This is a genomic window from Serratia sp. BIGb0163 (assembly GCF_024809935.1).
GTDB lineage: Bacteria > Pseudomonadota > Gammaproteobacteria > Enterobacterales > Enterobacteriaceae > Serratia > Serratia quinivorans.
The window spans coordinates 1-115,343 of the sequence record NZ_JANUDZ010000008.1 but is presented as its reverse complement, the minus strand read 5'-3'; the positions used below and the strand labels follow the sequence as shown (position 1 = coordinate 115,343).

General features: G+C 55.6%; 105 protein-coding genes. 42 read left to right on the top strand and 63 right to left on the bottom strand.

What is annotated here, in order from left to right; genetic code table 11:
• Nucleotides 1–50 precede the first annotated feature (50 nt).
• The 8 genes from selB to fdnG form a co-directional block, all read right to left on the bottom strand.
• Nucleotides 51–1,898, bottom strand: coding sequence for a selenocysteine-specific translation elongation factor (selB, locus tag M2406_RS22195; protein WP_259191397.1), 1,848 nt, complete (start codon nucleotides 1,896–1,898; stop codon nucleotides 51–53).
• Nucleotides 1,895–3,286 carry an L-seryl-tRNA(Sec) selenium transferase gene (gene selA, locus M2406_RS22190; RefSeq protein ID WP_259191396.1) on the bottom strand — a complete coding sequence of 464 codons (1,392 nt, stop codon included), beginning with the start codon at nucleotides 3,284–3,286 and terminating at the stop codon, nucleotides 1,895–1,897. Before selA ends, selB begins: the two co-directional genes overlap by 4 nt.
• 67 nt (nucleotides 3,287–3,353) lie before the next feature.
• Nucleotides 3,354–3,959: a glutathione S-transferase gene (locus M2406_RS22185; protein WP_012004562.1), complete on the bottom strand. Its 606-nt coding sequence runs from the start codon at nucleotides 3,957–3,959 to the stop codon at nucleotides 3,354–3,356.
• 34 nt (nucleotides 3,960–3,993) lie between these two features.
• Nucleotides 3,994–4,641, bottom strand: a complete 648-nt coding sequence (locus tag M2406_RS22180; protein WP_017891179.1) for a DcrB-related protein — start codon at nucleotides 4,639–4,641, stop codon at nucleotides 3,994–3,996.
• 139 nt (nucleotides 4,642–4,780) lie between these two features.
• The gene (gene fdhE / locus M2406_RS22175) at nucleotides 4,781–5,710 is read right to left on the bottom strand and encodes a formate dehydrogenase accessory protein FdhE (protein ID WP_017891178.1); all 930 of its coding nucleotides are present in this window, start codon (nucleotides 5,708–5,710) and stop codon (nucleotides 4,781–4,783) included.
• The gene (gene fdoI / locus M2406_RS22170) at nucleotides 5,710–6,345 is read right to left on the bottom strand and encodes a formate dehydrogenase cytochrome b556 subunit (RefSeq protein WP_012004559.1); all 636 of its coding nucleotides are present in this window, start codon (nucleotides 6,343–6,345) and stop codon (nucleotides 5,710–5,712) included. Before fdoI ends, fdhE begins: the two co-directional genes overlap by 1 nt.
• Nucleotides 6,342–7,241 carry a formate dehydrogenase subunit beta gene (fdxH, locus tag M2406_RS22165; RefSeq protein WP_012004558.1) on the bottom strand — a complete coding sequence of 300 codons (900 nt, stop codon included), beginning with the start codon at nucleotides 7,239–7,241 and terminating at the stop codon, nucleotides 6,342–6,344. The genes fdoI and fdxH overlap by 4 nt, the downstream gene beginning before the upstream one ends.
• Nucleotides 7,242–7,253: 12 nt before the next feature.
• On the bottom strand, nucleotides 7,254–10,301 hold the full coding sequence (gene fdnG / locus M2406_RS22160; RefSeq protein ID WP_115183484.1) for a formate dehydrogenase-N subunit alpha: 3,048 nt from the start codon (nucleotides 10,299–10,301) through the stop codon (nucleotides 7,254–7,256).
• Nucleotides 10,302–10,472: 171 nt separating this feature from the next.
• Here fdnG and fdhD point away from each other — a divergent pair, with 171 nt between their 5' ends.
• From fdhD to M2406_RS22135, 5 genes are all read left to right on the top strand, one after another.
• Nucleotides 10,473–11,282, top strand: a complete 810-nt coding sequence (gene fdhD / locus M2406_RS22155) for a formate dehydrogenase accessory sulfurtransferase FdhD (protein ID WP_240780391.1) — start codon at nucleotides 10,473–10,475, stop codon at nucleotides 11,280–11,282.
• 127 nt (nucleotides 11,283–11,409) lie between these two features.
• Nucleotides 11,410–12,030, top strand: a complete 621-nt coding sequence (gene sodA / locus M2406_RS22150; RefSeq protein ID WP_012004554.1) for a superoxide dismutase [Mn] — start codon at nucleotides 11,410–11,412, stop codon at nucleotides 12,028–12,030.
• A gap of 127 nt (nucleotides 12,031–12,157) precedes the next feature.
• On the top strand, nucleotides 12,158–14,086 hold the full coding sequence (locus tag M2406_RS22145) for a methyl-accepting chemotaxis protein (protein WP_259191391.1): 1,929 nt from the start codon (nucleotides 12,158–12,160) through the stop codon (nucleotides 14,084–14,086).
• Nucleotides 14,087–14,179: 93 nt separating this feature from the next.
• Nucleotides 14,180–14,851 (top strand): 6-hydroxyaminopurine reductase, encoded by a 672-nt coding sequence (gene yiiM / locus M2406_RS22140; protein ID WP_012004552.1) that lies wholly within the window; start codon nucleotides 14,180–14,182, stop codon nucleotides 14,849–14,851.
• Nucleotides 14,852–14,965: 114 nt separating this feature from the next.
• Nucleotides 14,966–15,745, top strand: coding sequence for a class I SAM-dependent methyltransferase (locus tag M2406_RS22135; protein WP_012004551.1), 780 nt, complete (start codon nucleotides 14,966–14,968; stop codon nucleotides 15,743–15,745).
• A 34-nt stretch (nucleotides 15,746–15,779) separates the two neighbouring features.
• Here the strand turns inward: M2406_RS22135 and M2406_RS22130 are convergent, their stop codons facing one another.
• Nucleotides 15,780–16,142, bottom strand: coding sequence for a YibL family ribosome-associated protein (locus tag M2406_RS22130; RefSeq protein WP_017891171.1), 363 nt, complete (start codon nucleotides 16,140–16,142; stop codon nucleotides 15,780–15,782).
• A gap of 72 nt (nucleotides 16,143–16,214) precedes the next feature.
• On the bottom strand, nucleotides 16,215–17,681 hold the full coding sequence (locus M2406_RS22125; RefSeq protein ID WP_012004549.1) for a PLP-dependent aminotransferase family protein: 1,467 nt from the start codon (nucleotides 17,679–17,681) through the stop codon (nucleotides 16,215–16,217).
• A 139-nt stretch (nucleotides 17,682–17,820) separates the two neighbouring features.
• On the opposite strand from M2406_RS22125, the gene M2406_RS22120 reads away from it, so the two are divergent.
• Entirely contained in the window at nucleotides 17,821–18,429 is a 609-nt protein-coding gene (locus M2406_RS22120; RefSeq protein ID WP_012004548.1) for a LysE family translocator, read from the top strand.
• On the opposite strand, the gene M2406_RS22115 is transcribed toward M2406_RS22120, so the two are convergent.
• The 6 genes from M2406_RS22115 to glyQ all read right to left on the bottom strand — a co-directional run bounded on the left by M2406_RS22115 (nucleotide 18,426) and on the right by glyQ (nucleotide 26,808).
• Nucleotides 18,426–18,977, bottom strand: a complete 552-nt coding sequence (locus M2406_RS22115) for an MltR family transcriptional regulator (protein ID WP_012004547.1) — start codon at nucleotides 18,975–18,977, stop codon at nucleotides 18,426–18,428. The two genes, M2406_RS22120 and M2406_RS22115, sit on opposite strands and share 4 nt — an antisense overlap.
• Before the next feature lie 94 nt (nucleotides 18,978–19,071).
• Nucleotides 19,072–20,223 (bottom strand): mannitol-1-phosphate 5-dehydrogenase, encoded by a 1,152-nt coding sequence (locus M2406_RS22110; RefSeq protein ID WP_112363455.1) that lies wholly within the window; start codon nucleotides 20,221–20,223, stop codon nucleotides 19,072–19,074.
• 58 nt (nucleotides 20,224–20,281) lie between these two features.
• Nucleotides 20,282–22,201, bottom strand: coding sequence for a PTS mannitol transporter subunit IICBA (locus M2406_RS22105; RefSeq protein WP_259191388.1), 1,920 nt, complete (start codon nucleotides 22,199–22,201; stop codon nucleotides 20,282–20,284).
• Between the two features lie 548 nt (nucleotides 22,202–22,749).
• Entirely contained in the window at nucleotides 22,750–23,469 is a 720-nt protein-coding gene (locus M2406_RS22100) for a DUF3053 domain-containing protein (protein WP_012004544.1), read from the bottom strand.
• Between the two features lie 345 nt (nucleotides 23,470–23,814).
• Nucleotides 23,815–25,884 (bottom strand): glycine--tRNA ligase subunit beta, encoded by a 2,070-nt coding sequence (glyS, locus tag M2406_RS22095; protein WP_112363456.1) that lies wholly within the window; start codon nucleotides 25,882–25,884, stop codon nucleotides 23,815–23,817.
• A gap of 9 nt (nucleotides 25,885–25,893) precedes the next feature.
• Nucleotides 25,894–26,808 (bottom strand): glycine--tRNA ligase subunit alpha, encoded by a 915-nt coding sequence (gene glyQ, locus M2406_RS22090; RefSeq protein WP_012004542.1) that lies wholly within the window; start codon nucleotides 26,806–26,808, stop codon nucleotides 25,894–25,896.
• A gap of 262 nt (nucleotides 26,809–27,070) precedes the next feature.
• On the opposite strand from glyQ, the gene M2406_RS22085 reads away from it, so the two are divergent.
• Both M2406_RS22085 and M2406_RS22080 read left to right on the top strand, forming a co-directional pair.
• Nucleotides 27,071–28,411 (top strand): MFS transporter, encoded by a 1,341-nt coding sequence (locus M2406_RS22085; RefSeq protein ID WP_259191387.1) that lies wholly within the window; start codon nucleotides 27,071–27,073, stop codon nucleotides 28,409–28,411.
• 363 nt (nucleotides 28,412–28,774) lie between these two features.
• Entirely contained in the window at nucleotides 28,775–29,434 is a 660-nt protein-coding gene (locus M2406_RS22080; protein ID WP_041418424.1) for an acyl-homoserine-lactone synthase, read from the top strand.
• On the opposite strand, the gene M2406_RS22075 is transcribed toward M2406_RS22080, so the two are convergent.
• Entirely contained in the window at nucleotides 29,393–30,139 is a 747-nt protein-coding gene (locus M2406_RS22075; RefSeq protein WP_115183488.1) for a LuxR family transcriptional regulator, read from the bottom strand. The genes M2406_RS22080 and M2406_RS22075 overlap by 42 nt on opposite strands.
• A gap of 794 nt (nucleotides 30,140–30,933) precedes the next feature.
• The gene (locus M2406_RS22070) at nucleotides 30,934–32,922 is read right to left on the bottom strand and encodes an autotransporter outer membrane beta-barrel domain-containing protein (RefSeq protein ID WP_115183489.1); all 1,989 of its coding nucleotides are present in this window, start codon (nucleotides 32,920–32,922) and stop codon (nucleotides 30,934–30,936) included.
• A 198-nt stretch (nucleotides 32,923–33,120) separates the two neighbouring features.
• On the opposite strand from M2406_RS22070, the gene M2406_RS22065 reads away from it, so the two are divergent.
• The 12 genes from M2406_RS22065 to M2406_RS22010 all read left to right on the top strand — a co-directional run bounded on the left by M2406_RS22065 (nucleotide 33,121) and on the right by M2406_RS22010 (nucleotide 44,852).
• The gene (locus tag M2406_RS22065; protein WP_012004537.1) at nucleotides 33,121–33,684 is read left to right on the top strand and encodes a DNA-3-methyladenine glycosylase I; all 564 of its coding nucleotides are present in this window, start codon (nucleotides 33,121–33,123) and stop codon (nucleotides 33,682–33,684) included.
• A complete protein-coding gene (locus M2406_RS22060) occupies nucleotides 33,660–34,118 on the top strand; it encodes an N-acetyltransferase (protein WP_012004536.1) in 459 nt (152 codons plus the stop codon). Before M2406_RS22065 ends, M2406_RS22060 begins: the two co-directional genes overlap by 25 nt.
• A gap of 268 nt (nucleotides 34,119–34,386) precedes the next feature.
• Nucleotides 34,387–35,049 (top strand): OmpA family lipoprotein, encoded by a 663-nt coding sequence (locus M2406_RS22055; RefSeq protein WP_012004535.1) that lies wholly within the window; start codon nucleotides 34,387–34,389, stop codon nucleotides 35,047–35,049.
• A gap of 137 nt (nucleotides 35,050–35,186) precedes the next feature.
• On the top strand, nucleotides 35,187–36,203 hold the full coding sequence (locus M2406_RS22050; RefSeq protein ID WP_259191466.1) for a LacI family DNA-binding transcriptional regulator: 1,017 nt from the start codon (nucleotides 35,187–35,189) through the stop codon (nucleotides 36,201–36,203).
• Between the two features lie 183 nt (nucleotides 36,204–36,386).
• The gene (locus tag M2406_RS22045) at nucleotides 36,387–37,139 is read left to right on the top strand and encodes a sugar phosphate isomerase/epimerase (protein WP_012004533.1); all 753 of its coding nucleotides are present in this window, start codon (nucleotides 36,387–36,389) and stop codon (nucleotides 37,137–37,139) included.
• Between the two features lie 6 nt (nucleotides 37,140–37,145).
• A complete protein-coding gene (locus tag M2406_RS22040; protein ID WP_259191384.1) occupies nucleotides 37,146–38,105 on the top strand; it encodes a sugar kinase in 960 nt (319 codons plus the stop codon).
• Between the two features lie 97 nt (nucleotides 38,106–38,202).
• The gene (locus tag M2406_RS22035) at nucleotides 38,203–39,471 is read left to right on the top strand and encodes an MFS transporter (RefSeq protein ID WP_012004531.1); all 1,269 of its coding nucleotides are present in this window, start codon (nucleotides 38,203–38,205) and stop codon (nucleotides 39,469–39,471) included.
• A gap of 104 nt (nucleotides 39,472–39,575) precedes the next feature.
• Nucleotides 39,576–40,553 (top strand): glyoxylate/hydroxypyruvate reductase GhrB, encoded by a 978-nt coding sequence (gene ghrB, locus M2406_RS22030; RefSeq protein WP_218217369.1) that lies wholly within the window; start codon nucleotides 39,576–39,578, stop codon nucleotides 40,551–40,553.
• A 160-nt stretch (nucleotides 40,554–40,713) separates the two neighbouring features.
• Nucleotides 40,714–42,780, top strand: a complete 2,067-nt coding sequence (locus M2406_RS22025; RefSeq protein WP_259191382.1) for an alpha-amylase — start codon at nucleotides 40,714–40,716, stop codon at nucleotides 42,778–42,780.
• Between the two features lie 134 nt (nucleotides 42,781–42,914).
• Complete coding sequence (locus tag M2406_RS22020) at nucleotides 42,915–44,162, top strand: valine--pyruvate transaminase (protein ID WP_041418423.1); 1,248 nt, start codon at nucleotides 42,915–42,917, stop codon at nucleotides 44,160–44,162.
• 88 nt (nucleotides 44,163–44,250) lie between these two features.
• Nucleotides 44,251–44,472, top strand: a complete 222-nt coding sequence (locus M2406_RS22015; protein WP_259191381.1) for a ribbon-helix-helix domain-containing protein — start codon at nucleotides 44,251–44,253, stop codon at nucleotides 44,470–44,472.
• Entirely contained in the window at nucleotides 44,472–44,852 is a 381-nt protein-coding gene (locus M2406_RS22010) for a type II toxin-antitoxin system VapC family toxin (RefSeq protein WP_259191378.1), read from the top strand. The genes M2406_RS22015 and M2406_RS22010 overlap by 1 nt, the downstream gene beginning before the upstream one ends.
• Before the next feature lie 18 nt (nucleotides 44,853–44,870).
• Here M2406_RS22010 and M2406_RS22005 read toward each other — a convergent pair whose 3' ends face one another.
• The 3 genes from M2406_RS22005 to ibpA form a co-directional block, all read right to left on the bottom strand.
• Complete coding sequence (locus M2406_RS22005; RefSeq protein WP_112363463.1) at nucleotides 44,871–46,529, bottom strand: putative transporter; 1,659 nt, start codon at nucleotides 46,527–46,529, stop codon at nucleotides 44,871–44,873.
• A 167-nt stretch (nucleotides 46,530–46,696) separates the two neighbouring features.
• A complete protein-coding gene (gene ibpB, locus M2406_RS22000; protein ID WP_012004522.1) occupies nucleotides 46,697–47,125 on the bottom strand; it encodes a small heat shock chaperone IbpB in 429 nt (142 codons plus the stop codon).
• 108 nt (nucleotides 47,126–47,233) lie between these two features.
• The gene (gene ibpA / locus M2406_RS21995) at nucleotides 47,234–47,647 is read right to left on the bottom strand and encodes a small heat shock chaperone IbpA (protein ID WP_004950577.1); all 414 of its coding nucleotides are present in this window, start codon (nucleotides 47,645–47,647) and stop codon (nucleotides 47,234–47,236) included.
• A gap of 304 nt (nucleotides 47,648–47,951) precedes the next feature.
• Between ibpA and M2406_RS21990 the strand changes: the two genes are divergently transcribed.
• Complete coding sequence (locus M2406_RS21990) at nucleotides 47,952–48,296, top strand: YceK/YidQ family lipoprotein (protein WP_012004521.1); 345 nt, start codon at nucleotides 47,952–47,954, stop codon at nucleotides 48,294–48,296.
• A gap of 34 nt (nucleotides 48,297–48,330) precedes the next feature.
• Here the strand turns inward: M2406_RS21990 and M2406_RS21985 are convergent, their stop codons facing one another.
• The 8 genes from M2406_RS21985 to M2406_RS21950 all read right to left on the bottom strand — a co-directional run bounded on the left by M2406_RS21985 (nucleotide 48,331) and on the right by M2406_RS21950 (nucleotide 57,003).
• On the bottom strand, nucleotides 48,331–49,611 hold the full coding sequence (locus M2406_RS21985) for a DUF3748 domain-containing protein (RefSeq protein ID WP_259191374.1): 1,281 nt from the start codon (nucleotides 49,609–49,611) through the stop codon (nucleotides 48,331–48,333).
• A 46-nt stretch (nucleotides 49,612–49,657) separates the two neighbouring features.
• The gene (locus M2406_RS21980; RefSeq protein ID WP_259191373.1) at nucleotides 49,658–50,950 is read right to left on the bottom strand and encodes an MFS transporter; all 1,293 of its coding nucleotides are present in this window, start codon (nucleotides 50,948–50,950) and stop codon (nucleotides 49,658–49,660) included.
• A 218-nt stretch (nucleotides 50,951–51,168) separates the two neighbouring features.
• Nucleotides 51,169–52,317, bottom strand: coding sequence for a galactonate dehydratase (dgoD, locus tag M2406_RS21975; RefSeq protein WP_012004518.1), 1,149 nt, complete (start codon nucleotides 52,315–52,317; stop codon nucleotides 51,169–51,171).
• Nucleotides 52,314–52,931, bottom strand: a complete 618-nt coding sequence (locus tag M2406_RS21970; RefSeq protein ID WP_012004517.1) for a 2-dehydro-3-deoxy-6-phosphogalactonate aldolase — start codon at nucleotides 52,929–52,931, stop codon at nucleotides 52,314–52,316. The genes dgoD and M2406_RS21970 overlap by 4 nt, the downstream gene beginning before the upstream one ends.
• Entirely contained in the window at nucleotides 52,915–53,808 is an 894-nt protein-coding gene (locus M2406_RS21965) for a 2-dehydro-3-deoxygalactonokinase (RefSeq protein ID WP_259191372.1), read from the bottom strand. Before M2406_RS21965 ends, M2406_RS21970 begins: the two co-directional genes overlap by 17 nt.
• The gene (locus M2406_RS21960) at nucleotides 53,805–54,503 is read right to left on the bottom strand and encodes a FadR/GntR family transcriptional regulator (protein ID WP_259191371.1); all 699 of its coding nucleotides are present in this window, start codon (nucleotides 54,501–54,503) and stop codon (nucleotides 53,805–53,807) included. Before M2406_RS21960 ends, M2406_RS21965 begins: the two co-directional genes overlap by 4 nt.
• A gap of 243 nt (nucleotides 54,504–54,746) precedes the next feature.
• Nucleotides 54,747–55,694, bottom strand: coding sequence for a 2-hydroxyacid dehydrogenase (locus M2406_RS21955; protein ID WP_259191369.1), 948 nt, complete (start codon nucleotides 55,692–55,694; stop codon nucleotides 54,747–54,749).
• Nucleotides 55,687–57,003, bottom strand: coding sequence for an MFS transporter (locus tag M2406_RS21950; RefSeq protein WP_259191367.1), 1,317 nt, complete (start codon nucleotides 57,001–57,003; stop codon nucleotides 55,687–55,689). The genes M2406_RS21955 and M2406_RS21950 overlap by 8 nt, the downstream gene beginning before the upstream one ends.
• Before the next feature lie 274 nt (nucleotides 57,004–57,277).
• Here M2406_RS21950 and M2406_RS21945 point away from each other — a divergent pair, with 274 nt between their 5' ends.
• Together M2406_RS21945 and M2406_RS21940 are read left to right on the top strand one after the other, a co-directional pair.
• Nucleotides 57,278–57,883: a transcriptional regulator gene (locus M2406_RS21945; protein WP_259191366.1), complete on the top strand. Its 606-nt coding sequence runs from the start codon at nucleotides 57,278–57,280 to the stop codon at nucleotides 57,881–57,883.
• Nucleotides 57,880–58,848 carry a threonine/serine dehydratase gene (locus M2406_RS21940; protein WP_259191365.1) on the top strand — a complete coding sequence of 323 codons (969 nt, stop codon included), beginning with the start codon at nucleotides 57,880–57,882 and terminating at the stop codon, nucleotides 58,846–58,848. Before M2406_RS21945 ends, M2406_RS21940 begins: the two co-directional genes overlap by 4 nt.
• Before the next feature lie 116 nt (nucleotides 58,849–58,964).
• Here the strand turns inward: M2406_RS21940 and yidA are convergent, their stop codons facing one another.
• The 5 genes from yidA to dnaA form a co-directional block, all read right to left on the bottom strand.
• Entirely contained in the window at nucleotides 58,965–59,780 is an 816-nt protein-coding gene (gene yidA, locus M2406_RS21935; protein WP_259191364.1) for a sugar-phosphatase, read from the bottom strand.
• A 123-nt stretch (nucleotides 59,781–59,903) separates the two neighbouring features.
• Nucleotides 59,904–62,318 (bottom strand): DNA topoisomerase (ATP-hydrolyzing) subunit B, encoded by a 2,415-nt coding sequence (gyrB, locus tag M2406_RS21930; RefSeq protein ID WP_012004509.1) that lies wholly within the window; start codon nucleotides 62,316–62,318, stop codon nucleotides 59,904–59,906.
• Nucleotides 62,319–62,336: 18 nt separating this feature from the next.
• Entirely contained in the window at nucleotides 62,337–63,422 is a 1,086-nt protein-coding gene (recF, locus tag M2406_RS21925) for a DNA replication/repair protein RecF (RefSeq protein ID WP_012004508.1), read from the bottom strand.
• Between the two features lie 111 nt (nucleotides 63,423–63,533).
• Nucleotides 63,534–64,634, bottom strand: coding sequence for a DNA polymerase III subunit beta (dnaN, locus tag M2406_RS21920; RefSeq protein ID WP_012004507.1), 1,101 nt, complete (start codon nucleotides 64,632–64,634; stop codon nucleotides 63,534–63,536).
• A gap of 4 nt (nucleotides 64,635–64,638) precedes the next feature.
• Complete coding sequence (gene dnaA, locus M2406_RS21915; protein ID WP_012004506.1) at nucleotides 64,639–66,030, bottom strand: chromosomal replication initiator protein DnaA; 1,392 nt, start codon at nucleotides 66,028–66,030, stop codon at nucleotides 64,639–64,641.
• Nucleotides 66,031–66,712: 682 nt separating this feature from the next.
• Here dnaA and rpmH point away from each other — a divergent pair.
• From rpmH to M2406_RS21865, 10 genes are all read left to right on the top strand, one after another.
• Nucleotides 66,713–66,853, top strand: coding sequence for a 50S ribosomal protein L34 (gene rpmH / locus M2406_RS21910; RefSeq protein WP_003849659.1), 141 nt, complete (start codon nucleotides 66,713–66,715; stop codon nucleotides 66,851–66,853).
• Nucleotides 66,854–66,871: 18 nt separating this feature from the next.
• A complete protein-coding gene (gene rnpA, locus M2406_RS21905; protein ID WP_004950547.1) occupies nucleotides 66,872–67,231 on the top strand; it encodes a ribonuclease P protein component in 360 nt (119 codons plus the stop codon).
• Nucleotides 67,195–67,452 (top strand): membrane protein insertion efficiency factor YidD, encoded by a 258-nt coding sequence (gene yidD / locus M2406_RS21900; protein WP_012004505.1) that lies wholly within the window; start codon nucleotides 67,195–67,197, stop codon nucleotides 67,450–67,452. Before rnpA ends, yidD begins: the two co-directional genes overlap by 37 nt.
• Nucleotides 67,453–67,454: 2 nt before the next feature.
• Nucleotides 67,455–69,092: a membrane protein insertase YidC gene (gene yidC, locus M2406_RS21895; RefSeq protein ID WP_012004504.1), complete on the top strand. Its 1,638-nt coding sequence runs from the start codon at nucleotides 67,455–67,457 to the stop codon at nucleotides 69,090–69,092.
• A 102-nt stretch (nucleotides 69,093–69,194) separates the two neighbouring features.
• On the top strand, nucleotides 69,195–70,559 hold the full coding sequence (gene mnmE / locus M2406_RS21890; protein ID WP_012004503.1) for a tRNA uridine-5-carboxymethylaminomethyl(34) synthesis GTPase MnmE: 1,365 nt from the start codon (nucleotides 69,195–69,197) through the stop codon (nucleotides 70,557–70,559).
• Nucleotides 70,560–70,588: 29 nt separating this feature from the next.
• Nucleotides 70,589–71,389, top strand: coding sequence for an MBL fold metallo-hydrolase (locus tag M2406_RS21885; RefSeq protein WP_259191359.1), 801 nt, complete (start codon nucleotides 70,589–70,591; stop codon nucleotides 71,387–71,389).
• Between the two features lie 122 nt (nucleotides 71,390–71,511).
• Nucleotides 71,512–72,825 carry a lysine N(6)-hydroxylase/L-ornithine N(5)-oxygenase family protein gene (locus tag M2406_RS21880; protein WP_259191358.1) on the top strand — a complete coding sequence of 438 codons (1,314 nt, stop codon included), beginning with the start codon at nucleotides 71,512–71,514 and terminating at the stop codon, nucleotides 72,823–72,825.
• A gap of 96 nt (nucleotides 72,826–72,921) precedes the next feature.
• Nucleotides 72,922–73,647: a 4'-phosphopantetheinyl transferase superfamily protein gene (locus M2406_RS21875; protein ID WP_112362302.1), complete on the top strand. Its 726-nt coding sequence runs from the start codon at nucleotides 72,922–72,924 to the stop codon at nucleotides 73,645–73,647.
• Nucleotides 73,648–73,821: 174 nt separating this feature from the next.
• The gene (locus tag M2406_RS21870; protein ID WP_012004499.1) at nucleotides 73,822–74,388 is read left to right on the top strand and encodes an NADPH-dependent FMN reductase; all 567 of its coding nucleotides are present in this window, start codon (nucleotides 73,822–73,824) and stop codon (nucleotides 74,386–74,388) included.
• A 95-nt stretch (nucleotides 74,389–74,483) separates the two neighbouring features.
• Nucleotides 74,484–75,536, top strand: coding sequence for a hypothetical protein (locus tag M2406_RS21865; protein ID WP_012004498.1), 1,053 nt, complete (start codon nucleotides 74,484–74,486; stop codon nucleotides 75,534–75,536).
• A 39-nt stretch (nucleotides 75,537–75,575) separates the two neighbouring features.
• On the opposite strand, the gene M2406_RS21860 is transcribed toward M2406_RS21865, so the two are convergent.
• Nucleotides 75,576–76,913, bottom strand: a complete 1,338-nt coding sequence (locus M2406_RS21860) for an NCS2 family permease (protein ID WP_012004497.1) — start codon at nucleotides 76,911–76,913, stop codon at nucleotides 75,576–75,578.
• Nucleotides 76,914–77,138: 225 nt separating this feature from the next.
• On the opposite strand from M2406_RS21860, the gene yieH reads away from it, so the two are divergent.
• Nucleotides 77,139–77,804 (top strand): 6-phosphogluconate phosphatase, encoded by a 666-nt coding sequence (gene yieH / locus M2406_RS21855; protein WP_115183502.1) that lies wholly within the window; start codon nucleotides 77,139–77,141, stop codon nucleotides 77,802–77,804.
• On the opposite strand, the gene M2406_RS21850 is transcribed toward yieH, so the two are convergent.
• The 23 genes from M2406_RS21850 to asnC form a co-directional block, all read right to left on the bottom strand.
• The gene (locus tag M2406_RS21850) at nucleotides 77,797–78,537 is read right to left on the bottom strand and encodes an amino acid ABC transporter permease (protein ID WP_153858589.1); all 741 of its coding nucleotides are present in this window, start codon (nucleotides 78,535–78,537) and stop codon (nucleotides 77,797–77,799) included. The two genes, yieH and M2406_RS21850, sit on opposite strands and share 8 nt — an antisense overlap.
• 1 nt (nucleotide 78,538) lies before the next feature.
• Nucleotides 78,539–79,252 (bottom strand): amino acid ABC transporter permease, encoded by a 714-nt coding sequence (locus M2406_RS21845; RefSeq protein ID WP_259191356.1) that lies wholly within the window; start codon nucleotides 79,250–79,252, stop codon nucleotides 78,539–78,541.
• 77 nt (nucleotides 79,253–79,329) lie between these two features.
• Nucleotides 79,330–80,169 (bottom strand): ABC transporter substrate-binding protein, encoded by an 840-nt coding sequence (locus M2406_RS21840; protein WP_012004493.1) that lies wholly within the window; start codon nucleotides 80,167–80,169, stop codon nucleotides 79,330–79,332.
• A 168-nt stretch (nucleotides 80,170–80,337) separates the two neighbouring features.
• Nucleotides 80,338–81,072, bottom strand: a complete 735-nt coding sequence (gene phoU / locus M2406_RS21835) for a phosphate signaling complex protein PhoU (protein WP_012004492.1) — start codon at nucleotides 81,070–81,072, stop codon at nucleotides 80,338–80,340.
• Between the two features lie 11 nt (nucleotides 81,073–81,083).
• Nucleotides 81,084–81,860: a phosphate ABC transporter ATP-binding protein PstB gene (gene pstB, locus M2406_RS21830; RefSeq protein ID WP_012004491.1), complete on the bottom strand. Its 777-nt coding sequence runs from the start codon at nucleotides 81,858–81,860 to the stop codon at nucleotides 81,084–81,086.
• Between the two features lie 48 nt (nucleotides 81,861–81,908).
• Complete coding sequence (gene pstA / locus M2406_RS21825; protein ID WP_026142604.1) at nucleotides 81,909–82,799, bottom strand: phosphate ABC transporter permease PstA; 891 nt, start codon at nucleotides 82,797–82,799, stop codon at nucleotides 81,909–81,911.
• Nucleotide 82,800: 1 nt separating this feature from the next.
• Complete coding sequence (gene pstC, locus M2406_RS21820; protein ID WP_012004489.1) at nucleotides 82,801–83,757, bottom strand: phosphate ABC transporter permease PstC; 957 nt, start codon at nucleotides 83,755–83,757, stop codon at nucleotides 82,801–82,803.
• Between the two features lie 92 nt (nucleotides 83,758–83,849).
• Complete coding sequence (gene pstS / locus M2406_RS21815; protein ID WP_012004488.1) at nucleotides 83,850–84,890, bottom strand: phosphate ABC transporter substrate-binding protein PstS; 1,041 nt, start codon at nucleotides 84,888–84,890, stop codon at nucleotides 83,850–83,852.
• A 329-nt stretch (nucleotides 84,891–85,219) separates the two neighbouring features.
• The gene (gene glmS, locus M2406_RS21810; protein ID WP_012004487.1) at nucleotides 85,220–87,049 is read right to left on the bottom strand and encodes a glutamine--fructose-6-phosphate transaminase (isomerizing); all 1,830 of its coding nucleotides are present in this window, start codon (nucleotides 87,047–87,049) and stop codon (nucleotides 85,220–85,222) included.
• Between the two features lie 211 nt (nucleotides 87,050–87,260).
• Nucleotides 87,261–88,631, bottom strand: coding sequence for a bifunctional UDP-N-acetylglucosamine diphosphorylase/glucosamine-1-phosphate N-acetyltransferase GlmU (gene glmU / locus M2406_RS21805; RefSeq protein WP_012004486.1), 1,371 nt, complete (start codon nucleotides 88,629–88,631; stop codon nucleotides 87,261–87,263).
• 296 nt (nucleotides 88,632–88,927) lie between these two features.
• On the bottom strand, nucleotides 88,928–89,347 hold the full coding sequence (locus tag M2406_RS21800) for a F0F1 ATP synthase subunit epsilon (RefSeq protein ID WP_004950490.1): 420 nt from the start codon (nucleotides 89,345–89,347) through the stop codon (nucleotides 88,928–88,930).
• Nucleotides 89,348–89,367: 20 nt separating this feature from the next.
• Entirely contained in the window at nucleotides 89,368–90,750 is a 1,383-nt protein-coding gene (gene atpD / locus M2406_RS21795) for a F0F1 ATP synthase subunit beta (RefSeq protein ID WP_012004485.1), read from the bottom strand.
• Nucleotides 90,751–90,782: 32 nt separating this feature from the next.
• Nucleotides 90,783–91,646: a F0F1 ATP synthase subunit gamma gene (atpG, locus tag M2406_RS21790; protein ID WP_012004484.1), complete on the bottom strand. Its 864-nt coding sequence runs from the start codon at nucleotides 91,644–91,646 to the stop codon at nucleotides 90,783–90,785.
• A gap of 58 nt (nucleotides 91,647–91,704) precedes the next feature.
• On the bottom strand, nucleotides 91,705–93,246 hold the full coding sequence (gene atpA / locus M2406_RS21785) for a F0F1 ATP synthase subunit alpha (RefSeq protein WP_012004483.1): 1,542 nt from the start codon (nucleotides 93,244–93,246) through the stop codon (nucleotides 91,705–91,707).
• A gap of 12 nt (nucleotides 93,247–93,258) precedes the next feature.
• Nucleotides 93,259–93,792, bottom strand: coding sequence for a F0F1 ATP synthase subunit delta (gene atpH, locus M2406_RS21780; RefSeq protein WP_012004482.1), 534 nt, complete (start codon nucleotides 93,790–93,792; stop codon nucleotides 93,259–93,261).
• Between the two features lie 14 nt (nucleotides 93,793–93,806).
• Complete coding sequence (gene atpF, locus M2406_RS21775) at nucleotides 93,807–94,277, bottom strand: F0F1 ATP synthase subunit B (RefSeq protein ID WP_004950476.1); 471 nt, start codon at nucleotides 94,275–94,277, stop codon at nucleotides 93,807–93,809.
• A 57-nt stretch (nucleotides 94,278–94,334) separates the two neighbouring features.
• Entirely contained in the window at nucleotides 94,335–94,574 is a 240-nt protein-coding gene (atpE, locus tag M2406_RS21770) for a F0F1 ATP synthase subunit C (RefSeq protein ID WP_004093904.1), read from the bottom strand.
• A 49-nt stretch (nucleotides 94,575–94,623) separates the two neighbouring features.
• A complete protein-coding gene (atpB, locus tag M2406_RS21765; protein ID WP_012004481.1) occupies nucleotides 94,624–95,445 on the bottom strand; it encodes a F0F1 ATP synthase subunit A in 822 nt (273 codons plus the stop codon).
• 20 nt (nucleotides 95,446–95,465) lie between these two features.
• The gene (gene atpI, locus M2406_RS21760; protein ID WP_012004480.1) at nucleotides 95,466–95,849 is read right to left on the bottom strand and encodes a F0F1 ATP synthase subunit I; all 384 of its coding nucleotides are present in this window, start codon (nucleotides 95,847–95,849) and stop codon (nucleotides 95,466–95,468) included.
• A 640-nt stretch (nucleotides 95,850–96,489) separates the two neighbouring features.
• On the bottom strand, nucleotides 96,490–97,110 hold the full coding sequence (gene rsmG, locus M2406_RS21755; RefSeq protein ID WP_012147576.1) for a 16S rRNA (guanine(527)-N(7))-methyltransferase RsmG: 621 nt from the start codon (nucleotides 97,108–97,110) through the stop codon (nucleotides 96,490–96,492).
• Nucleotides 97,111–97,247: 137 nt separating this feature from the next.
• A complete protein-coding gene (gene mnmG / locus M2406_RS21750; protein ID WP_012147575.1) occupies nucleotides 97,248–99,137 on the bottom strand; it encodes a tRNA uridine-5-carboxymethylaminomethyl(34) synthesis enzyme MnmG in 1,890 nt (629 codons plus the stop codon).
• A gap of 381 nt (nucleotides 99,138–99,518) precedes the next feature.
• On the bottom strand, nucleotides 99,519–99,959 hold the full coding sequence (gene mioC / locus M2406_RS21745) for an FMN-binding protein MioC (RefSeq protein ID WP_012147574.1): 441 nt from the start codon (nucleotides 99,957–99,959) through the stop codon (nucleotides 99,519–99,521).
• Nucleotides 99,960–100,056: 97 nt separating this feature from the next.
• The gene (gene asnC / locus M2406_RS21740; protein ID WP_259191349.1) at nucleotides 100,057–100,518 is read right to left on the bottom strand and encodes a transcriptional regulator AsnC; all 462 of its coding nucleotides are present in this window, start codon (nucleotides 100,516–100,518) and stop codon (nucleotides 100,057–100,059) included.
• 155 nt (nucleotides 100,519–100,673) lie between these two features.
• On the opposite strand from asnC, the gene asnA reads away from it, so the two are divergent.
• A complete protein-coding gene (gene asnA, locus M2406_RS21735; RefSeq protein WP_012147573.1) occupies nucleotides 100,674–101,666 on the top strand; it encodes an aspartate--ammonia ligase in 993 nt (330 codons plus the stop codon).
• Between the two features lie 3 nt (nucleotides 101,667–101,669).
• On the opposite strand, the gene viaA is transcribed toward asnA, so the two are convergent.
• Nucleotides 101,670–103,133, bottom strand: coding sequence for an ATPase RavA stimulator ViaA (gene viaA, locus M2406_RS21730; protein WP_115183507.1), 1,464 nt, complete (start codon nucleotides 103,131–103,133; stop codon nucleotides 101,670–101,672).
• Between the two features lie 2 nt (nucleotides 103,134–103,135).
• The gene (gene ravA, locus M2406_RS21725) at nucleotides 103,136–104,644 is read right to left on the bottom strand and encodes an ATPase RavA (RefSeq protein WP_259191347.1); all 1,509 of its coding nucleotides are present in this window, start codon (nucleotides 104,642–104,644) and stop codon (nucleotides 103,136–103,138) included.
• A gap of 283 nt (nucleotides 104,645–104,927) precedes the next feature.
• Between ravA and kup the strand changes: the two genes are divergently transcribed.
• The 7 genes from kup to rbsR all read left to right on the top strand — a co-directional run bounded on the left by kup (nucleotide 104,928) and on the right by rbsR (nucleotide 112,804).
• The gene (gene kup / locus M2406_RS21720) at nucleotides 104,928–106,796 is read left to right on the top strand and encodes a low affinity potassium transporter Kup (RefSeq protein ID WP_012147570.1); all 1,869 of its coding nucleotides are present in this window, start codon (nucleotides 104,928–104,930) and stop codon (nucleotides 106,794–106,796) included.
• Between the two features lie 190 nt (nucleotides 106,797–106,986).
• The gene (gene rbsD / locus M2406_RS21715; protein ID WP_017894480.1) at nucleotides 106,987–107,406 is read left to right on the top strand and encodes a D-ribose pyranase; all 420 of its coding nucleotides are present in this window, start codon (nucleotides 106,987–106,989) and stop codon (nucleotides 107,404–107,406) included.
• A gap of 7 nt (nucleotides 107,407–107,413) precedes the next feature.
• The gene (gene rbsA / locus M2406_RS21710; RefSeq protein WP_112362308.1) at nucleotides 107,414–108,919 is read left to right on the top strand and encodes a ribose ABC transporter ATP-binding protein RbsA; all 1,506 of its coding nucleotides are present in this window, start codon (nucleotides 107,414–107,416) and stop codon (nucleotides 108,917–108,919) included.
• Nucleotides 108,920–108,925: 6 nt separating this feature from the next.
• Nucleotides 108,926–109,891 (top strand): ribose ABC transporter permease, encoded by a 966-nt coding sequence (gene rbsC, locus M2406_RS21705; RefSeq protein ID WP_259191346.1) that lies wholly within the window; start codon nucleotides 108,926–108,928, stop codon nucleotides 109,889–109,891.
• Between the two features lie 24 nt (nucleotides 109,892–109,915).
• Nucleotides 109,916–110,803 carry a ribose ABC transporter substrate-binding protein RbsB gene (gene rbsB, locus M2406_RS21700; protein WP_026142602.1) on the top strand — a complete coding sequence of 296 codons (888 nt, stop codon included), beginning with the start codon at nucleotides 109,916–109,918 and terminating at the stop codon, nucleotides 110,801–110,803.
• A 67-nt stretch (nucleotides 110,804–110,870) separates the two neighbouring features.
• Nucleotides 110,871–111,797, top strand: coding sequence for a ribokinase (gene rbsK / locus M2406_RS21695; RefSeq protein WP_112362309.1), 927 nt, complete (start codon nucleotides 110,871–110,873; stop codon nucleotides 111,795–111,797).
• Between the two features lie 5 nt (nucleotides 111,798–111,802).
• On the top strand, nucleotides 111,803–112,804 hold the full coding sequence (gene rbsR / locus M2406_RS21690; protein ID WP_012147564.1) for a ribose operon transcriptional repressor RbsR: 1,002 nt from the start codon (nucleotides 111,803–111,805) through the stop codon (nucleotides 112,802–112,804).
• On the opposite strand, the gene mdtD is transcribed toward rbsR, so the two are convergent.
• From mdtD to M2406_RS21675, 3 genes are all read right to left on the bottom strand, one after another.
• On the bottom strand, nucleotides 112,801–114,216 hold the full coding sequence (mdtD, locus tag M2406_RS21685) for a multidrug transporter subunit MdtD (RefSeq protein ID WP_012147563.1): 1,416 nt from the start codon (nucleotides 114,214–114,216) through the stop codon (nucleotides 112,801–112,803). The two genes, rbsR and mdtD, sit on opposite strands and share 4 nt — an antisense overlap.
• 64 nt (nucleotides 114,217–114,280) lie before the next feature.
• Complete coding sequence (locus M2406_RS21680; protein ID WP_259191345.1) at nucleotides 114,281–114,970, bottom strand: FadR/GntR family transcriptional regulator; 690 nt, start codon at nucleotides 114,968–114,970, stop codon at nucleotides 114,281–114,283.
• Nucleotides 114,971–115,144: 174 nt separating this feature from the next.
• A partial coding sequence (locus tag M2406_RS21675; RefSeq protein ID WP_259191344.1) for a hypothetical protein occupies nucleotides 115,145–115,343 on the bottom strand: 199 nt, incomplete at its 5' end.

Sequence of the window (115,343 nt, the reverse complement as noted above, 5' to 3'; positions counted from 1 at the left end):
ACTCAAGTAAGTGACTGGGGTGAGTGCTCGCAGCCAACACAGAGGCAGCTTCAAGTATGACGGGTATACAACCCACTGTCGCGCAGCAGGTGCTGGTTGCCCTTGCGGCGGGTGAAGCCGCTGCGGTCGAAGAACTCCAGCACCTGGATCGCCAGCTTGCGACCCACGCCGAGCCGGTCACGAAAATCGGCGGCATTGGTGCTGCCCTGCTCCACATCAAGCTCACGGATCAGTGCAGCGAACTGTTCAATGCGTTGGCTTAAGTAGTAACGATCCACCACTACCGCCGTGACATGCCCCAACTGTGCCGCTTTACGCAATGTCGCCCGTATCCGGGCCTCGTCTTCGCCCAGTTCGGTCGCCAAATCGCGAACCCACCAGGCTTCATCGCCAAACCGCGGCTCGATAATTTCCCACAGGGCCAGTTCTTCAGCACTGAACGCCAGGCCGTGTTCCGGCAGGTGCAACCAACCCCGGGTATTGTTTATCAATCCCTCGGCCAGCAGCCGATCGATCATCATAAATACCAGCGGCTCAGCAAGCTGAGGCAGTGCCATGCGCCGCAGCCGCGCCCGCCCCAGACCGAGCTGATCGCTATGCTGTTGGTGGTAGTCGGCCAATACCTGTAGCAGACGCTGTTGGCCCTGCTGCACATTATCTTGCGCCAGCGCCATATCGCCGGCAATCAGCAACTCACGGCCCACCAGCAATGCTGCCAGTTCGCCTGCCGTCAGTTGTCGGGCCCAGGCAAAGGCGGCCAGATCCAGTGCGCCATTAGGCAGATGCAACGCCAGCACCTGCCGGCCATCGTCGGCCTTTGCCAGCGCCGCCAGCCAGGCCAGATACTCAGGTTGACGCTTGCCTCGCTTCGGGGTGGTCAAACTCAGCACTCTGGCGCCCCCCAGCGTTTGGCGAGCGCCAATATCACGTAGCACCAGCCGATCGTTTTCCGCCAGCCAGAGTGGACGATCGAGGATCAGCTCTGCCAACCCCTCATTGAGCAGCGAAACTCGCCCGGTGATATGGCTGGCGGCATGATGCAGATGCAGCGGTTGCCAGTGTTTGATCGGTTGGTCAGCATCCAGTGCGACCAAAATGCGCTCGGCAGCGGCCAGCGGCTTTTGCGCCAGCAGCCAGTCACCGCGCGCCACCTGTTCTTTACTGACGTCACCACTGATATTCAGTGCGATACGCTGCCCGGCCTGCGCCTGCTCAACCGGTTGGTTCTGCGCGTGCAGGCCTCGTACCCGCACCGGGGTATCGGCACCGGTCAGCCACAGCGAGTCACCCACCGCCACCTGCCCACCCAGCGCAGTACCTGTCACCACCAGACCCGCGCCTTTAACGCTGAACGCGCGATCCACCGCCAGACGGAAGCGACGGGTTAACGCATGTTCGTCAGGCTGCAACGCCAGCAGATGCGCGCGCAGCGCGTCGATTCCCCGCGCCTGTAGCGTCGCAGTGACGAACATGGGCACCTGATGCCAACCCTGGCGCGCCAGCTCGTCACTTAGCTGACGTCGTACTTCTTCAATGCGGGCTTCATCCACCCGATCGGCCTTGGTCAGCGCCACCGTCAGCGCCGGCCGGCCGCTCAACCGCAGTATCGCCAGGTGCTCGCGGGTTTGCGCCATCACGCCGTCGTCACAGGCCACCACCACCAGCGCATGGTCGATGCCGCCGACGCCTGCCAGCATATTGGCGAGGAATTTTTCATGACCGGGCACGTCGATAAAGCCCAGCACCCGGCCATCGGGCTGCGGCCAGTAGGCATAGCCCAGATCCAGGGTCATGCCGCGGCGTTTCTCCTCCGGCAGGCGATCGGCGTTGATCCCGGTGATCGCCTGCAGCAGGGTGGTTTTGCCATGATCGACATGACCGGCGGTAGCGATAATCATGCGCTCAGCGCCTCAATCAATGCGTCTTCCTGCTCCAGACAGCGTAGATCCAGCCACAGCCTGCCGTCGTTAATCCGGCCAATCACCGGCTGCGGCAGAGCGCGCCAGCGTTCCGCCAATGCTTCCAGCGTTGCGCCACGGCCGTCCTGCGGCGTAAAGGTCAATGCATAGCTGGGCAGCCGATCCACCGGCAATGAACCGCTACCGATCTGCGACCAGCACGGCTCGGCACGCAACTGGAAATGCCCGGTAAACTGCGGCGTCAGCACCTGTAACAGTCGCTCGGCGGCATCCTGCATCGCCTGTTGTGGACGTGTCAGCAGCCGCAACGTCGGCAACTGCTGCCCCAGCAGTTCGGGTTGTTGATAGAGACGTAAGGTGGCCTCCAGCGCCGCCAGCGTCAGTTTGCCGACGCGCAGCGCGCGCTTTAAAGGATGCTGCTGCAACCTGGCAATCAGCGCCTTTTTACCGACGATGATGCCGGCCTGTGGGCCGCCCAACAGTTTGTCACCGGAGAAGGTCACCAGATCAACACCGGCAGCCAGCAGCCGCTGCGGCATAGGTTCGGCCGGCAGGCCGTACTGCGCCATATCAATCAGCGAGCCGCTGCCCAGATCGGTGGCGGTCGGCAGGCCGTGTTCGGCACCGAGCTGCGCCAGTTCGGCTTCGTCCACCGCGGCGGTAAAGCCCTGAATGCTGTAGTTGCTGGTATGCACCTTCATCAACAACCCGGTCTGATCGTTAATCGCGTTACGGTAGTCTTTCAGATGGGTGCGGTTGGTGGTGCCTACTTCGACCAACTGGCAGCCCGCCTGACGCATCACGTCGGGAATACGGAACGCGCCGCCAATTTCCACCAGCTCACCGCGCGACACCACCACTTGCTTGCCGGGGGCGATCGCCGCCAGCATCAGCAATACCGCGGCCGCATTGTTATTGACGATGCAGGCGTCTTCCGCGCCGGTCAGTTGGCACAGTAAATCCGCAACGGCGCGATCGCGATGCCCACGACCGGCACCATCGAGATCGTATTCCAGCGTCACCGCCGCGCCCATCGAACGCGTCACCGCCTCTATCGCCGGTTGCGCCAGCAGAGCCCGGCCGAGATTGGTGTGCAACACGGTACCGCTTAGATTGAATACCGGTGCCAACGACGGGCGCTGCTGTTGTGCCAGCCTGACGCCAAGCGCCTGCGGCCAGTCAGCACACCAGTCAGGCAACCGTTGATGTTGTTTAATGGTCTCACGCGCCTGTAATTGCAGTTGGCGCAGTAGCTCGCTAATCAGCGTCTGGCCATGTTGCGCCACCAGCGGTTCGATAGCGGTATCGCGCAGCAGGCGGTCAATGGCGGGTAACTGGCTGTAAAGATGCTGGGATTCAGTGCTCATGGTCGCTCGGTTTTAATGTAGTGGTCTCGGCATAAAGCAGAACCCCGCCGCAGCGGGGTGGGAGACATCAGGGAGGCGAGGTGCGGGCAAAACTTTCGCGGGCAAACAGCCGCTCGGCCAGTTTGATTAACGCCGGTCGTTCAACACACCAGTTGGGCATAATGCGACGGAAATTGAGGTAGCCCAACGCGCAGCCGGTGGCGATATCAGCCAGCGTCAGCGCTTCGGTATTCAGTAACGTTTTTTCCTGCGCCAGTTTTTCCAGCGCGTCCAGCCCGTGCGTCAGCTTGGCGCGCTGGCGCAGGATCCAGTTTTCGTCCTGTTTATCCGATGCCCGCTGGCTCTCGCGATACAGCGTGGCGGCGGCCTCGGTCACGCCATCTGCCAGGGCTTCCACCTGACGTATGCTCAATGCTGCCGCGCGATCGGCGGGTAAAAATGCCGGGGCGGCAGGCAGCAGTTCAAGGTATTCGGCGATCACCCGCGAGTCGTAAAAGACGCCGCCGTCGTCAGCCACCAGCACCGGAACCTTGGCGAGCGGATTCAGCTCCACCACCCTACTGCCCGGCTCATACGGCGGATCGTTAACGAATTCGAACGCGATGCCCTTTTCCAGCAGCATCACGGAAATCTTGCGGACAAAAGGGCTGGTGTAACTGCCAATAAGCTTCATCAGTCTTCCCCTCGGCTTGCAAACCTCAGCGTTATTAGTTCACCGTCAGCGTGTCGATAATCTGCTGAACCAGCGCCTGATGCGCCTCCGGCGTTTTGGCCGGCGACAGCATTTGCAGCGTCACCACTCGTTTGTTGAGCACCGTCAGCATGATGGTAGACACCACCTTCTGCCCGTTGATGCTCTGCTCGGTGTCCACCCGGCGGAATTTCTGCTTACCGACGGTGAAGTTCTCTTCTTTGGTGGTCTGGATATTTTGATAACGGTCTGCCAGCTCGGTAATCATGCTCTGCGTCAGATCTTTGAGCATTTTATCGCTGCTGTTGAGCTTCATGTCGTCAGGCGGGATCACTTCGGAAGAAACGGTGCTCTGGCGCGATTTGCCGTCCAGGAAGCGCTGAATGGTGGACTTGCTGTCGTTGATGATGCCGCTGTTCTCGGTCTGATCGCTAAAGCCCGATGGCAATTCAAAGGTGATCTTGCCCTTTTGCATCGAGACTTTCAGGCCCGGAGGCGGTGCGGGTTTTGTCTCCACCACCGGCGGTGGCGGTGCAGGCTGCGTGACGACCGGTTTGGTATCCGGTTTTGGCACTTCCGGTTTGGTGTCGTCCTTGTTGTCACAGGCCGCCAGTCCGATGGCCAATACGGCAACCGCCGTAAATTTCGCAATGGTCTTCAACATCGTCAGTCCCTTTCCTTTCGCTTCGCGCGTCATTGCGTAAACGTAGCAAGTCGCCCCGGCGAATGCCAGAAGCCCAGTCCGAAATTAATCATCCGATAAATGATAAGGGCCGAATATATTCAGCCCTTACGGCCAGATATTACGAACCCGGGAACAGGAACGGGTTGATGCTGCTGCGGGCAAAGCCTTCATCTTCCATTTTGGCGTCGAGCACCAGCGTGGCCAGATCGTCGGCAACCGCTTCAACCTGCGGGTCTTTTTCCTGATACAAAATCTTCAGGTAAGTGCCGCAGTCACCGCAACTTTCCGCCTTCACCGCCGCCAGTTCGCTGTCCAGCGACCAGTAGTTGAGGTCACGAGTCTGCTCGCAGTTGCTGCATTTGATTCGCACTACGTGCCATTCGCTTTCGCACAGGTTGCAGTGCAAATAACGCAGGCCGCTGACGGTGCCGATATGCACTACGCTGGAAACCGGAATACTGCCGCACACCGGGCAGAACTGGCGGTGTTCGCCATATTCAGCGCGAGCCTTGCCGGGGATAAGACCGGCCATCTGCGCCCAATAGAGCGACAGCGCGGCCCAGATAAACGGCGCTTTCTCGCTGCCAATCTTGCCGAAGTCCTGGTTAAGCAAGGCGTCGGCCAGCAATTCCAGTTCGTGCGACGAGGCCTTTTCCAGGTTATCCAGCACCGCCAGAATGTGTTCCGGCGCCTGCGGGCGCAACTCGGCAATCAGCGAAGCCAGCAGTTTGTGCCAGTGTTCACTGCGCGGAAAAACGCTCAGATCCAGCGGTGGTTTGCCGCTGGCTGCGCCCTGCTGCAACGCTTCGGTCAGATCCAACGTCAGCGGGTTGTCGTGCAGCGCGTGATGCTGCGCCTCGGCCAGTTGTGCGGCGAAGTTCAGGTAGTCGCCCAACGGGTTGTCGGTCGCCAGCTTGCGCAGGCGTTCAGCACGGCGGCTGTAAAGGCTTTTCAGATTCGCGAAAAGTAACGGCGGGATGGTTTCCGCCGTTGTGGACTTCTCACGCTGTGCCCCTAACTGCTCTTTAGGAACAATGCGGATGCTCATCAGGGTTTGTCTTCCTGTTGTTTCTCGCGGACCTCTCGGTACCAACGCGGGTGATGTTTTTTAGCCCAGGCCGCCGGCACCCAGCCTTCCACCATCGCGGTAATGGTGCCTTTTACCCACAACGCGGCGTAAATATGCACCATAATCACAATGATAAGCCCCACCGCCGCCAGCGAATGCACCAGCAACGCGATACGGATCAGCGGTATCGGGAAGGACGGCGCAAAGTACGGCCGCCAGATCACCACACCGCTGGCCAGCAACAGCACCAGACTAATGATTGCCGCCCAGAATACGCACTTCTGACCGAAATTATAACGCCCGGTGTCACCCACTTCCTCGTTCATGACGATTTTTTGGATGTTTTTGGCCCAGACGATGTCTTCGCGGTTAATCAGGTTATGCTTCCAGTAGCGCAGGAACATCAGCAGGAAGGCCGCAAACATAATCACCCCAACGAAGGGGTGCAGAATACGCGCCAACTGCGGCGTGCCGAGAATGTTCATCAACCAGTTGAAGGAGGGGAAAAAGAACCCCAGCCCGCTAATGGCGGCGAACACAAAGCAGAACGCCACAATCCAGTGGTTAATCCGCTCCGGCGCGCTGTAGCGCTGAATACGCTTTTCCTTCTTCATTTGCGCGTCTCCTCATCGTGCAGCTCGTCGTGGTCTTCCTCTTCGACGCGGTTAGGACCGACGCCGACATAGTGGAACACGCTCGCTGCAAAGGTGGCGGCAAAGCCGATGGCCGCCAGGGGTTTCCACACGCCTTTCCAGAACGTGATTGCCGGGCTGATGGTCGGGTTATCCGGCAAACCGTGATACAGCTGCGGCTTGTCGGCATGGTGCAGCACATACATCACGTGGGTGCCGCCCACGCCCGCCGGATCGTACAGACCGGCGTTCTGATAACCACGAGTGTTCAGCTCGCTGACGCGCTCGGCGGCGATTTCCTTCATGGCGTCCTTGGTGCCGAAATGGATGGCCCCGGTCGGACAGGTCTTCACACAGGCCGGTTCCTGGCCGACATCAACCCGATCGACACACAGGGTGCACTTGTACACCCGGTTGTCGTCCTTGTTCATGCGCGGCACATCGAACGGGCAACCGGCGATGCAGTAACCGCAGCCGATGCAGTGTTCGGACTGGAAATCGACGATGCCGTTGGCGTACTGGATGATGGCCCCTTCCGACGGGCAGGCCTTCAGGCAGCCCGGATCGGCGCAGTGCATGCAGCCGTCCTTGCGGATCAGCCACTCCAGCTTGCCGTTTTCCTCCACCTCGGAAAAGCGCATCACCGTCCACGACTTGGCGGTCAGATCGGCGGGGTTATCGTACACCCCGACGTTGCTGCCGATTTCATCGCGGATGTCGTTCCATTCGGAACAGGCCACCTGACAGGCCTTGCAGCCGATACAGGTGGTGACATCGATCAGTTTGGCCACTTCCTCCTGGTGGTCACGGGCGCGCGGCGCCGGCGTGAAACCATTGGTGGCGGATTTACGAATGATGTCCTGAGATTGCATTGCCATAATTCGTCTCCGTTACACCTTTTCCACGTTGACCAGGAACGCCTTGAACTCTGGCGTTTGCGTATTGGCATCACCGACAAACGGCGTCAGCGTGTTGGCAATAAAGCCTTTCTTCGCCACCCCTTCGTAACCCCAGTGGATCGGGATACCTATGGTGTCGACGTCCTGGCCGTTCACCTGCAGGGTGCGGATACGTTTGGTCACCACCGCCTTGGCCTTGATAAAGCCGCGGTTGGAGCTGACCTTCACCGTATCGCCATGCTGAATGCCTTTTTTCGCCGCCAGTTTCTCGCCAATCTCCACAAACTGTTCCGGCTGCGCGATGGCGTTGAGTATCGCGTGCTTGGTCCAGTAGTGGAAATGCTCGGTCAACCGGTAAGTCGTCCCGACATACGGGAACTTGTCGGAAGTGCCCATCGCCGCCAGATCGTCCTTGAACACCCTTGCCGCCGGGTTGGAAACCACGTTCGGGTGCAGCGGGTTGGTACCGAGCGGCGTTTCAAACGGCTCGTAGTGTTCCGGGAACGGCCCTTCGGCCATTTTATCGGTGGCAAACAGACGGCCCATGCCTTCCGGTTGCATGATGAATGGCCCCACGTCGCTGCCCGGTGCGGCGGCGCTGTAGTCCGGGATATCCACCCCGCCCCACTTGGTGCCGTCCCATTCCAGCAACTGACGTTTTGGATCCCAGGGCTTGCCCTGCGGGTCAGCGGAAGCACGGTTATACAGAATGCGGCGGTTGAGCGGCCAGGCCCAGGCCCAACCCAGCGTATTGCCGAGGCCGGACGGATCGGCGTTATCGCGCCGCGCCATCTGGTTACCGGCCTGTGTCCAGCTACCGGCGAAGATCCAACAGCCGCTGGCCGTCGTGCCGTCGTCACGCAGGTGGGCAAAGGTGCTGAGCTGCTCACCTTTTTTCGCCAGCACTTTGCCGTCGGCGTCGAGAACGTCCGCCAGCGCCTTACCGTTGCTTTCCATCGCCACTTCTTCCGAAGCAGGATCTTCCGGTGTCAGGTAATCCCAGGTCATGTTCAGTACCTGCTCCGGTACTGCACCGCCGTCACGCGCATACATCTCACGCAGACGGATGAAGATGCCCGCCAGGATTTCCCCGTCGTGCTTAGCCTCGCCTGGGGCATCAGCCCCTTTCCAGTGCCATTGCAGCCAGCGCCCAGAGTTCACGATCGAACCGTTCTCTTCGGCGAAACAGCTAGACGGCAGGCGGAATACCTCGGTCTGAATCTTCGACGGATCGACGTCGTTGAACTCGCCGTGGTTCTGCCAGAAGTTGGAGGTTTCGGTATTGAGCGGATCAATGGTCACCAGGAACTTCAGTTTTGACAGTGAGGCCACCACCTTGTTCTTGTTCGGGAACGACGCCACCGGGTTGAAGCCCTGGCAGAAGTAACCGTTGACCTTGCCTTGCGACATCAGCTCGAAGTACTGCAGCACGTCGTAGCCTTTGTCCCACTTCGGCAACCAGTCAAAGCCCCAACCGTTGTCCTTCTGCGCCTTATCGCCGTAGAAGCTCTTCATCATGCTGACGAAGAATTTCGGGTAGTTGCTCCAGTAGTTCACCTGGCCCGGCAGCAACGCCTTCGGCGTATTGGCTTTCAGGTAGGTGTCGATATCGGTCTGTTTCTCCGACGGCAGCGTCATATAGCCCGGCAGGCTCTGCGACAGCAGGCCCAGGTCGGTCAGACCCTGAATGTTGGAGTGGCCACGCAACGCGTTGACGCCGCCACCCGCCATGCCCATGTTTCCGAGCAACAGCTGGATCATCGCCATGGTGCGGATGTTCTGCGAGCCAACCGAGTGCTGAGTCCAGCCCAGGGCGTACAGGAACGACGCGGTTTTATCCGCCACGCAGGTTTCGGCGATGTATTCACAGACCTTGATGAAGTCTTCGGTCGGCGTACCGCAGATATTGTTCACCACTTCCGGCGTATAGCGGCTGACGTGCTGTTTCAGCAGGTTCCACACGCAACGCGGGTCCTGCAGCGTCAGATCGCGCTTGGCAAAGCCGTTTTCATCGAACTGATAGTTCCAGGTGGTTTTATCGTACTTGCGGTTTTCCGCGTCATAACCGCTGAACAGGCCGTCTTCAAAGGTAAAGTCTTCCCGCACCAGCAGGCTGGCGTTGGTATAGGCGTGGACGTATTCGCGGTTAATCTTGTCGTTGGTCATCAGGTACAGCAACACGCCCGACAGGAAGGCAATGTCGGTCCCGGAACGGATCGGCGTGTAGAAATCCGCCACCGATGCGGTACGGGTAAAGCGCGGATCGATGACGATCAGCTTGGCTTTATTGTGTATTTTGGCTTCCATCGCCCAGCGGAACCCCACCGGATGCGCTTCCGCCGCATTACCGCCCATGACGATAATCAGATTCGCGTTCTTGATATCAACCCAGTGGTTGGTCATCGCACCGCGACCAAATGTTGGAGCAAGACTTGCTACCGTTGGTCCGTGTCAGACACGTGCTTGGTTGTCTACGGCAAGCATGCCGAGAGCGCGACTAAATTTTTGGGTTAAATAACCGGTTTCGTTACTGGAAGCGGAGGCACACAGCATGCCGGTGCTCAGCCAGCGGTTGACGGTCACGCCCTGTTCGTTAGTTTTAACGAAGTTGGCGTCACGGTCTTCCTTCATCAGCTTGGCGATGCGGGTGAAGGCGTCGTCCCAGCTCAGGCGCTGCCACTTGTCGGAACCTGGCGCGCGGTACTCCGGATACTGGAGACGGCTGGCACTGTGGATGAAGTCGACCAAACCTGCGCCTTTCGGGCAAAGCGCGCCGCGGTTGACCGGGTGATCCGGGTCGCCTTCAATGTGGAAAATGCTTTCTTTGGCGTTTTTGGCGCCATCACCAAGGCTGTACATCAACAGCCCACAGCCGACGGAACAATACGTACAGGTATTACGGGTTTCACGGGCGCGCAGCAGTTTGTACTGCCGGGTTTCCGCTAACGCCACTTCCGGGGCAAAGCCCAGAGCAGCCACCGTCGTCCCTGCCATACCGCCAGCGCAGATCTTAAAGAACTGCCTTCTGCTGACCTGCATGGGGGTCTCCTTTCACTTGCGATTGTCACATTGTTTCAAATGGCGCTTTCCCCCTGGAAGCGGGAAGCGCTAAAATTACTGTTGTTTTTACGCGGCAATATTACCACAGCGTATATGTGGTTGTTACAAACAGGTGCCACTTAAGTGAACAATATAAACCCAGACCAACATATCAATGATATCAATGAGACCTTGCTCACAGGGGTGACCCGGTCCCAGGTGTATCAACGCGGACAACTCGCCACCGCACAGCAGGATTGGCTGGCGGAAGAAGTCCCGGTCGCACTGGTCTATAACGGCATTTCTCACGTGGTGATGATGTGCACCCCCAAAGATCTGGAGGCGTTCGCCCTGGGTTTTTCCCTGTCTGAAGGCATCATCGAGTCACCGCGCGATATTTACAGTATAGAGATTAACCAAACTTGTAACGGACTGGAGGTGCAAATTGAGCTTTCCAGCCGTCGCTTTGCCGGTTTGAAAGAGCGCCGCCGTGCCATGGCGGGCCGCACCGGCTGTGGCGTGTGCGGTATCGAGCAGTTGGCAGATATTTTTCGCCCGCTGCCTGCACTGCCGTTTACCCAGACCTTTTCCCTCACCAATCTTGACTCTGCATTGAAACAACTGCGAGAAGTGCAGGAAGTTGGGCAACTGACCGGTTGCACCCATGCCGCCGCCTGGTTGTCGCCACAAGGGGAATTACTCGGCGGGTGTGAAGATGTGGGCCGTCATGTCGCCCTGGACAAGCTGCTCGGCGTACGCGCCAAACAGGGCTGGCAGCAGGGTGCGGTATTAACTTCCAGCCGCGCCAGCTATGAAATGGTGCAAAAATCCGCCATGTGCGGCGTCGAGATCCTGTTTGTGGTATCTGCCGCCACCTCACTGGCAGTGGAAATCGCCGAGCGCAGCAACCTGACGCTGGTCGGCTTCAGCAAACCCGGCCGTGCCACGGTGTTTACTCACCCGCAACGCATTGTGGATTAACCAAAGACCACAATATAAGTAGGGCATTGATAATCATTTTCAATATCATTTAAATAACTATAATGATCCGACTGCTTACGCGGTGCTCACATAATGCGCCGCCCCTATACCATTGGAGATGATGATCATGAGTTACTCACTGCCATCCCTGCCGTACGCCTACGACGCACTGGAACCGCATTTCGACAAGCAGACGATGGAAATCCATCACACCAAACATCACCAGACTTACGTTAACAACGCCAACACCGTGCTGGAAGCTTACCCAGAACTGGCTCAATACAGCGTTGAAGACCTGATCCAGGATCTGGATAAAGTGCCTGCTGACAAGCGCACTTTCATGCGTAACAACGCCGGCGGCCACGCTAACCACAGCCTGTTCTGGAAAGGCCTGAAAATCGGCACCACTCTGGGTGGCGATCTGAAAGCGGCTATCGAACGTGATTTCGGCAGCGTTGAGAAATTCCAGGAAGAGTTCGAGAAAGCCGCAGCGACCCGCTTCGGTTCAGGTTGGGCCTGGCTGGTACTGAAAGGCGACAAACTGGCTGTAGTGTCTACTGCTAACCAGGACAGCCCGCTGATGGGCGAAGCCGTTGCCGGCGCTTCAGGCTTCCCAATCGTGGGCCTGGACGTGTGGGAACACGCTTACTACCTGAAATATCAAAACAAACGTCCAGACTACATCAAGGCATTCTGGAACGTGGTTAACTGGGATGAAGCGGCAGCACGCTTCGCTGCGAAGAAGTAATTCGCCCCCAGAAATGAAGATACCCGCTTGATGCGGGTATTTTTTTGACCAAAATTCGCTAAAGTTTGACCGTTCTTTGCCGATGGTTTGTTCAATTGACGTTCGCCCGAAGGAAAGGAAAATCATTATGGCGGCATTGAAAACCTTGGCAGGAAAGTTCGTTCATCTCACCGTGGGTAAAAAGCTCGGCCTCGGATTTGGCCTGATGCTGTTGCTGACGGCGATCATCGCCGGTACCGGCGCCCAGTATCTGAATATCATCGAATCTCGCGCCAACCGCATCGATTTCAGCAACCGGCTGAACGACGAGATCAATCAGGCCAAATACAACCGTGCGCTATTCGGCCAAACCTACAAATCGGAATACCTGAAAAATAACCGCACCAATATCGAAAACGCGGTCAAGCTGATCAACCAGGGCCAAGAACTGAACTGGGATACGCAGAGCCGGAAAGATCTGCAGCGTTTGGTCGGGCTGATTGGCCAATACCAGCAGCAGCAAAACGCCTTCGAAAAGGCGGTGGCGGCAAAAGATGCCGTACGCCAAAGCTGGAACATGTCGGAAGTGCAGGACAGCCTGAACCAGGTGGAGCGGCAAATCACCAATGCTGACCTGCAACTGGCCTTTATCCAGCTGAACCAAAAGCTGACCCTGGTGCGCTACGGTGCTCGCGGCCTGTTGCTGAGCCTGAGCGCGGAGTCCGAAGCCCCGCTGGTGGCGGCCATTGACGATGCCCGCAGCGCGGCCAATGCGCTCAGTCGGCGACTCAGCGATGCTCAACGCCCCTTGCTGCAACCCCTGCTGACCGCACTAGACGACTACAAAAACCGTATCGAAGCCTACCTGCCGGCTTATCAGCAGGAACAAGCGGTCAGTCAGTTGCTGGGCAACAGTGCGCAAGAAGTCGGCACGCTGGTTAATGCCTTTATGCAGGACGAACTGACGCAAACCCATAACGACATCAATTCGGCGCAGTTGCAGATGGGTATCACCACGCTGATCGCCATTATCGCCGGATTACTGGTTGCCTGGCGCATCACGCTGCAAATAACCCGACCGCTGCAAAGCACGCTGGCGCTGGCGGAACGCATCGCCAGTGGCGATCTGCGTCAGGCGCAGACCAGTACCCGCCGCGACGAACTGGGCCAGTTATTGAACGCCGTGGCGGCCATGAGCCAGAACCTGCGCGATATGATTGAAAAAATCCAGATGGGCGTCAGCCAGGTGTCCACCGCCGCCGCCGAGATTGCCGCCGGTAACACCGATTTGTCCTCACGCACCGAACAGCAGGCCGCTGCAGTGGAAGAAACTGCCGCCAGCATGGAACAACTGACCGCCACGGTGAAGCAAAACGCCGAAAACGCCCATCATGCCAATCAGTTGTCTACCGATGCCTCGCAGACGGCCCAGCAGGGCGGCAAACTGGTGGAAAGCGTGGTCAGTACCATGCGCGATATTTCCAGCAGTTCGCAGCGGATCGCCGAAATTACCACCTTGATCAACGGCATTGCCTTCCAGACCAACATTCTGGCGCTGAATGCGGCAGTGGAAGCTGCGCGTGCCGGCGAACAGGGCCGTGGCTTCTCGGTGGTCGCCAGCGAGGTGCGCAATCTGGCGCAGCGCAGTGCCCAGGCAGCAAAAGAGATCGAAGGGCTGATTGCCGAGTCGGTCAACCGGGTACAAACCGGCACCACACTGGTGGAAAACACCGGCAATACCATGGAGCAGATCGTCCTGTCGGTCACCCACGTGCGTGACATCATGGCGGAAATTGCCGCGGCCTCCGACGAACAGACTCGGGGTATCGCCCAGATCGGCCAGGCGATTGTCGAAATGGACCACACCACCCAGCAGAACGCCGCACTGGTGGAAGAATCCGCCGCCGCCGCCGACTCGCTGGAAGAACAGGCAGAAATGCTGCTGCAGAGCGTTTCAGTATTCCGCCTGGCGGAGCATTCTGTGCCTGCCGCCGCGAAAGCCGTCGCGGCCAAAGCCCCGATCGGCAAACAACCGGCCACCCAAACCGCCGAGCAAGACAACTGGACCACCTTCTGACCCTCTCCCGCCCGAAACCTCTCGGGCGGGTTATTGTTCCCCGCTGCCAACTCGGGCTATGCTGGGCCTTCGACGCGAGACAAGGAGGCGCATATGCATCACCCAGAGGTTTACATCGGCACTATCCAACCCTACGAAGGCGGACGGCCCAGCGGCATCGCCAAGCGCCTGGTGGATGGGATCGTCAAACTGACTCCGCTCGGCCTGGAAGGCGACGAACAAGCGGAGAAAAGTTATCACGGTGGGCCTGATCGCGCGCTGTGTCACTACCCCCGTGAACATTACGAGCACTGGCGCGAACAGTTCCCGGCGCAGGCGGAACAGTTCTGCGCGCCGGCCTTCGGTGAAAATATTTCTACCCTCGGGCTGACCGAACATAACGTGTTTATGGGCGATATCTTCCGCTGGGGCGAAGCGCTGATCCAGGTCACCCAGCCGCGCTCTCCCTGCTTCAAGCTCAATTACCATTTCGATATCGACGACATTTCGGTGCTGATGCAGCAAAGCGGCCGCTGCGGTTGGCTGTACCGCGTAGTGTCCGCCGGTAAGGTCAGCGGCGATCGTCCGCTGGAACTGGCAACGCGCAATAGCGACGTCTCGGTCGCCGAGGCCATCGGCATCGCCTGGCATATGCCGTTTGATGAAGAGCAGTATCGCCGCCTGTTGGCGGTGGCCGGGCTGTCTGCCAGCTGGAGTAAAACCATGCTGACGCGCATCAGCGAAGGCCGGATCGAAGACTTTAATCGCCGCCTGCTGGGCCGCTAAAATAGACCGGTTGAAAATAAAACCTGGCGCTAACTACAGCGCTAAACATTTTCACCGGCCTATACTGTTCAGCGTCGGTCGTTCCGGCAACCTCATTCAGGCAGGAGCAAAGTTATGAACACCCCGTCTCATTCGATTCACCATGCCGCAGCCGAAGGCTACCAGGCCAACGCCGATCGTTACGTTAAAGGGCGTCCGGACTATCCGCCGGAGATAACTACCTGGCTACGCGACACCATCGGCCTGCACGCCGGTATGACGGTGATCGATCTCGGTGCCGGAACCGGCAAGTTCACTCCGCGCCTGCTGGAAACCGGTGCGCAGGTGATCGCCGTCGAACCCGTGGCCCAAATGCTGGAAAAGCTCTCGGCGGCGCTGCCGCAGGTGAAAACATTGGCGGGCACCGCGGAGTCAATCCCATTGCCGGATGAGTCGGTCGACGCCGTGGTTTGCGCGCAGTCCTTCCACTGGTTTGCCACGCCGCGTGCTTTGGCCGAAATCCAACGTATCCTCAAGCCTGGAGGCAAACTTGGCCTGGTGTGGAACATGCGCGATGCGCGCGTGAGCTGGGTGCGTAAGCTCAATCAGATTGTCGACCGTCACGAAGGCGACGCGCCGCGTTTCTACACCGGTGAATGGCGTAAACTTTTCCCGACCAAAGGATTAGAACCGCTGCAGGAACAGGTGTTTATGCTCGGCCACCAGGGCGCAGTAGAAGATGTGATTTATAACCGGGTGCGCTCCACCAGTTTTATCGCCGCCTTGCCGCTCGAGCAGCAGGAACAGGTGATCGAACAGATTCGGCAGTTGGTGGCAGAGGAAGGGGAACTGCAGGGCAAAGACACTGTGACCGTGCCCTATCAGACCAAGGCGTATTTCACCACCAAGCTTTGAAAACCGGGCGCCACAATCAACGGCGCCCCGGCAATCAGAATGCTTTTCTGGCGTAGCCGGTGACCACTTTCAGGCCCATTTCACGGCCCAGTGCGGTCATCGGATGCACTACGATCAGGCCGCGCACGTTTTTCTTCAACGTGCCCATATCCGCCTGCTCTTTCTTGGTGATTTCACGATTGAACGGCAGTTGGCTCAGCTTTTGCGCTTCAGCGCTCAGCTTCTCAACGCGCACGCCTTTCAGGCGCTCGATCTCCGCAGCCATCTTCTCTTTTTCTTTGGTGTGCTGAGCAATCAGGTCAAGATTCCCCTGTTGGATAATCAGGGTGTCTTTGTGCTTGAGTGCGTCCAGCAGGTCGCTAAGGCGCTTAATCTCTGCCTTTTCTATTTCTTTCATGGTTTCTGGCCTGTTGTGCCGATACGGCACGCTAATCAATGATGTCCACATTGTAGCAAAATGCGCGCGTGGTTACTCGTCTTGCGCAATGCCCGGCGGCAAGCCGCTCATCTCGCAGGCTTTGGCACCGACACGCGCCAGTGCCTGGCTGTAACGGGCATTAAACGGGTAGCAACAGGAAAGCCGCAACGCGTTACGATAGCGGCCACTGGGGGAATACAGCGTGCCGGGCGTCAGGCAAATCTGTTCCTCCAGCATCTGATGGAATAGCGCTACGCTGTCGACCCCGACCGGGAACTCCACCCAGAATACAAAACCGCCCGCGGGTTGTGTCGCCCGGGTACCACGTGGGAAGTGACGCGCAATCAGCGCCCGCGCCTCATCCACCTGAGCGGCGTAGCGTTTTCGCAGGTTGCGCAGATGGTGATCATAGCCGCCGGTTTCCAGAAACATCGCCAGGGTTTCCGACAGCAGCTGCGACTCGGACATCGACGACACCGCCTTCAGTTTGCGCAATGCCTCGTTAAAGCGGCCACCGCTGATCCAACCGATGCGGAAGTCCGGTGCCAGGGTCTTGGTAAAGCTGGAGCAGAACAACACCCAACCGTCGCGATCGAAAGATTTTACCGCCGGGGACAGCGCATTGCCGAATTGCAGCTCGGCGTACAACCCATCTTCAATCAAGGGCACCTGGTGATCGTTCATCAGCCGCGCCAACCGTTTTTTCGCCGCCAGCGGCATGGTGCAGCCCAGCGGGTTTTGTACCGTCGGCATGGCAATCACCGCATTCAGCCGCTTCTCATTGAGCAACAGTTCCAGCGCATCCAGCGACAGCCCGTGCTGCGGATCGGTAGGAATTTCAAGCGCCTTCAGCCCCAGGCTGGCCAGCAGCGGCAGCAGATAAAAATAGGTCGGTGATTCCAGGCCGATACAATCACCCGGTTTGGTGGTCACCCGCAGCGCCAGTTGCAGCGCCTCCATGCAGCCATGAGTCAGCGTGATATCGCCGGGCTCCAGCAGCATGCCCAGCGCCATCGAACGCCGGGTGATTTGCTGGCGCAGCCGCAGGCTGCCGGGTGGCAGCGCGTACTGGCCAATCAGATTCGGCTGACGGCGTAACTGCGACGACAGCATCCGCCCCAACTTGCCGCCGGGATAAAAATCAGAAGTCTGCGGGCAGGCCAGCGAAAGATTGGTGAACGCCGGGTTTTGCTGGGCGGCAAACACCGTGTCGATCAACGCCAGTACGTCATCCGCCGGTGGCTCTATTCGGCTGCTGGTCGGTGAAGCGGCCTTCAGCGCCGGTAAGGTGTTACACACATAAAAACCGGACTGTGGCCGTGCCTCTATCAGCCCGCGATCTTCCAGCGTGCGGTAAGCCGCCACCACGGTATTGATACTGACGCTGTGGCTCTGCGCACAGCGGCGCACCGAAGGTAAACGGCTGCCGGGTAGCAGCGTGCCGCGGCGTATGGCTTCTGCCAGCGTATCCGCCAGCTGCTGGTAGCGCGTTTCCGGCATTTCATCGAGCAAGGTCACAGTTTGTCTCCAGGTAATGGGTACAGTTTGAATTTGCCACAACTGTATCCATGACAATAGCGGGTTTTTGGTTCTGTCACCATCTGCCCGTAGGTTTTATGCTGGTTCCCTTGCTTCTTAGCCTTAAAAGGAACCCGTTATGCTGGACTCCGCCTTTATCAGTTATGTCACAGTCATGTCGATCACCCCTGGCCCCAACAACCTGCTGCTGGCCTCGTCCGGGGTCAATTTTGGGCTGCGTCGCACCCTGCCGATGGTGTTTGGCATTAGCGTCGGCTGTGCGGTGCAACTGGCCCTGACCACCACCCTGCTGGCGCTGATCCTGAGTTCGGCCGCCATGATCCGCTTTCCGTTAGCGGTGATCGGTTGCACCTACCTGCTGTGGCTATCATGGAAATTATTCAGGGCAGCCTCGCCCGACGGCAAACAACAGGCACAGCCGATGCGCTTAATCAGCGGCGCGCTGTTTCAGGCGGTGAATCCCAAAGCCTGGCTGATGGCGATTAACGTCGCCATTCTGTTCACCCCGCGAGAAGGTGCCAGCCTTGGCCATACGCTGATGATCATTGCCGGTTTCACCGCCCTGAACATTCCTTGCGTCCTGGTGTGGGCGATATTGGGCGATCGGCTGCGCGACGCGCTGCGCGTAACCTGGAAACTGCGGTTGTTTAACGGCGTCATGGCGGGGTTGATGGCAGCCACGGCACTGTGGCTGTTATTCGACGAGTGGCGCGCGGCTTTTGCTTAATTGCGGCCGAGCGGGGAAAGCCGGGACGGTTGTTTGGCACCGATACCGGCGATCAGATCGGTGACCGACAGTACCATTGTGGAACGTAACACCTGCTGGTATCGCTGACGCTGCATGGCGATCAGCGATTCTTCCGCTTCGCCGGGCTGCAGGAAGGTCGGTACCGGCGGCAGTGCAGCCACGCAATGCAGTTCGCCGAACGGCCCGAGGATTTCATCATCGACAAAACGGTATTCCGCCCCGTCGTGGTTCAGTTCTTCGCGCATCGCCATCAGCAGTTCGGCATCTTCGTATTCGTGACGTGAAATCACCCCCAGCCCATACATCAGCTTCAGGCGTACCGACAGCTCACCCAATGGACCGGCGCCGGACAATAGCGGTTCGACGGCATACTTCACCGCATAGTCATCTTTGCGGAACACCTGCACCACCAGCACGTTCAGCGCCTCCGCCAGCAGCTCTACCGCCGCGATCAGGAAACTGCGCACCGTCTTGCCTGCGTTCAGCCGTTCCAGAACCTTATTTTCAAATGCCTGTGCTTCTTCCATCGTCGCTTTTCGAATGGCCTGGGTGGCGCCGTCAATGCCGAAGTCGGGGTGTAGGGGCGCAACTTGCTGCGCCCGAAGATTCATCATATTGAATCTACTTTTGCATGGCGTTATACACAGCAACCGCCTGTTCTACAACCTCACTTTCCGCCGGCAGGCCGGAAATTTGCGCCAGCGCCGCTTTTGGCCCCAGTTTGGCCAGCAGTTCCACCAGCTCTTTGGCCTGCGGATCCTGCTCGCTGCGGTAGCTCATGGCGGCGGCAATACCCTGGATCAGGTTGGCGTGCGGCAGACCGTACTCCAGCGTGCCGAGCAGCGGCTTGATCAGGCGATCGCCGGCACTCAGCTTGCGCAGTGGCTGACGGCCCACGCGCTCCACGTCGTCTTGCAGATAGGGGTTTTCAAAGCGGCTGAGGATTTTGTCGATGTAAGCGGCGTGCTTGGCGGCGTCAAAACCGTAGCGTTTGATCAGCACCGCACCGCTCTCTTCCATCGCACCTTTCACCACCTGGCGGATCTTCGGGTCAAGAATGGCATCGCGAATGGTCTGCAAGCCGGCCTGTTGCCCAAGATAGGCGGTAATCGCATGGCCGGTATTGAGCGTGAACAACTTGCGCTCAACAAACGCCATCAGGTTATCGGTCAGTTCCATACCGGCAATCGCCGGTGGCTGGCCCTTGAACTGGGTTTGATCGACAATCCACTCGCTGAAGGTTTCTACCGTCACTTCCAGCGGATCGCTGCTGCCCGCTTCCGCTGGCGGTACAATGCGGTCAACCGCCGAATCAACGAAACCCACATGCTGTAGGGCCCATGCCTGATCTTCCTGCGGCAGGACATCAAACACGTGCTGTTTTAACTGGCTGGTGCCCCGCACCATGTTCTCACAGGCGATGATGTTCAGCGGTTGGCTATTGCCCTGCTGGTGACGCTTGCTCAGCCCTTTGGCGATAGTCCCGGCAATTTTAGCCAGGATCTGCGGACCCACGGCGGTGGTCACGATATCCGCTTCGGCGATCAGCGCAACCGCCTCTTCACTGCCGCTGTTCACTGCGCTGACGTTGTTGACCTGTTCGACCCTGGCCTGTTCGCCGACCACGTGCACCTGATAACTTTTGCGGCTGTTCAGCAGGTCCAGCACCGTCTGGTTGACGTCGGCAAAGGTCAGTTCGGCCTGCGCGTCCGCCAGCAGCTTGCCGATAAAACCACGGCCAATATTTCCCGCACCGAAATGTAATGCTTTCATATTCCTACCTTTCTAATGTCGAAGGGTGCAGCAAGCTGCACCCCTTAAAATGATTCTGTTATCCGCGTTTTTTGCCGCCCAGCAGATCCAGCACTTCCTGCACGCTGCTGGTATTCGCCAGCCGCTCGATGACGCCGTCGTCATCCAACGCATTGGTCAGGCTGGTGATCACCTGGATATGTTCGTTATTGCGGGCGGCAATACCGATGACCAGCCGCGCCACCTCGTCCTCTTCATCACCGAAACGCACGCCCTGCGGGTATTGGCAGAACACCACGCCGGTGCGCAGTACCCGGTCTTTGGCTTCGATGGTGCCGTGCGGCACGGCGATCGACTCGCCCAGATAGGTGGAGGTCAGTTTCTCGCGCTCCAGCATCGCAGGAACGTATTCCGGCTCAACGTAGCCGCCCTTGACCAACTGTTCGCCGGCGAAGCGGATCGCCTGTTCTTTGTCGCTGGCCTGCAGGTTAAGGAACACGTTGTTTTCGCTCAGTCTGAACAAGTTTTGCTCGCTCGCTTCAAAGCTGTCGTCCAGCGTGCTGATGACTTTCTGTTGGTTGTCGGTGGTCTTATTGGCCGCCACCAAGCGCTCGGTCAGATCGCTGTACAGCTTGCTGTCGAGGAAGTTGGTCAGCGAGATATGCTGGGCCTGAGGCGCATGCCGCATCGCTCGCTCGGTCAGGTCGCGGTGAGTGATCACCAAATCCACGTCGTCCGGCAGGCTGTTGATAGCGCTATTGGTCACTGAAATATTTTTCAGGCCTGCATCTGCCACTTTCTTGCGCAGCACACCGGCACCCATCGCGCTGGAGCCCATACCTGCATCACAGGCAACGATGATTTTACGCACCGTGGTCAGATCGCCATCGACCGCTGCATGAGCCGCCGCGCCGCCTTTAGACTGCGACTTCATTTCTTGCATACGGCGAGTCGCCTCTTCCAGATCGTCCTCTTCTTTCACTTTTGAGGTTTTCAGCAGGAAGCCCGCGACCACAAACGACACCACAAAGGCCGCACCGATAGCCGCCAGGTTAGCGAAATAAGCGCCCTTCGGCGTCATCGCCAGCACCGCCAGAATCGAACCCGGTGAAGCCGGAGAAACCAGACCGCCGTGCAACATGGTCAGGGTGAATACGCCGGTCATGCCACCCAGGATCACCGCCAACAGCAGACGTGGGTTCATCAGCACGTACGGGAAGTAGATTTCGTGGATACCACCGAAGAAGTGGATGATCGCAGCACCACCGGCAGACTGCTTGGCACTGCCGCGGCCAAAGAACATGTAGGCCATCAGCACGCCCAAACCCGGGCCTGGGTTGGCTTCGATCAGGAAGAAGATGGATTTGCCGGTTTCGGTCGCCTGCTGGATACCCAGCGGTGAGAAGATACCGTGGTTAATCGCGTTGTTGAGGAACAGGATTTTCGCCGGTTCCACGAAGATTGACGCCAACGGCAACAGGTTGTTGGTCACCATGATGTTCACGCCGGTAGCCAGGATATGCGACAAGCCTTCGACCAGCGGACCAATCGCCATAAACGACAGGATAGCCAGCAGCATACCGATAATGCCGGCGGAGAAGTTGTTCACCAACATCTCAAAACCGCTTTTGATTTTGCCGTCTACCCAGCGGTCAAAATGCTTGATCGCCCAGCCGCCCAGCGGGCCGGCAATCATCGCACCGAGGAACATCGGCATGTCTGCACCGACAATCACGCCCATGGTAGTGATGGCACCGACCACGCCGCCGCGATCGCCCCCCACCAGACGGCCACCGGTGAAACCGATCAGCAGCGGCAGCAGGTAAGTGATCATCGGGCCAACCAACTTGGCTAAGGTTTCGTTCGGCAGCCAACCGGTAGGAATGAATAACGCGGTGATGATACCCCAGGCGATAAATGCGCCAATGTTGGGCATCACCATGTTGCTTAAGAAGCGGCCAAAGTTCTGAACTTTGACTTTGATGTCTGGTGAAAACATAAAACACACCCCTATTGTTACGCGCTGACAATAGAGCGCGTGATTATTGTTGTTACGATCCAGCTGTGTTGTGGCTGTATGCGAAATGGACTCTATCACGCTGTTTTTACCGTGCGAACTTCACGGATTTTTTGTGATGCAGATCACCAACAACACCCCATCCAATAGGCATTTATAGTGATATACATCACATTTAATCGGTGTAGAAAAAATACAACGCGCCAAATTCGCCCTAAAATCCCGACATAATGCGACTTTGATCACATTTTCATATTGCGTGTTTGTTTTTAAATTGTGACATCAATCACAATTTATTTGCTGATGGCTACCGGATCCTGGCCTGGGGGTGTTCTTCCCTGTGAGCATTCATCCCGTCGGGAAATAACAGTGCGATGAATGAAAGAAAACTACATGTCGGAAAAAGGTGATTAATTGAAGTGTAGTACAGAAGCGACGCGCAAGAAGTGAGCAAGTGATTGGAAAGACAGGGAGGGAACAGCTGAAGGGAAATAGCAGAAGCCGGAATACCGGCTTCTGCATTGACACTATTACTGGGTGACGCTTGAGACGGTTTTCTGTGCGTTCAGTAAATCCTGCTGCTTGGCGACCAGATTCGACATCATGGTGTTGTACTGCGTTGCCTGCTGGGAAGTACGGAATTGCACGCCGTTATTGTTAAAGCTCACCTGATTACCCTGTGTACGCAGGAAATCCCCAACCTGCACCAGATCCTGAACGAAACTGGCGGTAGCAGGAATAACCGGCATCAGCGCATTGGCCGGCCCGGTGACAATCTTGTCGTAGGCCTGGTTATACACGGCTTTCAGATCGTCAGGTTGCTTCAACGTTGCCCGGGCGGTATCCGCCTGTGACTTGGCTGACTGGATCTGCTGCCCCAGCAGGTTCAGCGCCCCAACGGACTGTTGCAACGAATCGCGCTTGCTCATGTAGTCCTGTGCGGTGCGGATCTGGTTGATTTGATCCAACGCCGGCGTCAGGCTGGCGTCCAGTGACTTGGACAACTGCTGTGAAAAGCCGACCAAAATAGCGTAATCACCGGCATAGTTGCCGAACTTCTGTTTCTGATCTTCGCTCAGCGTCGGGATTTTCGCGCCGCTGCGCATCACCGTATTCTGTATGTAATCAATAAACGCCTTGCGTTGTTCCGGCTCTTTATCGCCGCAAGCAGTCAGCTGCATGACCACCAACAATGCCAATACCGGGGCCAACCAACGCGCGAAATTCCTGCTCTGGATCCCTACCGCCATGTGACATAACTCCTGTTATAAACCTGCTTTTTCATCGGACTCCGTCCCTTTTGCTGCACTCCCTGCGCCTATAAGAATAGATCAACTGAGTGCGATCCGATACGCGATTCACCTTTCGGGGCTTATTCTTCGGTGAAAGGGAAGTAATAGCGATACCTGAAACCAGGTCGAACATGATTTGAGAGCGCTGAAATCAAGCCCTACCCCCCAAGTCAGCCCCCAAGTCCCCCCCCAAGTCGGTGAGCTATTGGCAGCGTTAAAAGAAACAGGTTTGACACAAAACCGCCCACTGCGCCGACAGCAATAAAAAAGGCGCCCTGAGGCGCCTTTTCACAGCAGAACCGCTTATTGCAGCACGGAGATATCCGCGACCTGCAGGAACAGCTCACGCAGCTTGCTCAGCAGCGTCAGACGGTTCACACGTACCGCTTCGTCTTCTGCCATCACCATCACGTTGTCGAAGAACGCATCGACCGGCTCACGCAGGTCTGCCAGCTCCACCAGCGCATCCTGATAGTTGCCTGCCGCAAAATACGGCTCCAGCTTATCGCGCAGTACCACCAGATGGGTCGCCAGTTGGATCTCAGCCGCTTCTTTCAATACCGAGGCGTGTACACGATCATTAAGCGTATCGGTAGATTTGGCCAGGATATTGGAAACGCGTTTGTTGGCCGCAGCCAGCGCAGCTGCCGCTTCCAGGGTACGGAAGTGGGTCACCGCTTTGACTCGCGCATCGAAGTCCGCCGGTTTGGTCGGACGACGTGCCAACACCGCCTGAATGGTGTCGACCGCGTGGCCTTCTTCCTGATACCAGGCGCGGAAACGGCCCAGCATAAACTCGACGACCTCGTCGACCACCTTGGCGTTGGTCAGCTTGCTGCCGTACAGGCGCACGGCCTCTTCGGTCAGGGTCTGCAGATCCAGCGTCAGGTTTTTCTCAACGATAATACGCAGCACGCCCAGCGCAGCACGGCGCAGTGCAAACGGGTCTTTATCGCCTTTCGGATGTTGCCCGATGCCGAAAATACCGGCCAGGGTGTCCATCTTGTCGGCGATCGCCAGCGAACAGGCCACCAGCGACTCCGGCAGTGCATCACCGGCAAAGCGCGGCTGGTACTGTTCGTTCAGCGCAACCGCCACGTCTTCAGCTTCGCCGTCATGACGCGCGTAGTGCATGCCCATCACGCCCTGGGTGTCGGTGAATTCGAAGACCATGTTGGTCATCAGATCGCACTTCGACAGCAGGCCCGCACGGGTAGCGTGGTTAACGTCAGCACCAATCTGACCGGCAACCCAGCCCGCCAGCGCCTGAATACGGTCGGTCTTGTCGCGCAGGGTGCCCAGTTGCTGTTGGAACAGCACGGTTTCCAGACGCGGCAGGTTATCTTCCAGACGTTTTTTGCGATCGGTGTTGAAGAAGAACTCGGCATCAGCCAGACGCGGACGCACTACCTTCTCGTTACCGGAAATAATCTGCTGCGGATCTTTGGATTCGATATTGGCCACGAAGATAAAGTTCGGCAGCAGTTTGCCCGCGGCGTCATACACCGGGAAATACTTCTGGTCGCCTTTCATGGTGTACACCAGCGCTTCCGCCGGCACCGCCAGGAATTTCTCTTCGAACTTGGCGGTCAACACCACCGGCCATTCCACCAGCGAGGCCACTTCTTCCAGCAGGCTTTCGCTCAGATCGGCCTTGCCGCCAATGGTCGAAGCAGCCAGCTCGGCGTCACGCTTGATCATTGCCTTACGGGTTTCGTAATCGGCGATCACCTTACCGCGCTCCAGCAGGATCTGCGGATATTGGTCGGCATTGTCGATAGTGAATTCCGCTTCACCCATGAAACGGTGGCCGCGAACCGTACGGGCAGAATCGATGCCCAGCACGGTGCCCGGGATCAGTTCCGCACCCAACAGCATCGTCACGGTGTGCACCGGACGCACAAACTGCACGTCGGAATCGCCCCAGCGCATCAGTTTCGGGATCGGCAGCTTGGCCAGAGAATTGCTGACCATGCCCGCCAGCAGCGCTTGCGCGGATTGGCCTTTAACATGGGCGCGATACAGCAGCCATTCACCTTTGTCGGTCGCCAGGCGTTCGGCCTGATCGACGGTAATACCGCAACCGCGTGCCCAACCTTCGGCCGCCTTGCTTGGCTTGCCTTCGGCGTCAAACGCCTGGGCAATGGCCGGACCGCGTTTTTCGACTTCGCGATCGGCCTGTGCAGCGCTCAAATTGGCCACTTTCAGCGCCAGGCGGCGCGGAGCGGCAAACCAGCTCACTTCGCCGTGTTCGAGGTTGGCGCTATCGAGCTCGGCGGTAAAATTCGCGGCAAAAGCTTCTGCCAGTGAACGAAGAGCCTTCGGCGGCAGCTCTTCCGTGCCGATTTCCACCAGGAAAGTCTGTTGAGTCATGGCTGCCTCTTAGCTCTTGTTCTTTTTGCACATTGGGAAGCCCAGCGCTTCGCGAGAAGCGTAGTAGGCCTCGGCAACGGCTTTGGTCAGCGTGCGGATACGCAGAATATAACGCTGACGCTCGGTCACCGAGATCGCCTTGCGCGCATCCAACAGGTTGAAGGTGTGGCCGGCCTTCAGAATACGTTCATAAGCCGGCAGCGGCAGTGGTTTCTCCAGCGCCAGCAGCGACTGGGCTTCTTTCTCGTACTGCTCAAAGCAGGAGAACAGGAAGTCCACGTCGGCGTATTCGAAGTTGTAAGTGGACTGCTCCACTTCGTTCTGATGGAACACGTCGCCATAGGTGGTCACACCCAGCGGGCCGTCGCTCCACACCAGATCGTAGACGCTGTCCACGCCCTGGATATACATCGCCAGACGTTCCAGACCGTAGGTGATCTCGCCGGTTACCGGTTTGCACTCCATGCCGCCGACCTGCTGGAAGTAAGTGAACTGCGTCACTTCCATGCCGTTCAGCCACACTTCCCAGCCCAGGCCCCAGGCGCCAAGCGTCGGGTTTTCCCAGTTATCTTCTACGAAGCGGATATCGTGAATGGTCGGATCCAGACCCAGCTCTTTCAACGAGCCCAGGTACAGTTCCTGAATGTTGTCCGGCGATGGCTTAATCACCACCTGGAACTGGTAATAGTGTTGCAGACGGTTTGGGTTTTCACCGTAGCGGCCGTCGGTCGGGCGGCGGGACGGCTGCACGTAGGCGGTGGCCATTGGCTCCGGCCCCAGTGCGCGCAGGCACGTCATCGGGTGTGAGGTTCCCGCGCCGACTTCCATGTCCAATGGTTGAACGATGGTGCAGCCCTGGCGCGCCCAATAGTCCTGCAGTGTCAGGATCAGGCCCTGAAAGGTCTTGGTATCAAACTTTTGCATGTTGAATTCGCACGCGATACAAGTGGATTTAAATGGGATGCGCCAGTATACCCGTTGACCGTAAGATATACAGCCCGAATCCGGTAACAAGTGCGAATCATCAAAGAAGCGCGGTGTTTTTACGCACTGAAATGGGGCAAATGCGCCTGCATGGCACGGTTTCCCCCTGCGAATACACCACGGCCCCCCGCCCTCCATGATCTCCGAGACTGGCACCAACCTTGCTAGCGTCCTGATAACCAACATTTCAGGAGGTTCGCTGATGACTACCGCCTTAACCGACAGCCGCTATCGCTACCGTATTTTCGCCATGGTGTTCTTTATTGCGCTGATCAACTACGTCGATCGCGGTGCGCTATCCTTCGCCGCCAACGATATCTCCCGAGAATTCAACTTCAACAAGGCACAACTGGGCGCCGTACTCGGCTACTTCGGCTTTGGCTATTTGTTCGGTTCGCTGTGCGGCGGTTTTCTGGCCGACCGCGTCGGCACCAAAAAGGTCTGGCTGATCGCCGGGGCGCTGTGGTCGCTGCTGGAGATCGCCACCGCCTGGGCGGGCGAACTGGGGGTAGCACTGTTTGGAGGGTCGGCGATCATGGGTTTCGCCGCGCTGCGTATCATGTTCGGTTTTGCCGAAGGTCCGGCCTATGCGCTGATGAACAAAACCATCGCCAACTGGGCACCGCGCAAGGAGCGTGGGTTTTCGCTGGGCATCGGCCTGCTGAGCACTCAGGTGGGGTCACTGCTGACCGCACCGCTGGCCGTGGGGCTGCTGCTGCTGACCGATGACTGGCGCAGCATGTTTATGCTGCTGGGTCTGTTCTCGCTGATCGCCATTCTGCTGTTTGCCCGTTTCTTCACTGACACGCCGGAGGAGCACCCTGAAGTCAACGCCGTCGAACTGGCGGCCATTAGTGCCGATCAGGACGCAGACAGCCAGCAACCACGCCTGCCGTGGTGGGCATTCTTTACCAACCGCACGCTGGTGTTTAACGCCCTGGGTTACTTCTCTTTCCTCTATGTCACCTTTGTGCTGGTGACCTGGGGCCCCAAATACCTGCAAGACACCTTTAATTACGATCTGCACTCGCTGTGGTATGTGGCGATGATCCCGTGGAGCGGAGCCTGTTTCACCGTTCTGCTCGGCGGCCGCATCGCCGACGCGCTGCTACGACGCTTTGGCAACCTGCGGCTGGCGCGCAACCTGTTCGCGGCAGTCACCTTGCTGCTGACCGCCACCTGTTTCCTGCTGATCCCCTTTATGAGCACGCCGACCGAAATCATTCTGCTGATGACGCTGGGTAACGCGCTGAATGCGCTGGTGAATAATGTGTATTGGTCGGTGGTGATCGACGTCACGCCCAAGGCTTCGGTGGGTGCCTACAGCGGCATGACGCTGGCGATCGCCAATATTGCCTCGATCACCGCCCCAATGCTGAGCGGCTGGCTGGCACAACACCACGGTTATGGCGCGATGTTCTTCGCCACCGCCGTGGTGTCCTTCTGCAGCATGCTGTGCATGACCCTGCTACAGCCGGAAAGAAAGATAGTGGCCGACAGCTCGCCGCACCACCGAGGTATTCAGCACGCAGCGCAGCGATAACAACAAAACCATGAGGCAAGGATGCCGTCAGGTTAGCGTCTTTCGAATTAAGTTAACTTCTGTACCTGCAGACAATAACATTTCTATTATTCACAGAATTGATAACATACCGACAATAATCGTGCTTAAAAAGACATCCTCATGTGAAACATTCCAAGAGATGATTCGCAAAAAAAAATGTGATTGTTAAAATAACAATCATCACATAAAAGAAACACTTTATTATAAAAACCAATCATCAATTATTTACCTCACAGGCTAAAAATTTACTTGCCGACTTGACTCTGGTAGGATTGTCTACCGCACCCCAGCATTGTCGTAAGACGAAATTAAATTTAAAATTCGATTATGGAAGATGTAGAAATGATAGAAATCTTTGATGTGGATTACAATCTACTGTCGGATAACCGTTCTAAAGAATTATTCTCTTTAAGAAAGAGGACATTTAAAGACCGTCTCAACTGGATTGTTAATTGCGAAAACAATATGGAATTTGACGAGTATGATAACAATCATACTACGTACCTTTTTGGTATGTATGAAAATATGGTAGTCTGCAGTCTGCGATTTATAGAAACAAAATACAACAATATGATTACTGGCACGTTTAAATCCTATTTTAATAAAATAGAACTTCCTGAAGGTAACTTTGTTGAGGCCAGTAGGCTTTTTATCGATAAGGGACGTGTGCAGGCGATGAAATTACAAAATGAACCGATCAGTTCACTACTTTTTTTATCTATGATCAATTATGCAAGAAATTATGATTACCAAGGGATTTATGCAATCATCAGCCATCCCATGCTGATTATCTTCCAAAGATCCGGTTGGGAAATTACAGTAGTCGAGCAAGGGCAATCAGAGAAAAACCAGCGAATTTACCTGATTTACATGCCGGTTGACGATCGCAACCAGCAGATATTGGTCGATCGCATCAACTTGGCCCACCCTGGCTTAACCCCGGACCGCGATGCCTGGCCATTAACCTTCCGTGTCAGGAAGCACGGGTCTGATCAGCTGTAGTTCAACGCCTAGCCTGATAGCATGTTTGGCGTTGGTAACGCCTAATTTTTTGACGGCATTACCAATATGATATTTTATTGTGGTGAGCTTGATCCCCAGGATGAGCGCAATCTCCTGATAGGATTTACCCATGCTTGCCCAGTAAATTATCTCATTCTCTCGCTTCGAGAATATTCCTTTATTGTTCATTTTGTCAAAGTAGGTAGGGCTATTAATTTCCTTGTAAAATGCAGTGAGCTTATCATGAGTAGTAATTAGCAGCATTTGAAGTTTGTCTTGGTTGGCTATTATTCTTTCTTCTATATTATAGTCGCAATGTTTATCAATCATAATAGAAAGCACCACCAAATTATGATTATGATCGTGCAGCACAAATGTATAGCCATTAACTACATTGTAATTCTTAGCCATATCAAAAATTCTTGGCAATTTTAACCCTGGATCAATCATTATATTTTCATCCCAGGAGAACGGAGTAATACGGCGCGAAGCAGTAATAAGAACCGGGTCGATAAATTGATAGTTATTTTCTGTATAAAATTCAAACCATTCAGTTCCGTTCGAAATAATCGCAAAGTTCGCCGGATTTCTTTTATTCATTATGGCATAAGCGTACTTCACGTTACTATACTCGCTAAGTTTACCTTCCAAATCATTTTTTATGGTGGTGTTGATGGTTTCATCATTGAAGAATGAATTTGACACTGAACCCTCTCCTTAAAAAATAAAAATCCTTAGCTAATAAAAATTATAACATAAAAATTGCTGGCGGCATAACTGATAAAAAGTCAGGTTAAATTATTAAAATCGACAACAAAAATTATCTATACAATATAAATAATCACGGATTGGGATTTATTTATATTAATAAGCGCCATTTAGCCTCATAAAGGATAGGTAAAAAAGGAAAATATCGTGGTTATCTTCAAAAAATTTCAGATACATGTCATGTTAATTTTAATTACAAAATAAACAAAAACACTACATACGGAGTGAGGAGTTACGAGCAAGTACGGAGGAAGACACACGATTCGCCATCAGAGGAAAAAACCAATAACTTCCTCACCCCATCAAATGACAGGGTGAAAGAAAGAAATTGACAATCAAAATATATAAAACAATAATATTTAAAATTGTTTCCCTGGTGTTGGCCAAATTGGCTATCTGATCCTGATTCAGGATCAGTTTTTTTTATGTGTGTCTTGTTTTTCTGAGATAACAATAAAGTTTTTTAAACTCGAATGATAGTTGTACTAAAGTACAGTCAAATACTGTATTTCATCATGCAAAGAGCGAAAATTATCGCATTATAACGTTGATTCCCCCCACTCAGTGCCATAAATAATCCATAGCAAATCGAATAATCCCCCATACATCATAGATGTGCCCACACTGTTTAATTGGCCAGCATCAACATACCGTTATATCTGCGATCCGCCACATCAACCGGTATTGATTATGGGCCAGATGTCCGGGCCCCTTACTGATATATCAACCACTCAAAACCGCGCACTGACGCCGACGTTATACATAAACTGTTCGCCGCTGCTCAGGCCGCCGGTCTGCGAAACGGTGGCGAACGCGGCCACCTGATCGGTCAGCGGCATGTTCGCTCCCAGGGTCACATCCAGCCAGTTTTTATCCTGATTGGCGCTGTCGCGGGTAAAAGAGGTCTGGGTGGACTTCAGGCCGCCGCCGGCCCGATAGACATCATCGCCAAACTGATGCTGATAACTCACCTCGGCGTACGGGTTAAACAGGCCGAAATTGCTGTCTAACCGCCAGCCCAGCGCACCAATCTGCGAATGGTAGGTCTGGTCGTTAAACCTCATGGCGGTGCTGTCGTTGCCGTCCTCGCTGTAACCGGAGACGTTACTGTAATCCCAGGCGAACTGCGCCATCGGCCCGGTGGTCAGGTAGGAGGTCACGGGGAAGTCATAACCGGCGGTGACCCTTGCGCCCCACTGTTTACCGTCGGTGCTGCCGGTTTCGGTGCGGGTTAACGACCCTAGCTGCATGCTGCGGCGAATATCATCGTAATCCATTGTCGCGTAATGCAGATCGGCGTTCACCCAACCGTGCTCAAACACGTCCAGGGCGGTAAAGGCCGAGAACAGCAGGCCACGCGCCTTATAGTCGTAGCGGCTGGAAGGCTGCTGATCGTCATTGGAACCGGAAATCAGCGCCCCAATTAACCAGCCGTCGGTCAACTGGTAATCCACCCCGACCGTCAGATTATGGGTGGTGGCGTTGCCGTCACCTGCCGCCAGATTGGCTGAATAGTCATAGTGTTGTCCGGCATAACCGCCGAACACGCCCAGCGCCCCTTGCGGATTGCCGCCATTGCGCAACTGTTGGAAACGGCTGTCGAGGGTAGCGCGGCTGTCACGCGCCATGGCCGCCGTCGCCTGATTCAGCGCCACCACCTGCGCCGGGCCGTCCAGCACCGCCTGAATGTAATCGGCGATCAGTTGATGTGCCTGCGGGCTGGGGTGGAAATGATCGGCAAACAGATAGGATTGGCTGCTGTCAAAACCCGGCATGGCGGAGCTGCACACAGCTGAAGAAACGCCCGGCGGGCAGGCCATACCGGCGGTATTGGTAAAGCCAAACTGCGCCGGATTGGCAATCGCCTCGCTAAACAGTTTGTTGACATCAACCCGAACGATATTGCCGCTGCCCAGTGCCAGCAGGCGGTCTTCGTTCTGGTTATAAAAATCGGTCAGTTGCCCGGCCTGAGCACTCAGGCTGTCAAAGGCGGCAATCAGCTGTGCGGCAATCGCCTGCTGCACCTGCGGGATGGTACTGCCCTGCGCCGCAGCGGCCGTCAGCGCCTGGTGGATGGCCTGAGTTCGCGAGTCATTGTCCGGGGTCGCCAGCGAATTCAGGGTGGCGTAGGCCGCCTGCACTGCCGCGTTTTGCACCGGCGTCAGCGCCTGTTGGATAATCAGCTCCATCAGCTGCGGCGTAGAGCCAATATTCGGCACCGTCGGGACAATCACCGTTCCGGCACCGGCATTTAACAACGAGTGAACCTGCGCTGCAGCGGCGGCCGCACTGTTGTAGGCCACACCCGGCGCAGTCGTCGGATTTAACGCCGCCGCCGCCAGGTCGTTGCCACCAATCCAGTGAATATACAGCCCATCACCATCGGCCCGGCCATTGACCCGGTTGAGGTAGCTCTGCACCTGATCCTGAGTGTTATCCGCCGGGTTAAGCGCCGGTACCGCCACGCCACCGCCCGCGGCATAGTTGTCACCGCCGTTATCCGATGCCACCAGCGCGGCACCAATACGTTGCGCCAGCACTTCGTCGTATAACAGATGTTTATTGCTGTCGTAGGTAAAGCGGCCATTGTTGCCGGTGTCGCTCAGACTGTCGCCGAAGACATAGAGTTGGTCGTAGGCCAGCGCTGAGGTCGTCATACTGCATAATATTGCCACTGCAAGCACCGCCGGGCGGGGCATACGAGTTATTTTTAGAGGCATGAACAGACTCCTGAGAGCCAAGCAAATGAAGGAAAATACATTTTTATCATTGGCCTTTTTGGCTACCGGCCATCTAGTAAATATTGCTGGCTTTTTCGCCACGTCAAGCCGGTCGTTGATAAAACAATCAGGGGCTTGCCAAGTTCGCAACTTCGGGCGATGCTTACTGTAAATAAACACAGCACAAGGACAGTCAGTATGATCAACGAACGTTGCGGTTGGGTGACGGCAGATCCGTTATATCTCGAGTATCACGACAAGGAATGGGGCGCACCGACGACCGATGCGCGTGAACTGTTCGAAATGCTGTGTCTGGAAGGGCAACAGGCCGGACTGTCCTGGATCACCGTGCTAAAGAAACGTGAAAACTACCGTCGTGCCTTCCACAACTTCGATCCACAGCGGGTGGCGGCCATCAGCGAACAAGAGGTGGAAACCTTGCTGCAGGACAGCGGCATTATCCGCCACCGGGGCAAAATCGAGGCCATCATTGCCAACGCCAGGGCCTATCTGGCGATGGAAGCAGCCGGTGAAGACTTCGTCAGCTTTATCTGGACCTTTGTCGACGGCAAGCCACTGCTCAACCGTTGGCAACAATTGAGCGAAGTACCGGCGAAAACCGAACGCTCGGACGCCATGTCCAAGGCGCTGAAAAAGCGCGGCTTCAAATTTATCGGATCCACCACCTGTTATGCCTTTATGCAGGCCAGCGGGCTGGTGAACGATCATCTGACCGGATGCCTCTGCTACCCAAAGCCGTAGCGATCCACCCTTGCGGCCCGGCCGATCTGCCGCGGCTGATGGCCCTGTGGTTGCCCAGCACCATCGCCGCCCATCCGTTCGTGAAGGAAAGCTACTGGCGGGAAAGCGCAACGCTGGTACGGGAAAACTACCTGCCGCGAGCGCACAGTTGGGCGTATTGGCATGAGGGGGAGATCGTCGGCTTCATTAGCGTGTTGGATCAGCGCTTCATTGGCGCGCTGTTTGTTGAACAGGCGTTTCACGGTCGCGGCGTCGGACAGGCGCTGATGGCGCACGTACAACAACGCTATCCCCAGCTGAGCCTGGAAGTGTATCAGGAGAATCTGCGCGCCTGCGCGTTCTACCATAAGCAGGGTTTCCAGGTAACACAGCGCCTGTTAAATGAAGAAACTCAAGCCCATACGTTGCTCATGAACTGGGCCGCCAGCGTTTGATTCTTGTCACTTCTGGCTAAAAACAGCGCACTCCGCACCGGGGTGCGTTCAATTCAGAATCCGCTGCATGGTATTCCCCTCCGTTTTACCGGATAACAAGCGCAGCCCGTGAGCCGCTTATAATTTGTCACGTTTTTTTCCGGAACTGCCGGAGGAGATACGCGTCATAGTAGCGCCGCAACCTGGCGTGCCAGGCGGCCAACGGTTTTTTTAGCGTCCCCGAGATTGGACTGACGCACACAGACTCTGATGCCACAAAGGAAAAAACATGAATAAACGCATTGCGATTATTGCCGGCGCGGTGAGCATTGCGCTCACGCTGTCAGCCTGTACCACCAACCCGTACACCGGGGAATCTGAAGCCGGAAAATCCGGCATTGGCGCAGGGATCGGCGCGGCATTGGGCGCAGGCGTCGGCATGCTGTCCTCGTCGAAAAAAGACCGCGGCAAAGGCGCACTGATTGGTGCCGCTGCCGGTGCAGCACTGGGCGGCGGTGCCGGTTATTACATGGACGTGCAGGAAGCCAAACTGCGCGACAAAATGAAAGGTACCGGCGTTAGCGTGACCCGTCAGGGTGACAATATCGTGCTGAACATGCCAAATAACGTCACCTTCGACAGCAGCAGCGCTACCCTGAAACCGGCGGGTGCCAATACCCTGACCGGCGTGGCCATGGTGTTGAAGGAATACCCGAAAACGGCGGTTAACATCATCGGCTACACCGACAGCACCGGTTCCCGAGCGCTGAACATGACCCTGTCGCAGCAACGTGCCGACGGCGTGGGTAGCGCGCTGATCACCCAGGGTGTGGCGGCCAACCGCGTCCGCACCTCAGGTGCCGGTCCGGACAACCCAATCGCCTCCAACAGCACCACGGAAGGCAAGGCGCAAAACCGCCGCGTTGAAATCACCCTCAGCCCGCTGCAGTAATCCCGTGCGGGGCGCTCTGCCCCGCCACTTCCTGTCCCCCGCCGCTCCGCCATTGGGCATTCCGGCTCTGCGCCGGGTGTGTTAGTCTCCTTGGCAATTAACCACAGGGGAGATCGGCTGTGAGCAGTGTTAAGGCAATTCGCGCCTCGGGGCGGGCCACCATCAGCGATGTGGCGAAAACCGCCAAGACGGGTAAAACCAGCGTATCGCGCTATCTCAATGGTGAGCAGCACCTGCTTTCTGACGATCTCAAACAGCGCATCGAACAGGCGATCCACCAGCTCGACTATCGGCCCAGCCAGATGGCACGCAGCCTGAAGGGCGGCCAAACGCGGCTGATTGGCCTGATCATCGCCGACATCACCAATCCCTACTCGGTGGACGTAATGCGCGGTATCGAAGCGGCCTGCCGCCAACACGGTTTTACCCTGCTGGTGTGTAATACCAATAACGAGGTCAATCAGGAACAGCACTACCTGCAATTGCTTAGCAGTTACCGGGTAGAGGGCATCGTGGTCAATGCCGTCGGTATGCGCGAAGAGGCGCTGTCGACCCTGCAACAATCGATGCTGCCGATGGTGCTTATTGACCGCAAAATCTCTGATTTCGCCTGCGATGTGGTGGGCCTCAACAATCACGAAGCGGCCACCGTCGCCACGGAACACCTGCTGCAACAGGGTTTCGAAGCCATTTTGTTTCTCAGCGAGCCAATCGGCACGGTCAATACCCGCCTGGAAAGGCTGCACGCCTTTAACCAGACCATAGCGCAACATGCCGGACTGTTGGCTGAACAGGCCGAAACTCCGCTTAACGACGTTAAGCAGCTGGAAGGCGTGATCCGCGACTTTAACGCTCGCCATCGCGGTATGCGCAAGGCGGTGATTTCCGCTAATGGTGCCCTGACGCTGCAGGTGGCACGCGCCATGCGCCGGCTGGGTATCCAGTGGGGCAGCGATATCGGCCTGCTGGGCTTTGACGAACTGGAATGGGCCGAACTGGCTGGGGTGGGTATCACTACCCTGAAACAGCCCACCTATCAAATGGGCCATGCCGCGCTGGAGCAACTGGTGCAACGCATTCAGGGCCTGAATACCCCCATCAGCGAACAGATGTTCCCCGGTGAACTGATCGTGCGCGGCTCCACCACCCGATAATCTCTCCCCTTTCCCGCAGGGGCGCGAGCTGTGCGCCCCTTACATCGCATCATTCAGACTATTTTTTGCTCAGGTTCGTGACTGCGATCATATTTTTACACTCTGTCGCTTTTGTCTGGAACCGGTACCATTTAACTTGTGGTTAACAGTATCGGTGGGACTGACACCACCTCAGGAGCAAAAATGACCAGAGAAATTATCATAGTGACCGGCGCCTATGGCACCGATACCGTCCAGCAGCTCGGTGGCCAGGCCGCTTTACTGCCGATCATCGCCGGTGCAGGTGCCGACGGCGTAGAAATTCGCCGCGAACTGTTTTCTGCTCAGGAGCTACAGGCCCTGCCGGCTCTGGCTCAGGCCATCGAACAGCAGCAACTGTTTGCCGTTTATTCCGCACCTGAAGCCCTGTTTACCCCGCAGCACACGCTGAACCCAAATCTGCCTGCACTGCTGGCGGAAGCCCAGACGTTGAATGCGCGCCAGTTAAAATTATCCCTGGGCCATTACCAGCCGGGCTTCGATTTTACCGAACTGAAAGTGGCACTGGAGCAGCATCCGGTCAACCTGGTGGTGGAAAATGACCAGACCCCGGACTGCGGCATTCTGTCACTGCTGAACGCCTTTTTCCACGCGGCGGAAGATAACCGTCTGCCGGTCAGCATGACTTTCGATATGGCCAACTGGCACTGGGTCGGGCAAGACGCCTTCGCCGCTGCCGAGCGCCTGGCCCGCCACGTCAGCTACGTTCACGTTAAAGCCGCCACTCATAGCCTGAAAGGCTGGCGTGCCGTGGCGCTGGACGACAGTGACGGTAAATGGCGTGAGTTGCTAACCCGTCTGCCGCAGGATGTTCCACGTGGCATTGAATTCCCATTACAGGGTGACAGTCTGGAAGACGTAACCCGCTACTACGTTAACCTGTTACGCGCGGAGTAAAACATCATGACAACGCTGACAGCCGCGCATAGCGCACCATTGGACGTCGTCACCCTGGGTGAAGCCATGGCCATGTTCGTGGCAAGCCAAACCGGCGATATGGCGGAAGTGGAAACCTTCACCAAACGCATTGCCGGTGCCGAACTGAACGTGGCGATCGGTCTGGCACGTCTGGGCCTGAACGTCGGCTGGGTCAGCCGCGTCGGCAATGACAGTTTCGGCCGCTTCGCCCTGCAACAATTGAAAAAAGAAGGCATTAACGCCCAGCAGGTAACGGTAGACGGCAATTATCCGACCGGTTTTCAGATCAAATCTAAAACCACGGATGGTACCGATCCCAAGGTAGAGTATTTCCGCAAAGGCTCGGCGGCCAGTCATCTTTCAGTGGACGATTTCAACCGCGAATACTTCGGTTCCGCTCGCCATCTGCACCTGAGCGGCGTAGCGGCGGCCCTGTCCGGTCAGTCGCTGGCGCTGTGTCACCATGCCGCACGTGAGATGCGTGCGATGGGCAAAACCATTTCGTTCGACCCTAATTTGCGTCCGGTGCTGTGGTCCAGCCAACAGGTGATGATCGAACAGCTCAATAAGCTGGCATTTGCCGCCGACTGGGTGCTGCCGGGGCTGAAAGAAGGGCAAACCCTCACCGGCCAATCAACGCCGGAAGGCATTGCCGATTTTTACCTGGAGCGCGGCGTACAGGCGGTGATTATCAAAACCGGCCCGGACGGCGCCTGGTTTAAAACCGCCGCCGGCGACCAGGCGGCCGTAGCCGCCATTAAAGTCGACAACGTAGTGGACACCGTGGGGGCAGGCGACGGTTTTGCGGTCGGCACCCTTAGCGCCCTGCTGGAAGGCAAAACGCTGAAACAGGCGGTTCAACGCGGTAACAAAATCGGCTCGCTGGCGATCCAGGCCATCGGCGACAGCGAAGGCTTGCCGACCCGCGCAGCACTGGCTGAATAAATATAACAAACATAATCGGTTAACCGACTTCTCCACATGACGTGTACCTCTGGCCCTACAACCAGGACGCGTTGAGAGAACACTGAGGAATCTGAACATGAACAAAGCGACTATCGCGGCTAAACGCTGGTGGTACATCATGCCCATCGTGTTTATCACCTACAGCCTGGCCTATCTCGACCGCGCCAACTTCAGCTTTGCTTCGGCCGCCGGCATTAATGACGATCTGGGCATCACCAAGGGCATGTCCTCGCTGCTGGGCGCGCTGTTTTTCCTCGGCTATTTCTTTTTCCAGATCCCCGGCGCTATCTATGCCGAACGCCGCAGCGTTAAAAAACTGATTTTCTGGTGCCTGATCCTGTGGGGGGCCTGCGCCTCGCTGACCGGCATGGTCAGTAATATCCCCATGCTGGCCGCTATCCGCTTTATCCTCGGCGTGGTGGAAGCCGCGGTCATGCCGGCGATGCTGATTTACATCAGCAACTGGTTCACCAAATCAGAACGCTCACGCGCCAATACCTTCCTGATCCTCGGCAACCCGGTCACGGTGCTGTGGATGTCGGTGGTTTCCGGCTACCTGATCCACGCCTACGGCTGGCGTGAAATGTTCATCTTTGAAGGCATTCCGGCGGTGATCTGGGCCTTCTGCTGGTGGGTGCTGGCCAAAGATAAACCCGCCCAGGCCAAATGGCTGAGCGACGGCGAAAAACTGGCGTTGCAGCAGCAGCTGGAAGAAGAACAAAAAGGCATTAAAGCGGTGCGTAACTACGGTGAAGCCTTCCGTTCACGCAACGTTATTCTGCTGTGCGCACAGTACTTTGCCTGGAGTATTGGCGTGTATGGCTTCGTGCTGTGGTTGCCTTCCATCCTGCGCAGCGGCATGCAGATGGGTATGGTGGAAGCCGGCTGGCTGTCGGCGGTGCCTTACCTGGCGGCGACTATCGCCATGATCCTGGTGTCCTGGGCCTCCGACAAAATGCAAAACCGTAAGCTGTTCGTCTGGCCGCTGTTGCTGATTGGCGCGCTGGCTTTCTTCGGCTCTTACGCCGTCGGCGCCAACCATTTCTGGGTCTCTTACACCCTGTTGGTGATTGCCGGTGCCGCCATGTATGCCCCTTATGGGCCTTTCTTCGCCATCATTCCTGAAATGCTGCCGAAAAACGTTGCCGGTGGCGCTATGGCACTGATCAACAGCATGGGTGCGCTGGGTTCCTTCTTCGGCTCGTGGTTTGTCGGTTACCTGAACGGCGCAACCGGTAGCCCGGCGGCTTCTTATATGTTTATGGCCATTGCCCTGCTGGCGGCGGTGGTGCTGACGCTGGTCGTCAAACCCGCTCGCAACGAGGCTCAGCCACAACTGGCCTGATCTACCTGAATGACCGGGGTGACGGGCGCAGCGCCCTTCACCCTTTTTGCTTTATGTTATGTTGGATCCCCAACGTCCTAATCGTTAGCTTGCTGGAGTTCGTGATGAAGCCTTCTATCGTTTTATACAAAAACATACCCGCCGACCTGCGTGAACGACTGGAACAGCACTTCACCGTGCACGCCTTCGACGGCCTGACCCCGGATAACCACGATGAGCTGCGCCAGGCGTTGCAACAGGCGGAAGGGATCATCGGTTCCGGCGGTAAAATTGATGAGGCTTTCCTGCAGCAGGCACCAAAACTGCGTGCGGCCTCAACCATTTCCGTCGGTTACGACAATTTCGACGTCGACGCGCTTAATGCCCATAACGTGCTGCTGATGCATACCCCTACCGTGCTGACCGAAACCGTCGCCGATACCATCATGAGTCTGGTGCTGGCGACAGCGCGCCGGGTGGTGGAAGTGGCCGAACGGGTAAAGGCCGGCGAGTGGCAGGGCAGCATTGGGGCCGACTGGTTTGGCGTCGATGTGCACCATAAAACCATCGGCATTCTCGGGATGGGCCGAATTGGCCTGGCGCTGGCGCAACGTGCGCACTTCGGCTTCGGCATGCCGGTGTTGTATAACGCCCGCCGCACGCACGAAGAAGCCGAGCAACGTTTTAACGCCCGCCGCTGTGACCTGGATACGCTATTGGCTGAATCCGATTTCATCTGCATTACGCTGCCGCTGACGGATGAAACCTTCCATATGATCAGCCGTGACCAACTGGCGAAAATGAAAAAGAGCGGCATCCTGATCAACGCCGGTCGTGGCCCGGTGGTGGATGAAGCGGCACTGATAGAAGCGCTGCAGAACGGGACCATCCATGCCGCCGGGCTGGACGTGTTCGAAAAAGAACCGCTGCCGGTGTCTTCTCCGCTGCTGACGCTGCCAAACGTAGTGGCACTGCCGCATATCGGTTCTGCGACCCATGAGACCCGCTATGGCATGGCCGAATGTGCCGTCGACAACCTGATTGCCGCCCTGACCGGCACGGTCAAAGAAAACTGTGTTAATCCACAACTGCTGAAGAAATAGTCATGAAGGGCGGCGCCCGCCGCCCATTTCGTTCCATCCCTCTCCCCCCGCCATCTCCTCCCGGAAAATTATCTGTTGGGATGAGGCTATTTTTTTATCGTTGGTCACACTGGGCATTACCCTACAAGAAAAACGCTTCCTGCCACGCGTAAGGAGAGCCATGAAACGCCTGACCCTTCCCCTGTTGATGCTGCTGTCACCGGCGGCAATGGCGAGCTGGACGCTGCAAAGCTTCCCGACCTTTGACGAGTCCGCCAGCGGCTTGTTCACCAGCCACGCCACGTTGGCCAAGGGCGAACTGCCGCTGAAGATTTACCAGAACCAACAGTGCTGGCAGCCGACCACGGCGGCCAAACTGAATCAAGCCCTGTCACTGCAACCTTGCGGCGATAACCCACCGGTTAACTGGCGGTTGTTCCGCGCAGGCGAATATCAGGTGCGCATCGACACCCGCAGCGGTACACCAACGTTGCAGCTCAGCCTGAAAACCGCACCGGAAATCGCCGCCTCTGCGGTAGCGCGCACCTGCCCACGCTGGGACGGCTTGCCGGTCACTCTTGACGTGGCGGCGACCTTTGCCGAAGGTGAAACGGTACGTGATTTCTATTCTGGCCAAACGACCAGGGTCAGCCAGGGCAAAGTCACCCTGCAACCGGCCGCAGGCAGCGGGGGATTACTGTTGCTGGAGTCGGCAAGCAGCGAGAAAGCCGCGCCGTTCAACTGGCACAACGCCACGGTCTACTTCGCCCTCACCGATCGCTTTGAAAACGGTAACCCGGCCAACGACCACAGCTACGGCCGCCGCAGCGACGGCATGCAGGAGATAGGCACCTTCCACGGCGGTGATTTGGCCGGCCTGACGCAAAAGCTCGATTATCTGCAACAGCTCGGCGTCAATGCGCTGTGGATCAGTTCGCCGCTGGAGCAAATCCACGGCTGGGTTGGCGGCGGCACCAAGGGCGACTTCCCGCATTATGCCTATCACGGATACTACGCGCTGGACTGGACCCGGCTCGATGCCAATATGGGCAGCGAGCAAGATCTGCGCACGCTGGTCGAGCAAGCGCACCAGCGTGGTATCCGCATTCTGTTTGACGTGGTGGTGAATCACGTCGGTTACGCCACGCTGGCGGATATGCAGACCTTCCAGTTCGGCTCGCTGTATCTGAAAGGTGCAGAGATCGAAAAAACACTGGGTAAAAACTGGGGCGACTGGCGGCCGGGCACAGGACAAAACTGGCACAGCTTCAACGATTACATCAACTTCAGCGATAAGGCCGGTTGGGACGCCTGGTGGGGTAAAAACTGGATCCGCACCGATATCGGCGACTACGATCCACCGGGCTATGACGACCTCACCATGTCGCTGGCCTTCCTCCCGGACATCAAAACTGAAGTGCCCGGCGCCAGCGGTCTGCCGCTGTTTTATCGCCATAAACCCGACAGCGCTGCGCACGAAATTCCCGGAGCGACTCCCCGCGACTACCTGACTACCTGGCTCAGCCAATGGGTACGCGATTACGGCATTGACGGCTTCCGCGTCGACACTGCCAAACACGTGGAGAAACCGACGCTGGCGCTGCTGAAACAGCGTGCCACGGCGGCGTTGGCCGAGTGGAAAGCCGCTCATCCGCAACAGGCACTGGATAACGCCCCATTCTGGATGACCGGTGAAGCCTGGGGCCATGGTGTGATGAAAAGTGACTATTACCAGAACGGCTTCGACGCGATGATCAATTTTGATTTCCAGGATCAGGCGTCGCAGGCGCTGAGCTGCTTCTCCAGCATCGACGCCACCTATCAACAGATGGCTGACAAGTTGCAGGATTTCAACGTGTTGAGCTACATCTCTTCGCACGATACCCGGCTGTTCTTTGCCAGTGATGCCAAAGGGTCGCTGGCGCTGCAGCAGCGTGCCGCCGACCTGCTGCTGCTGGCCCCCGGCGCGGTACAAATTTACTACGGTGATGAAAGTGGTCGTCAGCTTGGCCCGAGCGGTTCAGACCCGTTGCAGGGCACCCGTTCCGATATGAACTGGAGTGAGCTGCAGGGCGACAAAGCCCCACTGCTGGCGCACTGGCAGCAGCTGGGCCAATTCCGCGCTCGCCACCCGGCAATCGGTTCGGGTAAACAGCAGTCGCAACAAACGGCGCAATACTACGCCTTCAGCCGTCGGCTTGGCGACGATAAGGTGATGGTGGTGTGGGTCGGCGATCGGTCACAATAATTCAGCGCGATATGCTGGGAAATGGCCATCGGGCGAAGTTTACTCCCGGTGGCTGTTTTATGAACCGCATTGCGTCGGAAATTGACAGGCGGTATGGTGGGGAATTACCTGCTAAAAATAATACAGCTGCACCTATGACTTTTTCACTTTTCGGCGACAAATTTACCCGTTACGCGGGCATTACCCGTTTAATGGATGACCTGAACGAAGGCCTGCGCACCCCCGGTGCCATCATGCTCGGCGGCGGTAATCCGGCGCAAATTCCAGAGATGGAAAGCTACTTCAAACAGCTGTGTCAGGACATGCTCGACCAGGGCAAACTGACCGAGGCGCTGTGTAACTATGACGGCCCGCAGGGCAAAGACGCCCTGCTGAAAGCACTGGCCAAATTGCTGCGCGACGAGCTGGGCTGGCAGATCTCTCCACAGAATATTGCACTGACAAATGGCAGTCAGAGCGCGTTTTTCTACTTGTTTAACCTGTTTGCCGGCCGCTATGCCGACGGCAGCCGCCGCCGCGTACTGTTCCCGCTGGCGCCGGAATATATCGGCTATGCCGATGCCGGGTTGGACGAAGGGCTGTTTGTCTCGGCCAAACCCAACATCGAATTGCTGCCGGAAGGCCAGTTCAAGTATCACGTTGATTTCGAACACCTGAACATCGGCGATGATATCGGCATGATCTGCGTATCACGCCCGACCAACCCGACCGGCAACGTGATCACCGACGAAGAGCTGATGAAGCTCGACCGGTTGGCGCAGCAGCGCAATATTCCGCTGGTGATCGATAACGCCTATGGCGTGCCCTTCCCCGGCATTATCTTCAGCGACGCAACGCCGCTGTGGAACCCGAACATCATTCTGTGCATGAGCCTGTCGAAACTCGGCCTGCCCGGTTCGCGCTGCGGCATAGTGATCGCCGATGAAAAGACCATCAGCGCCCTGACCAACATGAACGGCATCATTAGCCTGTCACCGGGCAGCATGGGGCCGGCGATGGCAACGGAAATGATTGAACGCGGTGACCTGCTGCGCCTGTCCAACGAAGTGATCCGTCCGTTCTACAAACAGCGCGTCGAGCACACTATCGAGATCATTCGCCGCTACCTGTCACCAGAACGCTGCCTGATCCATAAACCGGAAGGGGCAATTTTCCTCTGGCTGTGGTTCAAGGATCTGCCGATTACCACTGAATTGCTGTACCAGCGCCTGAAAAAACGTGGCGTGCTGATGGTACCCGGCCACTATTTCTTCCCTGGGCTGGAGCATGAATGGCCGCATACCCATCAGTGCATGCGGATGAACTACGTGCCGGATCCGGAGAAAATTGAGCGTGGCGTGGCAATCCTGGCGGAAGAGATCGAACGCGCGCACCAGGAATAATGATCCTGCCTTGCTCGATTGATTGAAAATTAACCAGAAAAGATATATGATACGTATATCGTATATCTTTTTTCTCAGAAGGTTAATTATGGTCCGCATAGTGATTGATTTACCTGAAGAAGACCTGCGGCAACTCGACAATCTGAAGAACATTCGTCATGTCCCTCGAGCTGAGATCATCCGGCAGGCAGTCTCTCGTTATCTGGTGGTAAACCGGGTGGATGACCCAAGTAATGCTTTCGGATTATGGTCGGGTGTATTGGGTGACGGCGTCGATTATGAGAATCAGCTCCGCGAGGAGTGGGATTAATGACCGCTCAACTGGTGCTATTTGATACCAATATCCTGATCGATTATCTCAATGGCATTCCGCAGGCCAGGGAGGTACTCACCGAATACCATGCCCACCCGGCAATCAGCGCCATTACCTGGATGGAGGTCATGGTTGGAGCAAAAAAACAATCGTCAGCGCTCGAACTTAAAACCCGCCAATTTTTAGGGCAATTCTTGTTGCTGCCAATCACCGATGAGGTTGCAGAGCGAGCAGTTGAACTACGTCACTCACGAGGAATAAAACTACCCGATGCCATTATCTGGGCTACGGCGCAAATTGTTTTCAGAACGCTAATTTCACGTAATCCCAAAGACTTCGGCACCAGTAACGGTGTGCTGATGCCGTATCAACTTTGACGCACTATTGCCAGAGTCTTACATCGCCCAGAATAGTACCGCCAGCAACTGCGGCGACATGATGCGCAGGAACATCGCCAAAGGATAAACCGTGGCGTAAGACAGCGCGGCAGCGCCGCTGGTCGGGTGCAGGCCGTTAGCGAAGGCCAGCGCCGGCGGATCGGTCATTGACCCTGCCAGCATGCCAGACAGCGTCAGGTAGTTCATCTTGCCCACCATCCGCGCCAGTACGCCCACGCTAAACAGAGGGATCGCAGTAATCAGCGCGCCATAGCCAATCCATGCCAGCCCTTCGCCATTAATCAGCGTATCGACAAAGTTACCGCCCGACTTCAACCCGACCACCGCCAGAAACAGCACGATCCCCAGTTCACGCAACGCCAGATTGGCACTGGGCGGCATAAACCAGTACAGCTTGCCGATGCTGCCGATACGCCCAAGGATCAGCGCCGCCACCAGTGGGCCACCGGCCAGCCCCAGACGCAATGCCGCCGGGAAACCCGGTATAAACAGCGGGATGGATCCCAACAGCACGCCGAGGCCGATTCCGATAAACACCGGCAACATCTGCACCTGCTGCAACTTCTGTTGGGCGTTGCCGACAATCGCCGCCACCGCCTCGATAGATTCGGGCCGCCCCACCAGGTTGAGGATGTCACCAAATTGCAGCGTCACATTGCTGCCGGCCACCAGCTCGACCCCGGAACGGTTGAGTCGCGAGATCACCACGTCGTATTTCTGCTTCAGGTTCAGATCGCGGATTTTACTGCCCAGCACCTTCTCATTAGTCACCACTGCTCTCACCACCTGCAGCTCTGTACCGCGCGTTGACAGCGAGACGTCGACCTCTTCGCCAATCACCAGCCGGGCATTTTCCAGGCTTTCGCGCTTGCCCACCAGATGCAGATAATCGCCCAGTTCCAGCTTTTCAAGCGGTGCCGGCACCATCAGCAAATCGCCGCGTTTCAGGCGAGAACAGATGATGTCCTCGCCGTTCAGCAGCGGTACATTTTTGATAGCCATCCCCTGCAGATTCGGGTTACGCACCGCCACGTTCATGGTATGCAGCAGTTCGCGCTGGTTGCCCAGGCTGCTTTCAAACGCCTGCGCCTCTTGCTCGATATTAATGCGGAAAAACAGGCGTATCAGCCACATCACCAATAAAATGCCGCAGATGCCAAACGGATAAGCCATGGCGTAACCCATACCCATGCGATCGACCAGTGCCGGATCTGAACCCAAATCGGTAAGGATTTGCTGCCCAGCGCCGAGCGCCGGAGTATTGGTGACCGCCCCGGAGAACACGCCAAGAATAATCGGCAACGGCACGGCAAACAGCTTGTGAACCACCGCCGCGACCAACCCACCGACCAGCACCAGTAAAATGGCGAAGCCGTTGAGCCGTAGCCCGGACACCCGCAAGGAGGAGAAAAACCCCGGACCGACCTGAATACCAATGGTGTACACGAACAGGATCAGGCCGAATTCCTGGATGAAATGCAGCATGTCGCCATTAAGATTGAGCTGCCAGCTCTGGGCGAAATGCCCAACGATAATGCCGCCGAACAGCACTCCACCAATGCCCAGCCCCACCCCATAGATCTTCCAGTTACCCATCCACAGCCCGAGAACGGCCACCAACGCCAACATGCTGACGGTCAGGGCGATTTCGCTCATAGCTCACATCCTTGCCAAAAGTTTAACAACCGGCTTGCGGTTAAAGACTCACAATTAACAGGGATTTTGGCACAGGCAGAAAAGGGTGACTGTGGCTTGCGCCACAGAAAGCAAAGGGGGAAGCCCGTTAGGACTTCCCCCTGAAAATTTAACTGTTTCTCAGTCGGTTATTTGGCTTCCAGCCCTGGCGTAGTACCGATGGCGATCCGCTGTGGCTGCAGGGCTTCCGGTACCTGACGCACCAGATCGATATGCAGCAGGCCATTTTCAAACTGGGCCTCGGAAACCTGCAAATGCTCAGCCAGCGTGAAGGTCAGTGCGAACTCTTTGCACACCAACCCCTGATGCAGATATTCCACCTGTTTTTCCGACGGTGTCGGCTTACCGCGCACGGTCAGACGTGGGCCTTCGACTTCAATATCCAGTTCGCTTTGTTTGAAGCCGGCCAGCGCCAGAGAAATGCGGTAGTGGTTATCGTCGCTTTTCTCGATGTTGTATGGCGGGAACCCTTGCGGCTCCTGGCCACCCATTGAACTGGCCAATTTGTCAAAGCCGATCCACTGACGCAGTAGTGGGGATAAGTCGTAATTGCGCATAGTATTAACTCCTTCTATGAAGCGAGATGAGGTTTAATCGCCCCCTGACGGCAGGCAGTTAACTAACATTCATTGCACCAGCGGTTCATTTCGCCGATGAAATAAGAATTACTTAATTTCTATCCGGCGCGGTTTTAATGTTTCCGGCACGATGCGTTCCATATCGATATACAACAGGCCGTTTTCCAGTTTGGCGCCTTTAATTTGGATATGCTCGGCCAACTGGAATTTACGTTCAAAGTTACGTTCGGCAATACCTTGATATAAGTAGGTTCTTTCCGCCGGCTCATTATTATGAGCGCCACGTACAATCAACAGGTTATCCTGGGTGGTAATCTCGAGCTCTTGCTCGGCGAATCCTGCCACCGCGATCGCGATGCGGTAATGATTTTCATCCACCAGCTCAACGTTATAAGGAGGATAGCCGCCATTACCCTGGCTCTGGCCTGCCTCCAACGCATTAAACAAACGGTCAAAGCCAATCGCAGAACGGTAGAGTGGAGAAAGATCGAAATTACGCATAAAACAGCCTCCTAAGGCACTTCAGCGAGGTTTAATAATTAAGCCTTCCATCATGGACAGGCTAAATAATCAGAATTCCCTTACGGCGAATTCTTAATTTGCTTCTGATAAGAAAATGGGGGTGACTTTCACCATTTCAACCGGCGATGATCAAAAAAATGATAATCAGTGCAGCGAAAGTTTTTTTATCCCTTACAATAAACTGAGACGGCCGCCACAGAGCGGGCTCTTGCTCCTTTTAAAACATCCACAAGATGTTATAGATCAGCAGATTTTGGGGAACAGCACCCTGCAGGATGGAATAATGAAAACGATAAGAGTCATAGCAACCAGTTGCATGCTGTTAGCGACCAACGGCTGCTCCAGCGTAATGAGTCACACCGGCCCGAATCAGGGCTACTATCCGGGTACCCGTGCCAGCATGAACGTGCTGAGGGACGACAATACCAGTTGGGCAATGATGCCACTGGTGGCGCTGGATCTGCCATTCTCGGCGGTGATGGACACGGTGTTACTGCCTTACGACTATATGCGCTCCGGCAGTGACGGTACCGCAGACTCGCCGAGAGCGCGCATCTTGCGTGGCGAAGAGCAGAATCTGGCCGCCAGCGGCGATCCAGCCCATGCGGCGGCTGCCACCCCACAGTAAAAAAACCTGATGCGGGCTGTTCGCCCGCCGTTGCTCATACCTCGGCCACAAAAATCTGGCTGAACCCGTCGATCTCACGCATAAACGCCACTTTACTGCCGTCCGGAGAGAACACAATAGCGTCCCCCGAAGGCGGTAGCGCAGTACGCTGCGTCAAACGCTGCATCCGCCCGCTGGCTACCTCACATAACATCAGGCTGTTATCACACACCAGCGCGATACGACCGCCCTGCGGATGCCAACTGAACGCCGATTGAATCCCCTGTTCACCCTGCGTGACCTGACGCGGGTCACCGCCGTTGGGTGAGACCACCCACAGCTGTACCACGCCCGCGTCATCCTTCATCAGGCAGGCAATCATACTGCCGTCGGGTGAACTGCGCAGCCAGTGGCGGGGAGTGGTCGCCACACCAGGGAAACGTCGCTGGCCAGTAAAGGTCAGCCGACGTTGGCGTACCCCCAGCGGGGGGGCAGGTATTTGGGTCGGGGTACCCTGCAACGGCCGGGCACCGGCTTTGGCGTAATCGGCATCATCCTGCGGCAGATCAACGATAAACACCTCAGGCAGCTTTTCACCGCTGCTGGAAATCGTATCGCCGATAAACGCCAGCGCCCAGCGCTGTTGCCGCCCATCAGGCCGGGTATAACCGCCTTGGCCAACCCAGCCCTCTTCATAAGCGCGATTAATTTGGTCACTGCCCGGCTGCGGTTGTGGCGTGGTCTCGCTGACCAATACGCAGTAATGGCTGCCGTCATATTCACGCGGATGCTGCTTGGGAGGGTTCACGCCCTGTAATGGCACGGCTACGCCCACGTTGCGCAGATCCAGCGCCGGGTCCAGCTCATGCATCACATGGTCATTATAGGTAAAGCTCAGGCGACTGCCGTCCGGACTAAAAACGTGCACGTGAGTGCCGCCGCGTAGTGCGCCGGGAGTATAGGGCGCGGTGATGTCCATCGCATCGAGGGTAATGGCCAGTTCGCGATCCGGTTCGCTGACAATCACCCCACGACGATGGTGAAAATCGTAATGCCAAACGCTATCTGGGTGCTCCGGGCCGTGGATAAAAGCATACCGGGCCGGTGCGTCCGGGCTGACGGTCACCACGCCCACATGAGCACCGTGCTGGGCACGGTACACCACTTCCACCACGCCGCTGTCGACGTTCACCCGTTCAATACTCAGGCCGGTGAAAGAGGCGCCGCTCGGGCGTACGTCGTAAGCCAGCCACTGGCTGTCCGGCGTCCAGACGTTAATATTGGTTAACTGATGCCCACGTGGATCAAAAGTCAGCTGTTTTTCCCGATGGCTCATGGCGGCTCCCCTGCGCATGCTGGCACTGAGCCGCCATCTTACCGGATCAGCCAACGCGTTTCACATCACCCACCAACAACAGATACGACAACGCGCCGAGTAGTGCCACCACGGCGATATAAATCAGTGAGGGAGCAAAACCATAATCCTGCGCCAGATAACCCACCACCAAGGGTACTGTGATCCCCCCCAGCCCGCCGACAAAGTTAAACACCCCACCGGTCAAGCCAATCAACCGGGTCGGTGCCAGCGATGACACCAGCGACCAGGTAATGGAGGCGAAACCGTTGCCAAAGAACGCCAGCGCCATCAACACCATAATCCACAGCGGATCGTTGGTGTAATTGGCCCCCATGATGCAGGTAGAGAGCAGCAATCCGCAGATGATAGGCGTTTTACGCGCAAAACCGATGGAACGGCCGCTGCGAAGCAAGCGATCGGCAACAAAACCGGATAACAACACGCCGCAGAACGCCGCCAGGAAGGGCACCGTGGTCATAAAACCGGCGGTCAGTGCGGCAATGTGCTTTTCCTGCGTCAGATAATTCGGGAACCAGGTGAGGAAGAACCACAGCGTTGAGGTAATAGCGAACTGGCCGAGATACACCCCCACCAGCTTGCGGTGAAACACCAGTTTCCAGTCGGCAGCGGTGAGCGCTACGCGGCTTTTCTTTTCCGACGCGACGTCGCCATCCACCATGCCGCCACCGTCCTGAATATATTTCAGCTCGGCGTCGTTCACCCCTTTGCTGTTGCGCGGCGACTGATAAACACGCTGCCACACCAACGCCCAGACGATGCCGACACCGCCGGTGATGATGAACACCCAGTGCCAACTGAGGATCTCTTGTACCCAGATCAATAGCGGCGTCAAAAACGCCAGCCCGACAAACTGACCGGAAGTATAGAACCCCACCGCCGAAGCCCGCTCCTGCTCGGGGAACCAACTGGTGACGATGCGATTATTGGTGGGAAATGCCGGCGCTTCAAACAACCCGGTCACCGCACGCAGGCCAATCAGTGATACCAGACCACTGGCGAACCCCTGCAGCAACGTCGCAATTGACCAGCCCATAATGGCAATAAAATAGGTCAGTTTTGAGCCGACGCGATCCAGAAACCAACCGCCAGGGATCTGGCACAGGGTATAGGTCCAGGCAAAAGCAGAGAAAATATAGCCCATCTGCGCCTTGCTGATGCCAAACTCCTGTTGAATATGCGCTGAAGCCACCGCCAGATTGGCACGGTCGACATAGCAGATCACCACGGTGACAAATATCATGAATAACGTTAAATAGCGGCGTTTACTTTTTGGTGCTGAGGTTAAGGTTATTTCCATTATTTTTATTCCGTTATTTTTCGGATTTTAAGACGGAAGAGAAGTAGGGGATCCCCTTCCGGGTTAACAGAATTATTTAATTCAATTGATGGTGTTTTTAATTTAGGACTACTTTATTTAGCCTTAACGCTATCGGCTATTACCCTGTACATCGTCAATCCATGACTGGGGTCAGTGCGTGCAGGTAATAACGCTGCGGTTTGAAAGATGACGGCTAATTACCACTCGGCGACTGCGCCGTCCGGATAGCGCCACACGGGATTACGCCAGTCCGTCGCTTGTTTACTGCGCTCGATCACCAGCTCTTCGTTAATTTCCACCCCGAGGCCCGGTTTAGTCAGTGGGTAGAAGTGGCCGTCGGTCATTTTGAAATCGTCTTTATTCACTACGTAGTCCAGCAGTTCGGCCCCCTGATTGTAGTGAATGCCCATGCTCTGCTCCTGGAACACCGCGTTACGCGCCACAAAGTCCACATGCAGACAGGCAGCCAGCGCAATCGGCCCCAGTGGGCAATGCGGAGCCAGCGCCACATCATAGGTCTCCGCCATGGCGGCAATCTTGAAGCATTCGGTGATGCCACCGGCATGAGACAGATCAGGCTGAATAATCGCCAGGCCGCCATCTGCCAGCACCCGTTTGAAATCAAAACGTGAATACATACGTTCACCGGCGGCAATCGGGATATGCGTCTGCGCCGCCAGGCGCGGATAGTACTCTGCCTGTTCCGCCAGCACCGGCTCTTCAATAAACAGCGGACGGTACGGCTCCAGCTCTTTGATCAGGATTTTTGCCATCGGCGCATCGACACGACCATGGAAATCCAGACCGAACTCGATACGGTTACCAAAGGCTTCGCGGATCTGCGCCACCACCGCCACCGCAGCATCCACCTTGCGCGCACTGTCGATAATGCCCATCTCTTCGCAACCGTTCAGTTTAAAGGTATCGAAGCCGATTTCCGTCAGCTTGTTGATGCCGGCAATCACGTCAGAAGGACGATCGCCGCCCACCCAGCTATACGCCTTGATTTTGTCACGCACCAAACCGCCCAATAGCTGATAAACCGGTACGCCCAGCGCCTTGCCTTTGATATCCCACAGCGCCTGATCAATACCGGCGATCGCACTCATCAGGATCGGGCCGCCGCGATAGAAACCGCCGCGGTAGAGGGTTTGCCAGATATCGTTAATCCGCGCCGGATCCTGGCCGACCACATATTCCGACAGCTCGTGCACCGCCGCCTCCACGCTGCGTGCGCGCCCTTCAATCACCGGTTCACCCCAACCGACGATGCCTTCATCGGTTTCAATCTTCAGGAACATCCAGCGCGGCGGTAGCCGATAGGTGGTCATTTTGGTTATTTTCATTGAGTGGCTTCCTTATAGGCCCGAACGAAAGCGGCAGCCTGCTGAGCGGTGCGTTCCACCGATTGGCCGGCGCGATAGAGATCGCCCCCCAACCCGGCACCCACGCAGCCTGCGGCCAGATACAGATGCAAGTTTTCCGGCGTGATGCCGCCGACGGCAAAAACAGGGATCTGAGGCGGCAGCACCGCTTTCAGCGCCTTGATATAGTCCGGGCCAAAGGAGACCGAGGGGAAAATCTTCAATGCCTGAGCCCCGGCCTCCAGTGCGTTGAATGCTTCTGACGCGGTGGCGCAACCGGCGCAAACCGTCATGCCCAGCGCCACGGCCCTGCGGATCACCGCCGGTTGGGTATTGGGAGTCACCACCAGTTGCCCCCCCAGCGCGGCCAACTCTTCCACCTGCGCAGGTTGCAGCACGGTGCCGGCACCAATCAGGGCGCGATCGCCGAATTTCTTCACCGTATCACCGATGCTTTGCTGCCAGTCCGGCGAGTTCATCGGTATTTCAATCGCATCGAACCCCGCCTCAAGCAAGGTTTGTACGTGATCAGCCACCTCCTGCGGCGTAATGCCGCGCAGGATGGCGATCAGCGGCAGTTCAGTATTCCAGCTCATGCACAATGCTCCTTATTCCCGATTGGAAAGCCCGATCGCCATCCAGGATCTGGTGGCGTATCCCGGCCATAGTCAGTGCCTGGGCATAACGCTCGCCAAGCTGCGGGTTGCCGATCACCGTTAATGCGGCATCCGGCGGCAGCGGGTATTCACGCTGCATCTGCGCCACCTCGTTGCCGATCAACAAGCCGGAAAGCCAGTCGCTGACGGCGCTTTTTTCCAGTTTGCCAAGCACGTGAGCGGCGCGGGTTTCAAATAAACGTCGCACGATGTGGCTTTCATTCATGCCGACTTCCAATCCGTTGATAAACGCCTGTGGATTAGGCCGTTGTTCACTTAGCCCCACGCCGATCAACGAATGGCTGAGCAGCAAATGATGCAATTCGCCCGTCATCACCGTGCGGAAATCCGCCAGGGTGTCGCCCTCCATGCGCACCCATTTGCTGTGGGTACCGGGCATGATATAAACCGCCGCCGGCTGTTCGGCATAGGCGCCAATCAACTGGGTTTCTTCACCACGCATGACGTTGTAGTTATCTTCACGTTCGATACAGATGCCCGGAATAACCCAGGCCCGGTAAGGTAAAGCCTGCTCTATCGCCGTTAACTGTTGGGCAACTTCGGTCAGGCGGGTTGGGCAATGCAGATAAGGCACCTGCAGCCAGCCGGCATTGCTGCCGACCATCCCAGCCATCACCACCGGCAGCGGCTCAGCCCACCGCGCCATCAGCTCGCTGAAAACCTGCTGCGGCGTGCGGCCATCAAGGCGGGTAACACCAGCCTGCGACTGCAGGCTATCGACACAGACGCCCTGTTCGTAACGCCAGGCGCGCAGGTTGGTGGAACCCCAGTCAATCGCGATAAAGCTGTCACTCATGTTATGTCCTTTAGGCGTTTGGTTGAGCTGGCGATCATTGCCAGTGCCGCCTGCTCTGCGGCATCCGGATCCTGATGACGGATCGCGTCATACAATTCCTGATGCTCGCGCAGAGTTCGTGGCATATTGTCCTCATCCGACATGTAGGTGCGCTCAAATACCGCGCGCTGCAGCGAGCTAATCGCCACGCTAAGTTGCTGCAAAACCGGGTTGTGTACCGCCGCCAGCACCGCTTCGTGATAGCGGATGTCGGCCTCATTAAAACGTTCGCGATCCTGGTGATGGATTTTCATATCGTTCAGCGCCGCTTCGATCACCGCAAGTTCGCTGGAGGTGGCTCGCTCCGCCGCCCAGCGAGCAATCGTTGGCTCCACCAGGTTACGAACCTCACTCATCGAGGCGATCAGCCGTGGATCATAATCCTGCGCCAGCACCCAGTTCAGGACGTCGGTATCCAGATAATTCCACTGGCTGCGTAGCGTTACGAATGCGCCACGATAACGCTTCACCTCCACCAACCGCTTGGACATCAGCGCACGCAAGACTTCGCGGATGATATTGCGCGAAGTTTCAAACTCTTCGCACAGTTCCGTTTCTGCGGGTAATGCCGCCCCCGGAATATACTTACCGCCGACGATCTGCTGGCCCATCTCAATAATGATGCGGTCGGTTTTACCGATCTGCTGCTTGTTCATGATTTCTCCGTGGCGTTCGCCATGCTGTGATAACGGATTTACTTTACCCGCGTCTCCCATTGGCGTCCTGCGGTTGCAGCACAATCTTGATAACTTCCCTAAACAACCACTGCCTTATTGTAGTACCTATATATTTGGTTGTACTACAATTAAGATCACAAAACAGACAACAAGTTTGCGTGACGTACCAAAACAGACCACCGTTGTTGGGCGATAAACAGGCTGGAAACAGAGGCAATGCCACTACGGGTTGGGGCTTTCCGCTACCGGCGTTGGCAAAGCCCGACCGGAAAAATAAGCGGCTATGTTGTCGAACACCAGATCGGCCATCATCCGCCGCGTGCTGTGGGTCGCACTGGCCATATGCGGCGTTAGCACCACATTGTCCCGCCCCATCAACCCGGCGGGAACCTGCGGTTCGCATTCAAAAACATCCAGACCAGCACCGGCAATTACCCCTTGGTCAATCGCCTTTACTAATGCCGCTTCATCCACCACCGAACCCCGCGCAATGTTGATTAAGATGCCGTTAGCGCCCAATGCCTCTAACACCTGTGCATCCACCAGCGCCCGCGTCGCCACCCCTCCGTTGGTGCAAACCAACAGAAAGTCGCAGTGGTCAGCCAGTGCCAATGGTGTCGCAAAAAAACGCCCGGTAAAATCGTCATATTGTTGGCGGGAGTGGTAGCTGACGGCCATATTGAAGGCGGTTGCCCGCTGAGCTATCGCCCGCCCGATCCTTCCCAATCCAAGAATGCCCAGGCGTGCGCCGCTAACCTTGCGCGTCCAGGGATAGCCGCCCTGCAGCCAGTCGCCGCGCTCGATAAAACGTTGGGCGCCGCCAATCTGCCGGGCCGTCGCCAGCAGCAACCCAATCGCCAGATCGGCGACGTCATCGGTCAACACCCCCGGCGTATGTGTTACCCGAACACCCTGAGCCCGTGCGGCCAACACATCCACCCGCTCATAACCCACGCCAAATACGGCAATCAGTTTTAACTGCGGCAAAGCGGCAATTTGTGCCGCACTGACCGCCGTTTCGCCATCAACCAGCAGGACGGTGAATTCGCCGGCTCGGGCCGCCAGCGCCAAAGGGGCCAATTCGCGCTGATCCACCAATGGGAAATGTTGACGCAGTTGCACCACCAACCTTTGCGGCAAGGGTGAGGCCTGCAAAATGGTCTCAGCCATGGTTGTTCTCCTGCAGTGCAACCTCGCCTGTAGCCGCTGATAGCGGCCTGCCAAGCCGCAGGCCGATAATGCCGCCAGCCACCAACGCCGCAGCAATGGCCATCAGCGCAATATCATAGTTGCCGGTAATATCTTTAATTCGCCCCATGACCGGTGGGAAGACCAGGCCGGCAATATTGGCCACCGCATTAATCAAGGCTATTGACGCCGCACCAGCCACGCCGGCGATAGATTCGGTGGTTACCGCCCAGAAAATAGGGGTGATCGCCCAGTTCAACGCGACGGTAAGCACCAACATGCCGTAGGCCAACACCAGATTTTGACAATAAATCGCCGCCAGCAGCAGCAGACCGGCGGCAATCAGCGGCCCCCCCAAATGCAGGGATCGTTCACCGGTCAAATCGGAGTGCCTGCCGTTGAAGTACATGAAAATGCAGGCAAAGAAAAATGGAATGGCGGAAAGGACACTGACAACAAAGGAGCTTTGCTCCGTGACTACGCCCTTGACGATTAAAGGCAAAAATAGCGTGATACCTATGGTGCCGAACGCCTGCAACAGCCACATAAAGCTCAGCGCCCAAACCCGCCGGTTGGTCAACGCCTGGCTCCAGCGATGTGATTGTCCGCCAGCGGTCTCCGCCATTTCACCGGCCATTTTATTGACCAGCCACTGACGTTGCGGCGGCGCCAACCATTTTGCCTGTTGCGGCGCATCATCGAGGTAAAAATAGGTGACGATGCCCAGCAACACCGCCGGGATACCTTCCAGCAGGAACAGCCAGCGCCACCCTGCTATGTCAAATAAACCATGCATATTCAGGATGCTGCCGGACAGCGGCAGGCCAATAACCGAAGCCAGGGCTGCACCGATGTAAAACATCGACATGGCACGCGCACGGTCACTGCGCGGATACCAACAGGAAAGATAATAAATAATGCCAGGGGTAAACCCGGCCTCCGCCACGCCGAGTAAAAAACGCATCACATAGAGTTGCGTTGGCGTTTGCACCAGGCTCATACCGGCGGCGATGATGCCCCAGGTGACCATGATGCGCGCAATCCATATCTTGGCACCGATACGGCTCAATAATATATTGCTGGGGACTTCAAAAATAATGTAGGAAATATAGAAAATCCCTGCGGCAATACCATACATCTCGGCGCTAAGCGCCAAATCGGCATTCATCTGCAATGCAGCAATGGAAATATTAGATCTGTCTATATATGCAATAAGATAAAGCAGCATAATAAATGGAATAATACGCCGATTCATCCTTTTGATTGTCGTGGAATAAGTACTGGAATCCATAATTCATCCCCCAGAGCAATTCATTAATTTCTGCACGATCTGTTCCTGACAAATCACGCATCCAGTGGTGTTTTCATCTCGTCATCAGAAAAAACTCGTTGTTGAATATAAAAATCGGTTGGTTGTTTAATAGGCTAGCGTACATTGTAGGCACGAAAATCCATCTTGTAATACAAGATAGATCACAAAAAAACACCGAGCCGGGGGTCGGAATGATTTACAAAGTAGAAAATTAATTCTAAATTAGATTTTTAAATCCAAAAAAAAGATCACCATGCTGAGCCGCTACCACGCCATCGCCGATGCCATTACGCTGTTGTTTGCCCCTTACGCCGAAGTGGCACTTCATGATTTGGCCAGCCAGACGCTGGTTTACATCACCAATAACCGATCGCAGCGTGAGCTGGGCGAAAGTTCCAACCTGAGCGAGTTACAGGATGAACCCGATTTACAGGTGATTGGCCCCTACCTGAAGCGCAATTGGGATGGCAGCCAACTGCGGTCTATCAGCGCGGTCCTGCGCGATGACAGCGGCAATCCCATCGGGCTGATGTGCATCAATCTTGATATCACCGTGCTGGAAAGCGCTAAAGCCGCGCTGGATATCTTTCTGGCGGGCAACGCCTTGCAGCCGCAGCCGGATGTGTTGTTCCAGGACGACTGGCAGGAGCGCATTAACACCTTCATTTATCAATGGTTGCAACAACGCCAGCAGACGCTCAGCGCACTTAACGGCGCAGGACGGCGAGCACTGGTGGAGGCGCTGTATCACCAGGGCGCTTTCAAAGGAAAAAATGCCGCCGGCTACGTCGCCAAGATCCTCGGCATCGGCCGCGCCACCGTCTATAACTACCTGAAAAATATCAAGGAGTCTGTATGAGTCAGTTATTTGACGCGATTGTTTCCGCCCATCAGCAATTGCGTCCGCAGGTTCGCGTGACCCCGCTGGAACGCAGCGTACTGCTGTCACAGCAGTTGGGTTGCGAGCTGTATCTGAAATGCGATCACCTGCAACCTACCGGCTCTTTTAAGTTTCGCGGCGCCAGCAACAAGCTGCGGTTGTTAAATGACGAGCAACGTCAACGCGGGGTAATCGCGGCTTCCAGCGGTAATCACGGTCAGGCGATGGCGCTGGCAGGCAAACTGACGGGAGTCAGCGTGACGGTATATGCCCCGGAAACAGCGGCAGCGATCAAACTGGAAACCATCCGCGCGTTGGGCAGCGAAGTGGTGACGGTACCGGGAGATGCCCTGAAAGCGGAACAGGCGGGGGAAAAAGCGGCGCAGGAACAGGGCAAGGTGTATGTCTCTCCCTATAACGACGAGCAGGTGATCGCCGGTCAGGGCACCTGCGGCATGGAGTTGGTCGAGCAGCAAGCGGATTTGGATGCAGTATTTATCGCCGTGGGTGGTGGTGGCTATATTTCAGGAATTGGTACCGTTTTGCAGCAATTATCGCCGAAAACGCAGATTATTGCCTGCTGGCCAGAAAACTCCACCAGCATGTACAGTGCTCTGCAGGCCGGTCATATTTATCCAGTCGAAGAGCAGGACACGCTGTCAGATGGCACCGCCGGCGGCGTTGAGCCGGGTGCGATCACCTTCCCACTGTGTCAGCAGGTGATCGATCGTAAAGTATTGGTCAGTGAAACTGAGATCAAGCAGGCCATGCGTCAGATTGCCGCCAGCGATCGCTGGATTATCGAAGGCGCAGCCGGGGTAGCCTTAGCCGCCGCCATCAAACTGGCGCCGGAATTTCAGGGCAAAAAAGTGGCGGTGGTGCTGTGCGGGAAAAACATTGTGCTGGAGAAATACCTCAAAGCGATCGCCGATGAAAATCATTAACAAACGGCAGTTTCGATCGGGCCGGCGATACAGAGCTGACAGATTGTGAAGCGTATTTTAGCGCGGTTATAGCCTGCTTTCAGGGGCGCGGTGGCGCCCCTGTGATGCCAAAACCATCAGGCATTCAGCACAAACTTCTCGATGGCGCGGGCTACACCGTCTTCGGTATTGGTGCTGGTAACAAACTGCGCTACCGCTTTCAGTTCCGGGATAGCATTGCCCATCGCCACGCCTAACCCGGCATACTCAATCATCGCAGTGTCATTGGCCTGATCGCCCAACGTCATCACGTTTTCACGCGCAATACCGAGATGATCGGCCAGCATTTTCACCCCAGCCCCCTTATCCACTTTCTGGTGCAAGATTTCCAGGTAATAAGGCGCGCTTTTCAGGATGGTGTAACGTTCCCGCGTTTCTGCCGGGATGCGAGCGATAGCGCGATCCAACAGCTCAGGCTCGTCGATCATCATCACTTTAGGGAAACGAATCGAAGGATCCATCTCTTCCACGCTGCGGTATTTCAGCGGAATACCGGTCATCTCAGACTCATGCACGGTGTATTTGCCGATATCCTTGTTCGGGGTATACAGGGTATCGAAATCAAACGCCTGGAAATGGACGCCAAACTCGCGAGCCATCTTCTCGAAGTGCAGGTAATCCTCAAAACCCAATGTTTCCTGCAGGATGCATTCACCATCTACTGCCTTCAACACCAGCGCGCCATTATAGGTAATACAGAAATCACCGGGCCCCTGAATGTCCAACTGACGCAGATAATCCTGCACGCCGACGTAAGGCCGCCCGGTGGCCAGCACCACATGCACCCCTTTGCGGCGTGCCTCGGTGATCGCCTGCTTTACCGCCGGCGTAATCTGGTGCTGCGGGTTAAGCAGCGTGCCGTCCATATCAATCGCAATCAGTTCAATAGCCATTCGAGCCTCTCCCAGTGGTTTTGCCCCATGCTAACGCGTTTCAGCCCGTAATGTCAGCGCCAAAAAAGGCGTAAAAAAATCCGCGCGGGTCGCCCGGCGCGGATTTTTACAGCCATCAATGCGTTAGATATCGATGTTTGCCGCTTTCAGGGCATTTTCTTCGATAAAGGCACGACGAGGCTCAACCGCATCACCCATCAGGGTGGTGAACAGTTGGTCAGCAGCAATGGCGTCCTTCACGGTCACGCGCAGCATGCGGCGGCTTTCCGGATCCATGGTGGTTTCCCACAGCTGCTCTGGGTTCATTTCACCCAGACCTTTATAACGCTGTACTGCCAGCCCACGGCGTGACTCTTTCACCAGCCACTCCAATGCCTGTTCGAAGCTTTCAACGGGTTGACGACGCTCACCACGTTCGATGAAGGCATCTTCTTCGATCAGGCCGCGCAGTTTCTCACCCAGCACGCAGATCTTGCGATATTCGCCGCCGTGGATGAAGTCGAAGTCCAGCGCGTAGTCGGTATCCACACCGTGGGTACGGATGCGCAGTACCGGCTCAAACATCTGGCGCTCACGGTTCTCAAAGATCACCGAGTCATAGCTGCTGCCATGCTGCTCTTTGTCGTTCAGCAGTTTCACCAGCGAATCAATCCAGGTTTTAACCTTGGCCTGATCGCTCAGATCGCCCTCTGCCAAAGTTGGCTGGTAAATCAGGTTGTTCAGCAGTGCACGCGGGTAGCGGCGCTCCATACGACCGATCAGCTTCTGCACGCTGTAGTGCTCGGCAACCAGTTTTTCCAATGGCTCACCGGCAAGTGCTGGTGCGCTGGCGTTGGTGTGCAGGGTTGCGCCGTCCATTGCGATAGAGATTTGGTACTGATCCATCGCTTCGTCATCTTTGATATACTGTTCCTGCTTGCCTTTTTTCACCTTGTACAGCGGCGGCTGAGCAATGAACACGTGGCCGCGCTCAATGATTTCCGGCATCTGACGGTAGAAGAAGGTCAACAGCAGCGTACGGATGTGCGAGCCATCGACGTCGGCATCGGTCATGATAATGATGCTGTGGTAACGCAGTTTGTCCGGGTTGTACTCATCGCGGCCAATGCCGCAGCCCAGTGCAGTGATCAGCGTCGCCACTTCCTGCGAAGACAGCATCTTGTCGAAGCGTGCTTTCTCAACGTTGAGGATTTTACCTTTCAACGGCAAGATTGCCTGGTTCTTACGGTTACGCCCCTGCTTGGCAGAGCCGCCCGCAGAGTCCCCTTCCACCAGGTACAGTTCGGACAGCGCCGGATCGCGTTCCTGACAGTCAGCCAGTTTGCCCGGCAGGCCGGCCAGATCCAATGCGCCTTTACGACGGGTCATTTCACGCGCTTTACGCGCCGCTTCACGAGCACGCGCCGCATCGATGATTTTGCCGACGACGATTTTCGCGTCGCCCGGGTTTTCCATCAGATAATCGACCAGCTTTTCATTCATCAGCGTTTCAACCGCGGTTTTCACCTCGGAAGAAACCAGCTTGTCTTTGGTCTGAGAAGAGAACTTCGGATCCGGCACTTTCACCGAAACCACGGCAATCAGGCCTTCACGCGCATCGTCACCGGTGGCGCTGATTTTGGCTTTTTTGCTGTAGCCTTCTTTATCCATGTAGCTGTTCAGGGTACGGGTCATCGCGGTACGGAAACCGACCAGGTGGGTACCCCCATCACGCTGTGGGATGTTGTTGGTGAAGCAGTAGATATTTTCCTGGAAACCGTCGTTCCACTGCAGCGCCACTTCCACACCGATGTCATCTTTCATGGTCGAGAAATAGAACACGTTTGGATGGATCGGGGTTTTGTTCTTGTTCAGGTACTCAACAAACGCCTTGATACCGCCTTCGTAGTGGAAGTGGTCTTCTTTGTCGGTGCGTTTGTCTTTCAGGCGGATAGACACGCCCGAGTTCAGGAATGAGAGTTCGCGCAGGCGCTTGGCCAGAATATCGTACTCAAATTCGACATTATTGGTGAAGGTTTCATAGCTCGGCCAGAAACGCACCGTGGTGCCGGTCTGATCGGTTTCACCGACCACTTTCAGCGGCGCCTGTGGCTCGCCCATGGCGTAGGTCTGTTCGTGCACCTTGCCTTCGCGACGGATAACCAGTTCCAGCTTCTCGGACAAGGCGTTAACAACAGAAACGCCCACGCCGTGCAGACCGCCGGATACCTTGTAGGAGTTGTCATCAAATTTGCCGCCGGCATGCAGCACGGTCATGATCACCTGCGCCGCAGAAACCCCTTCCTCTTCGTGAATACCGGTCGGGATACCACGGCCGTCATCCTGTACCGAAACGGAGTTATCGGCATGGATGGTCACCTGGATGTCACTACAGTGGCCAGCGAGTGCTTCGTCGATAGCGTTGTCCACAACCTCGAATACCATGTGGTGCAGACCGGTGCCATCATCGGTGTCGCCGATATACATGCCCGGGCGCTTACGCACCGCGTCCAGCCCTTTTAATACCTTGATACTTGAGGAGTCATAAGAATTCGACATCAACGTTTCTCGCTCATTTTAGTCCTGTGGTTGAACCTCTATTTTACCTTGTTCCACGCGGAACATCTTGCCCTTTTCACCGGCCATATCGGTCACTTGTTCAGCGCTTACCGCACTGACAAAGACCTGGGCCTGGGTGGCTTTCAGGCGATCGGCCAGCAACCGGCGACGGCCGGTGTCCAGCTCGGAGGCAAAATCATCAATCAGATACAGGCAACGCCGCCCGCTCTGCCGGGTGAGAAACTCACCCTGCGCTAAGCGCAACGCGCACATCAGCAGTTTAAGCTGACCGCGCGATAACAAATCCTCTACCGGCGTGCCGTCGGCACGAATGCGAAAGTCCGCCTTATGCGGCCCCACCGCGGTATAGGTTAACGCCCTGTCACGCTCAAACTGGCGCTCCAGCAGCTCTCCGTAGTCGCTCTCTTTGTCCCAGCCACGCTGGAAAGAGAAACTCAGGGCAAATTCGGGCAAAAACTGCGCGCATGTCGCGGTAATATCCGCGGCAATCGCGTCGCTGTAAGCTGCCCGCCACTCGCTGATACGCTCGGCCAAGGGGATCAGTTCCTGATCCCAGGCGCGGATCTGCGCATAGCGACTGACCTGGCGCAGCGCGGCATTGCGCTGCTTCAGTAACCGTTTCAGGTTGCTCCAGGCGGTGAAAAAACCGGGTTCGTTATGAAAACAGCCCCAGTCCAGGAAGGCACGCCGAAATTTCGGCCCACCGTTTAGCAGGGTAAAACCTTCGGGGGTAATCAGTTGCATCGGCAATAACTGCGCCAGTTCAGCCACTTTGTGGCCGTCGCTGCCATCGATGCGTACCTTGCTGTCCCCCTGACGGCTCTTGCTTAATCCTACGGATATTTCACGCTCTGCACCGTCAATACGGCCGTGCAAAATAAATTCCGGCTGGTCGTGGCGGATCACCCGCCCGGCCTGCAGGCTGCGAAACGCCCGCCCGTGCCCAAGGGTGTAAACCGCCTCAAGCACGCTGGTCTTTCCGCTGCCATTGGCACCCACCAGAAAGTTGAATCCCGGCGCCAGCGCCAAATCGGCAGCTTCTATATTACGGAAATCTTTAATCAGTAAACGCGTCAGAGCCATGCAATCTCTTTACCCATGACGGTAAGTTATTCAACCTTATATACCCTATGGATTTCAAGTTGCAGCTAGTGCAGCCAACAACGCTGCAGCTTGAAAGACGACGGGTATGAACTACAACCGCATTGGCATGACGACGTAGGCAGCAGACTTACTGGCACCGTCTTCGATCTGCACGCTGGAAACCGAGTCGGTCAGCAGCAGGCGCACATCTTCACACTTGAGCGCGTTCAATACGTCCAGCACGTAGCTGACGTTGAAACCAATTTCCATCTCGGTGCCGTCGTAGCTGACATCGAGGATCTCTTCCGCCTCTTCCTGTTCCGGGTTGTTGGCGGTGATCTTAAGCTGGTTTTGGCTGACATACAGCCGCACGCCGCGGAACTTCTCGTTCGACAAAATGGCCGCACGAGCAAACGCCTGCTTGAGCAGATCGCAGCCGGCTTCCAGCGTTTTGTCCGGGTTCTTCGGCAAGACGCGACGATAGTCAGGGAAACGGCCATCAACCAGCTTGGAGGTGAAGATAAAGTCACCGACGTGGGCGCGAATGTTGTTACTGCCGATCTGCAGTTGCAGCAGCGTATCGCCACCGTCCAGCAAACGCACCAGCTCCATCACGCCTTTACGCGGCACGATCACCGAATGCGACGGCAATTGCTGACCGATCGGCATCGAGCACACCGCCAGGCGGTGGCCATCGGTCGCCACGGTACGCAGTTCTTCACCTTCGGTTTCGAACAGCATGCCGTTTAAGTAGTAGCGCACGTCCTGATGAGCCATCGAGAACTGCGTGGCTTCGATCAGGCGCTTAAGGGTCGCCTGTGGCAGAGAAAATTCAACTTCGCTCTGCCAGTCGTCCAGGTTCGGGAAATCCACCGCCGGCAACGTAGAAAGAGAGAAGCGACTGCGGCCGGAACGCACCAGCATACGCTCGCCTTCCAGCGTCACAGTGATCTCGGCCCCTTCGGGCAAGCCACGGCAGATATCAAATAATTTACGCGCGGGGACGGTAGTCGCGCCCGCTTCATGAGGTTGGGACAGGGCAACGCGTGCCACCATCTCCATCTCCAGATCGGTGCCGGTCAACAGCAGGCAGCCTTCCGTCACCTGCAACAGCAGGTTACCCAGAATTGGCAGCGTTGGGCGGCCGCCCAGCGGGCTGCTCACCTGTTGCAGTGGTTTTAGCAGATGCTCACGTTCAACGATAAATTTCATAGCGCTAGGAAGATAATGTTCTGATTAAATTGGAGAAATCTTCTTTGATGTCGTGACTTTCCTCACGCAACTGCTCGATCTTCCGGCAGGCGTGCAACACCGTGGTATGGTCGCGGCCACCAAACGCATCGCCGATTTCTGGCAGGCTGTGGTTGGTGAGCTCTTTTGCCAACGCCATCGCCATTTGGCGGGGACGGGCAACGGAACGCGAGCGCCGCTTGGACAACAAATCAGCGATTTTAATTTTATAGTATTCCGCCACCGTCTTTTGAATATTATCGATGGTGACCAGCTTTTCCTGCAATGCCAGCAGATCGCGCAGCGCTTCACGTACGAAATCAATGGTAATGGCACGGCCGGTAAAGTTTGCGTTGGCGATCACGCGGTTCAACGCCCCTTCGAGCTCACGCACGTTGGAACGCAGGCGCTTGGCGATAAAGAACGCCACTTCGCCCGGCAGACGGATATTATTCTCGTCGGCCTTTTTCATCAGGATCGCTACGCGGGTTTCCAGCTCCGGCGGTTCAATCGCGACCGTCAGCCCCCAACCGAAGCGGGATTTCAGACGATCTTCCACGCCGTTAATCTCTTTCGGATAACGGTCCGAGGTCAGGATAATCTGCTGATTGCCTTCCAACAGGGCGTTAAAGGTATGGAAGAACTCTTCCTGCGAACGCTCTTTATTGGCAAAAAACTGGATGTCATCGATCAGCAGCGCATCGACCGAACGGTAATAACGCTTAAATTCTTCAATGGCATTGTTCTGCAAGGCTTTGACCATGTCCTGCACAAAGCGTTCCGAGTGCATATAGACCACTTTGGCGTTGGCCTTGCGTGCCATGATGCCGTTACCCACCGCGTGCAACAGGTGAGTTTTACCCAGGCCGGTGCCGCCATAAAGGAACAACGGGTTATAGGCACCACCCGGGTTATCCGCCACCTGACGGGCCGCCGCACGCGCCAACTGGTTGGATTTACCCTCAACAAAGTTATCAAAGGTATGCTTTGGGTTAACGTTGGAGCGGTAAGAAAGTTCAGGCTGCGGCGCTGCGTTGTCCCAGCTTGGGCGGGACGGCGCGGCAACCCGCACTATTGGCGCGCTGGGTGCACTGACGCTGGCAGTAACGGTCTGGCTGATGATTTGGGAGAGGGGCTTACTGCCCACTTCAAAACGCAGCAATGGGGCATCCGTACCGCAGAAATCATTCAACAGACCATTGATATTGTTTAAGTATTTATCGCGAACCCAATCCAGCACAAAACGATTGGGCGCATAAAGCGCCAGGGTGTTGTCACTCAGTTCCGCCTGCAATGGGCGTATCCACATACTAAATTCTGTGGCAGGTAACTCATCCTGCAATCGGGCAAGACACTGCTGCCAAAGCGAAAGTGACACGGCGGACTCCACTCGAACAAGATCAATAAAAGAAAAGAATCAGGCTAATTTTTTATAACTCATGATTTTTGACACATACCCGGCATCGGCTGTTTGCCTGTGGGGGATGCGAACCGCCTTTCACGGTTTATGTCCCTCACGATCCCCGCTTGAGAGATCGCGATCGGAATGACGGATCATAGCGCAATCCGCGCAAGAGATCCTCCTCTTCATCACAGATTAGATCCATTTTATCCACAGGCCCCGGCCTGCGGCGATCTTTTCGCCAGCCTCGCCAAATTGCAGGCAAAAACCCGCCTGCGGAAAGGTATTTTTTACATTGTCAACCGGTTATACCCTGTTATCCACGCCCGATCCTTTGCTTTGCCCCCAAGGATCGCATCGGGATCCTTGCGATTTACCCCCGAGTCCGTATAATCTTCGCCCTACGTGTGTACCTGGTTCCTAAATGGTGTGTCATTAACCGGACAGGATTCTGCGGTGACCACGGGCCAAGACCGGATTTTACTCCGAATTGGCAGACAACCAGGTAGGCTAGCGCAATGTGAATTGACTCAGGACTGTACAATTATTACAATCCCGCCTCTTTATATATTGCGATTGAGGCGTCGGTCGTCTTCACGCCGAATAGCCAAACGCGTTTACTGATCAGTAATTATTTTAAGTTTAGGTAGAAATCGCCATGAAACGCACTTTCCAACCGTCCGTATTGAAGCGTAACCGTAGCCACGGTTTCCGTGCTCGTATGGCCACCAAAAATGGTCGTCAAGTTCTGGCCCGCCGTCGTGCGAAAGGCCGTTCTCGTCTGACTGTTTCTAAGTAATAAAAGCTAACCCGCTGAGTGGTTAAGCTCGCTTTTCCCAGGGAGTTACGTTTGTTAACTCCCACTCACTTCACTTTCGTCTTCCAGCAGCCACAACGGGCTGGCACGCCGCAAATCACCATCCTCGGCCGCCTGAACCAGCTGGGGCATCCCCGCATCGGTCTTACCGTCGCCAAAAAACACGTCAAACGCGCGCATGAACGCAACCGGATCAAACGCCTAACCCGCGAAAGCTTCCGTTTACGTCAGCACGAGTTACCGGCGATGGATTTTGTCGTGGTGGCCAAAAAAGGGATAGCGGATTTGGATAACCGTGCACTGACGGAAGCTTTGGAAAAATTATGGCGTCGCCACTGTCGCCAGGCTCCCGCATCCTGATCGGGCTGGTGCGGGCTTACCAGCTCGTCATCAGTCCGCTGCTTGGGCCTCGTTGTCGCTTCCAGCCGACATGCTCTCATTACGCAATTGAGGCATTAAGCAGGTTTGGCATGATAAAAGGCAGTTGGTTAGCATTGAAACGCGTATTAAAATGCCACCCCTTGAACCCAGGTGGCGATGATCCCGTGCCGCCGAAACCCGACGATAACAGAGAACACTAACGATGGATTCGCAACGCAATCTTCTCCTCATCGCTCTGCTGTTCGTGTCTTTCATGATCTGGCAAGCCTGGCAAACGGACAATGCTCCGCAACCAGTCGCGCAGACCACGCAACAGACTTCGAACCCAGCTACCGGTGATGCCGCAAGCTCAGCAGTTCCAGCCAGTGGCCAAGGTAAACTGATTACCGTAAACACTGACGTGCTGTCGCTGACCATCAACACCCGTGGTGGTGATATCGAGCAGGCTAAACTGTTGGCCTACCCTGACACTCTGGGTTCATCGACGCCATTCCAGCTGCTGGAAACCACACCGGCATTTGTTTATCAGGCGCAAAGCGGCCTGACCGGCAGAAACGGCCCGGATAACCCGGCAAATGGCGAACGTCCTCTGTTCCAGGCGGCGCAGGACAGCTATACCCTGCCGGAAGGCCAGGAAGAGTTGCGCATCCCGCTGACCTTTACCGGTAAAGATGGCGCTATCTACACCAAAACTTTCGTGCTCAAACGCAATCATTACGCGGTTGCCGTTGACTACAACGTCGACAACAAGAGCACCACTCCGCTGGAACTGACCCTGTTCGGCCAACTGAAGCAGACCACCGAGCTGCCTAAGCACCGTGACACCGGCAGCAACAACTTTGCCCTGCACACCTTCCGTGGCGCGGCTTACTCTTCCAGCGATGACAAATATCAGAAGTATGCGTTCGATAAGGACGAGAACCTGAGTGTCACCACCCAGGGCGGTTGGGTTGCAATGCTGCAACAATACTTCGCCACCGCGTGGGTACCGGCAACTCAGGGTAGCAATACCTTCTATACCGCCAAGCCTGGCGACAACCTGTCTACCATCGGCTTCAAATCTACTCCGGTAGTGGTGCAGCCTGGTGCGCAGCAGCAACTGAACGCCACCCTGTGGGTAGGCCCGGAACTGCAGGATCAGATGGCCCAACTGGCGCCGCATCTGGACCTGACCGTGGATTACGGTTGGTTGTGGTTCATCTCCCAACCGCTGTTCAAACTGCTGAAGTTCATCCACGGCTTTATCGGTAACTGGGGCTTCTCAATTATCATCATCACCTTCATCGTGCGCGGCATCATGTACCCGCTGACCAAAGCGCAGTACACCTCGATGGCGAAAATGCGCATGCTGCAGCCAAAACTGCAGGCGATGCGTGAGCGTATCGGTGATGACAAACAGCGCATGAGTCAGGAAATGATGGCGCTGTACAAGTCTGAGAAAGTGAATCCGTTGGGGGGTTGTCTGCCGCTGGTTATCCAGATGCCAATCTTCCTGGCGCTGTACTACATGTTGATGGGCTCGGTTGAGCTGCGCCATGCGCCGTTCGCTCTGTGGATCCACGACCTGTCGGCGCAAGACCCGTACTACATCTTGCCAATCCTGATGGGCGTGACGATGTTCTTCATTCAGAAGATGTCGCCGACCACCGTGACTGATCCGATGCAGCAGAAAATCATGACCTTCATGCCGGTGATCTTCACAGTGTTCTTCCTGTGGTTCCCGTCCGGTCTGGTGCTGTACTACATCGTCAGTAACCTGGTGACCATCCTCCAGCAGCAGTTGATTTACCGCGGCTTGGAAAAACGTGGTTTACACAGCCGCGACAAGAAAAAAACCTAAGCGTATTGTAGGGGTTCGGCGCGCTGAACCCTTGCAGTAACACCAAGAGGCGGTCATTAGACCGCCTTTTTGCATATTGAATTGTCAGAGAAGAGAACCACTATGAGCACCACCGATACCATCGTAGCCCAAGCCACCCCGCCGGGACGCGGCGGCGTCGGCATTCTGCGTATTTCCGGCCGTGGCGCCAAAGATGTCGCCCAGGCCCTGCTCGGCAAGCTACCCAAGCCGCGTTACGCCGATTACCTGCCATTCCGGGATGCCGCAGGTGCCACCCTGGATCAGGGCATCGCACTGTGGTTCCCAGGCCCTAATTCGTTTACCGGCGAAGACGTGCTGGAGCTGCAAGGCCACGGCGGGCCGGTGATCCTCGATCTGCTGCTCAAACGCGTGTTGGCGCTGCCAGGCATGCGTATCGCGCGGCCCGGCGAGTTTTCCGAACGCGCATTCCTCAACGACAAGCTGGATCTGGCGCAGGCCGAGGCGATTGCCGACCTGATCGATGCCAGTTCCGAGCAGGCGGCACGTTCAGCCATGAACTCGCTGCAGGGGGCTTTTTCCACCCGCATCCACCAGCTTGTGGAAGCACTTACTCACCTGCGGATCTATGTGGAAGCGGCCATCGACTTCCCCGATGAGGAAATCGACTTCCTGTCTGACGGTAAAATCGAAGCGCAGCTCAACGGCGTTATGGCCGATCTGGACAGCGTACGTGCCGAAGCGCGCCAGGGCAGCCTGCTGCGTGAAGGGATGAAGGTGGTGATCGCCGGGCGGCCAAACGCCGGCAAATCCAGCCTGCTGAACGCATTGGCCGGCCGCGAGGCGGCGATTGTTACCGATATTGCCGGCACCACCCGCGACGTTTTGCGCGAACATATTCACATCGACGGCATGCCATTGCACATCATCGACACTGCCGGTCTGCGTGAAGCCAGCGACGAAGTTGAGCGCATCGGTATCGAACGTGCATGGAACGAGATCGAACAGGCGGATCGCGTGCTGTTTATGGTCGATGGCACCACCACCGCGGCCACCGAGCCGGCAGAGATTTGGCCAGAGTTTATGGCACGTCTGCCGCACCGCTTGCCAATCACCGTGGTGCGCAATAAAGCCGACATCACCGGTGAAACGCTGGGCATGACAGAAGTAAATGGTCACTCACTTATTCGCCTGTCGGCGCGTACCGGCGAAGGCATAGATCTGCTGCGCGACCACCTGAAGCAGAGCATGGGCTTCACCAGCAATATGGAAGGTGGCTTCCTGGCGCGCCGTCGCCATCTGCAGGCGCTTGAGCAAGCGGCCCAGCATCTGGTCGAGGGCAAAGAACAGTTAGTGAGCGCTTACGCGGGGGAGCTGCTGGCCGAGGAATTGCGCCTGGCGCAGCAAGCGCTGAGTGAAATTACCGGCGAATTTACCTCCGATGACCTGCTGGGGCGCATCTTCTCCAGCTTCTGTATCGGCAAGTAAACCCTCATCCTTCTAAGGAAAGAACAGGCATGGCATTAACGCTCAGAGTGTTACTGGAAAACCGCCGCGCCACCGGCGCGGACAAATCGCTGCGGGTGAAAGCCGGACTCAGCCTGTTGATTCAGGATGAAACGGACTCGATTTTGTTCGATACCGGCCCCGATGGCAGTTTCCTGCATAACGCAGAACTGATGGGCATTGACCTGTCAGGGCTAACCGCTACCGTACTGTCACACGGCCATTATGACCACTGCGGCGGCGTCCCCTGGTTACCCGAAAACAGCCGCATCATTTGCCATCCGCAAATAGCCGATGAACGCTATTCGGCGGTAAAACTGCTTGGCCATAGCCGGAAAATCAAAAAATTATCGCTGGATATCGATTACTCCCGCCATCGTATGGAATACAGCCGTGAGCCACTGCATATCAGCGAACGCTTTATGTGGTCAGGGGAGATCGCGGTGGCCGAGCCGAAGGCCTATGGCGTGATCGGCGGAAAAACTGAGGCTGTGGATTACGTTATCGACGAAGGCGTGCTGATTTATAAGTCCGATCGCGGGCTGGTGATTATTACCGGCTGCGGGCATCGCGGGATCATTAACATCGTGCGCCACTGCCAAAAGATCACCGGGGTCAATAAGATCCATGCGTTGATCGGCGGTTTCCACCTGCGCTGCGCCTCACCGCGCCTGATATGGCAGGTCAGGCAATTTCTGAATCAGCAAAAACCCGATAAGCTCATGGGATGCCATTGTACCGGCGCATGGGGGCAGCTGTGGTTACCGGAGATGATATCGCCGGCGACGGGGGACACTTTCGTTCTGGAATAAAACGCTAATAAGCACATTAGTTTTTACCGCCCTACCACTGAACAACAATCGCTATCTCCCCTGGCTTGCCAAAAATCACCTAAGCTTATCTCAGCGATTTTTGGCGGGAGAGATAAGAAAAAATGAATGAACCACTGGATTTACTGGGTGTCGGCCTTGGCCCCTTCAACCTCAGTCTGGCCGCGCTGGCCTATGAAAGTGGCGTCCTCAATTACACCTTTCTCGATCGAAACGCCAGCTTCCGCTGGCACCCCGGCATGCTGCTGCCCTCCGCCTATATGCAGACCTATGTACTGCAGGACCTGGTTACGGCGGTAACACCCCGTAGCCAATTCTCCTTTATCAATTACCTGGTCGAGCAGAAAAAAATCTATCGATTTTTGATCACCGAACAGCAAATTATCAGCCGTGAAGAGTTCTCCGACTACCTGAGTTGGGCCTGCGATAGATTAGATGGGCTACAGTTTTCACAGTCGGTTGAAAGTATTGATTTTGACGATGACAAGCAGCTGTTCGAAGTCCGCACCATCAACCAGACTTTGTGGGCAAAGAATATCTGCCTGGGTACCGGCCACGACCCCTGGCTGCCGGAGGAGTTTTACCCTGCACTGGGCGAAAACTGCCTGCATGCCGCAGAAATTGCCATTCGCAACCCGGATCTGACCGGTAAGCGAGTAACCGTTGTCGGGGGAGGCCAAAGTGGTGCAGATATTTTCCTGAACGCGCTACGCGGCCATTGGGGAGAAGCCGCACAGCTGGACTGGATTTCCCGCCGGCCTAACTTCCAACCGCTGGACGAGTCCGCCTTCACCAATGAATATTTCACCCCGGAATACGTCGATTATTTTTATACGCTGCCGCAGGAAATCCGCGAACGCGAAATCAAGGCTCAGAAGTTACCTGCAGACGGCATCAGTAATCATACGCTGCGTACGCTGTACCGCGAGTTGTACATGCGTTTCGACGTAATGCACCAGCCGCGTAATGTCCGTCTTTTACCACACCGTACGCTGCTGGCGATCGAACCGACGGACAAAGGCTATCAATTACGCACCCGCCACGGTTTGGAAAACCGCCAGGAAGGGTTTCACGCCGACGTCGTCATTTTAGCGACAGGTTACCGCCCTTCGCTGCCGTCCTGCCTAAAGCCGCTGCTGTCACGCATTCCTTTCGACAACAAACAGCGCTTGCCGCTACAGCCGGATTTTAACCTTGAGTGGCAGGGGCCTGAACAGAATCGTATTTATGCGGTGAATGCCGGAATACATAGCCACGGCAGCGCAGAAGGGGGACTCAGCCTGATGGCCTGGCGCTCGGCCCGCATCCTCAATCATCTGCTCGGCAAACCCCATTTTGATCTGACGCCGAACGCATCGATGATCCAATGGTGGAGTGATGCTCCTCCGGACAATGATATTGCTTATCCAGATAAATAGGATAAAACGCATACTGTTTTTTAATGATAAATCCTCGACTTATGCTTAATCTAACTCCCCAGCGTTTTCAGCGCCCCCTCTGTCACGGAGTGAATAATGGCATGTCATTTTGCCCGATGGATCCCCACATCCACCGCACTGGATACCCGGAGATTATCCGCCGAGGTCGTTGCTGCAACCGCTGCTTTTTCCGTTAAACGCCGCCAGCGCTTCCTGCAGGGGCGCATCCTGCTCGCAGAAATGATGTTTTATCTTTATGGCTTGTCGACATTGCCGGCTCTCGCCACCACCCCCACCGGACGCCCCTGTTTCGTCGATAATCACCTGCCCGATTTCAGCCTGGCCTATGCCAGCGATACGGTGGGGGTTTTGCTCAGCCAGGAAGGCAAGGTAGGCCTGGATATTGAAGTCATGCGTGCCCGTGCCGGGCAACATAGAGAGCTGCAACACCAATACCAAACGCCGGCAGAAAACGCCTGGATCAGCGCACAGTACGACCGGCTGGAGGCGGAAACCCAACTGTGGAGTATTCGCCAGAGCGTGCTGAAGCTTTCCGGCCTGGGTAACAGTGGACAATCGACGCTGCTGCTGCACCCTTTTTCCGGCCATTTGCGCTCCAGCATCACCCCCCAGGTTCATGTGATGAGCGATGCCGACGAATACCTGAGTTGGGCTTGCGCACGTGAACCCAACCTGGAGCGCTTAATCTGCTGGCAATACGAAGCGGGTAAAGGCCTGCACAAGCACGGCGAAATCTCCCCGCGAGCCCCTGCGCTCTCTACCCGCTTTGTGAAATTAACCAGTCTGGCGCTCCACCGCTGACATCGACGATTTATGGCTAATCTGTAAGATAAAACTTTCTTTAACGGATAAATTTCTGCATAAAACTGCAAAGTCAGCCAATTATTCAGTAATCATCTATTCTCCCCGCCCTTCTTGCCCTACTATCTTTGGGTGTTCCAAGCTGAATCTGTTCATTCGAAAGGGAGAATCACCATGTCAGACCAAGCATTAAAAATCGTCACTCTGCTCGGCAGCCTGCGTAAAGGCTCTTACAACGCGATGGTCGCCCGCGCCCTGCCAGGCCTCGCGCCACAGGGTGTCACCATCGAAGCACTTCCCTCTATCCGTGATATCCCGCTGTACGATGCCGATGTACAACAAGAAGAGGGCTTCCCCGCCTCGGTGGAAGCCATTGCCGAGCAAATCCGCCAGGCCGACGGTGTGATCATCGTGACCCCGGAATATAACTATTCGGTACCCGGTGGGTTAAAAAATGCCATCGATTGGCTGTCCCGCCTGCCGAATCAGCCGTTAGCCGGTAAACCGGTGGCGATCCAAACCAGTTCCATGGGGCCGATTGGCGGCGCGCGCTGCCAGTATCATCTGCGCCAGATCCTGGTGTTCCTCGATGCGATGGTGATGAATAAGCCGGAGTTTATGGGCGGCGTGATCCAGAACAAAGTGGATGCGCAGGCTGAGGAACTCATTGACCAGGGAACGCTGGATTTCCTGACCGGGCAACTGTCCGCCTTCAGCGATTATATTCGCCGTCTGAAATAAATGTCTTTTTTGACGCCTTCATAAAAAATTCGATTGAAGGCGTCATTTCAATCAGAGAGTTACTACCAACCCATTAAAATTAAAGTCATAAAATTATGTATTTTTTTATTTTAGCCATCTTACTGGCTTTCACCACCAGACCACTATTAGCCACAGAAATGCGTTATCCCGCCGGAGAAGAGCCGATCGAGCTACCGGTACATAGCCCACTCAGCACCCAACTGCCACGCACCACCCAGAGCCAGGAAGATAAAAAGATCGCAGCCATGTCGTTGTATCTGACGCTGATGCGTGAAGACGGCCGTAACATATGGGCACCTTATCAACTGGCGGCTTCCTCAGCGGAAAAGGGCCAGACCGAACTGGCAGAGCGCTATCTGCAACTGAGTGCCGATCGCGGGTTATGGTATTACTACAATCTGCTGGAGGACGACGCCTTCAACAATATCCAACACGGCAGTACCTACCAGTCGATTCTGGCGGCAACCAAAGCCCGTTATCTGCAACATGCTCATTGGTTCGAAGGCAAAGCCAGCTATGCCATTCCTGACGGCCCACCGCCGCCCGGAGGCTGGCCAACGGTGGTCTACCTGCACACCTATGGCAAAAGCGCCGGTATCACACCGGAAGAACGCTTGTTTTTTAGTGAGATTGGCGTCGCCTATATAGAGATCAACGGCACCCAGATGCTGTCGGAAAACAGTTTCCGCTGGTCAAATTACAGTGACGAAAGCACCCAGAGCGCGATCCAGCGGGTTCTGCAGCCATCCACCGAAGAATTAAAGCTCAATCCGCAGAAAATCTACCTTGCCGCCCGCGGACAGGGGGCGCTGCATGCTGCCAATCTGTTGGCCAAATACCCGCAACTTTATGCCGGTGCGCTGCTGATTGCCCCAAATGGCGGGATCAAACAGGCACAGCAATCGCTGGCGACCCATAAGCGGCTGGTGGTGGCCTACTACGAACGGCAAAACTTCAGCGATCAGGCACTGGCAATGCACTTTGCCAATCTGTTCGGTGAGAATAATCAGGTGAAGGTTTTGCATTTTGCCCAGGGCGAGAGCCCCGACGGCGGCTGGCGGGCGCGTTTTAAACGGCCGTTGCAGTGGATGTTGCATCAGGCACCCGATGCAACGCCGGGCGCCTAAGACTACAGGGCCGACAAATGTCGGCCCTGTTCTTTCGTATCAGTGACCGTCGACAAAAACAATCTTCAGCACAAACAGCAGCGCTACCACTACCACGCATGGGCTGATTTCACGCCAGCGGCCGGTACCCAACTTCATTACGCAGTAAGAAATAAAGCCGAGCGCGATACCTTCGGTAATTGAGAAACTGAACGGCATCATCACCGCGGTCACAAACGCCGGAACGGCTTCGGTCAGGTCATCCCACTTCACTCGCGCCAGGCTGGATGTCATCAGCACGCCCACGTAGATCAACGCACCGGCAGCCGCATAAGCCGGAACCATGCCTGCCAATGGCGACAGGAAAATCACCAACAGGAACAGAATACCGGTAACCACCGCGGTCAGACCGGTACGGCCGCCGACGGAAACCCCGGCGGAACTTTCAATGTAGGCGGTAACGGAAGAGGTGCCGACAAACGAACCGGCCACCGAACTGATGCTGTCCACGTACAGCGCCTGCTTCATGCGCGGGAATTTACCCGTCGCGTCGGTCAGACCCGCCTTATCGGTCACGCCAATCAAAGTGCCGGAGGAGTCGAACAGATTCACCAACATAAAGGAGAAAATCACCCCCGCCAGGCCAATGTTCAGCGCCCCCGCCAAATCAACCTGACCCACCACCGAAGTAATGTTCGGAGGCATGGAGAACACGCCGCCGTATTTCACATCGCCCAGCGCCCAGCCGATCAGGGTGGTTACCACGATGGAAACCAGCACCGCCGCATGGAAATTACGTGAGGACAGCACGGCAATAATAAAGAAGCCCAGCGCACCCAGCAGCACGTTATGCGAGGTCAGACTGCCGATGGTCACCAGCGTATCCGGGTTCGCCACCACGATACCGGCATTTTTCAGCCCCATCATGCCGATAAACAGGCCGATACCGCTGGTGATCCCCACCCGCAGGCTCATGGGAATATTGGCAATCATCCAGTAGCGGACGCGGAAAATGGTCAGCAGTAACAAACCGACCGCGCCCCAGAAGATGGCTCCCATGCCGACCTGCCATGAAATGCCCATTGCGCCCACGACCACAAAGGCGAAGAACGCATTGAGACCCATAGCCGGCGCCAGCGCCACCGGCAGATTCGCCAGCAGGCCCATAAAAATACTGCCGAAAGCGGCAATCAGGCAGGTGGTTACGAACACCGCCTGCGTATCCATGCCCGCCGCACCCAGAATTTGAGGGTTAACGAACACGATATACACCATGGTCAGGAAGGTAGTAATACCGGCAATCGTTTCCGTACGCGCCGTGGTGCCATGTTGCTTGAGCTTAAACACGCGCCCAAGCAAGCCTTGCTCAACGTCAAGGCCAGTGACTTGTTTGTTCATTTTCAGAAATTCCGAAGAAGGGAATGGACCGTCGCCGGCTATCCTATAACAAAAAGTCAGGGTTTTGACGCCGCTCACAGCTTTTTTTCGCCGTCTTTACGGCTAAAAGCTTCAACAGATTGTATTTCCTGAGATTGATCGGCAATCCGTGATTCTGGGGTCGCAATCCTGCCTGATGCGGTTAAAGTGGCATTATCACCGCATAACCGAAGGACACGGCCCCTGATGAACCAAATTGACTGTATTTTGTTTGATTGCGACGGCACGCTGGTGGACAGCGAAGTGCTGTGCAGCAAAGCCTATGTGCACATGTTTGCCCACTATGGCATTCACCTTTCGCTGGATGAGGTATTCAGGAAGTACAAAGGGGTAAAGCTGTACGAGATTATCGAACAGGTTAATGCGGAGCACGGCGTCGCCTTGCCGAAGGAAGAGCTGGAGCCTTTATACCGTCAGGAAGTGGCCCGTCTGTTTGACAGCGAACTGCGGCAGATTGCCGGTGCGCGCGAGCTGCTGGCGCAGGTGACAGTACCAATGTGTACCGTGTCTAACGGCCCGGTCAGCAAAATGCAGCACTCGCTCGGCCTGACCGACATGCTGCACTATTTTGATGACCGGTTGTTCAGCGGCTATGACATTCAGCGCTGGAAACCGGACCCGGCGATCGTGTTTCACGCCGCCGAAAAAATGCGGGTGCCGGTGGAGCGTTGCATCCTGGTGGACGACTCCGCTGCCGGTGCGCAGGCGGGGATCGCCGCCGGGATCCCGGTATTTTACTTCTGCGCCGATCCGCACAACCAACCGATCGACCATCCGCTGGTCACCGCATTCGACGATTTGGCGCAATTACCTGCGCTGTGGCGTGAACGCGGCTGGCAGTTGACTAGCTAGCCGGCAACGGCGGCTTATTGCGCCACCAGCGCCATGAGCGTTTCAACGCCCGGGTCTGCGGGCTAAAGCGGCGGTTGACCGCATTGGCCAGCAGATCCAGCGCCAGACAAAACACAAAGTACACCAGGGCGATAAACAGGAAGACTTCCATCGGGTACACCATGCTGCGGTTGTTGACCTGGGTCGCCAGGAACGTCAGCTCACCGACGCCGACGATATAGGCCAGCGAAGTGTCCTTGATCAACGAAATCCACTGGTTGATAAACGAAGGCACCATCATGCGCAGCGCCTGCGGCAGCACGATCATTCGCAGCGTTTGCCAACGGGTCAATCCCAGAGACAAACCCGCCTGCCACTGGCCGGGGCCGATAGCGATGATCCCCGCCTTCACCGCGTGAGCCAGATAGGCCGAGGCGATCAGCGCCAGGGCGCAAACCACGGTGGTGATTTCCGGAATATCCACGCCAAAAACGATCGGTAACAGGAAATAGGTCCAGAAAATCAGCATGATCACCGGAATGGCGCGGAAAAACCCCAGCAGCATGGCCAGTAACCCGGCCGCTACGCCGCGTGACATCGCCAGTGCCACCCCCAACAGCGTGCCGATAATGGCCGAAGCCACACCGGCCATCAGGCTGATCGCCAACGTCAGCGCTGCGCCGCCCAGCGGGCCGTCCGGCCAGGTGCCCCACAGCAGATAACCCAGATTATCGTAAATGACGCTGAAATCCATCTTAATGCCCTCTCAGCGGTTTACGCTGCTGTCGCCACATACCCCAGCCTTCCAACAGGGCAATGATGGCGATGTACAGCACCGTCGCCACGCCAAACGCCTGGAAGGTGCGCAGCGTCTCGGTTTCCACCTGACGCGAAGCATAGGACAGTTCGGCAACGCCGATCGCCATGGTCAGCGAGGAGTTTTTTATCACGTTCATGTACTGGCCCAGCAGCGGCGGCATGGCGATTTTCAGCGCCTGCGGCAGCACCACGTAGCGCATCGCCTGCCAGCCGGTTAATCCCAGCGCGTTAGCCGCATATTTTTGCCCACCGGCGACACCACGGATGCCGGAACGGATCTCTTCGGCGATAAAGGCACTGGAGTACAGCGTCAGACCGAAAAAACCGGCGAGAAATTCAAACGACGGCCACTCAAGCGGGCCGATTTGATGTGAAGTATTCAGCCACTGCATGGCGGCGGACGGCAGGATCTGCCCGGCGGCGAAATACCAGAAGAACAGCTGTACCAGCAACGGCGTATTGCGAAACAACGAACTGTAACCCACCGCCAGCCAACGCAGTGCCCACAGGCGGCTGTCACGCATCGCGGTCAGTAAAAACCCCAACAGCGTGGCGGCCAGGCTCGCGCAGGCGGAAAGCCACAGCGTCAGCAGGAAACCCCGCCACAGCCAGCTCAGATACTCCGGCGCCAGCAGCCAGTCCAGATTCATGGTCAATCCTTGTCTTGCAAAATGCGTCAGGGGCGCAGCAAGCTGCGCCCCTCCAAACATATTTCAGCCCGTGAAAATCAGGCCTTCGGCTGTTGATCCAAAGGCGCGATTTTGAAGTCGCCGCGTGGCTGCGCGGTTTTGGTTTCCGGGCCAAACCAGCGATCGTAGATCTTCGCCGCTTCACCGTCTTTTTCCAGCTTGATCAGCGTGTCGTTAACGCTGGCGGTCAGGCGATCTTCGCCTTTAGGAATGCCAACCCCCTGGTATTCTTTGGTAATGCTGAACGGCGAGATCTCGAAATCTGCCTTTTGTGCCGCCGGCAGATTGCCGAGCAGGCCCACCAGCTTGGCATCATCCTGAGTGATCGCCTGCACGTTGCCGTTACGCAGGGCGACGAACGCCAGCGGAGTGTCGTCGTAAGAGATCACTTTGGCCGTTGGGTAATGTTCACGCAGGGTAATTTCCTGCACCGTGCCTTTGTCCGCGCCGATACGCAGTTTTTTGATGTCTTCCGGGGTTTTCAGCACGCCTTTATGGGCGATAAATTTCTGGCCGGTAGCAAAGTACGGCACGCTGAAGTTCACTTCCTTGGCGCGCTCGTCAGTAATGGTGAAGTTGGCGGCGATCAAATCGACCTTTTTCGACACCAGCAAAGGAATGCGGTTGGCCGGGTTAGTGGCACGCAGCTCCACCTTCACCCCCAGCGCCTTGCCGATCGCATCGGCCACATCAACGTCATAACCCACCAGCTTTTTGCTTTGCGGATCGATATAACCGAACGGGGGATTGCTGTCGAACACCGCGATACGCACTACGCCGGCTTTCTTGATGTCGTCGAGTTTGTCCGCGTGCGCGGCACCGGTGGCGAGGCTGGTCAGGCTGGCTAACAAAGTTAAGGCCAAAACGCGATGTTTCATGAGTTGCTCCTAAGGGGTTGATGTCCTGCTGGCTGCTACGCTAGCAAGACCCACTTAGGTCAGGAAATAATATAAAAAGCTATATTTATAACCATTTTGTCTTTAGGGGTTTTAAACGGCATAAAGGCGCAGTTTTCTGCGCCTTTTAAGAGCTGACTCGAGGGGATATTACTCTTTTTCCTCGTCTTTACCGTCGGAGGACAACAGTTTTTCCAGCGCATCACCACCAATATGACGGAAGTCCTGGCCTTTCACGAAATAGAAGATAAATTCGCAGATGTTCTGGCAACGGTCGCCGATACGCTCGATTGAACGGGCGCAGAACAACGCAGTCAGCACGCTGGGAATGGTGCGAGTGTCTTCCATCATGTAAGTCATCAACTGACGCACGATGCCTTCATATTCCTGATCGACCTTCCTGTCTTCGCGGTAAATTCGGATCGCTTCATCCAGATCCATACGCGCGAAGGCGTCCAGCACGTCATGCAGCATCTGCACGGTATGGCGGCCCAGCGACTCCAGGCTGACCAACAGTGGCTGGTGCTGGTGCGAGAACTTTTCCAGCGCGGTGCGGCAGATTTTGTCCGCCACGTCGCCGATACGCTCCAGCTCGGAGATGGTTTTGATGATCGCCATCACCAGGCGCAGGTCGCTGGCGGTCGGCTGGCGTTTGGCAATGATGCGCACGCAGGCCTCGTCGATCGCCACTTCCATCATATTGACCTTGGCGTCGCCTTCGATCACCCGCTTGGCCAACTCACCGTCCTGGTTGTGCATAGCGGTAATGGCGTCGGTCAATTGCTGCTCCACCAGCCCGCCCATGGTCAACACCTGGGTGCGGATGTGCTCAAGTTCTGCGTTGAACTGGCCGGAAATGTGTTTATTTAAATTCAGGTTATCCATGATGCATCCTATCAACCATAACGGCCAGTGATGTAGTCTTCGGTCTGTTTTTTCTGTGGCGCGGTGAACAGGGTATCAGTATCACTGAACTCGATCAGTTCGCCCAGATACATAAATGCCGTGGAGTCAGAGCAACGTGCGGCCTGCTGCATGTTGTGGGTGACTATCACCACGGTGTAGTCAGACTTCAGTTCGCTGATCAGCTCTTCAATTTTACCGGTGGAAATCGGATCCAGCGCCGAGCAGGGCTCATCGAGCAACAAGACGTCCGGACGAATAGCGATGCCGCGGGCGATGCACAGGCGCTGCTGCTGGCCACCGGACAGGCTGTAACCGCTCTGGTGCAGCTTGTCCTTGGTTTCGTTCCACAGCGCGGCCTTGGTCAAAGCCCACTGCACGCGCTCATCCATGTCGGCACGCGACAGCTTTTCAAACAGACGTACACCGAAGGCGATATTGTCGTAAATCGACATCGGGAACGGCGTCGGCTTCTGGAACACCATGCCGACCTTGGCACGCAGCAGGGCGATATCCGAGTTGTCGGTCAGAATGTTCTGCCCATCCAGCAGGATGCCGCCTTCTGCACGCTGCTCAGGGTATAACTGATACATCTTGTTGAAAGTGCGCAGCAGGGTTGATTTGCCACAACCGGATGGGCCGATAAACGCGGTAACCTTGTTCTTGGCGATATCCAGCGTGATGTTTTTCAGCGCATGGAATTTGCCATAGTAGAAGTTCAGATCGCGTACCTGAATTTTGCTGCTGGAAGCGTCGTTAACCATACTCATCAAGACTTCTCTCTTTTCATCAGCGCCGCCAGGGCCGCGCTCAAAATTTTATGAATGCTTTTGCTTGGCGAAAACTACGCGCGCCAAGATATTCAGTACCAGTACACACAGGGTAATCAACAGCACCCCGGCCCAGGCCAGCTCTTGCCATTCGGCGAACGGGCTCATGGCGAATTTGAAAATGGTCACCGGCAGGTTGGCGATCGGCTGCATCAGGTCGGTGCTCCAGAACTGATTCGACAGCGAGGTAAACAGCAGCGGTGCGGTTTCCCCGGCGATACGCGCAATTGCCAGCAGCACACCGGTGATAATGCCGGAGACCGAGGCTTTCAGCGTAATGGCGGAAATCATGCGCCATTTCGGTGTACCCAGCGCGTAAGCCGCCTCACGCAGCGTATCCGGCACCAGTTTCAGCATATTTTCAGTGGTTCGAATCACGATCGGCACCTGTAACAGCGCCAGTGCGATTATCCCGGCCCAACCGGAGAAGTGCTGCATCTTCGCCACCACGATGGTGTAGACGAACAGGCCCACGACGATCGACGGTGCCGATAACAGGATGTCGTTAATAAAGCGGATGACTTCCGCCAGCCAGGATTTACGGCCGTATTCCGCCAGGTAAATACCGGCCATTATGCCCAGCGGCGTACCGAATACCGTCGCCCACATGATCAACAGCCCGCTACCGGCGATGGCGTTAGCCAGGCCGCCACCCGCAGTGTTCGGCGGCGGCGTCATTTCGGTGAACAGCGCCAGCGACATGCCGTCGATGCCTTTGGTCACGGTGGAAAACAGGATCCACACCAGCCAGAACAGGCCAAACGCCATGGTCGCCATCGACAAGAACAGTGCCAGGCGGTTTTTCTGACGGCGCCAGGCCTGCATTTTGCGACGGCTTTCCAACAGCGCCAGGTTGTTTTGCATTTCCATAGTCGCCACGTTAGCGTCCCTCCTTCTTGGCCAGACGCATGACCATCAACTTCGACAGCGCCAGGACGATAAAGGTGATAACAAACAGGATCAGGCCCAGCTCCATCAACGCGGCGGTATGCACGCCCGATTCCGCTTCGGCGAATTCGTTGGCCAGCGCAGAGGTAATACTGTTGCCCGGCATATACAGTGAGGCGCTGTCGAGCTGGTAGGTGTTACCGATGATAAAGGTCACCGCCATGGTTTCCCCCAGCGCGCGGCCCAACCCCAGCATTACACCGCCAATCACGCCATTCTTGGTAAACGGCAGCACGATACGCCAGATCACTTCCCAGGTGGTGCAGCCGATGCCATAGGCCGACTCTTTCATCATCACCGGGGTCTGTTCGAATACATCGCGCATCACGGCGGCGATGTAAGGAATAATCATAATCGCCAGGATCACCCCGGCAGCCAGAATACCGATACCGAACGCCGGGCCAGAGAACAGCTCACCGACAATCGGAATGCCGGACAGCACGTCGCCAACCGGAGTCTGGAAATATTCGGCAAACAGCGGAGCAAACACGAACAGGCCCCACATGCCGTAAACGATACTTGGGATTGCCGCCAGCAGCTCAATGGCGATCCCCAGTGGGCGGCGCAGCCAGTTTGGCGCCAGCTCGGTCAGGAACAGGGCAATACCAAAGCTGACGGGGACGGCGATAATCAGTGCGATCAACGAGGTCACTACGGTGCCGTAAATCGGCACCAGCGCACCGAACTGTTCGGCAGGCGCGTCCCACTCTTTGGTCCACAGGAAGGAGAAACCGAATTTCTGGATGCTCGGCCAGGAGGCGAAGATCAGCGAAACAATAATGCCGCCCAGCAACAATAGGGTAATCAGCGCTGCCAGTTTGACCAGCGCGCTGAAGATGACGTCACCATTTTTACTCGGTGCTTTCATGGTCGGCTTGTACTCAGCCATAGATCACTCTCTGTTTTAACCCTGGCAGGCCCAACATGGGTCAGGCCCTGAAAAACTGAGTGGGGCGCGCCGAATCACGCGCCCCTGCGTTGTTAGTACAGCGCTTTACCGGAACTGTCTTTTACGTTGGTTTTCCATGCTGCACGCACCTGCTCGATCACTTCATTCGGCAGAGTGGCGTAATCCAGGTCATTAGCCTGCTTGGCGCCCGTTTTGTACGCCCAGTCAAAGAACTTCAGGACTTCGGTGCCCTGAGCCGGGTTTTTCTGCTCTTTGTGCACCAGGATGAAGGTGGTGGAAGTGATTGGCCAGGCGTTGTCGCCTTTCTGGTCAGTCAGGTCCTGTGCGAAGGTCTTGCTCCAGTCCACGCCTTTGGCAGCGGCGCTGAAGCTCTCTTCCGTCGGGCTAACCGCTTTGCCATCGGCAGAAATCAGCTTGGTGTAAGCCAGGTTGTTCTGCTTGGCGTAAGCGTATTCAACGTAGCCGATAGAACCTGGCAGACGCTGTACGAAGGCTGCGATACCGTCGTTACCCTTGCCGCCCAGACCGGTTGGCCAGTTAACGGTAGAGCCTGCGCCGATTTTCTCTTTCCACTGCGCGTTGGCTTTAGACAGGTAGCTGGTGAACACGAACGAGGTGCCTGAACCATCAGCACGACGCACAACGGCGATGTTCTGATCCGGTAGCTTAACGCCTGGGTTGAGCTTGGTGATCGCCGGGTCGTTCCATTTTTTCACGTTACCCAGATAGATATCGCCCAGAGTTTTACCGTCCAGGGTCAGCTCACCGGATTTGATGCCCGGGATGTTTACTGCCAGCACCACGCCACCGATCACGGTAGGGAACTGGAACAGGCCATCAGCAGCCAGTTTTTCGTCACTCAAAGGCGCATCGGAAGCACCAAAGTCAACGGTGTTGGCGATGATTTGCTTCACGCCACCAGAAGAGCCGATGCCCTGATAGTTAACTTTGTTGCCGGTTTCTTTCTGATAAGAATCTGCCCACTTGGCATAAACCGGAGCGGGGAATGTCGCACCTGCACCGGTCAGGCTAGCAGCAGCGAACGCGGACACGGCGGTCAGGGAGAAAGTCGCTGCCACAATACTGGCGACGGTGGTACGCATCAGTTTCATAATCACTCCTAATGGGGTATTCAAAAATCGATCTAGGTCGTTTTGAGTAAGTATTGCTGCAGGAGGGAAAATAGGACAGTTTGGTGACAGTTAAATGTACGAAATATGACAGTTATATTACAGTGAGGGCGCTGTGCTATCTACTCATTTAAAATCAGTCAGTTAAAGAATAAAACACTCAGTAATTAATCAATGAAAAAACCCGTTCCACCTCACCTATCCGCTTGAATATGACAACTTTTATCCCTGCTGTCGCACCATTGTCATATTTGATCCAATCATGAAAAAGCCGGCACAGTGGCCGGCTTTTAGAGGTTAACAGCAGCGAGTTACTCTACCGTGACAGACTTCGCCAGGTTACGCGGCTGGTCAACGTCGGTGCCTTTGATCAGCGCCACGTGGTAAGACAGCAACTGCAACGGCACGGTGTAGAAGATCGGGGCCACGATTTCTTCGACGTGCGGCAACGGGATGATAGTCATACCCTCGCTGCTGACGAAACCGGCATCCTGATCGGCGAACACGTACAGCTGGCCGCCGCGCGCGCGCACTTCTTCAATGTTGGACTTCAGCTTTTCCAACAGTTCATTGTTCGGCGCCACCACGATCACCGGCATATCGGCATCGATCAACGCCAGCGGGCCGTGTTTCAACTCACCGGCCGCATAGGCTTCCGCGTGAATATAGGAGATCTCTTTGAGCTTCAGCGCACCTTCCATCGCGATCGGGTACTGATCGCCACGGCCAAGGAACAGCGCGTGATGCTTGTCGGAGAAGCCTTCCGCCAGCGCTTCAATGTTTTTGTCCAGCGACAGCATCTGTTCGATACGCGCCGGCAATGCCTGCAGGCCGTGCACGATTTCATGCTCAACGCTTTCCGCCATACCTTTCAGTCGGCCCAAACGTGCCACCAGCATCAACAGCACCGCAAGCTGGGTGGTAAAGGCCTTGGTGGAGGCGACACCGATTTCGGTACCGGCCTTGGTCATCAGCGCCAGATCGGATTCACGCACCAGTGAAGAACCGGCCACGTTGCACACCGCCAGTGAACCGAGGTAACCCAGCTCCTTCGACAGGCGCAGTGCCGCCAGCGTATCGGCAGTTTCACCGGACTGCGACAAGGTAATGATCAGGCTGCCCGGACGCACGGCAGATTTGCGATAGCGGAATTCTGACGCGATTTCCACGTCGCAAGGCACGCCGGCCAGCGATTCGAACCAATAGCGGGCAACCATGCCGGAGTGGTAAGACGTCCCACAGGCAATGATTTGCACGTGCTGCACCTTCGCCAACAGTTCATCGGCACGCGGGCCCAGCTCGCTCAGGTTGATTTTGCCCTGGCTGAAACGCCCTTCCAGGGTGTTCTTCAGCGCCAGTGGCTGTTCGTAGATCTCTTTTTGCATGTAGTGACGGTAAGCACCTTTGTCACCGGCGTCGTACTGCACCTGGGATTCGATTTCAGGACGCTCAACGGCGTTGCCCTGCTTATCGAAAATGTTGACGGTGCGGCGAGTCATCTCCACCACGTCACCTTCTTCCAGGAAGATAAAGCGACGGGTTACCGGCAACAATGCCAGTTGATCGGAAGCCAGGAAGTTTTCACCCACGCCACGGCCGATAACCAGCGGGCTGCCGGAGCGCGCAGCCACCAGCACGCTAGGGTCGCGGCTGTCCATCACCACGGTGCCGTATGCGCCACGCAACTGAGGGATCACACGCTGAACCACTTCCAGCAAGGTGCCCCCCTGGCGCTGTTCCCAATGCACCAGGTGAGCAATCACCTCGGTGTCGGTTTCAGAGCTGAAGTGATAACCGCGTTCGATCAGCAGTTCACGCAGCGGTTCGTGGTTTTCGATGATGCCGTTATGCACCACAGTAATGTAATCAGAAACATGCGGGTGCGCGTTAGCTTCGGTAGGTTCACCGTGCGTTGCCCAGCGGGTGTGAGCAATACCGGTGCCCCCATGCAATTCATGTTGTTCAGCGGCTTCGGTCAGTTTGTTAACCTTGCCCACGCGGCGTAAACGGTTGACGTTGCCTTCGGCATCCACCACCGCCAAACCGGCGGAGTCGTAGCCACGGTACTCAAGGCGGCGTAACCCTTCCAACAGAATCTCTGCAATATCACGTTGCGCTACTGCGCCTACAATTCCACACATCAGTTGTATTCCTAATTAAACGCCTTTCGGGGCGCTTTCGATGCCTTGACCTGATTTTGCCGGTTTTTACCGTGCGTCCCCGAGCCTGTAGAGAATGGGGATTATTATGTTTTGCCCTGCACTCTGCACCAAAGCACAGGGCAAAACAGAGTGAGGAGCCGTCAGCCCCCTCACCCCGGCCCTCTCCCAAAAGGAGAGGGAGTCTAAGTTGTTACTTCTTCTTGACCGGACGCTGCCAGCCCTGGATATGCACCTGCTTGACGCGGCTCAGCACCAGTTCGTCTTCGCCGATATCACGGGTCACCGTAGTGCCTGCGGCGATGGTCGAACCTTTGCCGACAGACACTGGCGCCACCAGCTGGGTGTCGGAACCGACAAACACGCCGTCGCCGATAATGGTTTTATGCTTATTGGCGCCATCATAGTTACAGGTGATGGTACCGGCACCAATATTCACATCGTCGCCAATCTCGGCGTCGCCCAGGTAGCTTAGATGGCCCGCTTTAGAACCTTTGCCCAAACGCGCCTTTTTCATTTCGACGAAGTTGCCGACATGGGCACCCACCGCCAGCTCAGCGCCTGGACGCAGGCGGGCAAAGGGACCCACGGTGCATTCCGCTGCCAGCACGGCATCTTCCAGCACGCTGTACGGGCTGATTTCGCAGTCATCGCCGATCACGCAGTTTTTCAACACGCAGCCGGCACCGATTTTCACTCTATCCCCGAGCTTGACCGTGCCTTCAATAATCACGTTGGCATCAATAGAGATGTCGCGGCCGTGCACAAGTTCCCCACGCAGGTCAAAACGCGCCGGATCCAGCAGCATTACGCCGGCCAACAGTAATTTTTCAGACTGTTCTGCCTGGTAGATACGCTCAAGTCGCGACAGTTGCAGACGGTTATTCACGCCTTCCACTTCACTCAGGCGTGACGGATGCACGGCTTCAATTTTCTTGCCGTCGGCATGGGCCAGCGCAATGATATCGGTGATGTAGAATTCACCCTGTGCGTTGTCGTTGTTCAACATTCCCAACCAGCGCTTGAGATCGCGGCCGTTGGCCACCAGGATGCCGGTGTTGATTTCATTGATTTGGCGCTGAGCTTCATTGGCATCTTTATGCTCAACAATCCCCACCACCTGGTCGTTTTCACGCACAATACGGCCGTAACCGCTCGGATCCGCCAGCTTCACCGTCAGCAGGCCAATGCCGCCCTGGGGCTTCGCGGCCATCAGACGCTGCAAAGTATCGACAGAAATCAGCGGGACGTCGCCGTACAGCATCAGCACGTCTTCATCGTCGGCAAAATGCGGGGCCGCTTGCTGCATGGCATGGCCGGTACCCAATTGCTCGGCCTGCAGCACCCAGTTCAGTGCGCCGTCGGTCAGGGTGTTTTTCAGCAAGTCGCCGCCATGGCCGTACACCAGATGGACGTTTTTCGCGCCCAGTTTCATCGCGGCATCAATGACGTGCTGCACCATCGGCTTGCCGGCCAACGGATGTAACACCTTGGGAAGATCGGAATACATGCGTGTTCCCTTGCCCGCGGCGAGGATCACCACACTCATTGCGCTGTTCGACATAAGCAACCTGATAACTCCATTTTAATAGACGAAAGTAGAACTCTTTAGTGACGATATTACTACATATTTCTCTGCACGAACCCAGCTCAGGCCTTGGGGCACTAAGCACGCCGAAGTTAAGGATCCAGTAACCCGACGCTGGGGATAACTGTCGGCGATCGGCGACATTTCCAGCCTCTATTGAAGGTTATACCTCACAATGCCTGCCGGGGTATCAGGCTTATTTTAAAACAAAAAAAAAGCGACCCAATAGGCCGCTTTCTTAATTTTGGCTGCGTTATGCACGCGCCAAAATATTACATCGATCTTCTGGTGAGCTCGATAACGCGCAGTTTCGCGATCGCTTTCGCCAGTTCTGCAGATGCCTGAGCATAGTCGACATCGCCATGAGAGCTACTGATATGTTCTTCAGCTTTACGCTTGGCTTCCAGCGCTCTCGCTTCGTCGAGGTCCGTTCCACGGATAGCAGTGTCAGCCAGCACGGTGACCACGCTCGGTTGTACCTCAAGGATACCGCCGGACAGGTAGATGAACTCTTCTTCACCGTGTTGTTTAACAATACGCACCATGCCAGGCTTGATGGCAGTCAGCAGCGGCGCATGACCAGGGAAAATCCCCAGTTCGCCTTCGCTACCTGTCACCTGGATCTTTTGCACCAGGCCGGAAAACATATGTTTTTCCGCGCTGACTACATCCAGATGGTAAGTCATAGCCATATCACCCTCCTCTCAAGACGTTACAGTTTCTTGGCTTTTTCCACTGCTTCTTCAATGGTGCCAACCATGTAGAACGCTTGTTCAGGCAGGTGGTCATAGTCGCCGTCCATAATGCCTTTGAAACCACGAATGGTGTCTTTCAGCGATACGAACTTGCCCGGAGAACCGGTGAAGACTTCTGCCACGAAGAACGGCTGAGACAGGAAGCGTTGGATTTTACGCGCACGGGATACGACCAGTTTGTCTTCTTCAGACAGCTCGTCCATACCCAGGATTGCGATAATATCTTTCAGTTCCTGATAGCGTTGCAGAATGGACTGCACGCCACGCGCTACATCGTAGTGCTCCTGACCAACTACCAGCGGATCCAGCTGACGGCTGGTAGAATCCAGCGGGTCAACGGCCGGGTAGATACCCAGAGAAGCGATATTACGGCTCAGTACCACAGTTGCATCCAAGTGAGCAAAGGTGGTGGCTGGTGACGGGTCAGTCAAGTCATCCGCAGGGACGTAAACGGCCTGTACGGAGGTGATTGAACCAGTCTTGGTAGAGGTGATACGTTCTTGCAGAACACCCATCTCTTCCGCCAGCGTTGGCTGATAACCTACCGCCGATGGCATACGGCCCAGAAGTGCGGACACTTCGGTACCGGCCAGGGTATAACGGTAGATGTTATCAACGAACAGCAGAACGTCACGGCCTTCGTCACGGAATTTCTCCGCCATGGTCAGACCGGTCAGAGCAACGCGCAGACGGTTACCCGGTGGCTCGTTCATCTGGCCGTAAACCAGGGATACTTTATCCAGTACGTTGGAGTCGTTCATTTCGTGGTAGAAGTCGTTACCCTCACGAGTACGCTCACCCACGCCCGCAAACACAGAATAACCGGAGTGCTCGATCGCGATGTTACGGATCAGCTCCATCATGTTTACGGTTTTACCAACACCCGCACCACCGAACAGACCGACTTTACCACCCTTGGCGAACGGGCAGATCAGGTCCATTACCTTGATACCGGTTTCCAGCAGATCCTGGGAGTTGGCCAAATCTTCGTAGCTTGGCGCCGGACGGTGAATCGCCCAACGTTCTTCTTCGCCGATATCGCCCTTCATGTCGATTGGTTCACCCAATACGTTCATGATACGGCCCAGGGTAGCTTTACCTACCGGTACTTCAATTGGGTGGTCCAGGTCAGTGACTTTCAGACCGCGACGCAGACCATCAGAGGTCCCCATTGCGATACAGCGAACCACGCCACCGCCCAACTGTTGCTGAACTTCCAGCACCAGCTTATTGGCACCGTTTTCTACCTCAAGAGCGTTGTACACTTTTGGTACGGCATCCTGAGGGAACTCGACGTCCACTACGGCGCCGATTACCTGGATAATCTTTCCAGTAGCCATCTTGAATCCTCTACGTAATTCGTAAACCTAGCTTAAACCGCGGAGGCTCCCGAAACGATCTCGGTGAGTTCCTGAGTGATGCTGGCCTGACGAGCCTTGTTGTATACCAACTGCAGCTCTTTGATCAGGCTACCGCCGTTATCGGTTGCGGCTTTCATCGCTACCATTCGTGCGGCCTGCTCGCTGGCCAGGTTTTCCACGACGCCCTGATAAACCTGAGATTCCACATAGCGACGCAGCAAGGTATCAAGCAGCACTTTTGGATCGGGTTCATACAGGTAATCCCAAGATTTTTTCTTCAGCTCACCGTCTTCGGCAGGCGGCAACGGCAGCAGCTGAACGATCTGTGGTTCTTGGGACATCGTATTGATAAATTTGTTACTGACAATGTACAGCTTGTCCAAACGACCTTCGTCGTAGGCTTGCAGCATCACTTTCACCGGTCCGATCAGCTCCGACAGGGAAGGGTTATCCCCCATGCCGGTGACCTGGGCAACCACGTTGCCGCCCACGGAACCAAAGAAAGAAGCCGCTTTAGAGCCAATCAGTGCCAAATCTGTTTCGACACCTTTTTCGGACCAGCCTTTCATCTCTGCCAACAGGCGCTTGAACAGGTTAATGTTCAAGCCACCACAGAGACCGCGGTCAGTAGACACCACCAGATACCCGACGCGCTTAACATCACGCTCATCCAGGTACGGGTGCTTATATTCCAGATTACCCAACGCAAGGTGACCAATCACTTTGCGCATGGTCTCTGCATAAGGACGGCTGGCCGCCATGCGTTCCTGCGATTTACGCATTTTGGAGGCGGCGACCATTTCCATCGCTTTAGTGATCTTTTGCGTGTTTTGCACGCTCGCGATCTTACTACGTATCTCTTTTGCGCCGGCCATGTCTGCTTCTCCTCATTGCCAGACGGCCTGCTGTTTTACAACTGCAGGCCGCTGAGCGTTACCAGGACTGGGTTTTCTTGAAGGTCTCGAGGATGCCTTTCAGCTTGCCCTCGATCTCATCGTTGAAATTGCCAGTTTGGTTGATGTGGTTCAGCAACTCGGCATGCTCGCGGTCTGCGTAAGCAACCAGCGCGGCTTCGAAGCTCACGACTTTCGCGACTTCAACGTCGTTCAGGAAGCCACGTTCTGCGGCAAACAGCACCAGAGACTGTTGTGCGACGGACATCGGCGCATACTGTTTCTGTTTCAGCAGCTCGGTCACTTTCTGACCGTGGCTCAGCTGTTTGCGGGTCGCATCATCCAGATCGGAAGCGAACTGAGAGAACGCAGCCAGTTCACGATACTGTGCCAGCGCGGTACGAATACCACCGGACAGTTTTTTCATGATCTTGGTTTGCGCTGCACCGCCCACACGGGATACGGAGATACCCGGGTTAACTGCCGGACGAATACCGGAGTTAAACAGGTTGGATTCCAGGAAGATCTGACCATCGGTAATCGAGATTACGTTGGTCGGAACGAACGCGGAAACGTCACCCGCCTGGGTTTCAATGATCGGCAGAGCAGTCAGTGAACCGGTTTGGCCTTTGACTTCACCTTTGGTGAAGGCTTCAACGTATTCGGCGTTAACACGCGCAGCACGCTCCAGCAAACGGGAGTGGAGATAGAATACGTCGCCTGGGTAAGCTTCACGGCCTGGTGGACGACGAAGCAGCAGGGAGATCTGACGGTATGCAACGGCCTGTTTGGACAGGTCATCATAAACAATCAGCGCATCTTCACCGCGGTCACGGAAGTATTCACCCATCGCACAACCGGCATATGGCGCCAGGTATTGCAATGCAGCGGATTCAGACGCGGTAGCAACCACAACGATGGTGTTTGCCAGTGCGCCGTGCTCTTCCAGTTTGCGCACCACGTTAGCGATGGTGGACGCTTTCTGGCCGATAGCCACGTAAACACATTTGATGCCGGAATCGCGTTGGTTGATGATCGCATCGATCGCCAGGGCAGTTTTACCTGTCTGACGGTCACCGATCACCAGCTCACGCTGGCCACGGCCGATTGGGATCATGGCGTCAACAGATTTATAGCCAGTTTGAACCGGCTGATCTACGGACTGACGCTCGATAACACCAGGGGCAATAGCTTCAACCGGAGAGAAACCGTCGTTATCAACCGGGCCTTTACCATCAATAGGTGCGCCCAGGGTGTTAACTACACGGCCCAGCAGGCCACGGCCAACCGGAACTTCCAGAATACGGCCGGTACATTTTACCTTCATGCCTTCGGCCAGATCCGCGTACGGACCCATAACCACAGCACCTACGGAGTCGCGCTCCAGGTTCAATGCGATTGCGTAACGGTTGCCTGGCAGTGCGATCATTTCGCCCTGCATAACTTCGGCCAGACCGTGTACGCGGATGATCCCGTCACTGACGGAAACAATAGTACCTTCATTGTGAGCTTCGCTCACCACATTGAACTGAGCAATGCGCTGCTTGATCAGTTCGCTGATTTCGGTGGAATTCAGTTGCATGCTCCAGTCCCCTTAAGACTGCAAGACGTCTGTCAGGCGTTCAAGACGACCGCGAACGCTGCCATCAATCACCATATCGCCAGCACGGATAATTACGCCGGCCAGTACAGACTTGTCAATTTTGCAATTCAGCTTAACTTTGCGTGACAGACGCTTTTCCATCGCAGCGGCAATATTAGCCAGCTGTTTGTCGTTCAGTGCGCTCGCAGAGAGCACCTCGACTTCGACGGTGGATTCCAGCAAAGCGCGCAGTTCGATGAACTGCTGCAGCACCGCAGGAAGAACCAGTAAACGTCCATTTTCGGCCATTACACGGATAAAGTTCTGGCCATGTTCGTCGAGTTGTTCGCCACATACCGCGATGAACGTTCTGGACAGCGTCTCCGGTGCGACAGCACCAGCCAGCAGTTCAGAAATCTGTTCATTGCGAGTGACATCAGCCGCAAACGCCAGCATATCCTGCCAGCGATCCAAGCTTTGATGCTCAACGGCAAAGTCAAAAGCTGCTTTGGCGTAGGGGCGAGCTACAGTTACAAATTCAGACATCAGCCCCTCCCTCCTTACAGTTCAGCGACCAGTTTATCAACGATGTCGCTGTTAGCAGCTTCATCCACGGAACGTTCGATGATCTTCTCGGCGCCGGCAATTGCCAGCATCGCGACTTGCTTACGCAACTCTTCACGAGCGCGCTTACGTTCGGCTTCGATCTCAGCCTGAGCCTGCGCCACGATTTTGTTACGTTCCTGCTCGGCTTCGGCTTTCGCTTCATCCATGATCTGAGCTTTGCGTTTGTTTGCTTGCTCGATGATCACCTGAGCTTCTGCTTTAGCAGTTTTCAGCTGGTCGGTCGCATTGGCTTGCGCTAAGTCCAAATCTTTTTTGGCACGTTCTGCAGAAGCGAGACCGTCAGCAATTTCTCCCTGACGCTTCTCGATGGCTGCCATGATCGGCGGCCATACGTACTTCATGCAGAACCAGACAAACAGAACGAACGCGATGGCCTGGCCGAGGATTGTTGCGTTAAGATTCACAGCACAATGCCTCTTTAAAAGTTAATAGTGTGGTTTCAGTGTAGAGAAGTTCTCTACTTACGCGACAGCAAACATCACGTACAGACCCAGACCAACAGCGATCATCGGGATGGCGTCAACCAGACCCATAACGATAAAGAACTGTGTACGCAGCAAAGGAATCAGGTCAGGCTGACGTGCAGCGCCTTCCAAGAATTTACCACCCAGGATGCCGATACCGATCGCAGCACCGATTGCCGCTAAACCCATCATCACAGCGGCAGCCATGTACAGCAGATCCATACTCAGGTTTTCCATGACAGTCTCCAGTTTGTTTCAGTTTAAAAGTACAAGTGTTTTAAGAAAATCAGTGCTCTTCAGATGCCATCGAGAGATAGACAATCGTCAGAACCATGAAAATAAAGGCTTGAAGCGTAATGATCAGGATGTGGAAAATAGCCCAAGGCACATTCAGAAGCCACTGTGACCACCACGGCAACAAACCGGCAATCAGGATGAAGATCAACTCACCCGCATACATGTTGCCGAACAGTCGCAGGCCCAGTGAAACAGGCTTGGACAGCAGGCTGACACCTTCAAGAATCAGGTTGATTGGAATGAATAACGGATGGTTGAACGGCTGCATGGTCAACTCTTTAACGAACCCACCAACGCCTTTCATTTTGATGCTATAGAACAGAATCAGGATAAATACGCCCAACGCCATCGACAGTGTAATACTCACGTCTGCGGTAGGGACGACACGCAGTGCCGGCAAACCAAACACATGTTCGCCAATAAACGGCAGCAGATCGATTGGCAGCAGATCCATCATGTTCATCAGGAATACCCAGACAAACACGGTCAGCGCCAGCGGAGCAATAACCTTGCTCTTGCCGTGATACATATCACGAACGCTACTGTCGACGAAGCCCATGATAAGTTCGACGGCAGTTTGAAGTTTCCCCGGTACACCGCTGGTGGCTGTATTGGCTACTTTCTTGAAGATAAACAAGAACAGCGCGCCCAACACCACAGAGAAGAACAATGAGTCAATGTTCAACGTCCAGAATGTCGGGGTACCAGAGTGTGGTTCAACTAACTGAAAAGTACGCAGATCCAACTGAAGGTTATTCAGATGGTGGCTGATATAGTCCTTTGCAGTCCCATTTTCTCCAGATGCAGACATGATGCCTCTTACCCTTTTAGTTAAGTTCGGTAACTGTTAATCACGGCCGGTGCCACTATCTGCACCACTAACACCGCTAAATAGGTCAGGCCAAGCGGTACAAACGCCGCTTTAAACACCCCAAGCGCCACGATCAACAAAACTATGGTGATCAGGACCTTTAATCCCTCGCCGATGGCGAACGACCAGGCAACCCGACCGGGTGCCGGCGTCTGCGCCTGATGGCGCAAGGCAAACAGCATAAACATGGTGCTCGGCAACCAGGCAGCGAGACCGCCCGCCAATGCCGAACCGCTCCATTCCAGGCTTTTCAGACCGAAAGCAGCGCTGATCAGAACAAAAGTCATTAACTGCAGAAACAGCAATTTGCGAGCAACTTTTCCGCTGTAAAGGGACACAGACATGACGTTTGTTCTCTCCGTACCCCTGAGGAGGTATGCTGAGTGACGTATAAAACTTTCTTTACTGCTCTGAGTCAAGCAGCAAAAAACGAGCAAATTATACGGGGCATACCAACGAATTCAATCGATAAGTAGCGAAAAGGTGAACAATTATTTAAATTCCCCCATTTCAGGCTATTTTCACAAGAAAACGGTCGGAATAATAGGGCTCATTTAATTGTCTGATTATTCCAGTGTTACAGCAAGAAACGTGTAGTTGCTCACAATAATACCTATTTCTGATTTATAGCCCACGGCCAACCAAAGCGTCTTTAGCAAATCGGGCGATCAAAAAGATATTATAAATCAGAATATTACAAGTTAACTGTTCAAAAACAATCCGTCTACCCGCTAAAAACCTTTTATTGACAGCTTCAGGGATAATATTCCAACAGCTAATTAACATTAGCAGCAAAGCAAGATCCTTCACTTATGGTTGCTAACGAAACTATTACGATCTGCAATTACCCTATTGTCACCAATTGGTGGCTATTTTTGTGTTAATAAAAAGTAAATTAACTAAAAAAACCACCCATTAATTAGCCTGCTTACTTTAACCATGGGCACTATCTTTTAATTAGCGCTTACTTGATCAAAAACAAACTCAGTTTGCCTTAAGGATAACCAGATGACGTTCACCTTCGAGTTCCGGTACCTGCAGACGTACGACTGATTCCAACTCAATGCCCGGCGGCAACTGCGTAAGCTCTTCGTCTGGGCGTACTCCTTTCAGCGCGTAGAAACGCCCCTGCCCTTTTGCCGGCAAGTGATGACACCAGGACAGCATATCCTGCAGTGAGGCGAAGGCGCGGCTGATGACGCCGTCAAACGGCGGCTCCGCAGGAAACTCCTCAACGCGGCTCTGAACCGGCTCAACGTTGGTCAAACCCAGTTCATGCTGCACCTGACGCAGGAAGCGTACACGCTTGCCCAGGCTGTCGAGCAAGGTGAAATGGGAATCGGGGCGAACAATGGCCAGCGGTATGCCTGGCAAGCCGGGACCGGTGCCCACGTCGATAAAACGCTTACCCTGCAGATGCGGGTTGACTACGATGCTGTCGAGAATATGGCGAACCAGCATTTGCTGCGGATCGCGCACCGAAGTGAGGTTATACGCCTTGTTCCACTTATCCAGCATGCCGACATAGCCCAGCAACTGCTGTTTTTGCCGATCGGGAAGCGTAATGCCTGCCGCTTTGAGCAACGAATCTAATTTTTTCTGCACAATGAGTCCTTAGACTGGCGCACAACGGCAAGCCAGGTAGGGGCTGCCCAAGAAGGTGACCATAATAATTCAGGCCAGAAACGATGTCAGCGGCCGTTTGCCGATCAAATAATCAAACGGCCGCCCAAAAACAGGATTTATGCGCTGCGGCGCAGCAGCCCCTGCTTTTTCAGCCAAATCAGTAGAATTGAGATCGCCGCCGGCGTGATGCCAGAAATGCGTGAAGCCTGGCCGATCGAATTCGGCTTGTGGTCATTCAACTTGGCGATCACTTCATTCGACAGGCCAGAAACCTGCTGGTAATCGAGATCCAACGGCAGCACGGTGTTCTCATTGCGCTGCTGTTTTTCGATCTCTTCCTGCTGGCGAGCAATATAACCTTCGTATTTTACCTGGATCTCAACCTGCTCGGCTGCCTGAGTATCGGCCAGCGGCGGCGCAAATGCCGCGACGGAGGTCAATTGGGTGTAATCCATTTCCGGGCGGCGCAGCAGTTCTTCACCGTTGGCTTCACGCGACAGCGGTGCTTTCAGCAGCGCATTCACCTGCTCGACGTTTTCGGCGTGCGGGTGCATCCAGATGTCGCGCAGGCGCTGACGTTCCTGTTCGATGTGCTCGAGTTTTTCGCTAAAGCGTGCCCAGCGGGCATCGTCCACCAGGCCCAGTTCGCGGCCTTTTTCCGTCAGGCGCAGATCGGCATTGTCTTCACGTAACATCAGGCGGTATTCGGCACGTGATGTGAACATGCGGTACGGCTCTTTGGTGCCCAGGGTGCTGAGGTCGTCCACCAGCACGCCCAGATAAGCCTGATCGCGGCGTGGTGACCAGCCTTCGTCTTCATTGGCGTAGCGCCCGGCATTCAGGCCGGCTAACAGGCCTTGCGCTGCAGCTTCTTCGTAACCGGTGGTGCCGTTGATCTGGCCGGCGAAGAACAGGCCCTGAATAAATTTGCTTTCCAGCGTCGGCTTCAGATCGCGAGGATCGAAGAAATCATACTCGATGGCATAGCCTGGTCGAATGATCCGGGCATTTTGCATCCCTTCCATCGAACGGACGATCTGCATCTGTACGTCAAACGGCAGGCTGGTGGAGATGCCGTTTGGATAAATTTCATTACTGGTCAGGCCTTCCGGCTCAAGGAAGATCTGGTGCGCGTTACGATCGGCAAAACGCATCACCTTGTCTTCGATCGACGGGCAGTAACGCGGGCCGATCCCTTCGATGATCCCGGCATACATCGGGCTGCGATCGAGGTTATTACGGATCACATCATGGGTTTTTTCATTGGTGTAGGTGATGTAACACGCCATTTGTTCAGGGTGTTGCCCAGCGTTGCCCATGAACGAGAACACCGGGATCGGTGTATCACCGTGTTGAGGTGCCAATACGCTGAAATCTATGCTGCGGGCATCGATACGCGGCGGTGTACCGGTTTTCAGTCGGTTAACACGCAAAGGCAATTCACGCAGTCGCTGTGACAGTGAGATCGATGGCGGATCTCCGGCACGGCCACCGCTGTAGTTTTCCAGACCAATGTGGATCTTGCCGTCCAGGAAGGTACCTACGGTCAGTACTACCGCCTTGGCGCGGAATTTCAGCCCCATTTGGGTCACGGCACCGACAACGCGATCGTTTTCCACGATCAGATCTTCGACCGGTTGCTGGAAGATCATCAGATTGGGCTGGTTCTCCAGAGCAGTACGTACCGCTTGACGATACAGTACTCGGTCAGCCTGAGCCCGGGTGGCTCGTACCGCAGGGCCTTTGCTGGCGTTTAGTATCCTAAACTGGATGCCGGCATGGTCGATCGCTGTGGCCATCAGGCCGCCAAGTGCATCAATTTCCTTAACCAGATGCCCTTTACCAATACCGCCAATCGCCGGGTTGCAAGACATTTGCCCCAGCGTATCGATATTGTGAGTCAGTAATAAAGTCTGACGTCCCATACGTGCCGCGGCCATAGCGGCTTCGGTACCGGCATGGCCACCACCGATGATGATGACGTCAAATTGCTCTGGATAAAACATGGAACTGCACCTCGTCGTATTGCGAACGATCGTTGTTTGCCCTGGGGTGGTGGATTCTACTCAAGTTTAGTCGATCGACCAAGTGGTCAGGATCCTTGAGTAATTAAAAGAAGATCTTTTTATTTAAAGATCTCTTTATTAGATCTCTTATTAGGATCGCGATCTTCTGTGGATAAGTGATTATTCGCGATTGAGATCAGCTAATTAAGGAGGATCGTTAGCTGTGAATGATCGGTGATCCTATGGCTTATAAGCTGGGATCTAAATGGCATGTTATGCACAGGACAAAAAGCGACCTAAGGTTGTTATTGGGATAACTACCGGTTTTACCCTGCTTTTAAGCATAGTTATCCACAATCGTTCGGGTGATCTTTGAACAAATTAGAGTAAATTAATCCAATTTTTCACCCATTCCTCTGCTGGATCCTCAGGAATTTCGTGTTCAGTCACGTCGATCTCGAGCCGATCGCCGATCCTTTTCGCTCCACGGGCAATCAGAAGATCGTCGATCCGTTGGATCGCACCACAGAAAGTATCGTATTCAGAGCTGCCCAAACCGACTGCACCGAACTGCACCTGGGATAAATCAGGAAGCTGTTCTTCTATTTGTTCCAGCAGCGGTTGCAGGTTATCCGGTAAATCCCCGGCGCCATGGGTCGAAGACACCACCAGCCAGCGTCCGGACAAGGTCAGTTCATCCAATTCAGGGCCGTGCAGGGTCTCGGTAGTAAAGCCTGCCGCTTCCAGCTTTTCAGCCAGGTGCTCGGCTACGTACTCGGCACTGCCAAGCGTACTGCCACTGATCAGAGTAATGTCTGCCATGAAATGAATGATCCCAACCTTCTCAAAGTGGCAGCATTGTACGCTGTGAATCGGCTGGGATCTACCTGTGGATAATATGGGTATAGTAAATAGTTGGCTAGGGAGTGATGGTACGCATGATGGGGTTATGCAGCGAGATCAGGGTTTCAGTTGACTGGATCTCGTCGATAGTCTGGATCTTGTTGATAAGTACTTGTTGCAGCGCATCTATCGAGCGGCACATCACTTTGATAAACACGCTGTAGTGGCCGGTGGTGTAATAGGCCTCGACCACTTCCTCCAGGCTTTCGAGCTTTTTCAGTGCAGAAGGATAGTCTTTGGCACTCTTTAATATAATGCCGATAAAACAGCAGACGTCGTAGCCCAGGCGTTTGGGATTCACGTCTACCCGTGCTCCGGTGATGATACCGGCCTGCTTCATCTTCTCTACTCGCACGTGAATGGTTCCGGGACTGACGGCAAAATTCTTCGCCAGTTCGGCATAAGGCGTGCGCGCGTTTTCCATCAAGGCATTAAGAATGCCTCGATCGAGATTATCGATCTGATAATTTTCAGCCATTTAATCCCCCACTAATTGCTGATTGTTGAATTATTACCGCATCAAAATGAACGATTAAAAGTGAAAAGGCAATATTGATTAGCGGATATTGAATTGTGGTGCCGTTCTGTTGCTTAATCGTTGGCAACAGAGACAGGTTTATAAGAGATACGGCAATGAAAAAACAGTTTATTCAAAAACAACAACAAATCAGCCTGGTTAAATCCTTTTTCTCCCGCCAGTTGGAGCAACAGCTTGGCCTGATCGAAGTACAGGCGCCGATCCTCAGCCGTCTGGGTGACGGCACTCAGGACAACCTGTCCGGTAGCGAGAAAGCGGTACAGGTAAAGGTGAAAACCCTGCCGGACGCCACCTTCGAAGTGGTGCACTCACTGGCCAAATGGAAGCGTAAAACGCTGGGCAGCTATGACTTTGGCGCCGGTGAAGGCCTGTATACCCATATGAAAGCACTGCGTCCGGACGAAGATCGTCTGAGCGCCATCCATTCGGTCTACGTTGATCAATGGGACTGGGAGCGGGTGATGGGCGATGGCGAACGCAGCCAGGATTACCTCGAAAGCACCGTGCGCAGTATTTATGCGGCGATTAAGGCTACCGAAGGGGAAGTGAGTCGCGAATACGGCTTAACGCCGTTCCTGCCGGAGCAAATCCATTTTGTGCACAGCGAAACCCTGCTGCAACGCTACCCTGAACTGGATGCCAAAGGCCGTGAGCGGGCGATTGCCAAAGAGCTGGGCGCGGTATTTCTGATCGGTATTGGTGGCAAATTGTCACACGGCAAATCACACGATGTGCGTGCGCCGGATTATGATGACTGGACCACCCCAGCAGCTGAAGGGTTGGCCGGCCTGAACGGTGACATCCTGGTATGGAACCCGGTGCTGCAGGACGCCTTCGAACTTTCTTCTATGGGGATCCGCGTTGACGCCAGCGCGCTGAAACGCCAATTGGCACAGACCGGTGATGAAGATCGCCTGGCGCTGGAATGGCATCAGTCATTGCTGCGTGGCGAGATGCCACAAACTATCGGTGGCGGTATCGGTCAGTCGCGCCTGGTGATGCTATTGCTGCAACTGTCGCACATCGGGCAGGTACAGTGCGGCGTGTGGTCACCTCAGGTACGTGAGGCGGTAGAAGGGCTGCTGTAATACTCAGCGCCGCCAGCGGCGCATTAAGCGGCTTTTTAACCCGGTATCAAAGCGCCAGATATGATCGAAGATGCGCATGATACCGGGCTTGCCGTAGTTGGACATCGCCACTGCGTGAAAGCGCTGCTGGTGGTTTTGCTGCAGTTGTTTAACCTTCTTTATTATCTCCTCCGGCAATCGCTGGGCAATAAAGTCAGAAATGATCACCGCGTCGGCGTCGAACCAGCCGCTTTCCGTCATTTTGCTCACCGTGGCATTCAGGCAGGCCGCCAGATCGGTGCCGCCGCGAAAATGCTGACCGAGAAAGCGAACCGCCTGCTCAATACCGCTGGCGGCGGTCAGTTCGTAATGCACTATCTGGTTGGCGAACAGCATGATGTAGCAGCGGCGGTTATCCGCCAGCGCAATGCGCAACAGCGCCAGACAGAAAGCCTTGGCGCACTGCTCGTTGAAACCGCCCATCGAACCTGAGGTATCCACGCAGACAATAAACGGCCCGCGAGGTTGTTGATCCTGCTGCTGGTGAGTGACCTGACGGATATGGATCTGTTCCTGCCAGACATCGCCCTGCAGACGATAGCTCAATAGCCGTTTTTCCAGCAGGCGGCGGTAAAACTCAAACTCCAGCTCTTCAATGCCCAGCGTGACCAACTCGGGCGGCAGCAGGCGCAGAATATCGTCGCTCTGGTGAATGCCGCTGACCTCTTCCGGCAGCGTGGCCGGCACCTGCACCATCACGCGGAAAGGCTCCGGCAACGCGTCCTGCTGTTGCACCGCCTTGGCCTGATAGCTGCGCCCAAGCTGCTGTGCCAGCTTTTTCAGTTCCGGTTGCTGCTGCAAGAAATTGCCGTATTCCACCAGCCGTTGGTAATCACCCCGTTGCAGATGGCCTTTACTCATATCCCAAAGCCGCCCGGCAGCGGTGTCGTTTTCCGACAGCAGCGGCTCCAGGGCGCCACTCAGCGCCAGACGTTCCTGCAGCTCCGCCATCAGCTGTTCGCGTTCCTGTTCCAGCAATTGGTGATGCATCATGGTGGCCTGCAGCGTCAGGCTGATGCGCCAGCGCTGCAGAAACAGGGTTTGGAAGCTGTCATCCAGTGGATGGTTGGGCAGATCGGCGGCGTCCACCAGTGAGCGCGCCTGCTCATAAAAGGGAGAAACCAGTTGGCGCAGTAGATCCAGGGTGTCGTTAAGGTTGTGGAAGAACTGGGTGTTGTTCTCTAGCTGACACTGTTGATAACGATAGAATTCCTGTGCCAGCGCGGGCGGCACCATGGCTTCATGCAGGCGTTCTTTCAGCTGTAGCTTCCAGCGTGGCAGGTCGCGATCCAGCGCCCGGCGGATCGCCGGAAACTTTTTGAAGAAAATCGACAGCTGCGGTGCCGCCAGCATGCCGATGATCATCTCCTCGATCAGTTCACCTTCGGTGATCGCCAGCAGCAGATCGAGTGTTTCCAGGCTGAGCATAATTACTGGCCGCGCATTTGCTGGTGCTGCTGTTTGATTTGTTCCGCCACCTGCAGCAGGCTGGCCTCAATTTTTGCCAGCCTGGCGGCAGGGGTAAACAGGCAGGGCTGATGCTGACTGAATAACCGACGCTGTTCTGCCAGGCGCTGCGCCAACTGCTCCATTTCGTCCAGCATTGCCTGCGGCGTTCCGCTGGTCTGCTTGCCGGGCTGGGCCAGTAAAGAGGGCTGGCGGCTGACGTCCAGTACCGTCAGATGCAGTTGCTCGTCCACTTCCAGGTCAATCTGCTGAGCAAAGCCAATGCCGTTCAGTTTGGCGCGCACGTCGCCGCCTTTTTGCAGCCAGTTTTCCAGCGCGCTGTTTTCAATACTCAGATGGTTGACCTGAATATCATGCAGTTGCAGCGGTTTTTGCAGCAGCAGGGTCAGGCTGCCGGTACCGAGTGGCGTGGCCAGGGCAAACTGGGGCTTTCTGCTGAACATGCCGCCCTTTTTTACCAATGTAATAGCCTGGCTGTCGCTCTGCTGTTGCTGATGCTGTAGCCAGCGGGTATGGATCTGTTGCAGTTGGATCAGCAAGGTTTGCTGTTGATAGGCCGACTCGTTCAGCAACTGCTCAACTTGCTGTTGCAGCAGTTTCAGCGAGCTGAGGTCGTGCCACAGGCAGTCTTTCAGCAGCAGCAGATCGATTGGGGCCACGGCGTCGCGACCACTGAAGAAAGCACAGGCCTGCAACAGCCGCAGCGCTTTTTTCCAGCGACGATCGGAAACGTAAGGGGCACTTTCCAGTGCATCCAGCCGCTGGCGCAGTTGGAATATCAGTTCAAAGCAATTCTCAGGCAGTTTGATTTTGTCGATCTGCGCTTGCCACTGGTGATATTCCTCGTCACTGATACTCAGTGCTTCGGGCACCGGGTTTTCATTCTCGTTCTGGCGGCTGACCAGCAGTGAGCGGAAATTCTGTTTGTCCTGCACTTTATCCAACCACAGGCGTATCAACATGCGGTCATACAAGGCTTCCAGACTGTTGTCGGCTTCCGGCAGTTCGTTGGAGGCGGTGACCAGCAGCCGCAGTGGGATGGGTTCTTCGTTATTACCGTTACGGAAGCGGCGTTCGTTAATCGCCGTCAGCAGGGTATTGAGGATCGCCGGGCCGGCCTTCCAGATCTCATCCAGAAACACGATTTCCGCTTCGGGCAGGTAGCCGGTGGTCAGACGTTGGTAGCGGCCTTCGTCCTTTAACGCCTGGATCGACAATGGGCCGAACACTTCTTCCGGCGTTGAGAAGCGCGTCATCAGGTATTCAAACGAGCGCGCGCTGCGAAAGGCGAATTTTAGCCGACGGGCAATCAGGCTTTTGGCGATGCCCGGTGGGCCAAGCAGAAACACGCTTTCACCGCTGAGCGCCGCCAGCAAACACAGGCGAATGGCTTCCTGCCGTTCATAAAGACCGCTCTCCAGCGCGCTGCTGAGGCGGGAAATCCGTTCTGCAAGAAGTGATGATGACGCCATATTATTGTCGTGTTGTCCGAGGGTTAGCCAATCTTGGTGGATAATCCGATGATAAACCACCATTATTTTTAATGGTATAGCTTGTTGATTAGTAAAATCTTTCTATTATCAAAAGGGTGGCTGGTTCACATTTTGTTTATTTTTAAGCTCTGATATAAGGATAGGCAAGCAGTATAAATCGTGCATACTGTGCGCCTTTTAGTGGGCGTAACGGATCTTAGAGCCCGTATCTCTGGCTGATGCGGATGCATCGCTAACGGATGTTCTAATAAAGAAACGAATTATGAGCACAGAGCATAAACAGTCCTTATCGGCGGTAACCCTGGCGGCAATTGGGGTGGTTTACGGTGATATCGGCACCAGCCCTCTCTATACTCTCCGAGAGTGTTTCTCCGGCCATTACGGCTTCGATGTTCGTCCAGACGTGGTTTTCGGTTTTCTTTCACTGATCTTCTGGATGTTAATCATCATTGTTTCCCTCAAGTACCTCACCTACGTCATGCGGGCGGATAACGCCGGTGAAGGGGGGATACTGACGCTGATGTCGCTGGCCGGGCGCCATACTTCGGCGCGGACAACGTCCATATTGGTGATCCTGGGTCTGATTGGCGGCAGCTTCTTCTATGGCGAGGTGGTGATCACCCCGGCGATATCGGTGATGTCGGCGATAGAAGGTTTGGAAATTGCCGCGCCGTCGCTTGATGGCTATATAGTCCCGCTGTCGATTCTGGTATTGACCCTGTTGTTCGCCATCCAAAAGCACGGTACCGGCAGCGTCGGCAAGCTGTTTGCGCCGGTCATGCTGCTGTGGTTTATCGTTCTGGCGGTGCTGGGGGCTCGTAGCATCATGGCCAACCCGGAGGTGCTGCAGGCGCTGAACCCGAAATGGGCGCTGAACTTCTTTATCGAATATAAGAAGGTTTCGTTCTTTGCGCTGGGTGCGGTAGTGCTGTCGATCACCGGCGTTGAGGCGCTGTACGCCGACATGGGTCACTTTGGCAAATTCCCTATTCGTCTGGCCTGGTTCACCGTGGTGCTGCCTTCGCTGGTGCTGAATTATTTCGGCCAGGGTGCCTTGCTGCTGAAAAATCCTGAGGCAATTAAAAACCCGTTCTTCCTGCTGGCACCGGACTGGGCGCTGATCCCGCTGTTGATTCTGGCTACGCTGGCTACGGTTATCGCCTCGCAGGCGGTGATCTCCGGCGTGTTCTCGCTGACCCGCCAGGCGGTGCGTCTGGGTTACCTGTCACCGATGCGCATCATCCATACTTCGGAGATGGAATCCGGTCAAATCTACATCCCGGTGATCAACTGGACGCTGTATATCGCGGTCGTGCTGGTGATTATTGGTTTCGAACATTCCAGCAATCTGGCGGCGGCATACGGTATTGCTGTGACCGGCACCATGGTATTGACCAGTATTCTGGTGACCTCGGTGGCGATCAAAAATTGGCACTGGAACCGCTTCTTCGCCGTTGGCATTCTGGTTATCTTGCTGATTATCGATGTGCCGATGTTCTCCGCCAACGCCCTGAAGCTGTTCTCTGGCGGTTGGCTGCCGTTGCTGCTGGCACTGGTGATGTTCATCATCATGACCACCTGGAAGAGCGAGCGTTTCCGCCTGTTGCGCCGCATGCATGAACATGGCAACTCCCTCGAGGCAATGATCGCCTCGCTGGAAAAATCACCGCCGGTACGGGTGCCCGGGACTGCTGTCTTTATGTCGCGTGCCATCAACGTGATCCCTTTTGCGCTGCTGCATAACCTTAAACACAATAAGGTGCTGCATGAACGAGTGGTGCTGTTGACGCTGCGCACTGAAGATGCTCCTTACGTCCACAACGTGCGGCGGGTGACCATCGAACAACTTTCGCCAACCTTCTGGCGGGTGGTGGCCAGCTACGGCTGGCGTGAAACGCCGAACGTGGAGGAAGTGTTCCACCGCTGTGGGCTGGAAGGGTTGCCGTGTCGGATGACGGAAACCTCGTTCTTTATGTCGCATGAGTCGTTAATCCTGACCAAGCGGCCGTGGTACCTGTTCCTGCGCGGCAAGCTGTTTATCGCACTGAGCCGAAACGCGCTGCGTGCGCCGGACCAGTTTGAGATCCCACCTAATAGGGTGATCGAGCTGGGAACCCAGGTCGAGATTTAACTTCCCCCTCAAGGGCTCAGCAACCGCTGGGCCCTTTCTGTTTATGTTCTCGGTAACTATGTTCTCGGTAACACCAGCGAAACGTTTCGATAGCGATCACATTTCTGCACTGTCCCGGTTGCCTTCTGTTGGCGTTTTTTTAAACTCCAGACACAAGCGAAACGTTTCGCTGGTGGAGTGAGAAGAAAAAATGAAAAAAGGCGTGCTGCTGAATGCTGATGTTTCTGCCGTGGTTTCCCGCCTCGGCCATACCGACCAGATCGTCATCTGTGATGCGGGGTTGCCTATTCCGGCGGCAGCGCAGCGTATCGATCTGGCGCTGACCCAGGGTGTACCGACGTTTTTGCAGGTGCTCGGGGTAGTGACGCAGGAAATGCAGGTAGAGAGCGCCATTCTGGCGGAAGAGATAGTTAAACAAAATCCGCAGCTCCATCGTGCGTTGTTGGCTCAACTGACCGAACTTGGCCAACACCAGGGCAATACCATCAGCGTGAGCTATATCAGCCACAGTGCGTTCAAAGCGCAAACTGAACATAGCCGGGCAGTGATCCGCAGCGGGGAATGTTCGCCGTATGCGAATGTCATCCTCTGCGCCGGCGTAACTTTCTGAGGCATTTATGCAACCTTTACTGCAACTGAAAGGGATCGATAAAGCCTTTCCCGGCGTGAAGGCGCTTTCCGGCGCCGCACTCAGCGTTTATCCCGGCAAGGTGATGGCGCTGGTGGGGGAAAACGGTGCCGGGAAATCCACCATGATGAAAGTGCTGACCGGTATTTATAACAAAGACGCCGGCAGTCAGTATTTTCTCGGTAAAGAGGTGGCATTCACTGGGCCAAAGGATTCGCAAGAAGCGGGTATTGGCATTATCCATCAGGAACTGAACTTGATCCCGCAGTTGACGATCGCGGAAAACATCTTCCTCGGGCGCGAATTTGTGAACCGTATTGGCCGCATCGACTGGAAGCGCATGTATGCCGAAGCCGACAAGCTGTTGGCGCGGTTAAACCTGAGTTACAGCAGCCACCGGCTGGTGGGCGAGCTGTCGATCGGCGATCAGCAGATGGTGGAAATCGCCAAGGTGCTGAGCTTCGAATCCAAAGTAATCATTATGGATGAACCGACCGATGCGCTAACCGACACTGAAACCGCCTCTTTATTTAAAGTGATCAACGAACTGAAGGCCGAAGGGCGCGGCATTGTTTATATTTCGCACCGGCTGAAAGAGATTTTTGAAATTTGCGATGACGTCACGGTGTTTCGTGACGGGCAGTTTATTGCCGAGCGTCCGGTCAGCGAGCTGCAGGAAGATTCGCTGATAGAAATGATGGTCGGCCGCAAGCTGGAAGAACAGTACCCACGCCTGAATCTGCCGCGCGGCGAAAAACGGCTGGAGGTCAGCCAGGTTTCCGGTCCGGGAGTGGATGACGTCAGCTTTACCCTGTACCGGGGCGAAATCCTTGGCGTCGCCGGGCTGATGGGCGCCGGGCGTACCGAGCTGATGAAAATTCTCTACGGTGCCGCACCGCGCAAATCCGGTACCGTCAGCCTCGATGGCCGCCCGGTGGTGACCCATTCTCCACAGGACGGTCTGGCGAACGGCATTGTGTATATATCCGAAGACCGCAAGCGCGATGGCCTGGTGCTGGGGATGTCGGTGAAGGAAAACATGTCGCTGACCGCACTGCGCTATTTCAGCCGTGCCGGTGGCAGCCTGAAACAGGCAGAAGAGCAACAGGCCGTGGGTGACTTCATCCGTTTGTTCAATATCAAGACGCCGTCGATGGAACAGCCGATTGGCCTGCTCTCCGGCGGCAACCAACAGAAAGTGGCGATCGCCCGTGGCCTGATGACGCGGCCAAAGGTGCTGATCCTCGATGAGCCGACGCGCGGTGTCGACGTCGGTGCAAAAAAAGAAATCTATCAGTTAATCAACCAGTTCAAGCAGGAAGGGCTGAGCATCATTCTGGTGTCTTCGGAAATGCCGGAGGTGCTGGGCATGAGCGACCGCATCCTGGTGATGCACGAAGGACATCTCAGCGGTGAATTCCCGATTGAACAGGCCACCCAGGAAGCGTTGATGGCTGCGGCCGTTGGCAAGCAATACGGCGTAAAGCAGGAGTAATCAGATATGAGTTCCCAGAGTGCGGCAAAACGCTGGTTCAGTAAAGAGTGGCTGTTAGAGCAAAAATCACTGATTGCTCTGCTGGTGCTGATCGCCGTGGTCTCTTCAATGAGCCCGAATTTCTTCACCGTAAACAACCTGTTCAATATTCTGCAGCAAACCTCGGTGAACGCCATTATGGCGGTGGGGATGACCTTGGTGATCCTCACTTCCGGCATCGATCTGTCGGTGGGATCGCTGCTGGCGCTGACCGGTGCGGTGGCGGCGTCGATCGTCGGTTTTGAAGTTAACGCGGTGGTGGCCGTGGCGGCAGCGCTGGCATTGGGGGCGGCAGTCGGCGCCTGTACCGGGGTGATCGTGGCCAAAGGCAAGGTGCAGGCGTTTATCGCCACTCTGGTGATGATGCTGTTGTTGCGCGGCGTCACCATGGTGTACACCAACGGCAGCCCGGTGAATACCGGCTTTACCGACGTGGCCGATACCTTCGGCTGGTTCGGCATCGGCCGTCCGCTGGGCATTCCCACGCCAATCTGGATTATGGCGATCGTGTTTATCGCCGCCTGGTACATGCTGCACCATACTCGTCTGGGCCGTTATATTTATGCTCTGGGTGGTAACGAAGCGGCGACCCGCCTGTCCGGCATCAGCGTCGATAAAGTGAAGATTATCGTTTATTCGCTTTGTGGACTGCTGGCGGCGTTGGCGGGGGTGATCGAAGTGGCACGCCTGTCTTCCGCGCAGCCAACCGCCGGTACCGGCTATGAGTTGGACGCCATTGCCGCGGTGGTGCTGGGTGGTACCAGCCTGGCCGGTGGCAAGGGCCGTATTGTTGGTACGTTGATCGGGGCACTGATCCTTGGCTTCCTGAACAACGGTCTGAATTTACTGGGTGTTTCTTCCTACTACCAAATGATCGTGAAGGCAGTGGTGATACTGCTGGCGGTTCTGGTAGAGAACAAAAGCAACAAATAACCTCCCCCTACAGGAATCACGATGATGAAAATGAAAAAATTGGCAATTCTGGCTTCAGCCTTCGCGCTGAGCGCCACCCTTAGTGCTAACGCGCTGGCTAAAGACACCATCGCGCTGGTGGTTTCTACCCTGAATAACCCGTTCTTTGTGTCAATGAAAGAGGGCGCACAGCAGGAAGCCAATAAGCTGGGTTACAACCTGGTGGTGCTGGACTCGCAAAATAACCCGGCGAAAGAACTGGCGAACGTACAGGATCTGATGGTGCAGGCGCCCAAGTTGCTGCTGATTAACCCAACCGACTCCGATGCGGTCGGCAACGCCATCAAGATGGCCAACCAGGCCAAGATCCCGGTCATTACCCTGGACCGTGTGGCGAGCAAAGGTGAAGTGGTCAGCCATATCGCTTCTGATAACCGCGTCGGCGGTAAAATGGCCGGTGACTTTATCGCTAAAAAAGTGGGTACGGACGCTAAAGTGATCCAGCTGGAAGGGATCGCCGGTACCTCCGCCGCCCGTGAACGTGGCGAAGGCTTTAAACAGTCGCTGGATCAGAACAAATTCAAACTGCTGGCCAGCCAGCCGGCAGACTTTGACCGTACCAAGGGCCTGAACGTGATGCAGAACCTGCTGACCGCTCACCCGGACGTACAGGCGGTATTTGCCCAGAATGATGAAATGGCGCTGGGTGCACTGCGTGCGTTGCAAACCGCCGGTAAAACCGACGTGGTCGTGGTAGGCTTCGACGGCACCGCTGACGGCGTGAAAGCGGTTGAAGGCGGCAAACTGGCTGCGACCGTGGCGCAGCGCCCGGATCAGATCGGCGTGATTGGTGTGGAAACGGCGGATAAAGTGTTGAAAGGCGAAAAAGTGCCGGCCACTATCCCGGTTGATCTGAAACTGGTCACTAAATAACACTCTGTAGCACCAGCGCCATCAAAACGGAGCGTTTATGATGGCGCACAATTCAGGAATCAATGCGATGGCAACAGGTAAGCTGGTGGTTTTGGGCAGTATCAATGCCGACCATATCCTCAATATTGAGCAGTTTCCCCGTCCGGGTGAAACGGTGATCGGGAAGCAGTATAAAGTGGCGTTTGGCGGCAAAGGCGCCAACCAGGCGGTGGCGGCAGGGCGCAGCGGCGCGGATATCGCTTTTATCGCCTGCGTGGGCGCTGATGACATCGGCGAACGCATTCGTCAGCAACTGGCTACCGATCGCATTGATACCCAACCGATAGAGGCGATTGCCGAAAACACGACCGGCGTAGCGCTGATTTTTGTTAATGCTGAAGGCGAGAACGTGATCGGCATTGATGCCGGCGCCAATGCGGCAGTGACTCCTGACTATCTGGCTCGCTATCAGCAAAAAGTGATTGATGCCGACGCGTTGTTGATGCAGCTCGAGTCGCCGCTGGAGACGGTTATCGCCGCCGCCGGCCTGGCGAAACAGCATCAGACTCAGGTGATCCTCAATCCTGCGCCGGCACGTGAACTGCCGGACGAATTATTGGCAATGATCGATATGATTACGCCAAACGAAACCGAAGCCCAGCGCCTGACCGGTATTGCGGTCAATAATGATGATGATGCCGCGCGTGCCGCACAGGCTTTGCATGATAAAGGCATTGCCACTGTGATCATCACCCTCGGCAGCCGTGGCGTTTGGCTGAGTGAAAACGGCAAGGGTAAGCTGGTGCCCGGCTTCAGGGTTAAAGCCGTAGACACCATAGCAGCTGGCGATACCTTCAACGGGGCGCTGGTCACGGCGCTGCTGGAAGGCAAAACCATGGCGGATGCGGTACGCTTTGCCCATGCGGCGGCGGCCATTGCGGTGACCCGTCCAGGTGCTCAGCCTTCCGTACCCTGGCGCGAAGAGATCGACATCTTCTTGCGGCAGCAGGAGTAATCCCCTTGGCCACCATGAAAGACGTCGCCCGCCTGGCGGGCGTTTCAACCTCGACGGTCTCGCACGTCATTAATGACAATCGCTTTGTCAGCGACAGCGTGCGGGCCAAAGTCATGGCGGCCGTTGAACAACTGAACTATGCGCCTTCTGCACTGGCGCGCAGCCTCAAACTAAACCAGACGCGTACCATCGGTATGCTGGTTACCTCCAGCAATAACCCGTTTTATGCCGAAGTCGTGCGCGGCGTTGAGCGCAGTTGCTATGAGCGTGGCTACAGTCTGATCCTGTGCAATACCGAAGAAGATGCCGCACGCATGAATCGCAACATGGAGACGCTGTTGCAAAAACGCGTCGATGGCTTGCTATTAATGTGCACCGAAAATCATCGGCCATCGCAGGACGCGCTGAGCCGCTATCCTTCGTTGCCGATCGTCATGATGGATTGGGCGCCGTTCGAAGGGGCCAACGATATCATTCAGGACAACTCGCTGCTGGGCGGTGAGATGGCGACCGATCACCTGATCGCCCGTGGGTATCGCAAGATTGCCTGCATCGCCGGCCCACAGGATAAAACTACCGCACGTCATAGGCTGGAAGGCTACCGTCGCGCCATGCAGCGCGCCGGATTGGCAGTCTTGCCGGGGTACGAAGTGCACTGCGATTTTGAATTTGAAGGCGGCGTGGATGCCATGAAGCAACTGCTGGCGCTGGCTGAACCCCCGCATGCGGTATTCGCCGGTAACGATGCGGTAGCCGTAGGTGCCTATCAGGCGCTGTATCAAGCCGGATTGTCGGTGCCGCAAGACATGGCGGTGATGGGCTACGATGATATAGAGCTGGCCAAATATCTGGCCCCACCGTTAAGTACTATTCACCAACCGAAAGATTCACTGGGGGAGTTGGCGATTGATACGCTGATTAACCGCCTGCAGAACCCGGACCGCGAAGCCCAGGTTCTGGTGTTGACCCCTGAGCTGGTGGAGCGTGCTTCGGTCGGTTACCGTTAACCCGCGGTTTTAACCGGTTTCTTCGGGTCCTGGCCGCTGATCAGGTTACGGCCGTCCTTTCTTCTCAGTAACATAAACACAAACGCCGAGGCCACGGTGACAATCCCCATGGTAATAAAGGTGTAGTGGAAGTGATCGACCATGGTCCCCAGCGACATGGTTTGATAGAAACGCAGTACCGCCGCGCTGATCGCCACCCCGAAGCTGATGGAAAGCTGTTGAGTTACTGCCAGCACGCTATTGCCGGAGCTGGCGTTGGCGTCATTCAAATCTGCCAGGCTGATGGTATTCATGGCGGTGAATTGCGTAGACATCGCCATCCCCAGCACGAACAACGGCAGGATCATCAACCACAGCGGCATTCCTGGGCTTTGCAGCGCGAACTGAGCAATCAGCACGCCAATAATGACGGTGATGCCGACCAGCGTTTTACGATAACCGAACCAGCGCAGCACCTGAGTGACGGTGGATTTCGCCATCAATGATCCGACCGCGGTCGGTGCCATCATGCAACCGGCAATAATCGCCGAGTAACCGAAACCCACCTGCAACATCAGTGGCATCAGGAAGGGTACACAGCCGGTGCCCAGCCGTGAGGCGACGTTACCGGCAATCCCCACCGAGAAGGTTCGGGTCTGGAACAGGTCCAGGCCAATCAGCGGTTGAGGATGCCTGCGGGCATGGGCGATATAGCCGAACAGCATCACCACGCCGCTGAGCAGAATGCCCAATGAGATATAGCTGGCCAGCACCTGCTCACCAAACAGTTCCAGCCCGGTAGAAACCAACACCAGGCTCAGGCCAAACAGCATAAAGCCAATGAAGTCGAAGCGGCGCTTGGGGGTGGTAAAGTCCGGCATATATTTACGCGCATAGAAGATGCCGAGCAGGCCAATCGGGATATTGATAAGGAAAATCCAGTGCCAGGTGGCGTAGGTCACCAGCCAACCGCCCAGCATTGGCCCCATAATCGGCCCAACCAGCCCCGGCATGGTCACGAAGTTCAGCACCGGTAACAGCTCGCTGCGTGGGTAGGCGCGCAGCAGAGCCAGGCGCGCCACCGGCATCATCATCGCACCGCCGACACCCTGAATGACTCGTGAAGTTACCAACAGGCTTAACGTCGGAGAAAGCGCACACAGCAGCGAACCGAGAGTAAACAGAGAAACGGCGATGATAAACACCCGGCGGGTACCGAAGCGATCCGCCAGCCAGCCGCTGACCGGGATCAGCATCGCTACCGTCAGGGTATAGCTGATAACCGCCGACTGCATCGCCAACGGCGAGCGCTCAAGACTTTGAGCTATCGCTGGCAACGCCGTATTGAGGATGGTGGCATCCAGTGCCTGCATAAAGAACGCCATGGCGGCGATCCAGGGTAGTCCTGCCATACTGCGCGCGGATTTGGTCATTGTGAGTCCCGGTTAACTGTCGTCTTCGTCCCTTTCATCTTCTTCTATATATAAGTAGGGGGCGTTAGTCTTTCTCTCTGAGCAAAATCTGGCAGGCGGCTAATGCCTCCGCGCTGTCACCGGCGAGTATCGCATCGACGATGGCCTGGTGGTGCTGGAGCTTAATCACTTCGTTGCCGGTGATGGCGCGGAAGTAACTTTGATATACCGAACTGAACAGATTGGCAAATGAGGTCAGAAATGGGTTGCCGCTGGCTTCATAGATGAGCTGGTGGAATTGGGTATCCACCTGGATCCAGTGCTCTCGGTCGAACTGGATATGCAGGGCGCGCATTTCTGCCATCAGTTCAGCCAGTCGTGCGGTTTGCTGATGGCTGGCATTGGCCGCCGCCAGCGAGCAGGCCTGAGGTTCCAGAGAGGTGCGCAATATAAGGAAGTGCTGCATGACCTGATCGAAGTTTTCCTTGGTCATCCACCAGGTCAGCAAATCCTGATCGAGAAAGTTCCACTGGCTTTGCGGCATCACCCGGGTCCCAATGCGTGGTCGGGGCAATAACATGCCTTTGGCTGCCAGCATCTTCACCGCTTCGCGTACCGCCGTGCGGCTAACGCCGAATTGTTCGCCCAGTTCCATCTCTCCGGGCAGGATGCTGCCGGCCTGATAATCGCCTGCCAGAATTTGTTGGCCGAGTTTTTCTGCAAGTAGATAAGAAAGATTGCGTTGGGCGGCCTGTTGTTGAGCATTAAATTGCATGGCTGCGAGTCCTTAACTGACATTGTTACTCTTATTTTACTCTACGGATCGCCAGCTTTTGTGGCTGTTTACCGGAAAAAGTGACGAAAACGCTGACTTGTGCAGCGCTTTGTTGAAATAATCCGCGCTTGAAAAGTTTTTTGCATTTAGGGGTTGCGGCCTTCTGAGAACTCCCTATAATGCGCCCCCACTGACCGGGAACAACGACTCCTCTAACGAGAACCAAGTCGCCCAGTCGGAAAGAGAAAAGCGAAATAAACGCTTGACTCTTCGGGTGAAAAGCGTAATATACGCCACCTCGAGATAGCAAGCTACGGCGGCTAACTCACTGCTCTTTAACAATTTATCAGACAATCTGTGTGGGCACTCCACA

Coding starts and splice junctions, on each gene's coding strand:
- M2406_RS21945 (WP_259191366.1), top strand. CDS start 57,278: ATGCTGAGCCGCTACCACGCCATCGCCGATGCCATTACGCTGTTGTTT.
- glyS (WP_112363456.1), bottom strand. CDS start 25,884: ATGACTCAACAGACTTTCCTGGTGGAAATCGGCACGGAAGAGCTGCCG.
- atpB (WP_012004481.1), bottom strand. CDS start 95,445: ATGTCTGCATCTGGAGAAAATGGGACTGCAAAGGACTATATCAGCCAC.
- M2406_RS22040 (WP_259191384.1), top strand. CDS start 37,146: ATGACAACGCTGACAGCCGCGCATAGCGCACCATTGGACGTCGTCACC.
- yidA (WP_259191364.1), bottom strand. CDS start 59,780: ATGGCTATTGAACTGATTGCGATTGATATGGACGGCACGCTGCTTAAC.
- dnaN (WP_012004507.1), bottom strand. CDS start 64,634: ATGAAATTTATCGTTGAACGTGAGCATCTGCTAAAACCACTGCAACAG.
- atpG (WP_012004484.1), bottom strand. CDS start 91,646: ATGGCCGGCGCAAAAGAGATACGTAGTAAGATCGCGAGCGTGCAAAAC.
- sodA (WP_012004554.1), top strand. CDS start 11,410: ATGAGTTACTCACTGCCATCCCTGCCGTACGCCTACGACGCACTGGAA.
- yidC (WP_012004504.1), top strand. CDS start 67,455: ATGGATTCGCAACGCAATCTTCTCCTCATCGCTCTGCTGTTCGTGTCT.
- fdhE (WP_017891178.1), bottom strand. CDS start 5,710: ATGAGCATCCGCATTGTTCCTAAAGAGCAGTTAGGGGCACAGCGTGAG.
- M2406_RS22055 (WP_012004535.1), top strand. CDS start 34,387: ATGAATAAACGCATTGCGATTATTGCCGGCGCGGTGAGCATTGCGCTC.
- selA (WP_259191396.1), bottom strand. CDS start 3,286: ATGAGCACTGAATCCCAGCATCTTTACAGCCAGTTACCCGCCATTGAC.
- M2406_RS22025 (WP_259191382.1), top strand. CDS start 40,714: ATGAAACGCCTGACCCTTCCCCTGTTGATGCTGCTGTCACCGGCGGCA.
- gyrB (WP_012004509.1), bottom strand. CDS start 62,318: ATGTCGAATTCTTATGACTCCTCAAGTATCAAGGTATTAAAAGGGCTG.
- M2406_RS22010 (WP_259191378.1), top strand. CDS start 44,472: ATGACCGCTCAACTGGTGCTATTTGATACCAATATCCTGATCGATTAT.
- M2406_RS22185 (WP_012004562.1), bottom strand. CDS start 3,959: ATGAAGCTTATTGGCAGTTACACCAGCCCTTTTGTCCGCAAGATTTCC.
- M2406_RS21870 (WP_012004499.1), top strand. CDS start 73,822: ATGTCAGACCAAGCATTAAAAATCGTCACTCTGCTCGGCAGCCTGCGT.
- yieH (WP_115183502.1), top strand. CDS start 77,139: ATGAACCAAATTGACTGTATTTTGTTTGATTGCGACGGCACGCTGGTG.
- M2406_RS21980 (WP_259191373.1), bottom strand. CDS start 50,950: ATGGAAATAACCTTAACCTCAGCACCAAAAAGTAAACGCCGCTATTTA.
- M2406_RS22100 (WP_012004544.1), bottom strand. CDS start 23,469: ATGGCGGTAGGGATCCAGAGCAGGAATTTCGCGCGTTGGTTGGCCCCG.
- atpA (WP_012004483.1), bottom strand. CDS start 93,246: ATGCAACTGAATTCCACCGAAATCAGCGAACTGATCAAGCAGCGCATT.
- M2406_RS22120 (WP_012004548.1), top strand. CDS start 17,821: ATGCTGGACTCCGCCTTTATCAGTTATGTCACAGTCATGTCGATCACC.
- M2406_RS21880 (WP_259191358.1), top strand. CDS start 71,512: ATGAATGAACCACTGGATTTACTGGGTGTCGGCCTTGGCCCCTTCAAC.
- M2406_RS22110 (WP_112363455.1), bottom strand. CDS start 20,223: ATGAAAGCATTACATTTCGGTGCGGGAAATATTGGCCGTGGTTTTATC.
- pstS (WP_012004488.1), bottom strand. CDS start 84,890: ATGAAACTGATGCGTACCACCGTCGCCAGTATTGTGGCAGCGACTTTC.
- rbsD (WP_017894480.1), top strand. CDS start 106,987: ATGAAAAAAGGCGTGCTGCTGAATGCTGATGTTTCTGCCGTGGTTTCC.
- M2406_RS21865 (WP_012004498.1), top strand. CDS start 74,484: ATGTATTTTTTTATTTTAGCCATCTTACTGGCTTTCACCACCAGACCA.
- yidD (WP_012004505.1), top strand. CDS start 67,195: ATGGCGTCGCCACTGTCGCCAGGCTCCCGCATCCTGATCGGGCTGGTG.
- recF (WP_012004508.1), bottom strand. CDS start 63,422: ATGGCTCTGACGCGTTTACTGATTAAAGATTTCCGTAATATAGAAGCT.
- mnmG (WP_012147575.1), bottom strand. CDS start 99,137: ATGTTTTATCCAGAGCAATTTGACGTCATCATCATCGGTGGTGGCCAT.
- ibpB (WP_012004522.1), bottom strand. CDS start 47,125: ATGCGCAATTACGACTTATCCCCACTACTGCGTCAGTGGATCGGCTTT.
- M2406_RS21680 (WP_259191345.1), bottom strand. CDS start 114,970: ATGCAATTTAATGCTCAACAACAGGCCGCCCAACGCAATCTTTCTTAT.
- M2406_RS22145 (WP_259191391.1), top strand. CDS start 12,158: ATGGCGGCATTGAAAACCTTGGCAGGAAAGTTCGTTCATCTCACCGTG.
- asnA (WP_012147573.1), top strand. CDS start 100,674: ATGAAAAAACAGTTTATTCAAAAACAACAACAAATCAGCCTGGTTAAA.
- selB (WP_259191397.1), bottom strand. CDS start 1,898: ATGATTATCGCTACCGCCGGTCATGTCGATCATGGCAAAACCACCCTG.
- M2406_RS21840 (WP_012004493.1), bottom strand. CDS start 80,169: ATGAAACATCGCGTTTTGGCCTTAACTTTGTTAGCCAGCCTGACCAGC.
- M2406_RS21990 (WP_012004521.1), top strand. CDS start 47,952: ATGAAAACGATAAGAGTCATAGCAACCAGTTGCATGCTGTTAGCGACC.
- atpI (WP_012004480.1), bottom strand. CDS start 95,849: ATGTCTGTGTCCCTTTACAGCGGAAAAGTTGCTCGCAAATTGCTGTTT.
- M2406_RS21955 (WP_259191369.1), bottom strand. CDS start 55,694: ATGGCTGAGACCATTTTGCAGGCCTCACCCTTGCCGCAAAGGTTGGTG.
- mnmE (WP_012004503.1), top strand. CDS start 69,195: ATGAGCACCACCGATACCATCGTAGCCCAAGCCACCCCGCCGGGACGC.
- pstC (WP_012004489.1), bottom strand. CDS start 83,757: ATGGCTGAGTACAAGCCGACCATGAAAGCACCGAGTAAAAATGGTGAC.
- ibpA (WP_004950577.1), bottom strand. CDS start 47,647: ATGCGTAATTTCGATCTTTCTCCACTCTACCGTTCTGCGATTGGCTTT.
- M2406_RS21860 (WP_012004497.1), bottom strand. CDS start 76,913: ATGAACAAACAAGTCACTGGCCTTGACGTTGAGCAAGGCTTGCTTGGG.
- M2406_RS21970 (WP_012004517.1), bottom strand. CDS start 52,931: ATGAGCTGGAATACTGAACTGCCGCTGATCGCCATCCTGCGCGGCATT.
- M2406_RS22065 (WP_012004537.1), top strand. CDS start 33,121: ATGATCAACGAACGTTGCGGTTGGGTGACGGCAGATCCGTTATATCTC.
- yiiM (WP_012004552.1), top strand. CDS start 14,180: ATGCATCACCCAGAGGTTTACATCGGCACTATCCAACCCTACGAAGGC.
- mdtD (WP_012147563.1), bottom strand. CDS start 114,216: ATGACCAAATCCGCGCGCAGTATGGCAGGACTACCCTGGATCGCCGCC.
- M2406_RS21845 (WP_259191356.1), bottom strand. CDS start 79,252: ATGAATCTGGACTGGCTGCTGGCGCCGGAGTATCTGAGCTGGCTGTGG.
- M2406_RS21940 (WP_259191365.1), top strand. CDS start 57,880: ATGAGTCAGTTATTTGACGCGATTGTTTCCGCCCATCAGCAATTGCGT.
- M2406_RS22060 (WP_012004536.1), top strand. CDS start 33,660: ATGCCTCTGCTACCCAAAGCCGTAGCGATCCACCCTTGCGGCCCGGCC.
- M2406_RS22035 (WP_012004531.1), top strand. CDS start 38,203: ATGAACAAAGCGACTATCGCGGCTAAACGCTGGTGGTACATCATGCCC.
- glmS (WP_012004487.1), bottom strand. CDS start 87,049: ATGTGTGGAATTGTAGGCGCAGTAGCGCAACGTGATATTGCAGAGATT.
- M2406_RS22105 (WP_259191388.1), bottom strand. CDS start 22,201: ATGTTTTCACCAGACATCAAAGTCAAAGTTCAGAACTTTGGCCGCTTC.
- phoU (WP_012004492.1), bottom strand. CDS start 81,072: ATGGATAACCTGAATTTAAATAAACACATTTCCGGCCAGTTCAACGCA.
- rbsA (WP_112362308.1), top strand. CDS start 107,414: ATGCAACCTTTACTGCAACTGAAAGGGATCGATAAAGCCTTTCCCGGC.
- glmU (WP_012004486.1), bottom strand. CDS start 88,631: ATGTCGAACAGCGCAATGAGTGTGGTGATCCTCGCCGCGGGCAAGGGA.
- M2406_RS21885 (WP_259191359.1), top strand. CDS start 70,589: ATGGCATTAACGCTCAGAGTGTTACTGGAAAACCGCCGCGCCACCGGC.
- M2406_RS21985 (WP_259191374.1), bottom strand. CDS start 49,611: ATGAGCCATCGGGAAAAACAGCTGACTTTTGATCCACGTGGGCATCAG.
- atpH (WP_012004482.1), bottom strand. CDS start 93,792: ATGTCTGAATTTGTAACTGTAGCTCGCCCCTACGCCAAAGCAGCTTTT.
- mioC (WP_012147574.1), bottom strand. CDS start 99,959: ATGGCAGACATTACTCTGATCAGTGGCAGTACGCTTGGCAGTGCCGAG.
- dgoD (WP_012004518.1), bottom strand. CDS start 52,317: ATGAAAATAACCAAAATGACCACCTATCGGCTACCGCCGCGCTGGATG.
- ravA (WP_259191347.1), bottom strand. CDS start 104,644: ATGGCGTCATCATCACTTCTTGCAGAACGGATTTCCCGCCTCAGCAGC.
- viaA (WP_115183507.1), bottom strand. CDS start 103,133: ATGCTCAGCCTGGAAACACTCGATCTGCTGCTGGCGATCACCGAAGGT.
- rbsC (WP_259191346.1), top strand. CDS start 108,926: ATGAGTTCCCAGAGTGCGGCAAAACGCTGGTTCAGTAAAGAGTGGCTG.
- rbsK (WP_112362309.1), top strand. CDS start 110,871: ATGGCAACAGGTAAGCTGGTGGTTTTGGGCAGTATCAATGCCGACCAT.
- atpD (WP_012004485.1), bottom strand. CDS start 90,750: ATGGCTACTGGAAAGATTATCCAGGTAATCGGCGCCGTAGTGGACGTC.
- fdxH (WP_012004558.1), bottom strand. CDS start 7,241: ATGGCAATGCAATCTCAGGACATCATTCGTAAATCCGCCACCAATGGT.
- M2406_RS22135 (WP_012004551.1), top strand. CDS start 14,966: ATGAACACCCCGTCTCATTCGATTCACCATGCCGCAGCCGAAGGCTAC.
- M2406_RS22130 (WP_017891171.1), bottom strand. CDS start 16,142: ATGAAAGAAATAGAAAAGGCAGAGATTAAGCGCCTTAGCGACCTGCTG.
- M2406_RS22020 (WP_041418423.1), top strand. CDS start 42,915: ATGACTTTTTCACTTTTCGGCGACAAATTTACCCGTTACGCGGGCATT.
- M2406_RS21875 (WP_112362302.1), top strand. CDS start 72,922: ATGGCATGTCATTTTGCCCGATGGATCCCCACATCCACCGCACTGGAT.
- asnC (WP_259191349.1), bottom strand. CDS start 100,518: ATGGCTGAAAATTATCAGATCGATAATCTCGATCGAGGCATTCTTAAT.
- rpmH (WP_003849659.1), top strand. CDS start 66,713: ATGAAACGCACTTTCCAACCGTCCGTATTGAAGCGTAACCGTAGCCAC.
- M2406_RS22080 (WP_041418424.1), top strand. CDS start 28,775: ATGATAGAAATCTTTGATGTGGATTACAATCTACTGTCGGATAACCGT.
- glyQ (WP_012004542.1), bottom strand. CDS start 26,808: ATGCAAAAGTTTGATACCAAGACCTTTCAGGGCCTGATCCTGACACTG.
- M2406_RS22085 (WP_259191387.1), top strand. CDS start 27,071: ATGACTACCGCCTTAACCGACAGCCGCTATCGCTACCGTATTTTCGCC.
- rbsB (WP_026142602.1), top strand. CDS start 109,916: ATGAAAATGAAAAAATTGGCAATTCTGGCTTCAGCCTTCGCGCTGAGC.
- M2406_RS22070 (WP_115183489.1), bottom strand. CDS start 32,922: ATGCCTCTAAAAATAACTCGTATGCCCCGCCCGGCGGTGCTTGCAGTG.
- M2406_RS22115 (WP_012004547.1), bottom strand. CDS start 18,977: ATGGAAGAAGCACAGGCATTTGAAAATAAGGTTCTGGAACGGCTGAAC.
- M2406_RS22005 (WP_112363463.1), bottom strand. CDS start 46,529: ATGAGCGAAATCGCCCTGACCGTCAGCATGTTGGCGTTGGTGGCCGTT.
- M2406_RS22015 (WP_259191381.1), top strand. CDS start 44,251: ATGGTCCGCATAGTGATTGATTTACCTGAAGAAGACCTGCGGCAACTC.
- fdoI (WP_012004559.1), bottom strand. CDS start 6,345: ATGAAGAAGGAAAAGCGTATTCAGCGCTACAGCGCGCCGGAGCGGATT.
- M2406_RS21965 (WP_259191372.1), bottom strand. CDS start 53,808: ATGAGTGACAGCTTTATCGCGATTGACTGGGGTTCCACCAACCTGCGC.
- ghrB (WP_218217369.1), top strand. CDS start 39,576: ATGAAGCCTTCTATCGTTTTATACAAAAACATACCCGCCGACCTGCGT.
- pstB (WP_012004491.1), bottom strand. CDS start 81,860: ATGAGTATGGTTAACGACGCTTCCAGCAGCAAAATTCAGGTACGCGAT.
- M2406_RS21800 (WP_004950490.1), bottom strand. CDS start 89,347: ATGGCTATGACTTACCATCTGGATGTAGTCAGCGCGGAAAAACATATG.
- M2406_RS22045 (WP_012004533.1), top strand. CDS start 36,387: ATGACCAGAGAAATTATCATAGTGACCGGCGCCTATGGCACCGATACC.
- M2406_RS22180 (WP_017891179.1), bottom strand. CDS start 4,641: ATGTTGAAGACCATTGCGAAATTTACGGCGGTTGCCGTATTGGCCATC.
- kup (WP_012147570.1), top strand. CDS start 104,928: ATGAGCACAGAGCATAAACAGTCCTTATCGGCGGTAACCCTGGCGGCA.
- M2406_RS21950 (WP_259191367.1), bottom strand. CDS start 57,003: ATGGATTCCAGTACTTATTCCACGACAATCAAAAGGATGAATCGGCGT.
- M2406_RS21960 (WP_259191371.1), bottom strand. CDS start 54,503: ATGAACAAGCAGCAGATCGGTAAAACCGACCGCATCATTATTGAGATG.
- atpE (WP_004093904.1), bottom strand. CDS start 94,574: ATGGAAAACCTGAGTATGGATCTGCTGTACATGGCTGCCGCTGTGATG.
- M2406_RS21850 (WP_153858589.1), bottom strand. CDS start 78,537: ATGGATTTCAGCGTCATTTACGATAATCTGGGTTATCTGCTGTGGGGC.